Below are 107,709 nucleotides of genomic sequence, written 5' to 3' on the forward strand. Positions count from 1 at the left end.
GAGCAGGCCGAGTGTCTCGAAGGTGCGGCGCTCGTCGGCCGCGACCTGGACGAGGCGGGCCGGCTTGCCGTCGCGCAGCAGCACGAGGCAGCGATTCATCAAATCGGCCAGCTCCTTGGCCTCCTTGTCGCCGGTCTTGGCCTTCTTCTCCAGCGGCAGGACGCGCTTCTCGAGGCTTTCGAGATCGGCCAGCATCAATTCGGTCTCGATGATCTCGATGTCGTTGATCGGAGCGACCTTGCCCTCGACATGGGTGATGTCGCCGTCCTCGAAGCAGCGCACGACATGGGCGATGGCGTCGCATTCGCGGATATTGGCGAGGAACTGGTTGCCGAGCCCTTCGCCGCGCGAGGCGCCGCGCACCAGGCCGGCGATGTCGACGAAGGTCAGCCGCGTCGGGATGATCTCCTTGGAGCCGGCGATGGCGGCGAGCTTCTCCAGCCGCTCGTCGGGTACGGCGACGTCACCGACATTCGGCTCGATCGTGCAGAACGGATAGTTCGCGGCCTGGGCCGCGGCCGTCTGCGTCAGCGCGTTGAAGAGGGTCGACTTGCCGACATTAGGCAGGCCGACGATGCCACATTTGAAACCCATGATCGCCTGTTCCGTTGCCCGTGGCGGATCGCCTATGCCGGGCGTGAAGCTTTGAAAGTTGCGGCCTTATTGGGGGGCTTGCGCGATAAAGACAAGTGCCGCACACCTGATGGCCGATGTGCCCCTCACGCGAACGTGCATGGCAGGCGGGCTGATGCGGGTGCTGGATCGGGCGGGCCGCCTGTTGCGGCGTTCGGAGCCTCGTCATGAAGCGTTTTCGTCTTGCGTTCGCCCTGTCGGTCTTCGCCCTTGCCGGCGGCGCAGCCATCGCCCAGGCGCCAGGAACGCGGTTGCGCGGCACGGTCGAGCGCGTGGAAGGGTCGACGTTGGAACTCAAGGCCGCGGACGGCCGGGAGCTCAAGGTCGCGCTCGCGCCGGGCTACTCGGTCGGCGGCATGGTGGCGGCGAAGGCAAGCGATATCGCCAAAGGCAGCTTCATCGGCGTCGGCGCCAAGCCGCAGGCTGACGGCACCTTGCTCGCGGTGCAGGTCGTGATCTTCCCGGAGGCGATGCGCGGCACTGGCGAGGGGCATCGGCCCTGGGGCGTGCTGCCCGATGCGACCATGACCAATGCGACGGTGGCCGAGACGGTCTCGCGGGTCGACGGCGCCAACCTCGTGCTGAGCTATCCGGGTGGCGAGCAGAAGGTGACGATCACGCCGGAGGCGACGATCCTGATGGCAGCGCCTGCCGAGGCGAACGAGCTCAAGCCCGGCGCGCAGGTCGCGATGACGGCGAGCCGGCAGGCGGATGGCAGCTACAGCACGAGCCGGATCACCGTGGCGAAGGCGGGTGCCAAGCTCCCGCTCTGAAGATCAGCCGTCGCTCTTTTCACCGAGCCGCTTCACGGCGCCGTGGCCACGCGCATCCATGAAGAGATGGACCTTGTTCTGGAAGCCGGCGTCGTCATGGGCGGCGAGGAGGGCCGCATGGTCGGCACAGGCCGTGCAGAGATCCTCGACCCAGGGCTGCTCGGCCTTGCCGAAATCGTTCAGCACGTAGCTGTGCACCAGTTCCTTCAGGCCGGGATGGCCGATGCCCATGCGCACGCGGCGATAGTCGTTGCCGATCGCAGCCGTCGTCGAGCGCAGGCCGTTATGCCCGGCATTGCCGCCGCCGAGCTTGACGCGCAGCTTGGCGGGGGCGAGATCGAGCTCGTCATGGAATACGACGACATCGGCCGGAGCGACCTTGAAGAAGCGCGCGGCCTCGCCGATCGCGCGGCCCGACTCGTTCATGTAGGTCTGCGGCTTGAGCAGGATGACCTTTTCGGTGCCGATCGTGGCCTCGCAGGCCTCCGCCTGGAAGCGGGCGCGCCAAGGCGAGGCGCGGTGCAGGCGCGCGATCTCGCCAAGGGCCATGAAGCCGATATTGTGGCGGTTGCGGGCATAGCGCGCGCCGGGATTGCCGAGGCCGGCGAAAATCAGCATGGCGGGGCTCCGCAGACTTGTTCGTTCAGCATCGGATCCGCCCGAAGGCTGGACACCGTTTTCCGGTTCGATGCCATAGCAAAACGGCCGGGAAACCCGGCCGTCTCGTGAGCGTTCGAGGTGAAAGCGGCGCCGGCTGGCGCCGTTTCATCAGGCCTTGGCTTCAGCCGCGGCTTCCTCAGTCTCGGTGGCCTCAGGCTCGGCCTCGACGGTCGGCGCGGAGATCGTGACGATCGTGGCGTCAGCGCCGACAGAGAGCTTGGCGCCGGCCGGGAGCTTGATCGCGTCGGCATGGACGGAGTCGCCGACGTTCAGGCCGGCAACCGAAATGTCGATGGAATCCGGGATGCTGTCCGGCTCGACGGTGACTTCGAGGGCGTGCTCGATGATCTGGACCAGGCCGCCGCTCTTGACGCCGGGGCTGGCTTCCTGACCGGTGACGTGAACCGGAACCTGGACCGTGACGGTCTGGCCCTTGGCGACGCGCAGGAAGTCGACATGGATCGGGAAATCCTTGACCGGGTCGAGCTGGTAATCGCGCGGAATGACGCGCTGCTTCTTACCGGCGACGGCGATCTCGAAGATCGTGGTCAGGAAGTGGCCGCCGAAAATCAGCTGGCGGGTCTTGTTGGCGTCGAGCGCGATGGCTTCGGGAGCAGCGCCCCCACCATAGATCACGGCAGGCGTCTGGCCCTGGCGGCGAACAGCACGGGCGGCCCCCTTGCCGACCTGTGCGCGCGCCGAAGCCTCGATTTGCTTCACGGCGGTCATGTTGGATGTCCTTGACTTGTAAATGACAAGGCCGCCACGTGGCGGCCATCGGATTTATGCGTTCAGAGCCTCCAAGGGTGTCAGCCGAACGCTGGGGTGCTCATAGGCGAAAACCGCCGCGATCTCAAGCCCGGCTCAGGCGGCGTTGGCGACGAGGCCGCGCGTGGGGGCGGTCGCCTGGGTCGGCTGGGTGAAGCGCTGCAGCCATTCGCGGATGATCGAGGCCGGAACCGGCGGCGAATAGAGGTAGCCCTGGCCGAGGCCGCAGCCCATTTCGCTGAGGCGCTCGGCCTGCGCCTGCTTCTCGATGCCCTCCGCGACGATCTTCATGCCGAGGCGGCGGGTCATCGTCAGCAGGGCCTCGATGATGATCTCGCTGCGGGCGCCGCTGTCGATCGAGCCTACGAAGGAACGGTCGATCTTGATGATGTCGATCGGGAAATCGAGCAGGTGGGTCAGGGAGGCGAAGCCGGTGCCGAAATCGTCGAGCGCGACCGGCGAGCCATTGGCGCGCAGCGCTTCCATGGTGCGTGCGACGCCATCCTTGCGCCCGCCCATGAAGACCTGCTCGGTGACCTCGATCACGAGCTGCTGCAGCGGTACGCCGGCCTTCTCCAGCGTGCGGGTGGCGCGCTGGACGAGGTCGCCCTTCTGGAAGTCGGCCGAGGTGACGTTGACCGCGACATGCTGGAAATTCAGGCCGCTCGCGCGCCACTCGGCCATGTCGGCGGCCACCGCCGTCAGCATCTGGGTCGTGGTGCGATGGGCGATCTTCGGATCGCGCAGGGCGTCCTGGAATTCGCCGGCCGCGATGATGCGGCCGTCGTCGAGGCGCATCCGGGCCAGGGCCTCGAGGCCGACGACCTCGTTGGTGTCGAGGCGGATGACCGGCTGGTAATAGGGGATGATCCGGTCGTCGCCGAGGGCGCCCGCGACATCCCGGCGGGTGCGGATGCGATGCATCATCGCGCTGCGCAATTGCCTGCGAAAGCGGACATAGCGGCCGCGCCGGGTTTCCTTGGCGTGGTAGAGCGCGAGGTCGGCGTTCTGCCGCAGCGTGACGGTGTCCTGGCCGTCTTCGCCGGCGATGACCCCGCCGATGGTAATGCCCGGCACGAGGCTGTGGCCGTCATGGTCGAACGGAACCGCGACCGCCGCCATCGCGGCCGAGGCGAAGGCACGCATACGCGCCGGCTCCCTGCAATCGGGGACGAGAACGGCGAACTCGTCGCCGCCGATCCTGCAGGTGAGGCAGCCGGCCAGCGCGACGTCGAGCCGCCGACCGACCACGGCGATCAGCGCATCCCCGGCGGCGTGGCCGAGCGTGTCATTGACCGTCTTGAGATGATCGATGTCGATCAGCATCAACCCGTAGCGGCGGCCGGCCGCGCTCATCTCCGCGATGGCGCTGTTGAACTGGCTGCGGTTGGGCAGTCCGGTCAGCGTATCGAAATAGGCGAGGCGGTGATTGCGGGTGCGGACTTCGTCATGCTCGATGGCGATGGCGCAGAGATGGACGCAGGTCGCGACGATCCGGCGTTCGAGCGTGCGCGGACGGCGAGCCGCCCTGAAATAGAAGGCGAAGGCGCCGACCACCCGCCCGTCGCGCGCCTTGATCGGCGTCGACCAGCAAGCGCGCAGGCCGAGCGGCAGAGCGAGATCGGTATAGGCCCGCCAGAGTGGATCGGTGGCGATGTCGGTGACTTCAACGGGCTCGCCGCGGAAGATCGCGGTTCCGCAGGAGCCGACCTCCGGGCCTGCCGGCACGCCCTTGATGGCGCCGACATAGTGCGGGGGCAGGCTGGGCGAGGCGAGAGGCTGGAGGCAGCACTGGTTGTCGATGGCGACGACCGAGCAGATGACGCCGGGCGAGATCGCCTCGGCACGATGACACAGGCGCTCCATGCATGCGATCAGAGGCTCGCCACGCGCGATATCTTCAAGAATATCGTTCTGCAGAGCCTGCAGGCGGCCCGAAGGTCTGGTCACGGAGTTCCCGACAGAGTGCTCGTCGAAGAACCCCGATCCTGGCGCAAATGCCTTAAAGTCAGATTGAGGCGACGCCTCAAACTTTACGCGGCAGCGCGATGCCTGGAATCAGGCGGCGACCAGGCCCAGCCGCTCGTCGCGGCGGCGCAGGAGGTGCATCAGCGGCAAGGCGAGCAGCACCATCCAGGCCTTGCCGATGATCTGGCCGGCGAGAAAGTCGAGGCTGCCGAAGGCAAGATGCAGGAAGACGAGGCTGTCGACGACGAGGCCGATCACGCTGGAGGCGAAGACGGCCGTGACGAAGCGCCGGCGCTGCAGCGGGGTATAGACCGCGAAATCGGCGAGCTCCGAGAGCAGGAAGGCCGCGACCGAGGCCAGCACGATGGCAGGCGGCGCGAGCATCGCGGAGATCAGGGTGCCGACCGCGATGGCGCCGAGACCGGCGAGCGGGCCAAGGCGGCGCTGGACGATGTCGCGCAATACCAGGGCAAGGCCGACCATCAGGACACCGCTCGGCGCCATCACGCCCGGCCAGACCGGGACGAGGCAGGGACCGTTCGGCACGCAGACCGCGCCGGCATTGCCGATCATCCAGTTGGCGGCGGGAATGGTCAGGCCGAACAGGACGAGGGCGATAACGCCTTCCGTCAAGCGCTGGCGGTCACGGGTCATAGGTCAAGTCCGCTGTCGTCGGGGGCTGCGAGGTAAGCCGCGAAGCCTTTTGATCGCAAATCGCAGGCCGGGCAATGGCCGCAGCCATAACCCCAGCCATGCCGGGTCGTCCTGTCGCCGAGATAGCAGCTATGGCTGTCCTCGATCACGAGATCGAGCAGGGCCTGGCCGCCGATTTCGCGGGCGAGTGCGAAGGTCTGCGCCTTGTCGCGCCACATCAGCGGCGTGTGCAGCACGAGCCGGCGGTCGAGCCCGAGATTGAGCGCGACCTGCATCGCCTTGATCGTGTCGTCGCGGCAATCGGGATAGCCGGAATAGTCGGTCTCGCAGACACCGAGCACGATGTGCTTGAGGTCGCGGCGATAGGCGAGCGCCGCGGCGAAGGTCAGGAAGATCAGGTTGCGGCCGGGCACGAAGGTCGAGGGCAGGCCGGCATCCGTGAAAGCGATCTCGGTCTCGCGGGTCAGGGCCGTCTCGGAGATCGCGCCGAGCGCCTTGAGATCCACGACATGATCGGGGCCGAGCCGCTCGGCATAGCGGGCCGAGAGCGTGGGAAGCTTGGCGCGGATCGTCTCGCGGCATTCCATCTCGATGCGATGGCGCTGGCCATAGTCGAAGCCGATCGTCTCGACCGCGTCGAAGCGGTCGAGCGCCCAAGCCAGGGCCGTGGTGGAATCCTGGCCGCCGGAGAACAGGACGAGGGCGCGGGAGTTACCCAAGCCTAACCTCTCAGTCGAACAGGCTCGACACGCTGGTCTCGCTCGCGGTGCGCTCGATCGCCTCGCCCATCAGGCCGGCAATCGAGATGACGCGGATATTGCGCGCGACCTTCACGGCCTCGGTCGGCATGATCGAGTCGGTGATCACCAGCTCCTTGAGCTTGGACGAGGCGATGCGGGCGACCGCGCCGCCGGAGAGCACGCCATGGGTGATATAGGCGAAGACCTCCTTGGCACCCTGCTCGAGCAGGGCGTCGGCCGCATTCACCAGCGTGCCGCCGGAATCGACGATATCGTCGATCAGGATGCAGGAGCGGCCCTCGACCGAGCCGATGATGTTCATGACCTCGGACTCGCCCGGCCGGTCACGACGCTTGTCGACAATGGCGAGCGGGGCGTCGATGCGCTTGGCGAGCGCGCGCGCCCGGACCACGCCGCCGACATCCGGCGAGACGACCATCGCGTTCTTCCATTCCAGCCGGTCCTTGATGTCGCGCGCCATCAGCGGGGCGCCGAACAGGTTGTCGGTAGGGATGTCGAAGAAGCCCTGGATCTGGCCGGCATGGAGGTCGAGCGTTAGCACGCGGTCGACGCCGGCATGGGTGATCAGGTTGGAGACGAGCTTGGCCGAGATCGGCGTACGGCCGGAGGCGCGCCGGTCCTGGCGGGCATAGCCGAAATAGGGGATCACCGCCGTGATGCGGCGCGCCGAGGAGCGGCGCAGCGCATCCGTGATGATCAGCAATTCCATCAGGTGGTCGTTGGTCGGGAACGAGGTCGACTGGATGATGAAGACATCCTGTCCGCGCACGTTCTCCTGGATCTCGACGAAGACCTCCATATCGGCGAAGCGCCGGACGGAGGCCTTGGCGAGAGGGATGCTGAGATGGTTGCAGATCGCCTCGGCCAGCGGACGATTGGAGTTGCCGGCGACGACTTTGAAGTGAGAGGCCATGCCGTAGCGCACCGTTGCATCAAGGCTGAGCAGGGAGGGCCGGCATTGCCGGCTCAATTCGAACGGCTCTTAACAGCGCGGTTGGATGGAGTCGACCGCTGCAGTGCAATATCGACGGCCAAAAAGCGCAGGGCGTTGCGCCGTGACCCGGAAACCACTGCCGCAGCGTCGCTGCACAGCGGGTCCTGGCGTGGCCTCAGCTCTTCTTCGGGTCCGTCGCAGCGACGCGGGTGCCCGGCTTCGCGGGTTTGCCGGTCTTGGTCTCGGTCTTGAGCGTCTCGACGGCCGGCGTGGTCACGAGAAAGCCCGCGATCGCATCCATCGAGTCGGAAGCGGCCTTGGCGACGACCGTCTGATCGATGCCGGCCCAGGGATCGGAACCGCCACTGCGCTTGCCGATGCTCTCGCCCTGTACGCGCTGGGCGCGCTGCTTGGTCGAATCATAGACATCCCAGACGAAGGCGAGCGAGGTCTGGCCATCCTCGGTCGGCTGTGCCGTGAGGTAGCCCTTGACGCGGAAGCGCGCCGGCTTGTTGCCGGGGACGATCTCCATCTTGCGCTCGGCGGCGGCTTCGCCGAGCAGGCCCGCGAAGCTGGTGGTGACGTTTTCGGGCGCTCCGGAGATGCTCTGGACCGAGACCGGAACGCCCGGCGCATCGACGCGCGGACGGGCCGCGGTCTGGGTGGTTTCCTGGCAGCCGGCGAGCGCCAGCGCAAAAACCGGCCCCAGAACGAGGCCGCTAAAACGGTTGATCATGACGCCTCCCGCCCTTTGGGCTGTGGACCGCTTCGAGATTCCCTGTGCCGCTGTTCTAGGCTCAACGGATGGCGAGGTCCAGATCGGGCAGGCCGAGCGCCTCGGCGGCGGCTTTGCCGGCGAGATGAAGTCCGGCCCATCGGGGCAGCGGGCAAGCCCGACATCCGGTCGCAATTGCGGCTCCCGCCTGTGCTGCCTATAGGCTGTCGGCAGAGAGTTTCGCGCCTTTAAGGGAGAGAGCCATGGTGAACCCCGGCAACCGTATCCTCGACGATATCGCCCGTCTCGCCACCGATGCCGCCGGCGCGGCACAGGGCGTGCGGCGCGAGGTCGAGACGGTGGTAAAGACGCAGATCGAGCGCCTGCTGCGCGATCTCGACGTCGTCACCCGTGAGGAATTCGAGGCGGTGCGCGAGATGGCGCTGATCGCCCGCGAGGAGAACGACAAGCTCGCCGCGCGGCTGAAGGCGCTGGAGGAGAAGCTCGGCAAGGCCTGAGAACGGGCCGGGGTTGCTTCAAGAGCGGCCCCCGGTTGCCCTCAGGTTATGTCCACAGCCATGTGCTGTGGACAGCCCTTCGGGGGGATTGAGCCCGCTGGCCGAATCCGCGGAGCTTGGCGCCGTGTTGGGAGCGTCACAGCGCCTGCGCTATCGTCGGTGGAAAGAATTGATTCGTCGGGCGGATTCGTCCTGCCGCGCCGAATGGGAGCGCCTCTTTCAGAGGGGTTCCGGAGGTGTGTTGCGTTCCTTCGGCTTTCCAGTCGCCGTGTTCCTGTTCTCGAACGCGCCGGAGCCTTTCGCTCCGGAAGGTGGACCCTAGGGCATGATGGACCTCGATATGGATGCCGAGCTGGATCGGCCTTCCAACCCGCTTGACCTGTTTGAACGCCTCGCCGCCCTCAATGACTGGTCATTCGATCGCGACAGCGAGGATGAGCTCTCGGTCTCCGTGACCGGCGGCTGGTCGGAATACCATGTCGCGATCACCTGGCTCGCCGAGGTGGAAGCGCTGCATATCGCCTGCGCCTTCGACCTCAAGGTGCCAGAGCGGCGGCGTGGCGAGGTGCTGCAGCTCGTCAGCCTCGTCAACGAGCAGCTCTGGCTCGGCCATTTCGACCTCTGGAGCAGCGAAAGCGTGGTGATGTACCGCCACGCCCTGCTGCTTTCCGGCGGGGCCGAACCGACCGAAGAGCAGGCGATCGCGCTGGTCAAGGCTGCGGTCGAGGCCTGCGAGCGCTACTATCAGGCCTTCCAGTTCGTCGTCTGGGCCGGCAAGACCGCGAAGGAAGGCATGGAGGGCGCGATCCTGGAGACGGTCGGCGAGGCCTGAGGTCGCGCCGACGTCATGGCCGGGCTTGACCGGGCCACCTCTTGCAGGCTCTGGTTCCGACATGCTCAGGCGCCAGCCCGGCATGACGCCCTGTTCCCAAGCGACGAGAACCGCCATGACCGCTTCCCTGCCGCAATCGCTCGTCCTCATCGGCGCCGGCAAGATGGGCGGCGCGATGCTGGAGGGCTGGCTGCGCATCGGCATCGATCCGAAGGGAATCAGCCTGATCGATCCCAAGCCGTCGGACGAAATGGTCGCGCTCGCCAACGACAAGGGCATGCGACTCAATCCGTCCGCCAAGGATATTCCCGCCGCCGATGTCGTCGTGCTGGCGACCAAGCCGCAGATGCTCGATACGGCCGCGCCTGCGGTGCAGGCCTTCATCCATCCCAGGACGCTGCTGATCTCGATCCTCGCCGGCAAGACGCTGGGCGATCTTTCGGCGCGCCTGCCCAATGCCGGCGCGATCATCCGGGCCATGCCGAACCTGCCGGCCGCGGTGCAGCGCGGCGCTACCGCTGCGGCTCCCGGCAAGGGCGTGAGCGCGGCGCAGCGCGCCACCGCCGACGCGTTGCTCGGCAGCATCGGCAAGGTCGAGTGGCTCGACGACGAGGGGTTGATCGATGCTGTGACGGCCGTGTCCGGTTCGGGCCCGGCTTATGTCTTCCACCTCGTCGAGTGCCTCGCCGCTGCTGGCAAGGATGCCGGCCTGCCCGCCGATGTCGCGGAGCGTCTGGCGCGGGCAACGGTCGAAGGTGCCGGTGAGTTGCTGTTCCAGTCGCCGCTTCCGCCCGGCACGCTGCGCCAGAACGTGACCTCGCCCGGTGGCACGACGGCAGCGGCACTCGAGGTGCTGATGGCCGAAGACGGCATGAAGCCGCTGATGCGCAAGGCGGTGGCTGCTGCGAAACGTCGCGCTGGCGAGCTTTCCGGCTGAACCGCCTTCCACCTGCCACGATAGCGGCCTAACCTCCTGACATCGCGAAGCGAGAGGAGCTGCCCCATGGCCCGCAAACCCGTTTCCACCCCGCCCGAGGCGGCGCCGCCTGCGGCCGATCCGCGCCGTCGCGCCGTCGATGCGCTGATGAAGCTCGCCGTCGAGCGACGCTGGGACGAGATCGAACTACCGGATATCGCGACCGAGGCCGGACTGACGCTGGCCCAACTGCGCGGGCTGTTCCCCTCCAAGCTCGCCATGCTGGGCGGTGTGACCCGCATCGTCGACGATGCCGTCCTGGCGAGCTCCTCGGACGATCTCGCCGGCGAGCCGGTCAAGGAGCGCTTGTTCGACCTCGTGATGCGCCGGCTCGATGCGATGGCGCCTTACAAGGCGGGTCTGCGCAAGATTGCGCCGGTCATCCGGCGCGATCCGCTGGCGCTGGCGGCACTCAATCGCGGCGCCGTCAATTCCTGGCGCTACATGCTGGCTTCGGCTGGCATCCCGACCGAGGATGCATTGGGTCATCTGCGGGTGCAGGGCGCGGTTTTGCTGATGGCGCGCGTCTCGGAGGCCTGGCTCGACGATGACGAGCCGGAGCTGTCGAAGACGATGGCCCGGCTCGACCGCGAACTGAAGACGGCGGGGCGGATCATGGCGCGCGTCGAGGATGTCCAGCGGCTGACGGCGCCGTTCCGCGGGTTGGCGCGGGCGATCTGCTCCGGGCGGCCGCTGAAGGCGCGCCGGCGCGAACGGGCCTCCGAGCGCGGCGAGGATAACGAGGACTACGCACCGGCGATCTGAGGGCCCAACGGATTCCTCACGCCGCCTGCGACAAAATGTGGCGAAACTGCGCCAATGTTAAGCGTGCCTTAGCCAATCCTGCGCGAATGAGGGGAATTCCCCCATCGCGCAGGATACGCGAATGTCGTTCACCAGGAAGCTTGCGACCCTTTCGATCAGCCGTTCCTTCGGCCTGATCGCGGCCTTGGCCGTGCTGATCGCCGTCGGCGCCGTCGGCTATACGCTGAATGCCGCCCGCAACGAGATGATCACGCTCAAGCGGGCCGAGATGAAGAATGCGGTCGAAGCCGCCGCGACGACGGTCAAGGGCTACCTGGCGCGCGTCCAGGCCGGCGAGCTGAAGGACGAGGATGCCAGGAAGCTGGCGATGGATGCGCTCGGCAGCGCGCGGTTCGACAGCGGGAACTATTACTTCCTCATCGATTACGACGGTATCAGCGTCCTGCACGCCAACAAGAAGATCCAGTCGACGGACATGAAGCCGCTCAAGGATGCGGACGGCAAGTTCTTCGTCCAGGAGATGGTCGCGCTGGCGAAGGCGAAGACCGAGGGCTTCGTCGACTATGGCTGGCTCAAGGCCGGCGACAAGGACCCGTCGCTCAAGATTTCCTACATCATCGGCATCCCGCAATGGCAGTGGGTGGTCGGTTCCGGCCTGCATGTCCAGGATGTCGATGCGGCCTTCATGAGCATGGTCGGCGGCGTCGCCAAGGTGCTGGTGCCGCTCGGCCTCGTCATGCTTGGCCTCGTCATCATCCTCAGCCGCCGCGCCTCCGGCATGCTGCACTCGCTGCGCGGCTCGATGGAGGGTCTGGCCGCGGGCCAGCTCGACACCACGATCGCGCATCAGGAGCGGCCTGACGAGATCGGCGCCATGGCGCGCACGCTGGTCGTCTTCCGCGATGCGGCCCTCGCCAAGGAGGCGATGGAGACCGACAAGCTCAGGATGGAAGAGGAGGCTGCCGGCCATCGCAGCGCCGCCGATGGCGAGCGCCGGCGCAACGAGGCCGACCGCGCCGAGCATGCCCGCGTGCAGGCCGACGTGGTGCTGGCTCTTGGCCAGGGGCTGGAGCACCTCTCGGATGGCGACCTGACCTACCGGATCGAGGCCGCCTTCTCGGCCGAATACGTCAAGCTCAAGGACGATTTCAACGGCGCCATCGCCAAGCTGCAGGATGCGATGCGCCAGATCGCGACCAATACTGACAGCATGAAGGCGGGCTCGACCGAGATCAGCCAGGCGGCGGACGACCTCGCCAGCCGGACCGAGCAACAGGCCTCCTCGGTCGAGGAGACCGCGACGGCACTCGACGAGCTCACCGCCACGGTCCGCCAGACGGCGGAAAGCGCGCGCCTTGCCAACCAGGCGACGGAGCAGGTCAAGACCGAGGCCGAGCAGTCGACCAGCATCGTCCGCGATGCGGTGACGGCGATGGGCGGCATCGAGAAGTCGGCCCAGGAAATCTCGCAGATCGTCGGCGTGATCGACGAGATCGCCTTCCAGACCAACCTGCTCGCGCTCAACGCCTCGGTCGAAGCGGCCCGCGCCGGCGATGCCGGCAAGGGCTTCGCGGTCGTGGCCTCCGAGGTGAGGGCGCTGGCGCAGCGTTCCGCCTCCGCCGCCAAGGAGATCAAGACCCTGATCGATGCCTCGACCATCGAGGTCGAGAAGGGCGTCACGCTCGTCGGCCAGACCGGCGGCGCGCTGCAGCGCATGGCTTCCGAGATCACGCGCGTCACCTCGCTCGTCGCCGAGATCGCCGGTGCGGCGCAGGAGCAGGCCTCGGGCCTCCAGGAGGTTAATTCCGCCGTTGGCGAGATGGACCAGGCGACCCAGCAGAACGCCGCGATGGCCGAGCAGTCGACCGCTGCCGCGCATTCGCTCTCGCAGGAGGCCGACCGGCTCTCCTCGCTGGTCGCGCGCTTCCAGCTCGGCGGCGACGTCGCAAAGCTCAAGGCGATCTCGCAGAGCATGCGGGCGGCCGTCGCTGCGGCGCCGCGCCCGGCGGCTCCGCGGGCCAAGGCCTCCAGCGGCAGTGCCGCTATGGCGCCCAAGACCGATGCGCGCGACGACGGGTGGGCGGAGTTTTGAGCGCGCCTTCCGAACCTGCCGCCCAGATCGGCTTCGACGATTTCCTGAAGGTCGACATCCGTGTCGGCACCATCGTCGAGGCCGAGCCCTATCCCGAGGCGCGCAAGCCCTCGATCAAGCTCGTCATCGATTTCGGCGGCACGATCGGCCGGAAGAAATCCTCGGCGCAGATCACGAAGCACTATCGGCCGGAGGATCTTCCCGGCCGGCAGGTCCTCGCAGTGGTGAATTTCCCGCCGCGCCAGATCGGCAGGTTCATGTCGGAAGTGCTGACGCTCGGCATTCCCGATGCCGAGGGCGAGGTCGTCCTGATCGGGCCGGGGCAGGCGGTGCCGGTCGGCGGAAGGCTCTTCTAGCTAGGCAGCTGCCGCCCACAGGCCGGTCTGCAAGGTGGTCGGCGCGAATTCGGGTGCCGACCAGCGCAACGGCAGCGCATGGGCCCGGCGCCAGCCGCGCCGGACATGGAAGCGCCACAGGCGCTCGGCGCCATCGAGCCGCGCCAGTTCCGGTCCCTGCCAGAGGATCTCCGCCTCGCCCTGCAATTGCAGCAGCGTGCCCGTCTGGAAATCGACGAAGAGCAGCGCGGCGCGCGGCTCCTGCAGCAGATTTCCGAAGGTGTTGAAGTAGTTGTTGCCGGCGAAGTCCGGGATGGTGAGGGTGTCGCCATCGATCCGGACGAAGCCGGGGCGGCCGCCGCGATGCGAGATGTCGACGCCACCGGGTTCGCTCCCAGGCGCAGCGACGCTGGCGATGAAGAGCGTATCGGCCCCGGCGATCAGTGAGCGCGCCTGCGCATCGAGGCTGGTCAGCTCCGTTGCCGACGCGGCGAGCTCATTGCCATCCTGAACCCGGTTGCGGACCTGGATGTATTTCGCGCAATTGCCGAAGCTCTGCGCCACCGCCACCGTGAAGCCATCCGTACCGACGGTCTCGATCCGGCCATTGGCGCGGTTGCGGCGACGGGTCTCCAGTTCGAGCCCGAGCAGGCCGATGGGGCTGTCACGCCGGAACGCTTCGAAAGCCGGATCATCTTTGGAGGGCAAGGCCGCGATCGACAGCGTGGTCGGGGTCTGGCTCTCGACGAAGCCGGGCGCGCCCGCCAGCACGGTCGCCAAGGGCCAACCGCCCGAGTCGGGCACACTGGCAAAGACCCAGGGCAACTGGCCAAAGAAGATGCGATGCTGATCCGGCATGAAGTTGCGGATACCGGCGCCACGCGAGGCGACACCGGCCAGAGTCTGCGCCGCCAGCTCGCCGGGGTGGAAGGGGCCGTCAGGCTGCATCGTCGTCGAGCTCTGCGGGAAGGGGCGAAGGCGGGATCGGCTTGAAGAAGGGCAGGGCCTCGATGCGCGCGAGCCAGTTCCGTACGGCCGGATAGGGCTTCAGCGAGATGCCGCCTTCGGGCGCGTGCGCAACGTAGGAATAGCAGGCGAGATCGGCGATCGTCGGGTGAACGGTGGCGAGATAGTCGCGCGTCGCCAGATGCTCTTCCATGAAGGCGAGCAGCTTGGCCGCGATCCGCTGGGCGCGGGCCTTGTCGTCCTTCAGGCCGAACTGCGTGATCAGGCGCGCGATCGAGGGGCCGTGCATGACCTCGCCGGCGGCGATCGAGAGCCAGCGCTGGACATTGGCTGCGCCGATGGGATCAAGCGGCAGCCAGGTGCTGTCCGGGGCATAGCGCCGGACCAGATAGACCATGATCGCATTGCTGTCGGCGAAGGTGAGGTCGCCGTCTTGCAGCACGGGAATCTGGCCGAGCGGGTTGAGCTTGCGGAAGGCATCGCTCCGCCGGACATCGGCCGGAGCCTCCTCGTTGCGATAGGGCAGGCCAAGCGCGAGCAGCAGCAACTCGACGCGGTGGGCATGACCTGAAAGGGGCGTTCCGTGGAGGATGATCTCTGGCGACGGCATGGCGGTTCTCCTGCTTCTGCCGGGCATCATGATCGTTTCGCCGAACTGCCGTAATCTGCTATCGGTTGAACTCAGAATTTCGATTTTCGGAACGATCAGATGGACCGGATCGAGGAACTGGCGATCTTCGTCGCGATCGTCGATGCCGGCAGCCTTGCCGGTGCGGCGCGGCGCCTGCGTAAGTCCCGCCCGGCCGTAACGCGGGCGCTGGCCGGGCTGGAGGAGCGGGTCGGGACGCAACTGATCGCGCGGACGACACGGCGCCTGACCCCGAATGATGCAGGCCGGGAGCTTGCCGCCACGGCCCGGCGCCTGCTCGCCGATTACGAAGCGGCGCTCGGTGTCGCGGCAGCCGAGCCGGTCAGCTGCCTGCTGCGGATCACGGCGCCGCTTTCCTTCGGCCGGCGGCATGTCACGCCGCTGGTGAACGAGTTCCTCGATCGCTATCCGCAGGTGCAGGTCGAGCTCGTGCTGGCGGATCGCAATCTCGACCTGATCGAGGAGGACCTGCAACTGGCCGTCCGGATCGGGCCGCTGCCGAATTCCGGCCTGCTGATGCGCAAGGTCGGCGAGGTCCGGCGCATCCTCGTCGCCGCGCCGTCCTATCTCGCGAGCTGCCCGCCCTTGCGGCGCCCGGCCGACATCGCGGCGCATGAGACCATCGCGAGCGTCGCCGCCAACCAGACGCTGACCTGGCGCTTCGGCGGGCCGCGTTCAGGCAGCGCCGTGGTGCTGACGCCGCGGCTGATCGTCAACGAGGTTGAGTCGGCGCTGATCGCGGCGCGGGCCGGGCGGGGGCTGGCGCGGGTGCTGTCCTATCAGGCGGCCGAGGATCTCGCTTCAGGAGCGCTGGTCCGTCTGCTCGCGGAGTTCGAGCCGCCGCCGCTGCCGGTGCAGCTCGTGGTGCCGGGCGGACGGGCGCCGGCGCCGCGCGTGCGCGCCTTTATCGACCATGCGGTGGCGCGATTGCCCGAACTTGCGCCGATCGGGACCGGCTGAAACCACCTTTAGACCGGCAGCCGGACGGTCGCCCGCAAACCGCCGAGCGGGGAGTCGCCGAGCATGATGTCGCCGCCATGGGCGCGGGCGATATCGCGAGCGATGGCAAGGCCGAGCCCCGTACCGCCGCCATCGACATTGCGGGCCTCGTCTAGGCGGAAGAAGGGGCGGAAGACCTCCTCGCGCTGGTCCGGCGGGATGCCGGGGCCGTCATCGTCGACCATCACGATCAGGTAGCGCGCATCATGGGTCGCCCGGATCGCGATGCGGTCGCCGTAGCGCGCCGCGTTGGAGACGAGGTTGGTCAGCAGGCGGCGGAAGGCGTCCTGGCGGATCACGACGAGCGGATCGCCGATCACCGTCAATTCGGTCTGGTGGCCCTGACGCTCGGCATCGGACTTCAACTCCTCGAGCAGGGAGCGGATGTCGGCCTCGACCGCGGTCTCGCCGGCATCACCGCGGGCGAAGGCGAGATAGTCCTCGAGCATGCGGCTCATCTCGTCGACATCCTTCTCCAGCGCCTCGATTTCCGAGGAGCGCTCCATCAGGGCGAGCGAGAGCTTGAAACGGGTGAGGATGGTGCGCAGGTCGTGGCTGACGCCGTTCAGCATCGTCGTGCGCTCGCCGATCGAGCGCTCGACACGCCGCTTCATCTCGATGAAGGCATTGCCGGCGCGGCGGACCTCGCGGGCGCCGCGTGGCCGGAAATCGGCGTCGCGGCCCTTGCCGAAGGCTTCGGCCGCATCGGCGAGCTTCAGGATCGGGCGGATCTGGTTGCGCAGGAACAGCACCGCGATCGTCAAGAGGATCAGCGATGTCCCGATCATCCAGAGCAGGAAGATATGGCTGTTCGAGGCATAGGCCGAATTGCGCCTTGTCAGGATGCGCATCACGTCCTTGCCGAGCTTGACGCGGATCTCGATCAGGCTGGAGCGGCCGACCGTGTCGAGCCAGAAGGGGCGGGCGACCTGCTGCGACAGCTCGGTCGAGAGCGCGTTGTCGAGCAGCGAGAAGAAGGGGCGCGGGCCCGGTGCCGGCAGGTCGGAATCGGGGATGATGTCGAGGTCCATGCCGAGCCGTTCGGCGGCGATGCGCGACAGCGTCGTGGTGTCGGCATCCTGCGGATAGCTCTCATAGACATCGATCAGCATGGCGATGTCGGCCGAGACGGCCGAGGACAGGCGCTGCGTCACGGTCTGCCAGTGCCGCTCCATGAAGACATAGGCGATGACCGATTGCAGCAGCACGACCGGCGCGATGACGATGACCAGTGCGCGGGGATAGAGCCCTTTGGGCATGTAGCGCGCGATGATCTGCAAGGGCCGGCCGATGCGCTTGATCGTCGGTCGTACGGCCTTGCCGAGATTGTCCAGTGCCTTTTCCAGCCCGGCAAAGGCGCGCGCAAATCCACGCGCGACGGAGCGCAGCGCAGACGAGCCTTTCCTGCCGGGTTGCAGCGGCGTCACGAGCGGTCCGTCACCAGCCTGTAGCCGACACCGCGGACGGTCTGGAGATAGAGCGGGTCGGTCTGGTCGCGCTCGATCTTGCGGCGCAGACGGTTCATCTGGACATCGACGGTGCGGTCATTGGCGGCCGAGCCCTGCGCCGCCAGCTCCTCGCGCGGCACGACCTCGCCGGCGCGTTCGGCCAGCGCCGTCAGAATCTCGCGCTCGCGCTCGGTAAGGCGGATGGTCTCCTCGCCCTTGCGCAATTCGCCGCGCGCCAGCCCATAGATGAAGGGGCCGAAGCGGACGAAATCCGGCCGCGTGCCGGATTGCGCGGCTTCGACGACGAGCGTGCGCTTCAGGATATTGCCGAGCCGCAGCAGCAATTCGCGCGGCTCGAACGGCTTGGAGAGATAATCGTCGACGCCGATCTCAAGGCCGTTGATGCGGTCCTTGCCGTCGGCGCGGGCGGTCAGCATCAGGATCGGCACGGCGGAGCCACCGCGGAAGCGGCGCGCGAAATCGAAACCGTTCTCGCCGGGCATCATCACGTCGAGCACGATCGCGTCGAAGACGAGGTTGCCCAGCCGCGTGTCGGCCTCGGCCGCATTGGCCGCCGTCGTCACCCGGAAGCCGTTATCGCCGAGGAAGCGCCCCAGCAATTCGCGCAGGCGCCGGTCGTCGTCGACGACGAGGATATGCGGGGCCTCGTCGGGCAGCGGCTTGCGGGCCGGCTTCGCCAGGGTCTCGGTAGCGATCATTCTCGCGCCTTCTCTCCTGCGCCGACCGGATCGGCTGCTCACGGTGCAGGGCTGCCATAGCATAACGCAGCGAGCGGGTCGCCGCTAAGGCTTGTCGAGAAGTCGTTCCACCTTCGGCCGCTCGGCCGCGTCGATCAGGGCGGCGAGATAGCGCGCGGCGATGGCCGCCGTCTCGGGCGCCGCGCCTTCGAGCGCGCGGTTGATGCGCTTCGCCTGGAGGCGGACGAGGCGCAGCGCCAGGTCCTGGCCCGAGGGCGTGGTGTGGAGATGGCGCTGGCGCTTGTCCTGCCGGCCGGTACGCTGCTCGATATAGCCTTTCTCGACTAGCTCCTTGAGGACGCGGTTCAGGCTCTGCTTGGTGATCTGCAGGATGTCGAGCAGTTCGGCGATGGTCAGGCCCGGCCGGCGCTGGACGAAGTGCAGGACGCGGTGATGGGCGCGGCCGAAACCGTAATCGGCGAGGATGCGGTCGGGGTCGCCGACGAAGTCGCGATAGGCGAAGAACAAGAGCTCGATCAGGTCATGCGGCACCGCCTCGGAGGAGGGCCTGAGCGGCAGGTCTTCTGCGTCGGACGAAGGTGAGGCCAAAACGCGCCTTCCAAAAATTTGGGTCAGCCTTATTGACATATCTCAGACGCAAGATTACCGGTCAAGGGCGCTGAGCGAACGATTATTTCAAAGCGTCTCGCTGCAACGCAGCTTTAGACCCGCGCTTGCGTTCCGAAAACGGCTGTGCCGGAGTTCCGGAAACGAGCACCCAGGAGAAGGTCCATGTCAGTCATTCCTTTCGACCAGCGCGATGGCGTCATCTGGTTCGACGGCAAGCTCGTGCCGTGGAAGGATGCCCGAATTCACGTACTGACCCATGGACTGCATTACGGCTCCTGCATCTTCGAGGGCGAGCGCTCCTATGACGGCGTGATCTACAAGTGCACCGAGCACTCGCAGCGCTTCCACAAGTCAGCCGAGATCATGGATTTCACGATCCCCTATTCGGTCGCCGAGCTCGACGCGGCCAAATATCTCTGCCTGAAGGAGAACGGCCTGAAGGACGCCTATATCCGTCCGGTCGCCTGGCGCGGTTCGGAAATGATGGCGGTGTCCGGCATGAACAATTCGATCCACACCGCGATCGCAGTGTGGGAATGGCCGAGCATGTTCGACATGGCGGCCAAGCTGAAGGGCATCCGCCTCGACGTCGCCGACTACCGCCGGCCGGACCCGGCCTGCGCGCCGGTTCATGCCAAGGCTGCGGGCCTCTACATGATCTGCTCGCTCTCCAAGCACAAGGCGGAGCGCGGCGGCTATGCCGATGCGATGATGCTCGACTGGGAAGGCAATGTCGCCGAATGCACCGGCGCCAACATCTTCTTCATCAAGGACGGCGTGATCCACACCCCGCTGGCCGACCGCTTCCTGAACGGCATCACCCGCCAGTCGGTGATCGACCTCTGCCGCCAGCGCGGCTTCGAGGTGGTCGAGCGCCGCATCCGGCCGGAGGAGCTGGAGAGCTTCAACGAGTGTTTCATCACCGGCTCGGCGGCCGAGGTGACGCTGGTCTCCGAGATCGGCCCGTACAACTTCATCACCGGCAACATGGGCAAGGTGATCATGGAAGATTATTCGGCTGCGGTGCGCCCGCAGACGAAGGCGGCATGACCCCGCTCCGTCATGCCCGGGCTTGACCCAGGCATCTCGGAAACCAGTGATCTTTCGTCATGAGATTCTCGGGTCGGAGCTTTGCTCCGCCCGAGAATGACGCTGTGGCTTATTCCCACCGCCGGGCGGCGTCGTCATCCTCGCCCTTGGCTTCGACCCAGCCGCCGAGCGTGCCGTCGGCTCGGTGCTCGCGCTTCCAGAATGGGGCGCGGGTCTTGAGGTAGTCCATCATGAAATCCGCGGCTTCGAAGGCCGCGCGGCGATGGGCGGAAGCTGCCAGCACCAGCACGATCTGCTCGCCCGGCTTGACCAGCCCGTAGCGGTGGATCGCGACGAGGCCGAGCAGCGGCCAGCGGCTCGCAGCTTCGTTAGCGACACGGGCGATCTCGGCCTCGGCCATGCCCGGATAATGCTCGAGTTCGAGCGCGGCGAGCGTGCCGGCCTCGTCACGGCAGAGCCCGGTGAAGGAGACGACGGCGCCGATATCGGCGCGACCGGCCGACAGGGCGTCGATCTCGTCCTGAAGCGAGAAGTCCTCGCGCTGGATGCGGACGAGGGGAGAGAACACGGCCTAGCCGCCCGTCATTGGCGGGAAGAACGCGATCTCGCGGGCAGCGCCGAGCCGGGCCTGCGGCTTGGCATGGACATGGTCGAGCGCGGCCCGCACGACCGTCTCGTCGGCGAAGGCCGTCTCATAACCTTCGCCGCGCGCCTTCAGCCAGCGCACGAGATCGGCGATGGTGGTGAGATCGGTGGGGATGTCGAGCGTCTCCTCGGGCAGGCCGACGCGCTCGCGCACCCAGGCGAAATAGACGATGCGGACGGGGCGCGTGCCCGCCGCTGCGGTCGCTGTCACAGTATTCATGGCGTGCGCTCGTCCTCTGCGACGAGATGGCGGATGCCGGCGTTGAAATAGTCCCAGCCGGTATAGATCGTCAGGCCGGCAGCAGCCCAGAGCAGGACGATGCCGATCGTGGTGTTGCCGGGCAGGACCTTGTCGCCGGCGGGGCCGACGACGAGGAAGCCGAGCGCGAAGAGCTGCGCCGTCGTCTTCCACTTGGCGACCTTGCTGACGGGGACGCTGACCTTGAGATCGGCCAGGAATTCGCGAAGCCCGGAGACCAGGATCTCGCGGCAGAGGATCACGATCGCGGCCCAGAGCGTCCAGCCCTCGATCTGGCCGGTATAGACCAGCATCAGCAGCAGGGCGGCGACGAGCAGCTTGTCGGCGATCGGGTCGAGCATGCGGCCGATCGCCGATTGCTGGCTCCAGGCCCGCGCGATGTAGCCGTCGAGATAGTCGGTGATGGCGGCGAGCGTGTAGATTCCAAGCGCGAGCCAGCGCATCCAGTCGTCGCGCGGCCAGAACAGGATCGCCACCAGGGCCGGGATCGCCAGGATCCGCCCGTAGGTGAGGAGGTTGGGCAGCGACCAGGGGCCGCGCCGCCTGATGGCGTCTGGAAGAATCGTCACGGGATGCACCAAAGCAAGGCGGCAGCAGCAGCGTCAACACGCAACAGCGTGAATGTGGCAGAACTATCAGGCATCATGAAAGAAATCATGCACCGCCTTGGCCGTCGCGGCATTGACGCCGGGCGTGCGCATCAGGTCGTCGAGCTTGGCGCGCTGGATCGCCTTCACCGTGCCGAAATGCAGCAGCAGCGCCCGCTTGCGTGACGGCCCGATGCCGGGGATCTCGTCGAGCGGGTTCTTCATCGTCTCGCGCTTGCGCTTGGCGCGGTGCGTGCCGATGGCGAAGCGGTGGGCCTCGTCGCGCAGGCGCTGGATGAAATAAAGCGCGGGGTCACGCGGCTGCAGCTTGAAGGGCTCGCGGCCGGCCATGTGGAAGGTCTCGCGCATGGCGTTGCGGTCTTCCCCCTTGGCGATGGCGACGAGCGGGATGTCGGCCGCGCCGAGCTCCTTCATGATCTTGAGCGCAGCGGTGAACTGGCCCTTGCCGCCGTCGACGATGACGAGATCGGGGCGGGAGGGGAAACCGTCCTCGTCCTTGCGGGGTTTCGGCGCCTTGCGCGCCTTCTTTGGCGAGATCTCACCCTGGGAAGCGTCGTCAGGCGTCGCCCCGAGGGCGATCGTCACGGCTTCCGCGCCCCCCTCAGGATGAGGGCTCAGGGCAATGCCTTCTTCCCTTGCCAGCTTGGCGAATCGGCGCGTCAGCACCTCGCGCATCATGCCGAAATCGTCGCCAGCGATGGTGTCGGTCGAGATGTTGAAGGTGCGGTACTGGTTCTTCACGAAGCCGTCCGGCCCGGCGACGATCATGCCGCCGACGGCGTTGGTGCCCATGATGTGCGAGTTGTCGTAGACCTCGACCCGGCGCGGCGGCGTCTCCATGCCGAAGGCGGCGCCGAGCGTGGCGAGCAGGGCGGTCTGGCCGGCATTGTCGGCGAGCTTGCGCGCGAGCGCCTCGCGGGCGTTCTTCACGGCATGGGCCATCAGGTCGGCGCGTTCGCCGCGCTTGGGATGTGCGACCTCGACCTTGCGGCCGGCGCGTGCCGTGAGCGCCTGGCCGATCAACTCGATTTCCTCGACCGGATGCGAGAGCAGCACGAGGCGCGGCGGCGGCTTGTCGTCGTAGAACTGGGCGACGACCGAGGCGAGCACCTCGGCCGGCGTCAGCGAGCGGTCGGCACGTGGGAAGAGGGCGCGGTTGCCCCAGTTCTGGTGGTTGCGGAAGAAGAAGATCTCGACGCAGAACTGCCCGGCCTGCTCGTCGATGGCGAAGACGTCGGCCTCCTCGACCCCTTGCGTATTGATGTCCTGCCCGGCCTGAACGGCCGAGAGCGCGGCGAGGCGGTCGCGATAGCGCGCCGCCTTCTCGAATTCGAGCTCTTCGGCCGCGACCTGCATCCGGGCGGAGAGGAGCTGTTTCACCGCGGAGGAGCGGCCGGAGAGGAAGTCGCGGGCCTGGCCGGCGAGCGCCTGATAGTCGGGAATCGAGATCTCGCCGGTGCAGGGGCCGGCGCAACGCTTGATCTGGAAGAGCAGGCAGGGGCGCGTGCGGTTCTCGTAGAAGGAATCCGAGCAGGTGCGGATCAGGAAGGCCTTCTGCAGCGCGTCGATGGTCCGCGTCACCGCCCAGACCGAGGCGAAGGGGCCGAAATAGTCGCCCTTGCGATGGCGCGAGCCGCGATGCTTCAGGATCGCGGGAGCGTCGTGCTCGCCGCCGGTCAGGAGGATATAGGGGAACGACTTGTCGTCGCGCAGCAGCACGTTGTAGCGCGGCCGGAGCTGCTTGATCAGGTTCGATTCGAGCAGCAGGGCCTCGGTCTCGGTGCCGGTGGTGACGAACTCCATGTTCGCCGTCTCGGCGATCATCCGGGCGACAGCATTGGTATGCGCCATGCCGCGGGCATAGGAGGTCACGCGGTTCTTCAGGCTCTTGGCCTTGCCGACATAGAGCACCTCGCCGGCGCGATCGAACATCCGGTAGACGCCGGGCCTGTTCGGCAGGTGCTTCGCGAATTGCTGGATGACCTCGATGCCGGCCTTGAGCGCGCCGGGAGCAGCTTCCGCGAGGGCGAGCGCGGCTTCGGGCGCGGGGAGGGTGTCCTCCTCGTCCTCGAACTCGTCCTGGGGCAGATCGTCCTGGCGTTCGCGACTCATGCGCTTCTGTACTCTTGATCTCTGTATTTTCGGCCTCCATGTAGGATGCCGCAGCGGCTTCGTCATGTCAGGAGAGCGGATGCGGCGGCGCCGCCGAGGCACATCCTTGATGAAACCGGCAGCGCGTCACGATCGGCGATGGTTTCTCATCGTTGTTCGCGGCCTTTCATGCTGCGCCTTTTTCGTTTCCCGGAGCAGCCATCCTGCCGCTGATTGACATCAGGACGGCCATGGCCTAATTGTTAATTTCGATTTAGGCCCGATGACTTGGCCATTCGCTGCTTTCGAGCGCGACATGCTGACGATTTTCTTCCTTTTATCGAACTCACTGCCGCATGTTTTCCATGGGGCTTGGATAAACATGTTTGCGGGAGGCTCATATGGCTTCTGGTTCGGTTAAGTGGTTCAACGCCACCAAGGGTTTCGGTTTCATTCAGCCTGACGATGGCGGCCAGGATGTGTTCGTTCACATCAGCGCTGTCGAGCGTGCCGGCATGCGCGATCTGCGCGAAGGCCAGAAGATCTCGTACGAGATCGTCCAGGACAAGCGTTCGGGCAAGAGCTCGGCCGACAACCTGCGGGCCGAGTAACCGCCTGGGAGGCGGAACGACGACGCTTTGAGGCGACCACGGATGTACCGGCGCCGCGACACGAAGTTTCGCACCAGCGGTTAAGTCGAAGGGTCGGGACCAACAAGCCCGGCCCTTTTGTGTTTTTGGAAAGGACAACCATGCAAGTTCTCGTTCGGGACAATAATGTCGAGCAGGCGCTCCGCGTTCTGAAGAAGAAGCTGCAGCGCGAAGGCGTGTTTCGCGAGATGAAGCAGCGCCGCGCCTATGAGAAGCCGTCCGAACGACGCGTGCGTGAGCAGGGCGAGGCGGTTCGCCGCGCCAAGAAGGCTGCCCGCAAGCAGGCGCAGCGCGAAGGCCTGCTGCCGGCGCCGAAGCGCAAGCTTCCCCTCGGCAAGGGCCGTCCCGGAGCTGGCCCCGGAGCCGGAGCACCGCGTCCTCCCTCCATCTGATCGGCGGAGACCAATTGGGGCCTGTTGAGTAAGGAGTTTCGAATGTCGAGCCGCAACATGAAGCTGGACGAGATCAAGGCTCGGGCGCAGGCGGCTTTCGAGACCACCGAGCAGCGCAAGAAGGATGCCCTTGTTGCGTGGCAGGCGCTTGAGGATCAGGCCAGCCAGACCCGCCTGAAGACCGAAAAGTTGCGGGCCTTGCGCCTTGCCCGGGATGCCGAGGAGGCTGCGGCCAAGGCGGCTGCCTCACGCAGCGAGGCGGCGACAAAGCGGCCGCGCAAGGCCGCTGCGAAATCTCTCTGAAGCTTCGCTGATGATGACCAAGGGCAGGCGCCACGATGCGCCGCCCTTGCATTTCGGCCGCCGCTGCGATCGCGTATTGCGCCCTTAGGGCGGCGCGGCGCCGTCAAGGCCGGCGCAATTCGTTTCGCACAACGGCAGTTCTGTGCGCGCTCAGGCGGCAGCTCCTTCCCCGACCCAATCCTGAACGATAGCGTGGTTGGCGTGGATGCAGATGAGCTCCAGCCTCCCCGAGCCGATATTGACGAATTTGTGAGGGATTCCGGCCGGGCCGACCACGATTGCCCCCGCGCCGGCCCGCAGCTTTTCCCGGCCGACCGTGAATTCCGCCTCGCCGGATCGGATCACCCAGGTTTCCGAATACGGATGGACATGCAGGCCCGGTCCCTGGCCCGGCTCGTTGTCGACCAGGAAGAACGAGACCTGCGAGCCATAGCCGCCGCCCTCGAATTTCGCCGTCCGGCTCGTGCCGCTGCGCAGGATGTCGCTGTCGATCGCCGTCGTCATCACCATCTCCTCCAAATTATCTTTATGCTAAGATAATTATCAGAATCTGTCTTCGCGTCAAGATATCTCTTGGCGCGAAGCCCGCTGTGAGGCAGAGGAGGGATGGGGGAAGGGCAGGCGATGACGAAGATGGATCATGTCGAGCGGGTCAGGGCGCAATGGGCCCGCGAGTTGCCGGACCTCGATACGACGCCCACCGCGATCTTGGGGCGGGCTTATCGGCTGGCCAATCTCGTGCGGCCGAGCATCGAGGAGACCTTCGCCGGGTTCGGCCTCGATCGTGGCGAATTCGATGTCATCAGCACCTTGCGCCGCAGCGGGCCGCCTTATCGGCTGACGCCGACAGCGCTCTATCGCTTCCTGATGATCACCTCCGGCGGGCTGACGCACCGGCTGGGGCGGCTGGAGAAAGCCGGGTTGATCCGCCGCGAGAAATCGGCGGAGGACGGGCGCAGCCTGCTCGTCGTCCTGACCGATCTGGGCTTCCGGCGGGCCGAGGAAGCGCTGCGCGCCGACATGGCGAGCGAGGCGCAGTTCCTCGCAAGTCTCGACCCGGCCAAGCGAGCGGCCTTGGCGGAACTTCTGAAGGAGCTTCTGGCGACGCTCGAAACCGAAGCACCGCCGGAGCGGGAAGAATGACCGCTGCCGGATCCGGCCGCATCATCCTGCTCAACGGCGCGTCGAGCAGCGGCAAGTCCTCGCTGGCGCGCGCCATACAGGCGCGGATCGACCGGCCGTTCTGGCATATCTCGATCGACCATCTCCGCGATTCCGGCGTGCTGCCGAGCGCCCGGATCAAGAGCGGGGAATTCGACTGGCGGACCATGCGGGAAGCCTTCTTCCTCGGCTTCGAACGCTCGCTTGCCGCCTATGTCGCGGCTGGCAACGACCTCGTCGTGGAGCACATCATGGAAAGCGAGGCCTGGCTCCTGCGGCTCGTCGACACGCTCGTCGGGCATGACGTCTTCTTCGTCGGTGTGCATTGCCCGCTCGACGAGCTCGAACGGCGCGAGCAGGAACGGGGCGACAGGCCGCTCGGCGATGCCCGGCGCGACTTCCATCGCATCCATTCCTACTGCCTCTACGATGCCGAGGTGGATGCGATGCAGGACAAGGAGGCCAATGCCGACGCGGTCATCGCCGCATGGCAGGCGCGGATGCGGCCCTCTGCCTTCAACCGGTTGCGCGAGCGCCACAGCCGCTGAGCGAAGCCCGGCTCACCGATTGCCATGTCATCGACGCGCCCGCGCCGGCTGCGAATGCAGGGCGAGGGGACTGCCCTCCGTCTCAGGCTGCGCCAATATGATTGAGACAGGCTCGCGCCGATATCACCGAGGATCGAAACCCATGCCCCAGTCCGACAGCGCTCGAATCGTTCTCGCTTCCCGTCCGGAAGGCCGTCCCGCCCCGCAGAACTTCCGGCTTGAGCACGTCGCCATCCCGGCGATCGGCGACGGGCAGGTGCTGCTCAAAATCCTCTACCTCTCGCTCGACCCCTATATGCGCGGACGGATGAGCGCGGCGAAATCCTATGCTGCCGCCACCGAGATCGGGCAGCCGATGGAGGGCGGGACCGTCGGCGAGGTGATCGAGAGCCGCGATCCCGCCTTCAAGCCCGGCGATATCGTTCTCTCCCATTCCGGCTGGCAGTCGCATGCGGTCGCGAACGCCGCGCAACTGCGCAAGCTCGACCCGAAAGCAGCGCCGCTGACGACGGCGCTCGGCGTGCTCGGCATGCCAGGCTTCACTGCCTATGCCGGCCTGCTCACCATCGGCCAGCCCAAGCCGGGCGAGACGGTCGTCGTCGCGGCGGCGAGCGGGCCGGTCGGCTCGGCGGTCGGGCAGATCGCGCGGATCAAGGGCGCGCGGGCGGTCGGCATTGCCGGCGGCCCCGAGAAATGCGCCTTCGTGCGCGACACCTTCGGTTTCGACGCGGTGATCGACCATCGCGATCCCGATATGGCGGCCAAGCTCGCGGCGGCCTGCCCCGATGGCATCGACGTCTATTTCGAGAATGTCGGCGGCCATGTCTGGGATGCGGTCTTCCCGCTGCTCAATACGTTCGCACGCATCCCGGTCTGCGGCCTCGTCGCGCAATACAATGCCAGCGGCACGTTTCCCGGGCCGGACCGGCTGCCGGGGATGATGCGCGACGTCCTGTCGAAGAGCCTGACGATCCGCGGCTTCATCCAGCGCGAATTCGCCGCCGCGCAGGCGCCGACCTTCCGGGAGGAGATGGCGCGCTGGATCGCGGAGGGCGCGGTCAAGTACAAGGAAGACATCGTTGCGGGCCTGGAGAACGCGCCCGAGGCCTTCATCGGCCTGCTGGAGGGCCGGAATTTCGGCAAGCTGATCGTCAAGATCTGAGCGAGGGCGCCACGCGCCAGCCTTTTTCCTTGACCATTGAGCGGGCGCGCGGCCATCTCGCCGCGCCCGCCACCGGACCTTGCCATGCCCGTTTTTGCCATTCCCTTCCCGATGATCGACCCCGTCGCGGTGCAGCTCGGGCCGCTGGCGATCAAATGGTACGGACTTGCCTATGTCGTCGGGCTGCTCGGCGGCTGGTGGTATGCGCGCAAGCTCGTGGCCTCGGACTGGCTCTGGGCCGGGCGGGCTCGGCCTCAAGCCGTCGAACTCGACGATATGCTGCTCTTCGTCGCCTTCGGCGTGGTGCTCGGCGGACGCACCGGATTCGTGCTGTTCTACGATCTGCCACGCTATCTCGAGCGGCCGCAGGACATCCTGGCGATCTGGCAGGGCGGCATGTCCTTTCATGGCGGCCTGATCGGCGCGACGCTGGGCCTGTGGCTCTTCGCCAGGCGGCGTGGCTATCCGGCCCTGTCGGTCTTTGACCTCGCTGCCGCGGTGGTGCCGATCGGGCTCCTGCTCGGGCGCATCGCCAATTTCATCAATGGCGAGCTCTGGGGCCGTCCGGCGCCCGATTTCCCCTATGCCATGGTGTTCCCGAATGGCGGGCCGCTGCCGCGCCATCCGAGCCAGCTCTACGAGGCCTTCGCCGAGGGGCTCCTGCTCTTCGTGCTGGTCAACCTGCTGGTCCGGGCCGGCGGTTTCAGAAAGCCAGGCCTCGTCGCCGGCGTCTTCGGCATGGGTTATGCGGTCGCCCGCATCGTCTGCGAGTTCTTCCGCGAGCCCGATCCGCAGCTCGGCTTCCTGTTCGGGACCTCGGTCGATGCGCTCTCGGGCGGCATCACCATGGGCATGCTGCTGTCGCTGCCGGTGTTTTTCGCCGGCCTGTGGCTGGTGCTGCGCAGCCGGCGCGAGACGCCCGGCGAGGCGCGGGCGTGACCACGCTCAAGGCCGAGATCATCGACCTGATCCGGCAGGAGGGGCCGATCGGCATCGGCCGTTACATGGCGCTGGCGCTCGGCCATCCTCGCCACGGCTACTACATGACGCGCGACCCTCTGGGGACTGAGGGCGATTTCACCACGGCGCCCGAGATCAGCCAGATGTTCGGGGAGCTGATCGGGCTCTGGGCTGCCCATGCCTGGCAGGCGATGGGCGCACCGGCGCGGTTCCGGCTCGTCGAGCTGGGCCCCGGACGCGGCACGCTGATGGCCGACATGCTCCGGGCGACACGGATCGTGCCTGGGTTCCATGCAGCGCTCTCGGTGCATCTCGTCGAGACCAGCCCGGTCCTGCGCGCGCGGCAGGCGGAGGCGCTCAAGGGGTTCGAGACGGTCTGGCACGATGCGATTGCCGGCGCCCTCGACGGCCCGGTGGCCGTGATCGCCAACGAGTTCCTCGACGCCTTGCCGCTCGACCAGTTCGTGATGACCCCGGAGGGCTGGCGCGAGCGGCTGGTCGGGCTTGGCGATGACGGCGAACTCACCTTCGGCCTGTCTGCTGTCGGCGAAGGCACCCTGAAGGTTGCTGCAGCTGCCGGCTCCGTATTCGAGCAGCCTGCCATTGCGCTCGACATCGTCACGCAGCTTGCCGGTCATCTGGCATCGCAAGGCGGGGTGGCTCTGTTCATCGACTACGGTTCGGCGCGCTCGGGGTTCGGCGATACGCTGCAGGCCATGAAGCGGCATGAATTCGTCGATCCGCTTGCAGAGCCCGGCGAGGCGGACCTGACGGTCCATGTCGATTTCGAGCGCATGGGGCAGGCGGCGTTCAAGGCCGGTGCCGCCTTGCACGGGCCGGCGACGCAGCGCGATTTCCTGCTGGCGCTGGGGCTGCCGCAGCGGGCGCAGGCGCTGTCGCTCAAGGCGGACGCCGAGCAGCGGGTGGCCATTTCCGCCGCCTTCGACCGCCTGATCGCTCCGGGCGAGACCGGCATGGGCGATTTGTTCAAGGTTCTCGCGCTATCGCAGCGGAACCTGCCGCCCCTGCCCGGATTTGACCTTCATCGGCTGCCAGATCAGGGCTGACCTCAGCGGAGCCTCGCGGCCTCGCACCAACCGGACAAGATCATGTTCATCACCGCCCGCGAACTCGCCGGAGAAGCCGGCATCCGTCACGCCTTCTTCACCCGCGAAGGCGGCGCCTCGACCGGCATCTATGCGTCGCTCAATGGCGGGCTCGGCTCCGCCGACGACCCGGCGGCGATTGTCGAGAACCGGGCGCGGATGGCGCGTCATCTCGAAGTTTCGCCGGAGAACCTGATCAGCCTCTATCAGGTGCATTCCGCCGACGTGGAGGTGGTGACCGGCCCCTGGCCGGGCGAGCGCCCCAAGGCCGACGCGATGGTGACCACGGCCTCCCATGTCGCGCTCGGTATCTCCACCGCCGATTGCGGGCCGATTCTCTTCGCCGATGGCGAGGCGCGGGTGATCGGCGCGGCTCATTCCGGCTGGAAGGGCGCCTTCACCGGCATCGTCGGTGCGACCGTGACAGCGATGGAAAAGCTCGGCGCACGGCGCGAGCGCATCACCGCCGTGCTCGGTCCGACGATCAGCGCCAAGGCTTATGAAGTCGGGCCGGAATTCATCGAACGCTTCAAAGCCGAGAACCCGACCTATTCCCGCTTCTTCAACCCGTCCGAGCGTGCCGCGCATGCGATGTTCGACCTGCCGGCCTTCATCGGGCTCAAGGCGCAGGAAGCGGGGATCGGCCGATTCGTCGATATGGGCCTGTGCACCTATGGCGACGAGCAGCGCTTCTTCAGCTACCGGCGCACGACCCATCGCGGCGAGCCCGATTATGGCCGCCTGATCGCGGCCATCACCCTCGACTGAGCAGATTGCGGTTGATGGCGTGGCGCGACGGCTTGTCGCACCGCGCCGACCGGGGCATCGTTCCCTCGGGCCGTGGGGAACGCATCGCTTCCTCCTGCGGCATATGTCGTTCGGGCGGTGCATTGAGATGCGGGGCCGACATGGAACAGATCCTGATGAACCTGATCGCTGGTGCGATCGGCGGTAATGCGGCCGGCAAGGCCAGCCCGAGCTTCGATCTCGGGACGATCGGCAACACGATTTCCGGCATCGTCGGCGGCGGCGTGCTCGGACAACTGATCCCGATCGTGCTGCCGGCGATCAGCGCTGCGGCGCAAGGCGGCAATCTCAGCATTGGCGGCATCCTGACCAACCTGATCGCGGGCGGCGCCGGCGGGGCGGTCCTGACCGCGATCATCGGCGCGCTGAAGAACAAGGCCGCCTGAGCTTCTGCATAAAGACCCGGCTCCTTGCGGAGCCGGGCTGCGCATGACGCGCGGCCGGGACCTTGCGCGATGGCTCGGATGGCGGCGATGCTTGCGCCTCCAGCAGCAGCCTGCGAGGCAGTCTTGTCCCGGTCCATCACCTATTACTTCTCGCTGCATTCGCCGTGGACCTATCTCGGCAACGCGACCTTTCACGAGATCGCCCGCCGGCATGGCTGCGCGATCGACTACCGCCCGATGCCGTTGCGCTCGGTGTTCGACGAGACGGGTGGGTTGCCCTTGCCGAAGCGGCACCCCGTGCGGCAGCGCTACCGGCTGCTCGATCTCCAGCGCTGGCGCGAGGCGCGGGGTTTGCCGCTCGTGCTGCAACCGAAGCATTTTCCCTTCGACCCGTCGCAGGCCGACCGCATGGCGATCGCGATCGTCGCGTCCGGTGGCGACCCGCTGGCCTTCATCGGCGACGTGATGGCCGGCCTCTGGGCGCGCGACGAGGATATGAGCCAGCCCGAGGCGCTGCTCGCCTGTGCGTCGCGCGCCGGTCTCGATGGGCTGGCGTTGCTCGCGGCTGCGGATTCTCCCGCGATCAGGCAACGCTATGAGGAGGCGCTGGGCCAGGCTGTCGAAGCCGGCGTATTCGGCGCGCCGAGCTATGTGCTCGATGGCGAGGTGTTCTGGGGCCAGGACCGGCTCGAGTTGCTCGATGCGGCGCTCGCGAGCGGCCGGACACCCTATCGCTCGGATGGCGCCGTCTGAGAATCAGCCGACGATGTCGGGCGTGCGCCAGCCGAGGTGCTGGCCGGCATCGACGGCGATCATCTGGCCGGTCACGGAATCGGCGCGGGCGAGGTAGAGCACGGCTTCGGCGATCTCGTCGGGCATGACGCGATGCCCGAGCAGGGTTCCTGCGGCTTCCTGATCGAGCAGGTCCGCACCGTCATAATGATTGGGGAAGGTCGGGCCGGGGCCGACGGCGTTGACGCGAATGCGCGGAGCCAGCGCCTGTGCCAGCGTCCGGGTCGCGGTGAGCAGGGCGGCCTTGGACAAGGTGTAGGAGTAATATTGTGGCGTCAGTTTCCAGACGCGCTGGTCGACGATATTGACGACCGCGCCCTTCAGATCGGCGGGCAGGCGCTCCGCCATGATGCCGACCAATTGAGAGGGCGCGCGCAGGTTGATGGAGAACTGACGGTTCCACGTCGCGATATCGAGCGAACGGACATCGTCGGCAACGAAGCTCGCGGCGTTGTTGACCAGGAGCGTGACCGGGCCGAGCGCCTTTTCCGCCGCGGGAATCAGGGTCGCGACGGCGGTAGGATCGACGAGATCGGCCGTCAGAAGGCAGGCCTTGGCGCCGCCGGCCTCGAGCTTTCCCAGCAAGGCTTCGGCGTCCTGCCGGCTGTCGCCGTGATGGATCGCGACCGCATAGCCGGCTTCGGCCAGCTTCTCGACAATGGCGCGGCCGATTCGCCGGGCGCCGCCGGTGACCAGCGCGACCTCAACCATCGCGGCCGTCGCGATTCGCGGGGGGCGGAGCCGCCTGGGCAGAGGCACGTCGTTGCAGGCGGCGTTCCCAATGCTTGGCGACGCGCAGATAGCGATAGAAGGCGTAGTTCATCGCCGTCATGAAACCGTAGATGCCGCGCAATGCATGACGGCGCCCGATATAGGCCTTGAGGAAATTGGCGGGGAATTCGGCGACCAGCCGGAAGACGGACAGGGTGCCGCCGCGCGCGTCGAGATCGTCGGCCTGCGCATCGCTATAGGCATTGAGCTTGTCCATCTGCTCGCCCAGCGAGCGAACGGAGAAATGATGCACGGTTCCGCGCAGGCGCCCGACCTGCGCATCCGGCGCAAGATCGACCCGATCATGCACGGGCGAGGCCGAATAGCGGCCCTTGCTCCTGCGGTAGAGACGCACGGGCGCAAGCGCATAGGCGAATCGGTGCGGCGCGCCTTCTCCCGGAAAGATCTCGGCGATTCTCAGCTTGTAGGCGTCCTTCGGCGGCGATCCGTTCGCGAAGAGCGCGGCGATCTCGGCTGCCAGATCGGGTGGCACGACCTCATCGGCATCGAGGTTGAGCAACCAGTCATGACGGCATTGCTCTTCGGCGAAACGCTTTTGCTGGCCATAGCCCGGCCAGGCATTGAAGATGACGCGGGCTCCGCGCGCTTCAGCGAGCGCCTGCGTGCCGTCGGTCGAGCCGGAATCGACGACCACGATGTCGTCGCTCAACGTCTGCGCCGCTTCGATCGTCCGGCCGATCCGGTCCGCTTCGTTCTGGGCGATGATGAAAATCGAGAGAGGCGGCACGGTCTTCTTCGGTTCCTGTCGTCTCAAGGCTTAAGCATGCTCGGGCCTGAGCGGCAAGACAGGCTGAAAAATGCGCAATAGGCAGTGGAACCTTGGGAAAACCACGGCGTTTGTAGGCCGGGCCATGTGCCTGAGCCAGCGAGCGATCGGATTGTTATTAGTATTCGATTTACCATAGTGGCTAGTCACTGGCTGGTTAACTCGGATTTACCTATTTGCGTTCAGTTATCGTATTCGTGCCGCATTTCTGCCGCGGTCTGCAAGGCAGATGTGCTTCCGATGCAACAGACAAAGCGCGCTCCCGGTCTTATAACGGGTTCATCGAAATCAACCGCCGGGTTTTCCGGCGTCAGCGACGACTAAGGAGTTTGTCATGAAGAAGTATCTGCTTGCGAGCGTTGCCGCGCTCGGCCTCGTCGCCGCTGGCGCCGCTTCGGCCGCCGACCTGCCGTCCCGCAAGGGCCCGATCGCCGCTCCGGTCTACATGCCGCCGGCTTTCACCTGGACCGGTTTCTACGTCGGTGCCAACGCCGGCTACGGCTGGGGTAACGTGAACGCTGGCGGCTTCGCCAACGTTGGCGATCTCGACGGCTTCGTCGGCGGTGGCCAGATCGGCTACAACTACCAGATGGGCCAGTTCGTCGTCGGTCTCGAAGCCGACCTGCAGGCTGCTGACCTCAGCAGCGGCAACAACCTCGGCCTCGTCGGCGTCAAGACCGATTACTTCGGCACCGTCCGTGCTCGCGTCGGCGTCGCCTTCGACCGGTTCATGCCCTACATCACCGGTGGTTGGGCCTACGGCAACGTGAAGACCTCGATCCCGGCGATCGGCTTCTCGACGGATCGCAGCCACACCGGCGGCTTCGCCGTCGGCGGCGGTCTCGAGTATGCCGTCACCAACAACATCATCGCCGGCGTCGAGTACCTCTACGTCGACCTGGGCGAGAAGAACCTCCTCGGTGGCGGCACCAAGGTCGGCACCGACTTCTCGGTCGTCCGCGCCCGCCTCAGCTACAAGTTCTGATCCTCTCCTTCCGGAGACAGAACGGACCCGGTGGCCTCGGCCACCGGGTTTTTTGTTGCCTGGATGTCAGGGCCTCCATGTGGCAGGACACGAAAAAGCCGGCGACCAGAGTCGCCGGCTTTACAGTTTGGGGGTTGACGCTGCGCGCCGCCGTTTCGATCAACCCTTGAAGCGGGTTGTCTCGAAAGCGGGGACGCGGGCGGCGAAATCGTCGAGCCAGGCGACGAGCTTCGGATGATCGGCCCGCCATTTGCCCTCGAAGCGCAGGTCGAGATAGCCCAGCGCGCAGGCGAGCGCGATCTCGCCGATGTGCGGGCGATCGGCGAAGACGGGCGGCGCGGCTTCGAGCGCTTCCAGCCCGCGCGCGACCTTGCCGTCCTGATGCGCGACCCAGTTGGCGTTGCGGGCTTCCTCCGGCCGGAAGCGGCCTTCATAGACCTTGAGCAGCGCGGCATCGCAGATGCCGTCGGCCAGAGCCTGCAGCCGCAACTGGGCGAAGCGCGCCTCGCCGCCCGGGATGAGCCTGCCGCCGCTGAGATGGTCGAGATAATCGACGATGACGCGGGAATCGAACAGCGTCGTGCCATCCTCCAGCACCAGCGTCGGGATCTTGCCGAGAGGGTTCTGTCGGCGCAGCGCCTCGGCCGGGTCGGTGGTGTCGGCCGGGACGATCTCGATGCGGTCCATCAGCCCGAGTTCGAGAGCCGCCATCTTGACCTTGCGGCCGAACGGGGAGGCGGGGGAGGAGCGCAGGACGAGCATCGGCGAAATCCTTGATGCGGAGCGGGAAGAGCGATCAGCCGTCGGGGCGGATCGTCTCGCAGTGATAGCGCGGCCGCGCGCCCTGGGCGAGCCGTTCGGTCAGTGCCGGCAGCAGCGTTTCCGCCTCCTCGGCTAGCCGCCAGGGCGGGTTGACGACCAGCAGGCCGGTGGCACTGAGGCCGCCTGCCGCTTCCGGGCGGTCGACATCGATCTCCAGGCGCAGGAGCCGTCCGATGCCGGCATCATGGATGGCATCCATGAGGGATTCGACGCCGTTGCCGCCCTTGATCGGATACCAGAGCGCATAGATCCCGGTCGGCCATTTGCGGTGCGCCGCGATGAATTGTGCGGCGAGCGTGGCGAATTCGTCCTTCTCCTCGAAAGGCGGATCGATCAGGACGAGGCCGCGGCGTTCCTTCGGCGGAATATTGGCTCGCAGTGCCGTCCAGCCGTCGATGGCAAGCGGCCTGCAGCGCTGGTCGTACCCGATGGCTTCGGTCAGCTTGCGATAGGTCGAGGGATGAAGCTCGGCCGCGACCAGCCGGTCATCCGGCCGCATCGCATGGCGGCAGAGCCAGGGCGAGCCGGGATAGGCGCCGGAGCCATAGAGGGCGCGGGCGCCTTCCAGCGCGGCGCGATAGGGGACGAGCAGGGCTTCGACCGCGGGAGACAGAGGCGAGCGATTAATCCGCGCGACGCCGTCCTTCCATTCATGCGTCCTGAGCGCCTCTTCCGAATCGAGATCGTAGCGGCCGCTCCCGGCATGGGTGTCGATGATGCGGTAGGGCGTCGGCTTGGCGTTGAGATGCAGCAGGATGCGGGTCAGCACGACATGCTTCAGCACATCGGCGAAGTTTCCAGCGTGGAAGCCATGGCGATAGTTCATGCCGCCGTTGGTAGAGGAAGCCGCGCTGGACCGAAAGCGGCAAAGTCTTGCCGTATCCCGCTTTCAGCGCGGGCCGACGACCGTGAATTCCCGGGCGCGGCAGCCGGAGCGGTCAACCTGCTGGCAGGTGCGGAAGTCGCGGAGATCCCTGGTGAAGCAGATCTTGACCTCCTGGAGAACGCCGCGCTTGCAGGCCACCGACATCATATCCGGGCGGAGACCTGGATTGGCGGCGGCGAAGGCGCGTTCGAGATCGATCGCGGTCCAGCTCTGGTCGTGGTCCGCCTTGGCCAGGGCCGGCGGGATCACGACCTTCTCGCGGGCGCGGCGGACATCGCGAAAATAGTCGCTCGGGCTCGAGCCCGTGCAGGTGCCGTGCTTGCGCCACTGGTAGCGGGCGAGCCCCTCGGTCGGGAACAGGCCTTCCGCCTGTTCCATCGCGATCCGGGAAGGCGATCGTCCGGCCGGGCCGCAATCGCTGGGATAGCCGCGCTCGTTCTGTGGCCAGAGGCCGTGCACGACGAAGCGCAGGCCGGAGCCCTCGCCGCATTGCTCGCGATTGCGCGTGCGGTCGCCGTCGAGTTCGCAGAAGCCCGGCGACCAGGACAACGCCAGGACGTAGAAATCGAAATCGCCGGGCGCGGCGCTGCGTTGGCCGAAGCCTTGCGCATGGCCCGCGGCGGTGAAGCCGAACAGTGCCAGGCCCGCCGCGACCAACAGCCGCTTCATCATCGGACCGCCTGGGTTACGGGCGCGCCATCTTGCAATTGGGTGCATAGGAACGCTGCCGGTCGAGGCCGTTGACGCACCAGTTGACGTTCCAGGTCATGCCGAAGAGGCCGAGAGACTCGCGCACGGAATAATCGACGCGACGGAACTTGCCGTCGTTCAACAGGACGCGGCCACTGCAGAAGCGCCGCGGGATGAAGTCGGCGCCCCAGCTGCGATAGCCGATCTGCGAAACGCGATCGTAGGACAGCGCCTGGAGCGGGCCCCAATAGGTGTCCTCGCGGGAATTGAAGCGGCTGGTGACTTCACCGAGCACGGCGGGGTCGTCACAGCCGGGGAGGTTGCCGTACATCGCGAAGGTGCGGTTCTCCGCGCGGTCCGCAGGATGGACGAAGCGGCCGTTCGCTGCGCTGGCCGCGAAGCCCGCGATGCAGGCGATGGAAACAAGGGCGGTTCGCAGCAGGGCGCGGCGCATCGAATCAGGCCTCGTATGGGAGGGCGAAGTTGGCATGCACGATGGCGGTGCACCGGGCGCCGGTCAAGGCGGCAGAGAGCGCCATGCGGAGAAGTCGGGCCGGTACGAATCCCCCCGCGCTGGCGCGATCCGCGGCAATCGGACAGATTGATCGGATAAACACGGGGAAACGACATGACGGACTGCTTCGACGATCCGGCGGCGCGCATCGAGGACGCGGATGCCTTGCGCGGCCATATCGGCCCGGTTTCGCCGCTGGCGACCGGCAAGGTGCTGCGCCGGCTCGACCAGTTCTGCCGGGATTTCATCGCGCTCTCGCCCTTCCTGGTTCTTGCGAGCTGCGATGCCGAGGGCAATGCCGATGCAAGTCCGCGCGGCGACGGGCCGGGCTTCGTGCGCGTGCTCGACGACAATACCCTGCTGATCCCCGACCGGCGCGGCAACAACCGGGTCGATTCCTTCGGCAACATCCTCTCCGCCCCGGGGGTCGGGCTCGTCTTCATGGTGCCGGGGATTCCGGAGACCCTGCGCGTCAACGGCAAGGCGCATGCGACGCGCGATCCCGCTCTGCTGGCGCCTTCCGTCATGCAGGAACGCGTGCCGGTGACAGGGCTCGTCGTCACGGTCGAGGAAGCCTATTTCCATTGCGGCAAGGCGCTGATCCGCTCGAAGCTGTGGGACCCGGCCTCGCAGGTGCCGCGCAACTCCTTCCCGACGCTCGGCCGCATCATTGCCGACCAGACCAAGGCGGTCGACGGCGACGAGGCCGATCGCAATCTCGAGGAAGCCTACCGCCTGCGCCTGTATTGAGGGTGCCTGCTCAGCGCTCGGGCATGCCGCTGGCTGAGCGATCCTGCCGGCGGCGGTACAGGAGCGTGCCGAGTTGCCAGGCGGCGAAGGCAAGGAAGCCAAGGCCGATCAGGCTGCGGTTGCGGGCCGATTCCGAGAGATTTGCGAAGCTCCTGTCATAGGAGAGCAGGATTTTTCCTGCGCTCGTCGCCTCGTAGACCAGCCCGGCATCGGGGTCGACGAGGAAGCGCAGTGGCTGGCCCCAGCGGATATCGTCTAGGCCGTCGACCCAGAGATTGCGCGGCGGCGCATAGGTCTGGAGCATCCGGCCGGATGCGACGAGGGGAAGGAGCTGGGTGCGATAGCCGCCGCGATGGCGGCCGATCCCGCCGCTGACGATGGGCGTCTCGATCGAGATCGGGCCGACATGCTCGGCAACCGTCAATCTGTCTCGGGGCAGGGGCCAGGCAAGCCAGCCGGCAAGGGCCATGAAGAGGCCGAAGCCGGCCGCACCGAGGCCGACGGTGACGATCCAGGCGTCTGATGGCTTCCGATCCGTCGGCGTGCCCTTTCGCGTCTCAGCCTTGCTGGCGGATCGTAGCTGCTTTGACGACGGGTTTGTAGGTCGCAACGGTGGCGCGCCGCTCCAGGACGAGCAGGACGAGGCCGGCAGCCACGATCAAGGCCGCGCCGCAAAGCATGGCGGGCGTCGGCCAGTCGCCGAAGATGAACCAGCCGAAGACCAGCGCCCAGACGATCAGCGTGTACTGATAGGGCACGACGACGGAGGCCTCGGCCAGCTTGAGCGAGCGGGTGACGCAGATATGCGCACCCATCGCGACGATGCCGAGCAAGGCGAGGAGGGCGGCGTCCTTCAGGGTAGGTGTCACCCAGCCGAAGGGCAGGAGCGCGAGCCCCATCAGGAGGGCTCCGAGCGTCTGCCAGGCGACCAGCGTGACATCCGGGGTGCCGCGCAATTGACGCCCGGCGATCATCATCGCGGCGAAGAAGAAGCTGCCGAGTACGGCAATCAGCGCCGGCATGGACAGGCTGGCGCCGCTCGGATTGAGCGAGACCGCGACGCCGGTAAAGCCGAGCGCGATAGCGAGCCACCGCCAGCCGTCGATGCGCTCGCCGAGCAGCAATGCCGCGAGGATCACTACCCAGACCGGCGCCGCGAGCCAGATCGTCATCGCGTCCGCGAGCGGCAGATAGCTCACGGCAAGATAGAACAGTGCAACCTCGCCCGAGCTGAACAGCACGCGCAGGGCCTGCAGGCCGGGACGCTCCGGCCGCAATGTCCGCTGCACGCCCTGCTTGAACACGAAGGGCAGGATGACGACGAGCGCTGCCAGGCTGCGCACCACCAGGAGCTGCCCGACCGTGTAGGTCGCGACCAGCCATTTGCCCATCACGTCGTTCAGCGAAAACAGCAGGATGCCGATGAGCATCATGGCGATGCCGGTGAGCGAGGCGTTGCGGGCGGTCATGTCAGGCGAGGGTTTCCAAGGGCGAGCCACCACTGGCCGAGTTGGGAGCGCGTGGCAATCCGCGTCGCCGCATGCCTGCATGAGTTCTTGATATTAAATATTGACTTAATTAAGTGGATGTAGAATTATTGGCCATGGATCGCTTTGCCGCCCTTGCCGACCCGACGCGCCGCAGCATCATCGAGATGCTGGGCGAACGGGCGCGCTCGGCGGGAGAGATCGGCGCAGGCTTCAGCGCCAGCGCACCGGCGATCTCGCAGCATCTCAAGGTGCTGCGCGAGGCCGGGCTGGTGAGCGTCGAGGTCCGAGGACAGCAGCGGATCTACCGGCTCGACCCGGCGGGGCTCGCGGCGTTCGATGCCTGGCTCGGCAAGGTCCGGCGCTTCTGGGGGCGCCATCTCGATATCCTGGAACAGGAACTCGCAAAGCCCGAACAGGGCGAGGGAGAAAACCCATGAACGAATACGGTGTTGTGCTGGAAAGCGGCGCGGTGCGGTTCGAGCGCCTGCTGCCGGGGTCGGTCGAGCGGGTCTGGTCCTATCTCACCCAGTCGGAGAAGCGCGGGCAATGGCTGGCCTCCGGCGCCTTCGACTTGCGGGTCGGCGGCCAGGCGGAGATGCTGTTCAAGCATTCTGAGATCACCGACGAGACGCCGCCGGACGCCTATCGCGAGGTGCATGAGAACGGCGTGCGCTCGACCGGGACGGTCACGCGCTGCGAGCCGCCGCGGGTCATCGCCTTCACCTGGGGTGGTGGCGGGGAGCCGGAATCCGAGGTCGAGTTCGAGCTCGTGCCGAAGGGCGAGAAGGTCCTGCTGGTGCTGACGCACCGCAAGCTCGCGAACAAGGCCGAGATGACCAGCGTCTCCGGCGGCTGGCACCTCCATCTGGGCTTGCTGGAGGACCTGCTCACCGGCAGTCCGCGGCGCGGGTTCTGGTCGCGCCTCAAGGTGCTCGATGCAGAATATGCTGCGCGCTATGCCGACCTGAGCGAACCCGGCAAGGGCTGATCAGAGGCTGGCCGCCGCCCGCGCCGCCTGATCGTACTGGCCGGAAAGCGAGCGCATCGCGGCGGCGATCTCGGACAGGCGGGCCGGGTCGGCACTGGTGGCGCGGATCGACTTGACCAGGAGCTGCTCGCGGATCTGGGCATAGCGCCGGCAGGCCTCCTCGCCGGCCGGCGTGACCTCGACGGTCTTCTCCTTGCCCTTGCGGCCGCCCTTCAGCAGCTTCAGGCGCTCGAGCTTCTTCAGCGAGTAGTTCACCAGATGCGTGTCCTCGATATTGAGGACGAGGCAGATATCGGCAAGCCGCTTGGCCTTGCCGCGGTGATTGACGTTGTGGAGCACGAGCACGTCGAGCGGCGAGAGATCGGCGATACCGGCTGCCGCCATGCAGCGGATCATCCAGCGCTGGAAGGCGTGCACGCTCATGCTCAGCGCGAATTCGAACTCCGACAGAGCCGGCAGCGCTCCCGAGGCGAGATGCCCGGAAGAGACGATCGGGCCGAGGTCGTCGGGGGCCGGGGAGGTCATCGCGCTCGATCATCCTGAAGAAAAGAGCTTCGCCATCCCGGACACGCCGCGCGAGCGGCGCCGATCCGGGATCCATGCCTGAACCGTTCCGGCATGGGTCCCGGGTCTCCCTCCGGTCGCCCGGGATGACTGCTGTCGTGTTTCGACGTGCGGCGAGGTTGCCCGCCTCACATCTTCTTGTAGGCGTCGACGATGGCCTGGCCCTCGGCGCCGGCCTTCTTCAGCCAGTCGGCGGTGAGCTGCTCACCGGCCTTCTTGAAGCCGGCGGCGAGCGCGGGCGAAGGCGCCTGCACCTTCATGCCCTTGGCCTTGAGCTGCTCGATGTACCAGCCGGCCTTGTCCTGCCACATCTTCCAGCCGCGCTCCTCGGCCGTTGCGGAGGCCTTGAGGATTGCGTCCTGCGTCGCCTTGTCGAGGGCGTTGAAGGCCGCCTTGTTGACGAAGGTGGCATCCTTGGGAATCCAGGCCTGCGTGTCGTAGAAATGGGTCAGCGATTCCCAGACCTTGGAATCGTAGCCGGTGCCGCCCGACGACATGAAGGAATTGACCACGCCGGTCGCCAGCGCCTGCGGCAGCTCCGCCGCCTGGATCGTGACCGCCTGCATGCCCAACAACTCGCCGAGGCGGGCAGTGCCGACATTATAGGCGCGCCATTTCAGCCCCTTCATGTCCTCGATCGTGTTGATGTCCTTCTTGGTGTAGACGCCCTGCGGCGCCCAGGGGACCATGAAGAGGAGCTTGATGCCCTGGGCGTCGAGCTTCTTCTCGATCGCGGCCTTGGACGCCTTGTAGAGCTTCATCGAGTCCGCGAAGGAGGTCGCCAGGAAGGGCACGACGTCGATGCCGAAGATCGGATCCTCGTTCTCGTGGTTCGAGATCAGGACCTCGCCCATCTGGGCCTGGCCGGTCTGGACCGCGCGCTTGATCTCGGGCGCCTTGAACAGCGAGGCGTTGCCGTGGATCGTGATCGAGAGCTTGCCGCCGGTGGCCGCCTCGACGTCCTTGGCGAAGAGGACGAGATTCTCCGTATGCGGATTATCGTTGGGATAGGCGGCGGGCAGGTTCCATTTGGTCTGGGCCGAGGCCGATGCGGCGCCAAGCGTCAGGGCGGTAGCGGCGACGCCGGCGACGAGGAGGCCCTTGATGAAGTCCTTGCGATACATGGTGTTGGCTCCGTTCCCTTGGTTTTGATGCGTTATCATTGAGGCGGAAAGGCCATCTGAGGCAAGACCATCACGATCCACGGGAAGATCGTGATGATCGCGACAGCGGCGACCAGCAGGAAGAAGAACGGCAGCGCCGCCAGCGCGACCGTGTTCGAGTCCTTGCCGGACATCGTCTGCAGCACGAAGAGGTTGAAGCCGACCGGCGGCGAGACCTCCGCCATCTCGACGATCAGCACGAGGAAGATGCCGAACCAGACGAGGTCAAACCCCGCCGTCTTGATCATCGGGATGACGATGGCGGTGGTCAGCACGATCATCGAGATGCCGTCGAGCGCGGTGCCGAGGATGATGTACATCACGGTGAGCGCGGCGATCAGCGCGTAGGGCGAGAGGTGCAGCGAGTCGACCCACTCGGCCAGCGCCGCCGGGATGCCGGTATAGGCCATCGAGGTCGACATGAAGGAGGCGCCGGCCAGGATCAGCATGATCATGCAGGTGATCCGGGTGGTGCCCATCACGCTCTGCCAGAACGCTTCCTTCGTGAGGGAGCCCGACCACCAGGCGATGCCGAAGGAGCCGAGCACGCCCCAGGCGGCGCACTCGGTCGCCGTCGCCCAGCCCAGCAGCAGCGACAGGAAGACCAGCGCGATCAACAGCATGCAGGGGATGAGCTGAGCCGATTCCCTGAGCTTCTCCCGCAGCGGCATCTTCGGCTCGCGCGGCGGCGACTGGTCGGGATGCAGCAGGTGCCAGACGGCGATGTAGCCGGAATAGAGCGCCATCACGAGCAGGCCGGGCAGGAAGCCCGCGAGGAAGATCTGGATGATCGAGACATTGGCCGCCACCGCATAGACCACCATGGTGATCGAGGGCGGGATCAGGATACCAAGCGTGCCGGCGCCGGCCAATGAGCCGAGCGCGAGCTTCTCGTTATAGCCGCGCCTCTTGAGCTCGGGCAGGGCGATCTTGGCGACGGTGGCGCAGGTCGCGGCGGAGGAGCCGGAGACCGAGCCGAAGATGCCGCAGGCGAGCACGTTGACGTGCATCAATCGGCCGGGCAGCCAGTTGAGCCAGGGGGCGAGGCCACGGAACATCTCTTCGGAGAGCTTCGTTCGGTAGAGAATCTCGCCCATCCAGATGAAGAGCGGCAGCGCGGCCAGCGTCCAGGAGGCGCTGTTGCCCCAGATGGTGGTCGCCAGCACGGAGCCGGCGGGAATGCCGCCGCCGACGAATTGCATCGCCACCCAACCGCAGGCCATCAGCGAGATGGCGATCCAGACGCCGCCGGCGAGGAAGATGGCCAGCAGCAGCAGAAGCAGCCCGGAGATTTCGATCATCGACATGGCGTCAGACTCCGCTCGCCATGGCGCGCTCGACGATCTCTTCGTCCGACTGCGCAGGGGGCTTCTCGTAGCGCGGCTCGCGGCCGCGGATGACGACATGGACGAACTCGTCCAGCATCGCGATGAACAGGATGATCAGACCGCCGGAATAGCCGAGCTGCGGTATCCAGAGCGGCATCGGCACGACGCCGCCGGCGACGTCGTTGAAGGCATAGGACTGCCAGGTCATGATCGCGGCGTGCCAGGCGAAGAAGCCGGAGAAACCGAGGCCGAGGACCAGCGAGAACACCTCGAAGACCCAGCGCTTGCGGCCCTGGAAATGGTCGATCAGCAGGCCGACGCGGATCATGTCACCCGACTTGAAGGTGTGGGCGAGGCCGAGGAAGGCCATAGCCGCCATGCACCATGAGGCGAAATCATCGCCGGCCGGGATGTTGAGGCCGATCTCGCGGCCGATCGACATGCCCATCATCAGCAGGAAGATCAGGATCAGGAAGATGCCGGCCGCGTAGCCGGCCCAGAGATAAAGCGTATCGAGCGTGCGACGGATCATGGCGCGCGCCGCTCCCGCCGGACAGGAGCGCATCCGCGCCCGGTTGCCAGGGTTGCTCGCATCGTCGCATCCTCCGCTTTCGCGCCGGCCTGGCCCCTCAGCCATGTTCCAGCCACAATCGGGATCGTAGCCGGCAGAATCGCCTTGTCAATAACTCATCGACGATTTATCGATAAAACGTCAGCGTAAATCATGGCTGGCTTGGCGGAGGGGAGAACGTCTTATGTCGGCGGCGCATTGGGACTTCTGGATCGATCGCGGCGGCACCTTCACCGACGTGATCGGACGCGATCCGGCTGGCAATCTCCATGCCAGGAAGCTGCTCTCCGAAAATCCCGGCGCCTATCGCGACGCCGCCGTGCAGGGCATCCGTGACCTTCTCGGCCTCAAGGCGGGCGAGCCGATCCCGGCGCGTGCCATCGGCGAGGTGCGCATGGGCACGACCGTCGCCACCAATGCGCTGCTGGAACGCAAGGGCGACCGGACGCTGCTCGTCACCACCAAGGGCTTCCGCGACGCGCTGCGCATCGGCTACCAGGCCCGCCCCGACATCTTCGCCAAGGAGATCGTCAAGCCCGAGCAGCTCTACGAGGATGTCGTCGAGGTCGAGGAGCGCGTGCTGGCCGACGGGACGGTCGAGCGCGCGCCCGACGAAGAGGCAATCCGCAACGCCTTGCAGGCACAATACGACGCCGGCTTCCGCGCGCTCGCGATCGTCTTCATGCACGGCTATCGCTACACGGCGCATGAGCAGGTCGCGGCCCGGATCGCCCGTGCCATCGGCTTCCCGCAGGTCTCCGTCAGCCATGAAGTCTCGCCGCTGGTGAAGCTGGTCGGGCGCGGCGACACCGCCGTGGTCGATGCCTATCTGTCGCCCATCCTCGGCCGCTATGTGCAGCAGGTTTCCGAGGAGCTCGACGTCGCCCGCACCGGCGCGCGCCTGATGTTCATGATGTCCTCGGGCGGGCTCACTGCCGCCGAGCTGTTCCAGGGCAAGGACGCAATCCTGTCCGGCCCTGCGGGCGGCGTGGTCGGCTTGGCCGAGACCGGTCGCTCGGCCGGGTTCGACAAGGTGATCGGCTTCGACATGGGCGGCACCTCGACCGACGTCGCGCATTTCGACGGCGAGTACGAGCGCGCTTTCGAGACCGAGGTCGCCGGGGTGCGTATGCGCGCGCCGATGATGCTGATCCATACCGTCGCGGCTGGCGGCGGCTCGATCCTGCATTATGACGGCGCGCGTTTCCGCGTCGGGCCGGATTCGGCCGGCGCCAATCCGGGACCGGCTGCCTATCGTCGCGGCGGGCCGCTCGCGGTGACCGACGCGAATGTCATGGTCGGCAAGCTGATCCCGTCCTATTTCCCGACGATCTTCGGGCCGAAGCAGGACGAGCCGCTCGATGTTGCGATCGTCCGCAACAAGTTCGCGGTGCTGGCCGCCGAGGTCGGCGACGGACGCTCGCCGGAGGAGGTCGCCGACGGCTTCATCCAGATCGCCGTCGCCAACATGGCCGAGGCGATCAAGAAGATCTCGGTCCAGCGCGGCTATGACATCACCCGCTACGCGCTGAATTCCTTCGGTGGCGCCGGCGGCCAGCACGCCTGCCTCGTGGCGGATGCGCTCGGCATCAAGACGGTGCTGCTGCATCCGTTCTCCGGCCTGCTTTCGGCCTATGGCATGGGGCTCGCCGAAATCCGCTCGACCCGCACTGCGGCGCTGGATGTTGCGCTCGACGGCGAGGCCAAGACAGCGATCGAGACGGTCGCCGCGAAGCTTGCCGCCGATACCAAGGCGGAGGTTGCGGGCCAGGGCGTGACCGAGGGCGATATCGCGATCCATACCCGCGCCCATATCCGCTATTCCGGCACCGATACCGCGATCGCGGTTCCGGCCGGCACACGCGCCGCGATGCAGGAGGCCTTCCAGACCGCGCATAAGGCGCGCTTCGGCTTCATGGACGAGACCAAGGCGCTGGTCGTCGAGGCGGTCGAGGTCGAGGCTGTCGGCGGCGGCGCGAAATTCGAGGAGGCGGCCGCTTCCGAGCAGGCGGGCGAGCCGGTTGCCGCCGAGCGCACGCGCTTCTTCGCCAAGGGACAATGGCACGATGCGGCGATCGTCCGGCGCGAGGCGATGAAGCCCGGCCAGAGCGTTGCCGGCCCCGCCATCATCATCGAGCCGAACCAGACCGTCGTCGTCGAGGAGGGCTGGAGCGCCAAGCTCACCGCACGCGACCATCTCGTCCTCGTCCGCGTCAAGGCGCTGGTGCAGCAGGCCGCGATCGGCACCAAGGCCGACCCGGTCATGCTCGAGATCTTCAACAACCTGTTCATGTCGATCGCCGAGCAGATGGGCGTGACGCTGCAGAACACCGCCTATTCCGTAAACATCAAGGAACGGCTCGACTTCTCCTGCGCGGTGTTCGACCAGACCGGCGCCCTCGTCGCCAACGCGCCGCATATGCCGGTGCATCTTGGCTCGATGGATCGCTCGGTCGAGACGGTGATCGCCAACAACCCGGTGATCAAGCCGGGCGACGTCTACTGCCTGAACGCGCCCTATAATGGCGGCACGCATCTGCCCGATATCACCGTCTGCACGCCGGTCTTCGATGCCGAGGAGAAGGAGATCCTGTTCTGGGCGGCAAGCCGCGGCCACCATGCGGATGTCGGCGGCACGGCGCCGGGCTCGATGTCGCCCTTGGCGACCAATATCGAGGAAGAGGGTGTCTATATCGACAATTTCAAGATCGTCGATCAGGGCCGCTTCTGCGAGGAGGAGTTGGTCAAGCTCCTGACCGGCGCGCGCTATCCCGTCCGCAACGTCGTGCAGAATGTCAACGACCTCAAGGCGCAAATCGCCGCCAACGAGAAGGGCGTGGCGGAGCTGCGCAAGATGATCGGCTCCTTCGGGCTCGACGTGGTGCAGGCCTATATGGGCCATGTCCAGGACAATGCGGCCGAGAGCGTGGCGCGGCTTCTGACCAAGCTGCACGATTCCGAATTCACCTATCCGATGGACCAGGGCTGCGCGATCAAGGTGAAGATCACCATCGACCGCGAGAAGCGCGAGGCGACGGTCGACTTCACCGGCACCTCGGAGCAGCGCCCGGATAATTTCAACGCCCCGGCGCCGGTGACGCGGGCCGCCGTGCTCTATGTCTTCCGCGTGATGGTCGACGACGCGATCCCGATGAATGCCGGCTGCCTCAGGCCGATCCGGATCGTGGTGCCGGAGGGTTCGATGCTGGCGCCGCGTTACCCCGCGGCCGTGGTCGCGGGCAATGTCGAGGTCAGCCAAGCGGTGACGAACACGCTGTTCGGCGCGCTCAAAGCGATGTCCTGCTCGCAGGGCACGATGAACAACCTGACCTTCGGCAACGACCAGTACCAGTATTACGAGACGATCTGCTCGGGCTCGCCGGCGGGGCCGGGCTTCAACGGTACCTCGGGCGTGCATGTCCACATGACCAATTCGCGCCTGACCGATCCGGAGATCCTGGAAACGCGCTTCCCGGTGGTGCTGGAGGATTTCCACATCCGCAAGGGCTCGGGCGGCAAGGGCGAGTGGACGGCCGGCGACGGCACCTCGCGCACCATCCGCTTCCTCAAGACGATGGATTGCGCGATCCTGGCGTCGCATCGCCGGGTGCGCCCCTTCGGCGTCGATGGCGGCGAGGCGGGCGAACTCGGCAGGACGCTGGTACGGAGGCTCTCCGGCGCGGTCGAGGAATTGAAGCCCTCCGACCAGACGCTGCTTCAGGCCGGCGAGGCGGTGACGGTGATCACGCCGACGGCCGGCGGCTATGGCAAAGCGAAGGGCTGAGGCGCGTTCGTCGTTATGGTCGGGCTTGTCCCGACCATCCACGTCTCGGCCGCCATCGTGTGCAAGACGTGGATGCTCGCCGCGGAGGCGAGCATGACGAAACTGCGCTCGTTGCTCTGGCAAGCCCTCGCGAAGAGGCCTAGCTGATAGTCTCCTGCAAGGAGACGGACATGCCCCAGACCTGGATGATCACCGGCGCCAATCGCGGCATCGGACTTGCCATCACCATCGAGTTGCTGCGCCGGGGCGATCGCGTGATCGCGGCGGCGCGCAATCCCTGGGGCGGGGCGCTGGCCGAGCTCGCGGCCGAGCATCCGGCGGCGCTGATTCCGGTCGAGCTCGACGTGACCTCCGACGCCAGCATCGCCGCGGCTAAGGAAGCCCTGGCAGGGCAGGCGATCGACGTGCTCCTGAACAATGCCGGGCTTTATGGTCCGCGCGACCGGCAGAGCGGGCTCGACGTCGATTTCGACGCCTGGCGCGAGGTCTTCGAGGTCAATGTCTATGCGCCGATCCGGGTGGCGCAGGCCTTCCTGCCGAATGTCGAGGCGGGGCAGGGCCGCAAGATCGCGACGATCTCCAGCCGGATGGGCTCGCTCGCGGCCAATCCCGGCAATGCGCTGATCTATCGCTCGTCGAAATCGGCGGTGAACATGGCGATGGTCGTGTTCGGCAACAGCGTGCGGGCGCGCGATGTCAGCGTGATGCTGTTCCATCCCGGCTGGGTCCAGACCGATATGGGCGGCAGCGGTGCCGACATCACGCCGGCCGAGAGTGCCAATGGGCTGATCCGTACCATCGACGCCTCGGGCATGGCTGAGACCAATAGCTTCCGCGACTATACCGGTGAGGCCATCACCTGGTGAGGGCAGAGGGTCTCAGTTCGCTCGCGTCGAGGCGAGCCAGAGTCCGCCGCCGACCAGGAAGCCGCCGCTGAGCTTCGACAGCAGCCGCACGCGGCTGCGCGACAGCAGATGGCCCGCCTTGCCCGAGAGCAGGGCATAAGCGCCATCGCTGAGAGCGGCGAAGGCGAGCGCCGTCGCACCCATGATTGCGATCTGGGTGGCGTGGTCGCGGGCAGGGTCGAGGAACTGCGGGAAGAAGGCGCCGAAGAACAGCAGCGTCTTCGGATTGCTGAGGGCGACCAAGGCACCTTGCAGGAAGAAGCCGCCGCGCGGAGGCTTCGCCGGCGCTGAGCCGTCGAGATCGGCGCCGGCCGAGCGGAACATCTTCCAGCCCAGCCAGATCAGGTAGGCCGCGCCAGCCAGCCTTACCCATTCGAACCAGTGGCCGAGCGCGGCGATGACCGAGCGCAATCCGATGCCGGCGACGAGGACCATGATGCCGAGCCCGGCCTGTGTTCCTGCCACGTTGAGGAGACCGGCGCGGGTACCGTGCTTCAGGCTGTTGGCGACGATCAGCGTGACCGTCGGGCCGGGAACGATGATGATGACGATGCAGGCGATGAGATAGGCGGCATAGACTTCAAGCGACATGGCGCTGGCCTCCGGCAATGCCGCACAGTGATCTGCCGAACTTGGCCGCCTGTCCAGATGCTTCGCCTTGCTGCAGATGGGAGGTCGCGATGGTGCTGACGGGTTTTGACGTGAAGCCGCTGACGCCCGAGCGCTGGGGCGATCTGGAGGACCTCTTCGGCCCGCAGGGACCCTGTTACGGCTGCTGGTGCAATCATTTCCGCATGCCGCAGCGCTTGCGCAAACCCTTGCTCGGCGAAGGCGCGCGGCAATTGTTCGAGGATCGGGTCAAGAACGGGCCGCCGCCCGGCGTGCTGGCTTATGCCGAGGATAAGCCAGTCGGCTGGCTGCAGGTCGGCCCGCGCGCCGACATCCCCGAATGGAACAATCCGCGCCGCGCCTCGACGCCGCTGCCAGATGCGCCGGCCGAGGATATCGGCAACTGGGCGGCCTCCTGTTTCTTCGTGCGCAGGGGCTTTCGCGGCAAGGGCGTCACCGGCGCGCTGCTCGATGGGGCCGTCGCCTTCGCGCGGGAGAGCGGGGCGCGATTGATCGAGGCAGCGGCGATGGACAATCGGGACAAGCGCAGCGCGGAGGGGCTCTATGTCGGGCCGGAAAGCGTGTTCCTGCGCGCCGGTTTCATCGAGGTTGCCCGGCAGAAGCCGGGGCCGCCGTTGCTCAGGCTGGTACTGTAGGCGCCACGCGCTCCGGTCAGCGCGAAAGCTCGTTCAGGAAGGCCGTCAGCCGGTCGAGTGCCTGCTTCCCTTCCGGGCGGTCGAGATCGAACTGGTATTCATGCGGCAGCTTCGGCTCGGTTTCGGGCGGGAAGAACAGGGTGTCGACCCTGACGCCGCGGTCGCGCAGGGCCTGCGCCATCGCCGCCGATTGCGGCGCCAGCGGATCGCCGTTTCCAACCGAGATGAAGCTCGGCGGGAAGGCTTCCGTGACATAGCGCGGGACGGAGGCCTGGGTCAGGCGCTCGCTGTCCAGTGGGTTGGCCACGCCGAAATAGGCGGAGAGGACCGTGCGGACGAAGCTGCCGAACGGCCCGGTCAGGTCGATGGCGGTAAGGTCGAAGGCGCCGCAGAACAGCACCGTGCCCCGCAGGCTCGTGGGCGCGATGGCCGGCTTCAACCCGAGCAGTTCGCCATAGTCCTTGCCGGTCAGGCCGGCAGCGAGCTGGGAGGCGATATGAGCGCCGGCCGAATCGCCTGCGAGAACGATGCGCGTCGGGTCGAGGCCGAGGCGCTGCCCTTCGCGCTGCAGGAAGCCGAGCGCGGCGTTCGCCTGCAGGACCGGCGTGGGGTAGCGGCCGGTCGGCGCGCGGGTATAGCCGACCGCGACGACCGCGAAGCCGCGCCCGGCGAGGATCTTGAGATAGGGCGCGACATCTCCGCGATCCCCCGCGACGAAGGCGCCGCCATGAATCCAGACGACGGTCGGGCGCCCCGGTTCGATCCGCCCGCCGGATGGGAGATAGACGTCCAGCCGTTCGTCTTCCGCGCTGCCATAGCGGATGTCGCGCTGCTCGCGGATGCCGAAGGGGACGTGGCCAGCGAGCGCGGCCGTGGTCTTCGAGGCGCCATAGCCGAAGGCGAGGCGCGTCAGCAGCGTCGTGGGCCAGGGCGACAGAGCGAAAGCGGCATAGCCGATGAAGGCAAGGCCGAGGCAGAGCAGCAGAATCCGTTTGGCACGTCGTCTCATGGTGCGAAGCTAGGCCGGCCCGCGATCCCGGGCAATCGGGTCGAATTCCGATCGGCGGGGCAAGGGGGTGGATTATTGTATAACCGGCTAAAGTATTGATATTATTGCGTCATCACGCTTCGCGTTAACCTCGTGTTCGTTTGCCTCTGCCAGATGGACGGCAGCTACGAGACTGAGGCGGCGATGCGGCGACTGGGACTGACGGCGAAGATCATGATTTTCTTCGCCCTGCTGGCTCTCGCCGGGGCGCTGGGCCTCGCCAGCGCCTTGCGTGGTTTCGATGAGGCAAGGCGCATCGATGCCGCCGCCTTCTCGGATATCCGCCTCGCCGGCAGCGCCTCGCTTTTGTCCAGCCGGATCGCAGCCGCCGCGCTGCTCAGCCGGGTCGACACGGACAGCTCCCCGCAGGAGATCGAGGCGATGATCGGCAAGCTCGATGCCGCCATCGAGCTGGTCGACGCGGCACGTGCGCATCTGATCTCGGCCCTGCCGGCAAGCCTGCGCGAGGCCAATCCGACGCTCGATGCGCGGATCAAGACCTTCATCGCCTTCCAGCACGGCATCGTCGATATCGGCCAGCGGATCTCGGGCAAGGCCGCCTTGCTGGAGGCGGGTGCGGCCGAGGCCCGCATCAATGTCGACGAGATCGTCGCGACCACCGCTGCCTTGCGCGACGAGCTCGCCAAGCGGGCAGGCGAGACCTCCATCCGCGCCAGCGCGCGAGCAGAGGCCGTTCGTCTGCGGACGATCCTTTTGGCGGTCCTCCTGCCACTGGGTGGCGGGCTTCTGGCCCTGCTGATGCTGCGCAGCCAGTTGACGCGGCCCCTGCGCAACCTGATGGAGGCGATCCAGCAGGCGGTGGCGTCCGACGGGATCATCGACGTGCCGCATCGCGACCGGGCCGACGAGATCGGCCAGCTTGCCCGCGTCGTGCGCCAGCTCAGCGAGGTCCGGGCGACCTTGGTGACCCGTGAAAGCGAGGCCGACGATGCGCGGCGCCTCGAACAGCTCCGCAATGCGGAGCTTGCCGGGATCGCCGACGAGTTCGAGGCACGGCTCGGCGTTCTGCTCGGCGAGATCGGCAGGGCGAGCGAGACGCTCCGCATGGCGCTTCAGGACGCCGCTGTCCGCGTCCACCAGATATCGCGGAGCACCGAGACGGCAGCCGCGTCCGTCGATGGCGCGGGGATCGATGCACGACGCTCCAGCGAGGCGGCGCTGCGGCTGGATTTCGTCGTCGGCCAGATCAATCGCGAGGTGAGACGGGTTTCGGAAATGGCGACCGAGGCGACCCGCGAGGCGGCCGGGACCCATGCGCTGGTGACGCGCCTGAGCGAAAACGCCGCCCAGATCCGCGATGTCGTGGGCATCATCGACGCAGTGGCGCGCCAGACCAATCTGCTCGCCCTCAACGCGACGATCGAGGCTGCGCGTGCGGGCGCCCATGGCCGCGGCTTCGCAGTGGTCGCCGCCGAGGTGAAGACGCTCGCCAACCAGGCCTCGGACGCCGCCGGGCGGATCGTCAGCCGGATCGTGCAGGCCGACGAGGCTTTGTCCCATGCCGCCGAAGCGGTTTCCGCCATCGGCACCAGCGTCGCAGCGGTCGAGCAGACCGGAACCGAGATCGCGACGATGGTCGGCTCGCATGTCGAATTGCTGGGCTCGCTCGGCGAGACCGTGGCGCGCATCTCGGACGTCACGGGCACGGCGGCGCTGGCGATGGGCGAGATCGCGGCGGCCAATCTCCAGACCGTCGGCCAGGCCGATACCGGTGCGACGAGCGCAAGGGAACTCGACCGTCGGATCAATGCCTTGCAGGCGGAGGCCGCGGCTTTTGTCCAGCGTTTGCGCGCCGCCTGAGCGGTTTCAGGTGCGCCGGGCTTGCCTCCCAGCCCGACTCGGCCCCATCTGCGTCATGCCTTTTTCGACGATGATTCCGCGATGAGCTGGTCGCCCCAGCAGGATATGGCTTTGACCGCCGTGGCGCGCTGGCTGCAAACCGGCGAGCCGCAGCTCTTCCGCATGTTCGGCTATGCCGGAACCGGCAAGACCACGCTCGCGCGCCATATCGCCGAGGCGGTCGATGGCGACGTCGTCTTCGCCGCCTATACGGGCAAGGCCGCGCTCGTGCTGCGCAACAAGGGCTGCCATGGCGCGCAGACCATCCATTCGCTGATCTATCGCTCGCGCGGCGTCGACGAGGAGAGCCCGATCTTCGCGCTCAACCGTGACAGCGCCGCGGCCAAGGCGAAGCTCATCATCATCGACGAATGCTCGATGGTCGACGAGGAGCTGGGCCGGGACCTGCTCTCCTTCGGCACGCCGGTTCTGGTGCTGGGCGACCCGGCGCAGTTGCCCCCGGTCAAGGGCGGTGGCTTCTTCACCGAGCAGGAACCGGACGTGATGCTGACCGAGGTCCACCGGCAGGCGGCGGACAATCCGATCGTGCGGATGTCGATGATCGTGCGCGAGGGCGGGCAGCTCGAACTCGGCGATTACGGCCCGAGCCGGGTGATCCGGCGCGGCGAGATCAATCCCGAGATCGTCATGGGGGCCGATCAGGTGCTGGTCGGCATGAACAAGACGCGGCGTAACTACAATGCCCGTATCCGCCAGCTGATGGGTCGTACCGACAACAGCCCGGTTGCGGGCGAGAAGCTGGTCTGCCTGCGCAACGACAAGAGCAAGGGCCTGCTCAATGGCGGCTCCTGGATCGTGCAGGAGATCAAGACCTCGAAGAAGGGGCTCGTCACCATGCGGGTGACGCCCGAGGACGATGCCGGCGCCAAGGCGGTCAAGGTCTCGGTGATGCCGAATTTCTTCGACGGCACCGAAGAGGAGATACCGTGGGAGCTGCGCAAGCACACCGACGAGTTCACCTTCGGCTATGCGCTGACCGTGCATAAGTCGCAGGGCTCGCAATGGGATGATGTCGTGCTCTTCGACGAGAGCTTCGCCTTTCGCGAGCATCGGGCGCGCTGGCTCTATACCGGCCTGACGCGCGCGGCCGAGGCGATCACGGTCGTGGTCTAGGCTCTGGCGCGAAGGGAGCGGTCATGGCGAAGGACGAAATTCAGGATCCGGCCGCTGCCCGGCTGATCGACGAGAAGATCGAATCGCTCGTCGACTGGCGTGGCGCGACGCTGGCGCGGATGCGCGCGCTGATCCGGGAGGCCGATCCCGACGTGGTCGAGGAGGTGAAGTGGCGCCGCGTGCCGGTCTGGTCCCATGGCGGGATCATCTGCACCGGCGAAACCTACAAGAGCGTGGTCAAGCTGACCTTCCTGAAGGGCGCCTCGCTGGCCGATCCCGCCGGCCTGTTCAATGCGAGCCTGGAGGGCAATGCCCGCCGCGCGATCGATATCCGCGAGGGCGAAGTAGTAGATCGCGACGCCTTCAAGGCTCTGATCGGCGAGGCTGTCGCGCTCAACCTATCCGGCAAGAAAACGCGCTAAGCCAGAGTTCAGGCAAAATCCGCTCATTTGGCGAGGATTTCGGCGGCCTCCCCCGACCAACATTGCCGAATTGTCATGGAAGTCGTCGGCTTTTCGCCATAGTCGACACCGATCCTCGCATCACGATCAGCGGAGGCTGTGCGGATGGCGGAGGCGGGCGGACTGAAGGCAGGGGCGATTGCACTGCAGCGGTTCGGCCTGGGTCCGAAGCCCGGGCAGGGCGAAGCCGCGCGGGCGCAGGTTCACGACAGGCTTCTGGCCGAGATCGCGGCCGGCAGAGTCGCGCAGCCCGAGGGCGTGACCTTTTCTGGCGCGGCCGAGATCGGCAAGGCACTCTATGATTTCGAGGATCAGGAGAAGCGGGAGCGCGAGGCGCGTCGCGTTGCTGTGGCTGCGCCGGCATCAGACACGCAAATGGCCAGCGCCGTGCCGCAGGGTCTGCCGGCCGGGTCACAGAACCAGATGGCTCCCGCGCCGAAGCCCGCAAACGAGCCAGCGCTGCCGTACCGGACCTATCGTGATGAGGTGAAGGCCCGTGTCGATCTCGCGCTTACGGCCGAGACCGGGTTCGGCGAGCGGCTGGTGATGTTCTGGTCGAACCATTTCTGCATCGGTGCGACCAAGAGCAACATGAGCCGGATCATGGCCGGCGCCTATGAGCGCGAGGCGATCCGGCCGCATGTCTTCGGCCGCTTCGAGGACATGCTGATCGCGGCGGAGAGCCATCCGGCGATGCTGGATTTCCTCGACAATCGCCAGTCTGTCGGTCCGAACTCCCTAGCGGGAAAGCGTCGCGGACGCGGCCTCAACGAGAACCTCGCCCGCGAGATCATGGAGTTGCACACGCTCGGCGTCTCCGGCGGCTATGCTCAGGCCGACGTGACCAATCTCGCCCGGATCATCACGGGCTGGACTGTGGTCGGGCGCGAGGGCGGGCTCGGCCTGCCCGGTTCCTTCGCCTTCAATGCCGGCCTGCACGAGCCCGGCGTGACGCCCCTGCTGGGGCGCCGCTACGACCAGCCGGGCAAGGCACAGGGCATCGCCGCTTTGACCGATCTGGCGCATCACCCGGCGACGGCCAGGTTCATCGCGACGAAGCTTGCCCGCCATTTCGTCGCCGATACGCCGCCGCGCGCTCTGGTCGAGAAGTTGGCGCTGGCGTTCCGGCAGGGCGGCGGTGATCTGTCGAGCGTCTATCGCGCCCTGGTCGAGGATGACGCTGCCTGGCGGGCGCCGGCCAGCAAGATCAGGTCGCCGCAGGAATTTCTGGTGGCCTCCTATCGTGCGCTCGGTCGCAAGCCGGATTTCGGCCAGATCATCGGGCCGGTCGGCGTCATGGGCCAGCCCTTCTGGCAACCGTCCGGCCCCAATGGCTACGCCGACGACAATGCAGCCTGGGCCTCGGCCGAGGGCCTGAAGACGCGCGTCGATGTCGCCGCGGGCTGGGGGCGGCAGGCCGCCGGCTCCGTCGCCGACCCGCGCGTGCTCACCGAGGACGTGCTGGGGCCGCTGCTCTCGCCCGAAACGAAGCAGGCGGTGGCGCGGGCCGAGAGCAAGCCGCAGGCGATTGCGCTCCTGCTGATGTCGCCCGAATTCCAGCGGAGGTGACGCCGATGGTCGATCACGACGACGATGATTGCGAACGGATGACACCATCGCGACGTGCCGTGCTCGGCGCGGCCGGTGCGCTCTTCGCCTGGTCCTTCGTGCCGAAATTCGCCTATGCGGCCGCAGGAGCTCGCGATCCACGCTTCCTGTTGGTGATCCTGCGCGGTGCGCTCGACGGGCTCTCGGCCGTGCCGCCGATCGGAGATCCCGATTATGCCGGACTGCGGGAGGGCATTGCGCTCGCCAAGGACGGGTCGGAGGCGGCGCTGCCGCTCGACGGCTTCTTCTACCTGCATCCGGCGATGCCGAATCTGGCGCGGCTCTACAGGCAGGGCCAGGCGACGATCGTCCACGCGGCCGCCACAGGTTATCGCGAGCGCTCGCATTTCGACGGGCAGGACGTTCTGGAAAGCGGCCAGCCGGGTGCGGGGCGCACGGAGAGCGGCTGGCTCAACCGCCTGATCGCGAACCTGCCGGCCGGCGAGGGCATTTCGCGCAAGGGCGTGCTCGGCGTCGGCGTCGTGCCGCCGCTGGTGGTGCGTGGCGATGCGCCGGTGCTGGGCTGGGCGCCGCCACGGATGGCGCGCGCCGGCGGCGACCTGACGATGCGGCTCGCCGATCTCTACGGCCAGCGCGACCCAGGACTGGCGCGCGCGCTGGCGCAGGCGATCGAGACCGAAGGATTGGCGCAGCGGCGCGGCATGGCCGGCGAGCAGAAGGGCGGCGGCGGGCCGGACACGGCCGAGGGCATGCGGCGCATCGCGGAGGGCGCGGCCGCGCTGGTCGGCGCCGATGACGGGCCGCGCATTGCGGCGCTCGCTTTCGAGGGCTGGGACACCCATGCGAACGAGGGCGGAGCCAAGGGACGTCTCGCCAATCTGCTCGGCGGGCTCGACGGCGCCTTCGCCGCCTTCGAGCAAGGGCTCGGGCCGGTCTGGAAGGATACGGTGGTGATGGTCGCGACCGAATTCGGCCGCACCGCTGCGGTGAACGGCACGACCGGCACCGACCATGGCACCGGCACCGTCGCCTTCCTTGTCGGCGGCGGCGTCAAGGGTGGCCGAGTCGTCGCCGACTGGCCGGGCCTGAAGCCCGAGCAGCTCTATCAGAACCGCGATCTCAAGCCGACGACGGATATCCGAGCGATCGCCAAGGGCGTGGTCTCGGAGCTCTTCGGATTGTCCGGCCCGGTTCTGGCCGAGAAGGTCTTTCCGGAGACCGGCGATCTCAAGCCCGTGCAGGGACTGGTGGTCTAAAGAGCACTGTCATTCGCGGGCGACGCCAGGCGCGGCCCGAGAATGACGTTTGAGCTCAAGCCCAGGCGCGCTGCTTCAGCTTTTCCTCATAGGCGTCGATCTTCGTGCCCTTCTCCATGGTCAGGCCGATATCGTCGAGGCCGTTGAGCAGGCAGTGCTTGCGGAACGGGTCGATCTCGAACTTGATCTCGCCGCCGTCCGGGCCCTTGATCGTCTGGTTCGCCAGATCGATCGTCAGCGTCGCGTTGGAGCCACGCTCGGCATCGTCGAACAGCATGTCGAGCTGCTCGGGCGTGACCTTGATCGGCAGGATGCCGTTCTTGAAGCAGTTATTGTAGAAGATGTCGGCGAAGCTGGTGGAGATCACGCAGCGGATGCCGAAATCGAGCAGGGCCCAGGGGGCGTGCTCGCGCGACGAGCCGCAGCCGAAATTGTCGCCAGCGACGAGAATCTCCGCCTTGCGGTAAGCCGGCTGATTCAGCACGAAATCGGGGTTCTCCGAGCCGTCCTCCTTGTAGCGCATCTCCGAGAACAAAGCGGTGCCGAGACCCGTGCGCTTGATCGTCTTCAGGTACTGCTTGGGGATGATCATGTCGGTGTCGACATTGACCACCTTCATGGGCGCGGGGGTCGAGGTCAGGGTGGTGAAGGGCTGCATGGCGGAAACTCCGATGGGCCTTTTTGGCGATGTTCTTGCGGTGACGGAAATCAGAGCTGCGTGGTCAGCAGCTTGAAGCTGGCGAAGGTGAAGAAGGCGGCGAGGCAGGCCTCGGCCCGGCGGCGGATGCGGCGGTAGCCCGCGATCATCGATGCCGTGGAGAACAGCACGGCATAGAACTGGTTGATCGCGAGCGAGATCAGCATGCAGCCGCCGATGATGGCGTAGAGCACGACCGGCGGCGTATCGGGCCGCAGGGCCAGCGCGATGATCGCCGTCCAGCTCAGGATCGCCTTCGGGTTGGTGATGTGCATGAGGTAGCCGCGCAGGAAGGTGCGGCGACCCGAAGCGGCAGCCTTCACCGGGGGCATCTCGGCGCGCATCGCCGAGCGGGCCGAGCGCCAGGCGAGGAAGAGCAGGTAGAGCCCGCCGACGATCTTGATGGCATAGAGCGCGCCGGGATGAGCCACGACGATGCCGGTGACGCCGACGGCGGCGAGGATGCCCCATGTCAGGGAGCCTGCTGTGACGCCGAGCGCCAGGGTGGAGCCGGCGGCGCGGCCGCGCTCCATCGAGGTCGCCATGACCTGGAGATTGCTCGGGCCGGGGCTCGCGACCGCGAGGATGAAGGCCGAGTAGACCAGCATCAGGCCGGGCAGGTTGCGGATCAGTTCGTCGAGCATCGCCTAGCGCTCCGCCGCGGCTTCGATGGCTTCCATGTCCTCGTCGGAGAAGCCGAAATGGTGGCCGATCTCGTGGATCATGACATGGCTGACGATGGCCCCCAGGCTCTCGTCATGCTCGGCCCAGTAGTCGAGGATCGGCCGGCGATAGAGATGGATGGTGTTGGGCATCTGGCCGGTCTGGGGGGAATAGCCCTGCTGCGGCAGGCCGACGCCGCTGAACAGGCCGAGCAGGTCGAACGGGCTCTCCGCCTCCAGCTCCTTCAGCACGTCGTCCTCGGGGAACTCGGTGACGTTGAAGATCACATCCGAGCAGAGCGCGCGGAATTCCTCGGGCAGGCGGTCGAAGGCGGCCTGGGCCAAAACCTCGAACGCCTCCTGCGACGGCGCCTTGGCCCCGTCCCAATCGATCTCCGCGGTTTTTACGACCCTGGCGTCCACGGCCCTGCCCATCACCAGATCTTCAATTGGTAGCCGAGCCACCAGGCCAGCACGATGACGCCGACGAGCGAGAGGGCGCGGCCGATGCGCCGGCCCCAGAGCTCGACCTTGTCGCCTTCGGGCGCATCGGCGCCCGAGAAATGGTCGGCCGCCCGGCCCATCGAGGAGCCGAGCAGGCTTTCGCTGTCGCGCTTGACCCGGTCCAGCGCCGCCTTGGATTCGGCGGCGCGGCCGGTTTCGCGGGGATCGTTCGGCATGATGAGCTCCCCGCCTGTCCGCCTCAGCCCAGCGTACGGACGTCGACGAAGCGGCCGGTGAGGGCCGCCGCCGCCGCCATCGCCGGCGAGACGAGATGTGTCCTGCCGCGATAGCCCTGACGGCCCTCGAAATTGCGGTTCGAGGTCGAGGCGGCGCGCTGGCCGGGCTTGAGCTGGTCGGGGTTCATGCCGAGGCACATCGAGCAGCCGGGCTCGCGCCATTCGAAGCCGGCGGCGATGAAGATCTTGTCGAGCCCCTCGGCCTCGGCCTGCTCCTTCACCAGGCCGGAGCCGGGAACGATCATGCCGTAGTCGAGGCTCTCATGGAGCTTCTTGCCCTCGACGATCTTCGCGACGGTGCGCAGGTCCTCGATGCGGCCATTGGTGCAGGAGCCGATCCAGATCACGTCGAGCGGGATCTCGGTGATCTTCGTGCCGGCGGTCAGGCCCATATATTCGAGCGCGCGCTTCTTCGAGGCGCGCTTGACCTCATCAGTGATCAGCTCCGGGTCCGGAACCGCACCCAGCACCGAGATCACGTCCTCGGGGCTCGTGCCCCAGGAGACGATCGGCGGCAGGTTGGCGGCATCGAGACGGACGACGCGGTCGAAATGCGCGCCCTCGTCGGTGCGCAGCGTTTCCCAGTAGCGGACGGCAGCGTCCCAGGCGGCACCCTGCGGCGCCTTCGGGCGGCCCTTCAGATAGGCGAAGGACTTCTCGTCCGGCGCGACCATGCCGGCGCGGGCACCGCCCTCGATCGACATGTTGCAGAGGGTCATGCGGCCTTCCATGGTCAGGCCGCGGATGGCCTCGCCGGCATATTCGATCACCGAGCCGGTGCCGCCGGCGGTGCCTATCTCGCCGATGATGGCGAGCGTGATGTCCTTGGCGCCGACGCCGGGCGCAGGCGTGCCGTCCACCTGGACGAGCATGTTCATCGCCTTCTTCTGGATCAGCGTCTGGGTGGCGAGCACGTGCTCGACCTCCGAGGTGCCGATGCCGTGGGCGAGGGCGCCGAAGGCGCCGTGCGTCGAGGTGTGGCTGTCGCCACAGACGATCGTCGTGCCGGGCAGGGTGAAGCCCTGCTCGGGGCCGACGATGTGGACGATGCCCTGGCGCTTGTCGAGCTCGTTGAAGTACTCGACGCCGAAGTCCTTGGCGTTCTTGGCGAGCGCCTCGACCTGGATACGGCTTTCCTCTTCCGCGATGCCCTTGCTGCGGTCGGTCGTCGGGATGTTGTGGTCGACGACGGCGAGCGTCTTCTCAGGCGCCCGGACCTTGCGGCCGGTCATGCGCAGGCCCTCGAAAGCCTGCGGGCTCGTCACTTCATGGACGAGGTGGCGGTCGATATAGAGCAGGCAGGTGCCGTCATCCTGCCGGTCGACGACGTGGTCGTCGAAGATCTTGTCGTAGAGGGTGCGGGGTCCGGTGGTCGCAGTCATGGCTTGAGGCCTCGGTCTTCGGAAATCTGCGTGAAGATTGATGCGCCGGCTCGCTTTGGCCGGCACGCAAAAACGGTTCGCCTGTCGCCGGCCGCGCGGAAGCGGCCGGTCTCAGGCGCCGGTAAGGCCTGCGGCAATCGAGGCGGTAAAGCGGCCGAAAAAGCGCCATGGCAGCCGGGCATGGTCGTGCAGCGCGGCAAAATCCTGCGTCGTCGGCAGGGGCGGCAGATGGCCCTCTCCCTGCACGACGCTGAAGCGCTGCAAATGATGCTCACACGGCGACATGGCTACTGTTTAGCAGTTCCAATCAAGCCGGACAATCGGCGCCGTTGCAGCCGCGCCATCAGCGTGACGCAGAGGTGTCGACGCTGACCACCACGGACATGCCGGGCGCCAGTCGTTCGGCGAGAGGCTGGTCGGGGTCAACGGCGATGCGCACCGGCACGCGCTGCGCGATCTTGATGAAGTTGCCGGTGGCGTTGTCGGGGCGGATGACGCTGAACTCGGAGCCGGCTGCCGGCGAGAAGCGCTCGATCTTGCCGGTCAGGCGGGCGTGACGCAGGGCATCGACGGTGAAGCTCACCGGCTGGCCGGCGCGCATGCCGGCGAGCTGCGTCTCCTTGAAGTTGGCGACGACCCAGACCTGGTTCGGCACCAGCGCCATCAACTGCGTGCCGGCCGAGACATATTGTCCGAGTCGGGCCGAGACTTCCCCGAGCCGCCCGTCCTGCGGGGCGATGATGCGGGTATTGCCGAGGTCGATTTCGGCGAGATGGACGGCAGCCTCGGCGCCCTCGACCGCTGCGACCAGCGACTGGCGGTTGACGATCGCGGTCTGGATATCCTGCCGGGCGACGTCGACGGCGGCATTGGTCGCGGTGATCGCGGCGCGGGCCTGGTCGAGCGCCTGCTGGCTCTGGTCGGTCGAGGTCTGGCTGACGACGCCGCGTTCGCGCAGCGGCTCGATGCGGCCCCAGTTCGCCTCCGCAGTGCGTAAGGCCGCCTCGGCGCTGGCGACATTGGCGACGGCGGCGCGCAGGCGGGCTTCGGCGGCGGCGCGCGACTGGTCGGAATTGGCGAGCCCAGCGCGCTCGGCGGCGAGGCCGGCGCGGGCCTGCTCCAGCTTCTGGGCGTAGATGCGATCGTCGATGCGCAGCAGCAGGTCGCCCCGCTTCACCGCGGCGAAATCCTGCACGGGCACTTCGGCGACATAGCCGGCGAGCTGCGGCGCGATGACGGTGACCTGGCCACGGACATAGGCGTTCTCGGTGGTTTCTATCGCGCTGGAGAAGGGCGGCAGCCGCCAAGCGTAGAGGATCACGGCGAGGCCGGCGAGGCCGATGGCGAGCGCGATATAGGTCGAGACGGAGCGGAGGGTGCGGGGCATGACGGGCTGGACGGTCAGGAGACGGGTTGAGGAGCGGGCGCGGCGGCGCGCTTGCGCAATTGCAGATAGGTGAGGTGAGAGAGGAGTCCGAGAAGGGCGAGGCTGGCAATGGCAGAGATCAGCATGAAGGCATCGTTATAGGCGAGCACGATCGCCTCTTGCGTCGCCCGCTGGGCGAGCAGGGTCACGCCTTCCGCCCGCATCAGCGTCGCGTCGCTCAGGACATGGCTATAGGCGGCGCCGAGTTGATTGAGGCGTTGGGTCAGGAGCGGGTCGGACAGGACAAAATGCTCCGCCAGCATGTTGAAATGGAAACTGGTGCGCAGCGTGATGAAGGATCCGAAGAGGGCGGAGCCGAGAAGCCCGCCGATGCTCTGCGTGAACAGGAAGACGGTGATGAAGCTCAGGATGTAGATCGGGCCGCGCGCGATCGCGCCGCCCATGCCCTGCGCCATCGCCGCGGGCAGGAAGAGGCCGGAGCCATAGGCGACCAGCGCCTGGCTCAGCCGGATATCGTGCGGCCTCGTCTGGCTGGTGGCGCCGCTGTCGAGCCAGGCGCCGAGAGCGACGCAGGCAAGCGCGGTGGCGTAGAACCAGTTCTCGCGACCGGGCCTCAGCAGGAGCGCGCAGGTGACGCCGCCGGCCAGGATCGCACAGAGGATGATCGTGTAGAGCGGCATGGTCTGTTCGTTCTGGATGCCGAGCGCCTGAAAGAAATTCGAGGCGCCGACCGTCTGTTCGGCCAGCACGATGCGCATCAAGAGGATGGCACCGGCGAAATGCAGCGTCGCCGGACTGGTCAGCCAGCGGATGTCGATGAGCGGGCTGTCGCGATGCAGCTCGACGATCACCGCCAGTGTCAGGCAGATCACGGCGCAGGCAAAGAGCCAGCCGAGCCAGGGGGCCTCGAACCACCAGTAGATCCGGCCGAGGCTCAGCGCGACCGCGATCGCGCCGAAGCCGATCGCGATCAGCAGGTAGCTGACGATATCGAGCGGGCCGATCCATTTGACGCGCGGCGGCGTGGTCAGCGGCAACGCGTAGACGAAGCCGAAGGCGACCATGGCGAGGCCCATCTCGAAAAGCGTCAACCCGTGGAAGCCGCCGAGCTCCAGCAGCCAGGGCGAGATCAGGCGCGTCACCGGGATGCCGAGCGTGGTGTTGGTCAGCGCCAGCGACAGGCCGACGGTGAGCTTCTTCTGCGGCGGCAGCGGTTCGATCATGTAGAAGAAGGCGAGCGAGGACATCGGCGCCGCCGCCATGCCGCTCATGAACCGCACGACCACGGCCGATGGCAGGTCATGGACGAAGACGAGGTTCAGGAAGGCGGCGAGGACGAAGCCGGCGAGGCTGATCTCGGCAAAGTTGCGCAGGCCGTACTGCATCCGGATCTTGATCAGCGCGATCGAGAGCGAGACGTTCGGAGCCATATAGGCGGCGATCAGCCAGTTGGTCTCGGCGAGGGTGGCGCCGAGCTCGCCCTGGATCTGGTAGACATTGGTGTTGACCAGGTTCGCGCCGATCTGCTGGGTCATGGCCAGTGTCACCGAAGCCAGCATATAGGCGAGCGCGCGGGCCGGCGGCATGGTGAGCCCCGCCGGTGGGGGCGCGGCAGCAGGCGCAGCGGTGGTTTCGGGCGTGCTCATGGGGCGGCGCTCCGCCCGGCGGCGATGTTGCGCGAGGTGCGGCGCAGGACGTCGAGCGCGGCTTCCAGCTCTTCCGGCGCGATGCCCTGCAGGATGCCGGCGCGCAGTTCGGTGAGGAAATTCAGGATGTCCTGTGCCTGTGCCCGGGCGCTTTCGGTCAGGAAGACGCGGCGTGCGCGCCTGTCGCCCTCGACGGCGCGGCGCTCGATCATGCCGTTGCGTTCCAGCCCGTCGAGGAGCCGGACCAGCGTCGGCTGCTCGATGTCGAGCAGGCCGGCGAGGTCGGACTGGATCGGGCCGTCTTCCCGCGCGAGCTCCATTAGCAGGCGTGCCCGCGACAGGGTCAGGCCCATGCCGCGGGCACGCTCGTCGACAAGCGCTCTCAGCTTGCGGTTGACGGCGGCAAGCTCGCCGGTGAACGCGGCCTGAAGCTGGATGAGGTCCATAGGGGCAACATAAATAGCATGCTAATGATTGTCATACTTATATGCGCGCATAGCGCATATCAAGTGACAATAAAGCCATTTGATATGCGATTTAAGAATGACTGTTTCGATCCACGGCAATAAAAAACGCGGCCCCGAAGGACCGCGTTCCAATCTTTTTGCGCTGAGGCTTCGGCTTACTTGCCGGCGGCCTTCTGGCCCTTGGCGGGCTTGGCATCGACGCGCTCGGCGATGCGGGCCGACTTGCCGCGACGATCGCGCAGGTAATACAGCTTGGCGCGGCGCACCTTGCCCTTGCGGATGACCTTGATCGAATCGAGGTTCGGCGAGAACAGCGGGAAGACGCGCTCGACGCCCTCGCCATAGGAAATCTTGCGAACGGTGAAGCTCTGGTTGAGGCCGCCACCGTTGCGGGCGATCACGACGCCTTCATAGGCCTGGACGCGGCTGCGCTCGCCTTCCTTGACCTTGACGTTGACCTGCACGGTGTCGCCGGGCTGGAAGGCGGGAATGGCCTTGCCTTCGCTCAGCTTGGCAATCTGCTCGGCATCGAGCTGTTCGATGATGTTCATGGGTCTCTCCATGGCCGTTGTCGCGTGTGTTCACGCGGGCGTTACGGCGCGCTGTTTTCAGTTGAGTGCGGGGCCTTACAGGAGCTGGTGGCGTTTGTCGAGCGGCAATGCCGGCTTGTTGGCGGCGCTGCCGGCGTGCATAGCCTTTGCGGACCCGACACGCCACCGGACGACACGCCATGACCGATGCCACCCCGAAGACCGCGCTCGTGACCGGCGCCGCGCGCGGCATCGGCCTCGCCACGGCCAAGCGCTTCCTCTCCGAAGGCTGGCAGGTCGGCCTGCTCGACATCGATGGCGCCGGGCTTGAACGGGCTGCGGCCGAGATCGCCACGCCGGAGCGGACGCTGGTGCTGACCTGCGACGTGGCCATGCCCGCCCAGCTCGAATCGGCCTTCGCCGGCATGGCCAAGCGCTTCGGACGGCTCGATGCCCTCGTCAACAATGCCGGCACGGCGGTGTTCAAGCCGATGCTCGAAACCAGCCATGACGAATGGCAGCGGGTGCTGGCGGTCAATCTCACCGGGCCGTTCCTGGCGACGCAGCTCGCGGCGCGGACGATGGCGGACAATGGCGGCGGTGCCGTCGTCAATATCACCTCGATCTCGGGCCTGCGCGCCTCGACCCTGCGCGTCGCCTACGGCACCTCGAAGGCGGCGCTGGCCCATCTCACCAAGCAGCAGGCGGTCGAACTCGCGGGCCTGGGCATCCGCGTCAACGCAGTCGCGCCGGGGCCGGTCGAGACGGCGATGGCCAAGGCGGTGCACAGCCCCGAGATCCGGGCGGATTATCGCGATGCCGTCCCGCTCGGCCGCTACGGGCTGGAGGAGGAATTGGCCGAGGCGATCTTCTTCCTCTGCTCCGACCGGTCGAGCTATATCACCGGGCAGGTCCTGGCCGTCGATGGCGGCTTCGACGCCGCCGGCATCGGCCTCGCGACGCTTCGCGGCGAGCGGCGCAATCTCTGACGGCGGGTGCCTCGACGCCTTTACCCCATCGCCTCACGCTTCTTCAGCAGTTCGTTGAGCATGTCCTGCTGCTCGCCGAGCCGGTTGGCGAGTGCTTCCTCCACGGCGGCGCCGGAGGCTCCCGTCGCCTGTTCCATCAGTTCGGAGATATTGCGCCGGAGGAGGGCGATGCGCTCGTCCAGGTCCATTTGCGAAGCATTCTCGGGCATCGGCTGTCTCCATGCATCCCTACGGCCGCTGCGGCGGTCCGCCCATAGAATGTCCGGCGATCCTTCAGGTTCCCCGCTTCGGAGACGCAGGGAGCGTGCAGGTGCCGGCTCGCTTCTCGTGCGTGCAACCCGGCGGATCTCCCGATGAAATCATGGGTCTCGGCGGAGCGATAGTCGTTCCGATATCGGTGACGGTCCGAGCCTCGCCCGTTCGCCGCGACCGCGCCGACAAAGCGCTTGCGTCCGTTCCCGATCGGCGCGAACCTCTCCTCAACTGCCTCTCCGACGGCCGCCCGACCCTGTCGGGCCCGAGCGACCGCCGCCCATCCGGCGTGAGCGCATTCGCGGTTCCCGCCGGTTTCCACCGCGCCGGAGCCGGGGCCGCTCGAACCTCTCCTCCATCGCGGCCAGCCCCGAAGGAGGAAGTCATGCCTGCATCGGCTCAGAATGGCGGTTCCGCAGACGGCACCCGACGCGCGGGGCCGCGATGCATCGCGATCGTCGGCCCCTTCCAGAGCGGCAAGACCACGCTGCTCGAAAGCATCCTGATGCGATGCGGCGCACTGACCCGCACCGGCACGGTCAAGGGCGGCAACACGGTCGGCGATGCGGCGCCGGAAGCCCGCGCGCACCAGATGAGCACGGAGCCCACGGTCGCGGCCGTCGATTTCCTCGGCGATACCTTCCATTTCATCGACTGCCCGGGCTCGGTCGAATTCCTGCACGAGATGCGCCATGTGCTGCCGGCGGTGGATGCGGCCGTCGTCGTCTGCGAGGCGGATGACAGGAAGGCGCCGGCGCTCGAGCTCGTGCTGCGCGAACTGGAGGAGGCCGACATCCCGCGCTTCCTGTTTCTGAACAAGATCGACACGGCTTCGCGCCGGGTGCGCGAGACGCTCGGCATCCTGCAACGGGCCTCGCGGACGCCGCTGCTGCTGCGCCAGATCCCGATCTGGCAGAAGGGCATCGCGGTCGGCTTCATCGACCTCGCCCTGGAGCGGGCTTTCATCTACCGCGAGCATGCGCCGAGCGAGATCGTGCCGCTGGCCGTCGACGAGGCCGGCCGCGAGAAGGAAGCGCGGTTCTCGATGCTGGAGCGGCTTGCCGATTACGACGACGACCTGATGGAGGAGTTGCTGGGCGACATGGAGCCGCCGCGCGACCGTGTCTTCGACGATCTCGCCCGCGAGTTGCAGCATCGCCATGTCGTGCCGGTGCTGATCGGCGCGGCCGAGCGCGGCAATGGCGTGACGCGCCTGCTCAAGGCGCTCAGGCACGAGGCGCCCGGTCTCGCCGAGACACGCGGGCGCGCCGGCATCCTCGCCGAGGGGCCGCCGCTCGCCCAGGTGATGAAGACCTGGCATTCGAGCCAGGGTGGCAAGGTCTCGCTGGCGCGGGTGATGCGCGGACGGCTGACGGAGGGCGATGTCGTGACCTCGTCCGGCGGGGCGGAAGCCCGCATCGCCGGTGTCCTCGCCCTGAAGGGGGCGGAGCAGAGCCGCAAGCCGGCGGCGATGGAGGGCGAGGTCGCTGGCTTCGCCAAGCTCGACGGCATCGCGACGGGCGAGGCCTTCATGCTCGGCAAGACGCGGGCGGGCGTGGTCAGCGCGGTCCCGCCGCCCGAGGCCGTCCACGCCTTCGCCATCGCCGTGAAGGACCGCAAGGACGATGTCAGGCTGGCGGCGGCGCTTCAGCGCCTGACCGAGGAGGACACGGCGCTTGCGGTGACGCAGGTGCCGGAACTCGGCGAAACCCGGTTGTCGGGCCAGGGCGAGATGCATCTGCGCGTGGCGCTCGAAAAGCTCGCCGGTCGCTATGGCGTGACGGTGACGAGCAAGACGCCGCAGGTCGGCTATCGCGAGACGATTCGCGGCCAGGCCGGGGCGCGGGGCCGGCATCGCAAGCAGAGCGGCGGCCATGGCCAGTATGGCGACGTGGTGATCGAGGTGGCGCCGCTGCCGCGCGGGGAGGGCATCCAGTTCGTCGACAAGATCACCGGCGGTGTCGTGCCGCGCCAGTATATCGGCTCGGTCGAGGCCGGCATGCGCGATTTCTGCGAGAAGGGGCCGCTGGGCTTCCCGATCGTCGATGTCGCGGTCGCCTTGACGGACGGCTCGTATCACACTGTCGATTCCTCGGACATGGCGTTCCGGCAGGCGGCGCGGCTGGCGATGAGCGAGGCGATGCCGCAGGCCAAGCCGGTGCTGCTCGAGCCGATCTTGTCGGTCGATGTGGTCATCCCTTCCGAGGCGATGTCGCGGGCTTCGGCCCTGATCTCGGGCCGACGCGGGCAGATCCTCGGCTACGACACGCGCGCCGGCTGGCGTGGCTGGGACCAGATCAAGGCGCTGGTGCCGGAAGCCGAAATGACCGGCCTGATCGTCGAGCTGCGCTCGGCCACCTCGGGCGTCGGCTCGTTCAGCGCGCGCTTCGATCACCTGGCGGAGCTTGCCGGCAAGCCGGCCGAGGCCGTGGTTTCCGCGCAGGCGCTGACCCTCGCGCAAGCGCGCTGATCCTGCCTCAGGCCCATCCTGCCCTCCGGGAGCCGTCATTCGGCTCCCGGTTTGGGCTTGATTTCGTGCGGTGCGAACTGTTTAGATGTAAACATTCGACGGTCGGTGACGGTCGGCGCTTGCGCTGTCGGCTGCTGTTCCGCACTGTATGATCATGAAAATGCATCGGAACCCGCCGTGAGGCGGTCAACCGGGCAACTGGAGGGAACGATGACTGCGACTGGCGCCACGCAGGCCAGGAATGCCTCGCGCCCGTGGCTTGCGCATTATCCGCCGGCCGTGCCGCCGGAGCTCGACGATGCCAGGATCGGGACGCTGGCTGACCTGATCGGCTCCGCTTGTTCGACCCATGCCGATCGGCCGGCGTTCGAGAGCTTCGGCAAGACGATCACCTTCGCCGAGACGCGTCGCGCCGCTGAGTCCTTCGCCGGCTGGCTGCAGGCGCAGGGCCTGAAGAAAGGCGATCGCGTCGCCCTGATGATGCCGAACATCCTGGCCTATCCGGCGGCGATCTTCGGCGTGCTGCTCGGCGGCTTTACCGTCGTCAACGTCAATCCGCTCTACACGGCGCGCGAGCTGACGCATCAGATCAACGATGCCGGGGCGCGGGTGCTCGTGGTGATCGAGAACTTCGCCCATGTCGTCGAGGAGGCGAAGCCGAACCTGAAGCTCGACGCCATCGTCATCGCCACGGCCGGCGACCTGATGGGCTTCAAGGGCAAGATCGTCAATTTCGTCGCGCGCCGGGTCAAGAAGGTGGTGAAGCCTTACGGTCTTCCCGGCTCCATCGGTTTCCAGCAGATCCTGCACGGCGGTGCCCGGATGACGCCGGTGACGGTCGCGCCTGAGGATGTCGCCTTCCTGCAATATACCGGCGGCACAACCGGCGTCGCCAAGGGCGCGACGCTGACGCATCGCAATGTCGCCGCCAACGTCCAGCAGGCCGGCCTCTGGCTCGAATGGATGCTGGAGCCGCCGCTCGGCCGCAGCGACTACCAGCACGTCATGGTGACGGCACTGCCGCTCTACCACATCTTCGCGCTGACCTGCTGCTGCATGTTCCTGCTGCGCATCGGCGCCAAGAGCCTGCTGATCGCCAATCCGCGCGACATACCCGGCTTCATCAAGACGCTGAAGGCGAGCCGCTTCACGCTCTTCTCGGGGGTCAACACGCTCTACAACGCGCTGGCCAACCATCCCGAGATCAAGGAAGTCGACTTCTCCGAGATGCGCTTCGCGGTCGCCGGCGGCATGGCGACGCAGGCCGCGGTCGCCAAGCAGTGGAAGGCGGTGACCGGGCGCCCGATCATCGAGGGCTACGGCCTGTCGGAGACCTCGCCGGTCGCCACCATCAACCGGCCGGATATCACCGAGTTCAGCGGTACGATCGGCTTTCCGATTCCCTCGACCGAGATCGCGATCCGCGACGCCGAGGGCAACGACATGCCGCTCGGCGAGGCCGGCGAGATCTGCATCCGCGGGCCGCAGGTGATGGCGGGCTACTGGAACCGCCCGGACGAGACCGCCAAGGCGATGACCGCCGACGGCTATTTCCGCAGCGGCGACGTCGGTATCATGCTGCCGGACGGACAGACCAAGGTGGTCGACCGGATGAAGGACATGGTCCTGGTCTCCGGCTTCAACGTCTATCCGAACGAGGTCGAGGACGTGCTGGCCTCGCATCCCGGCGTGCTGGAATCGGCTGTCATCGGCCTGCCCGACGAGCATTCGGGCGAGGCGGTGACCGCCTTCGTCGTACGCAAGGACCCGACCCTGACGACGGATGCGCTGCGGGCCTACTGCAAGGAGAACCTCACCGGCTACAAGGTGCCCAGGCAGATCTTCTTCCGCGAGAGCCTGCCCAAGACCAATGTCGGCAAGGTTCTGCGCCGGGCGCTGCGCGAGGAGGTCGTCGCCAGGCGCTGACGCTGGGCGACGGTCGACAGCCGGTCGGGCAACGTGCCATCTCTTGTCGGCTTTCGCCGGGACGGGTGACCGTCTCGCGCCCCCGGAGATCCTCGCCGCTTGCCCCACCGCCTTACCGAATTGCCGCTGCTACGCCGTCTGAAGCCCGGCCTCCATGTCTATGAGGAAGAGGCGTTGAACGCCGAGCCGGCGCTCGCCCTGCTCGGCGAGCCGATCACGCCGGTCGATGCCTTCTTCATCCGCAACAACGGCCATCTGCCGGAGATCGACGAGAGCGGCTGGACGCTGACCATCGATGGCGAGGTCGAGCGCCCGGCCGTGTGGACCGTCGAAGGCCTGCGCCAGCGTTTCGAAACCGTGACGCTCACCGCTGTCCTAGAATGCGCCGGCAATGGTCGCTCTCGCTTTTCGCCGGCGACGGACGGGCTGCAATGGCGGCTCGGCGCCGTCGGCTGCGCGCGTTGGACCGGGGTCAGGCTGGCGGACATTCTGGAACATGCCGGCCCCAGGCCGGGCGCGGTCTATACCGCCCATCACGCACCGGACCGCCAGATCGGCAAGCCGGAGAAGGCGGCTTTGTCCCGCGGCCTGCCGATGGCCAAGGCGGTGGCGCCGGAAACCCTGATCGCCTTCGCCATGAACGGCGAGCCGCTGCCGCGGTTGCATGGCGGGCCTTTGCGGATCGTCGCGCCGGGCTATCCCGGCTCGGCCTGGCAGAAATGGCTGGACCGGATCACGCTCCGCGATGTCGAGCATGACGGCGAGAAGATGCGCGGGACGGATTACCGCCTGCCAATCCTGCCGGTGCGCCCCGGCGAGCCCCTCGATCCGGCGAATTTCGCTGTCATCACCGACATGCCGGTGAAATCGCTCATCACAGCGCCGCTCGACGGTTTCGTTGCGAAGCAAGGCGAGCGATTGAAGGTCGCGGGCTTCGCCTGGAGCGGAGCGGTTCCGCTGGAATCGGTCGCGATCTCCAGCGATGGCGGCGAGAGTTGGCAGGATGTCGCATTGCAGGCCGGCGAGGGGCGCTTCGCCTGGCAACGCTTCGATACGGAGATTGTTGCCGGACAGCCCGGGTCGTTCGTCGTCATGGCGCGGGCGCGCGATGCCGAGGGCGGTGTCCAGCCGCTGGAACCGGTCTGGAATCCGCGGGGATACTGCAACAATCAGGTCCAGCGCGTGCGCGGTTCCGTTGTCGTGTGAGGCTTTGAACCTTTTGGCGGGTTGCCGCGTCTAAAGATTGGGTCTGCCATTCCGGGCATGGCTCTGCCGCCTCGGTCACTCCTCCTCCCATCGGCGACCGAGGCGGCTATTCCCTCGCAAATGCGCTCAGGCCGCGAGAAGGGCCTTGTTGTCGGCGGCATGGCCGATCACCGGCACGATCTCGCCCGGCGCGACGTCACGGGCAAAGCGAACCAACGTGAAATCCTCGGCGCGGCCGGTATTGCCGCGTTCGGTGAGGACGCTGAGCGGACGGCCGATGCGCTCGGCGAGATGGCGTGCCTGTGCCGCCCCAGCCGCAGCACGCAGCCTTGCGGCGCGCTCCGAGACGATCTCTCCCGAAAGCTGCGGCATCCGCGCGGCCGGCGTGTTGGGGCGGGCCGAATAGGGGAAGACATGGACGAAGCTCAGGCCGCAGGCTTCGACGAGGTCGAGCGAGCGGGCGAACATCGCCTCGTCCTCGGTCGGGAAGCCGGCGATGAGATCGGCGCCGAAGACGATATCGGGGCGTAAGCGCCGGATCTCGGCGCAGAAGCGGATGGCGTCGTCGCGGCCGTGGCGGCGCTTCATCCGCTTCAGGATGAGGTCGTCGCCGGCCTGCAGCGAGAGGTGCAGATGCGGCATCAGGCGTGCCTCGGTCGCGAGCAGGTCGCGCAGGGCATCGTCGACCTCGACCGCGTCGATCGAGGAGAGGCGCAGGCGCGGCAGGTCGGGCAGGGCGCGCAGGATCGCTCCCGCCAGCGCGCCGAGTGTTGGCTGGTCCGGCAGGTCGCGGCCGTAGCTGGTGAGGTCGACGCCGGTCAGCACGATCTCACGGGCGCCGGCCTCCAGCAGGGTGCGGCATTGCGCGACGACATCGGCGATGGCGAGCGAGCGCGAATTGCCGCGGCCGAAGGGAATGACGCAGAAGGTGCAGCGATGGTCGCAGCCGTTCTGGACCTGGACGAAGCCGCGCGTATGGCTCGTGAAGCGGCCGGTGACCGGAGCGCGCAAGGCCGTGCGAGCCATGATGTCGCCGACATCGAGCTTGTCCGCCGCAGAGATATCGGGCTGGCCGAGGCTGTTGGAACGGGCGAGGGCAGACCAGCTCTCGGGTCGCAGCTTCTCGTCGTTGCCGAGGACGCGATCGACCTCCGGCATATCCGCGAAGCGGGCCGGTTCGATCTGCGCAGCACAGCCGGTGACGATGACGGGCCTGTCCGGCTGCTCGCGCTTGAGGCGGCGTACGGCTTGCCGTGCCTGCCGGGTCGCCTCGGCGGTGACGGCGCAGGAATTGACGATCGCAGCGTCCTTCAACCCGGCCGCTTCGGCCTGAAGCCGCAGTGCCTCGCTCTCGACGATGTTGAGGCGGCAGCCGAAGGTGACGACCTCCAGGGTCATTACGCGGCGCTCGAAAACAACGCCGGATCGAGCGTGCCTTCCCATTCGAATTCGACCGGGCCGGTCATCAGGACATGGCCGTCGCGCTCGCGCCATTCGATGGCGAGATCGCCGCCGGGCAGGCTGACGGTGGCCTTGCGGGCGGTCAGCTCGCGGCGGACGCCCGCAACCAGTGCCGCACAGGCGCCCGAGCCGCAGGCCTGCGTGATGCCGGCGCCGCGCTCCCAGACGCGCAGCACGATATGATCCGGCGCCTTCACGGCGGCGAGTTCGATATTGGCGCGGTTGGGGAAGATCGGGTGGTTCTCGAGCAGCGGGCCGATCTGTTCGAGATTGTAGGCGTCGGGGTCTGTGACGAAGAAGACCGCGTGGGGATTGCCCATGTTGACGGCGCAGGGCGTGTGCAGGATCGGATCGTCGATCGGGCCGATCTGCAATTCGAAGCGGGCGGTATCCTCAAAGGGCTCGGCCAGCGGGATCTCATCCCAGTCAAGACGCGGCGCGCCCATGTCGACGGTGAAAAGAACCTCGCCCTCGCGGACCGCCGGCAGCAGCCCGGCCCTGGTCTGGAGGGTGAGCCGGATCTTGTCGGCATCGCCCATCTGAGGATCGGCGATCATCGCCCAGGCGACGCAGCGCGTGCCGTTGCCACAGGCGCCGGCCTCCGAGCCGTCGGTGTTGTAGATGCGCACGAAAGCGTCGGTGCCGGGCGTCGCGGCATCGTGAAGGACCATGAGCTGGTCGAAGCGGGCGCGCGGCTCGGAGGCGATGGCGCGGGCTTCCGCTTCGCTGATGACATGCTTGGTGCCGCGCAGGTCCAGCACCGTGATCTGGTTACCGAGCCCGTTCATCTTCAGGAACCGGCGATTGGCCAGAGCGTTCATTTGGTCACACGTCCCGTGAATAGTGGGTCTATGGCGGAGACGACGTGAAAAAGCCACCCTCGTCCCCGTTCCCTAGGAGAAGGTGGACATTCTATGTTGCGCCGCAAGGGCGCGAATCGCGTGAAACTCAGGGCCGTCATGATGCGGTATTCCCGGATTTGTGTTCTGACGCTTGCCGGCCTGGCGAGTTTGTCGAGCGGAATGGTCTTTGCCCAGGCGCGCGTGGCGCCACCGACCGCCGTCGAAACCGCGCCTCTGGCACCACCGCCCGGCGCCAGCCCCGCCCAGATGCCGTCAGCTCCGGCGCAGACGCCGCCTTCTCCCGTGCCTGAGGCCCAGCCGGGGCCGCAGCCGGTCCAGCCGGCCCCGCCGCCGCCGAATCCGGTAACGCCGCAGCCGGTGCAGCCCGCGCCGACGCTACCGGGGCCGGCCGAACCGCAGCCGGTGCAGCCGCCGCCGACCCTGCCGCCTCCGGGCCAGTCTCTGCCGGCGCCGCCCGTGCAGCAGCAGACGGGCGTGCCTGATCCCAACGCGACGCTTGCCGGCAAACGCGGCGATGCCAGCGATATCGACGAGATCACGCTGGCTGCGAAGCCCGTCCTGCTCCTTTCGGGGCAGGCAAGCTGGGACCAGGGGTTCCAGAAACTGTCGGAGAGTTTCAACGCCTTGCGCGCCGAAGCGCAGAAGGCGGGCCTGCCCGTCGCGGGCCGTCCGCTGGCGCTGTTCGTCGAGACGACGGATGACGGCTTTCGCTTCGATGCGATGCTGCCGGTTGCCGCGCCCGCCGGAGGGCAGGCTCCCGCATTCGGCGGCGGCGTGAAATTGAGCGCCTCACCGATGGGCAAGGCCCTGCGCTTCCTCCATGTCGCGCCTTATGACGACATCGATTCCACCTACGAGACGATCACGGCCTATCTCGAAGCCAAGAGCATCACGGTGAAGGATGCTTTCCTTGAGGAATATGTCAGCGACCTCAAGGACCCTGGCGATCCGAACCTCGAGATCAACGTCTACGTCCAGCCCAAGTGATCAGCGTCATGCTCGGGCTTGACCCGGGCATCTCGGAAACCAGCGGCCTCCCGTCCTGAGATTCTCGGGTCGAAGCTGTGCTTCGCCCGAGAATGACGCGGAGGTCCAGCCGGTCACACGTTCCAGCTCAAACCCGGCCGCATCGGTCTGAAGCGCTCTTCCGGCAGGCCGGCTTCGGCGAGCGCGGCCTTCAGCGCCTCCGGCGGGCGCTCGACGCCCTCGTCGGTGAGCTGGAAGGTGCCCCAGTGATGGCCGATCGCCTGCTGCGCCCGCAGCGCCAGCATGACCTTGACCGCCTCGTCAGGGTTCATGTGGTTGTCCGACATGAACCAGCGCGGCTCGTAGGCGCCGATCGGTAGCACGGCGAGATCGAACGGCCCGTGCCTGCTGCCAAGGTCCTCGTAGAGCGAGCCGTCATGGTAGCCGGTATCGCCGATATGGAAGATCTTCGCGGCCGGCGTTTCGAGCATGTAGGAGCACCACAGCGCCATGCGCCGGTCGAAGGCGCCGCGCGCCGACCAGTGATAGCTCGGCACCAGCGTGACCGCGACGGCGTCCGAGAGGGTGAGCCGGTCATTCCAGTCATGCGCCTCGGCGCGGGCGTCGGGGATGCGGGCGCGGACGATCGAGTCATTGCCGAGCGGCATGATCATCCGCGGCCGGTCGCGGGCATGCAGCAGGGCCAGCGTCTCGATGTCGAGATGGTCGTAATGGTTATGCGTGATCAGCACGGCGTCGATCTTCGGCAGATCGGCGAAGGCGACTCCCGGTGCGTTCACGCGCCTGGGGCCGATGAAGGAGAAGGGGCTGGCGCGCAGCGAATAGACCGGGTCGATCAGCAGGTTGAGGCCGGCTGCCTGGTACAGGAAGGAGGCGTGGCCGAGATGGACGATCCTGACGCCCTCGACGCGGGCCGGAGGCTTGTCCTGAGGCGGCGCCTGATAGGCGAGGGGGAAGGCCTCGCGCTCGCGCTTGCCGGTCTGCCAGCGCAGCACGTCGGCGAGGCCCTTGCTCACGGTGCGGCCGTCGCTGAAGACGAGCCCGTTGAAATGGTCGCTGACGGGGCCCTGGTAATAGGGATTGCGCGAGCGGGAGATCGCGGCCCAGGCAGCGCCGGTCGAAGCCAGCAATGCACCGAGGCCAACGAAGGAGAGAAGCTTGCGGCGGGTCATGGTGTAGAACAGGTAGGCGGCCGCGACGCAGCGTCAAGGCCGCCCTCCCGATTGGCCGATCAGTTGCTGCCAGAGCGGATCGCGACGGTGGCGACGCCGGCGCCGATCAGCAGCGTGCCACCGGCCTTGTTGAACAGCCCGATCGCGCGGGGATTGCCGATCACGGCCCGCGCTCGCGAGGCGATCAGCGCGTAGCCCATGGCATTGGCGAAGGCGAGCGTGATGAAGGTCGCCTCGAAGATCAGCATCTGCGTCCAGAAATCGCCTTTGGTGTCGAGGAACTGGGGCAGGAAGGCGACGAAGAAGGTGATGCTCTTCGGGTTGAGGGCCGTCACCAGCCAGGCATGGCCGAGCATCTTCCTGCCGGGTGCGGCATCCTCGCGCGGCTTGGCGTCGAGCGTGCCGCCGGCGCGGAAGAGCTTGATGCCGAGCCAGACCAGATAGGCCGCGCCGATCCATTTCAGCGTGGTGAAGACCAGCGCGGAGGTGGCGAGCAGGGCCCCGACGCCGAGCATGGAGAGCGTCATCGCGGTGAAATCGCCGAGCGCGACGCTGACGGCGATCGGAAACGCGGTGCGCCAGCCCTGGCCGAGCGCATAGGAGATGACGAGGAGGATGGTCGGTCCGGGGATGACCAGGAGGACGGCGGTGGCGGCGGTGAAGGCGATCCAGGCTTCGAAGGTCATGGTGATGGCTCCGCTAAAGACCAGAGCCATCACCAGAAGCGGGTGTTTGTAAAGGGCGAAATCGAACCGCGTGAGGGCGGCTCAGAGCGCGCTGCGGAGGAAGTCGCAGAGGGCCGTGCGAACGGCCGCTTCGGGAGCCATCTGGCCGGGCTGCACGGTGAAGGCGATGTCGATGCGCGTGCCCGTGGGCTGCTTGCGGGTGGTCACCTTCAGGAGCTGCGGACGCCCCGAGCCGGTGACTTCCTGCACGGCGGAGATCGTGCCGCGCGCCTTGTCGGTTCGGATATCCATGAAGTCGCGGTCGGCCTGGATCGCCCGGGTGATGATAGGCAGCACGGCGGCTTGGGATTTCTTGGTCAGCTCCCAGGTTTTGTAGGTAATCTGCGAGACCATCGGCACACCGGCGGAGCTGAAATTGGTCATGCAAGGTTGAGCCTGCCCCTGCGTCACGCCCGCGATCAGCAATGGAGCGGCGAAAGCGAGTGCTATTCCTGAAAATTTGGCCATCGTAGTCTGTATCCTCAATGAAAGGACACGATTGCTAGCTGCAAGAACCAGTTCCTGTCATCTCGGAATTTCCGTTCATCAACGCCTTTGGACGGGGGCAATCGGGCCGGCGTCGAGCGTCACGCGGGTTTCGGGTTCGGCAGCAACGACCAGCGCCCACCAGACGCGATAGCTGGTGCGCGGATCCTTGGAGAGCGCGATGCCGTAGCGGGTTGCTTCCTTCATCCGCAGATTGGTGTCGTGGCCGGGCGACTTGCGCCAGCCGTCGAAGGCCTCCTCGACCGAGAAATAGCCGCCGCCGAGATTCTCCGCGGCGCGGGCGCTGTCGACGCCGGCGGCATGGATGCGGGCGGTGAAGTTGCCGCCGGCCTCATGCGAGAGGGCGTTGGCCTTGACCATGGCATCGGCCTGGCGCTGGGCCATCGCCATCAGGCGCGGGTCCGGCCGGACGGGGCCGAGGCCGTTGCTCGCGCGGTAGGCGTTGAGGATGCGCCCGGCCTGGGCCGGATCGAGCGAGACGGCGGCGACCTTCTCGACCATGCGCGGATCGAGCGGGCCTTCGCGACGCGGATCGCCGGCGCAGGCGGCGAGCAGAAGAGCGAGAGCCAGCAAGGTCGAGGCGGGTTTCAGTTTCATGGGCCGGCTTGTTTTGCGAATCGGGCGCGCAGCGATGCTGTCAGATCAGGGCCATTCTGCGGCCAAGCCTCACAATTTCGTGTAGAAGTCGAAGCGCGTGTGAGGGAAGGGGCTGCTCCGTAACAAGACGGAGCGTCATTCTCGGGCTTGACCCGAGAATCTCTGGAGAGTGAGGCGTAGGAGCCCGCTTCGGCAGGAGATGCTCGGGCCAAGCCCGAGAATGACGGCCATGAGAAGGCTCCGTTCGCAAGGGAAACCATCGCCAAACTTGACTTTCGCAACAGTCTTCCGCTTTAAGGCCGCATCCGTTTCGCCGACATCGCCGAAACCACATCCGCCGACCGGGCCGCGCAAGCCGCTTTCATGAGCCCGGAGGTCAACGCCCGACAGCGCGATTGCGCCCTCGGGCGCGAAACCGCTTGGCGATGAGGTGAGGTGCTGAAGGCTCCCTGAGGCAAGCAGGCAGGTCCGCATGTTCGGTACGCTGAGCGACAGGCTCTCCGGCATCCTCTCGGGGCTGACCCGCAGGGGTTCGCTGACCGAGGAGGACGTCAACGCGGCTCTTCGCGAGGTTCGCCGCGCGCTGCTCGAAGCGGACGTCGCGCTCGAGGTCGTCCGCAGCTTTACCGACAAGGTCAGAGAGCGTGCCGTCGGCGCCGAGGTGCTGAAGTCGATCACGCCCGGCCAGCAGGTCATCAAGATCGTCAACGACGTCCTGATCGAGACGCTGGGCGGCGAGGGCGAGAGCATCAATTTCGATGCCGTGCCGCCGGTGCCGGTGCTGATGGTCGGCCTTCAGGGCTCCGGCAAGACGACTTCGACCGCGAAGATCGCCAAGCGCCTGACCGAGCGCCACAAGAAGAAGGTGCTGATGGCGTCGCTCGATACGCGACGCCCGGCCGCCATGGAACAGCTCGCCATTCTCGGCCAGCAGGTCGGCGTGCAGACGCTGCCGATCGTCGCCGGCCAGTCGGCGGTGCAGATCGCCAGGCGCGCGGTCGAGGCCGCCCGTCTCGGCGGCTACGACGTCGTGATGCTCGACACCGCCGGCCGCGTGACGCTCGACGACACGCTGATGGCCGAGGTCGCCGAGGTGAAGGCCGCGACCAACCCCCATGAGGTGCTGCTCGTCGCCGACGCGCTGACCGGCCAGGACGCGGTCAACACGGCCCGTGCCTTCGATGCCCGCGTCGGCCTGACCGGCATCGTGCTGACCCGCATGGACGGCGATTCGCGCGGTGGTGCGGCGCTCTCGATGCGGGCCGTCACCGGCAAGCCGATCAAGCTCGTCGGTATCGGCGAGAAGGTCGACGAGCTCGACGAATTCCATCCCTCGCGCGTCGCCAACCGCATCCTCGGCATGGGCGATATCGTCTCGCTCGTCGAGAAGGCGGCGCAGACCATCGATGCGACGCAGGCGCAGGCGACCGCGCAGCGCATGGCCAAGGGCCAGTTCGACCTCTCCGACATGCGCGCGCAGCTCCAGCAGATGGAGAAGATGGGTGGCATCGGCGGCGTGATGGGCATGCTGCCGGGCATGAAGCAGGCCCAGTCCCAGCTCGCCAATGCGGGTGTCGGCGACACGATGTTCAAGCGCATGATCGCCGCGATCGACTCGATGACGCCGGCCGAGCGCAAGAATCCCGATTTGCTCAAGAACAGCCGCAAGAAGCGCATCGCGGCCGGCTCCGGCACCTCTGCCGAGCAGATCAACAAGCTGCTCAAGATGCATCGCGGCATGGCCGACGCCATGAAGATGATGAGCAAGCAGAAGGGCGGCATGCTCGGCAAGCTCGGCTCGATGTTCGGGCTCGGCGGCGGCCTGCCTGCCGGCATGCCGGACCCCTCGAAGATGGATCCGGCGCAGCTTGCGGAACTGCAGAAGCAGCTCGGCGCGGGCGGCGGTCTGCCCTCGATGCCGCCGGGCGGCTTCCCCGGCCTGCCCAAGGGTGTCACCCCGCCGGCGGGGATGATGCCGAAGCTGCCGGGCCTCGGCGGCAATGGCCTGCCCGGCCTGGGCAGCAACCCGTTCGGCAAGAAGAAATAGCCTTCACCATTCAACCCGACTTCAGACGTCAAACCAAAAGGAAGAAGACCCATGTCCCTCAAGATCCGCCTGACCCGCGGCGGCGCCAAGAAGCGCCCCTACTACCGCATCGTCGTCGCCGACGCCCGCTCGCCGCGCGATGGCCGCTTCATCGAGAAGATCGGCTCCTATGATCCGATGAAGCCGAAGGATTCGGCCGAGCGCGTCGTGCTCGACACCGAGAAGGTCCAGGCCTGGCTCGCCAAGGGCGCCCAGCCGACCGACCGCGTGCTGCGCTTCCTCGATGCCGCCGGCCTCGCCAAGCGCCCGGCCCGCAACAACCCGAACAAGGCCGTTCCCGGCGAGAAGGCCAAGGAGCGCGCCGAGAAGAAGGCCGAGAAGGCCGCTGCTCCGGCTGCCGAAGAAGCCGCCGAGGCGTGAGCTTGACTGTCCGCACGTCTTTCTCGGGCGAAGCGCAGCTTCGACCCGGGAACCTTCTTTGGGAGATGCCCGGCTCAAGGCCGGGCATGGCGTGCTGACATGAGCGACCTCATCCTGCTCGGGATCGTCGGCGCGCCGCATGGCGTGCGCGGCGAGGTCAGGATCAAGACCTTTACCGGCGACCCGTTGGGTATCGCCGGTTACGGCCCGTTGTCGGACGACAAGGGCCGCAGCTTCGAGATCACCGATATCCGCCCTGCCAAGGAGGTGGTCGTCGCCCGGCTCAAGGGCGTGACCACGCGCGAGGCAGCCGAGGCGCTGAACGGCACCGAACTGTTCGTTGCCCGCGACAAGCTCTCGGCCGGCGAGGACGAGGACGAATTCCTGCATGCCGATCTGATCGGTTGCAGCGTGGTCGGGCCGGACGGCACTGTGCTCGGCAGCGTCACCGTGGTCGAGAACTACGGGGCAGGCGACCTGCTCGACATCGAGACGCCGGACGGACGCTCCGTCCTGATGCCCTTCACCAAGGCCTTCGCGCCGCGCATCGACATCGCCGCGCGCCGGATCGAGGCCGAGCCGCCGCTTGGACTGTTCGAGCCCGACGATGACAAACGATAGGCCGGCCCGCGCCCTGATCTTCGACATGGACGGCACCATCGTCGACAATATGCGCTTCCATGACGATGCCTGGGAGAGCTGGCACGTCAGCAACAAGTTGCCCTTCGACCGCAAAACCTTCGCGGCGCGCACCGCCGGAATGGCCGGCAACGAGATCATCTCCTCCTATTTCCCGCAGGCGGTTGTGGCCGAGCTCGATGCGATGAGCGACGCCAAGGAGGCGCTCTATCGGGAGGCCTATCTGCCGCATGTGACGCCAACTGCCGGCTTCCTCGAACTGATCGCGCGGGCCGAGGCGGCAGGCGTGCCGATGGCCGTCGGGACAGCGGCGCCGCCGGCCAATATCGAGGTCGTGCTGGATACGCTCGGCCTGCGCCAGCGCTTCGCGACGATCGTCTCGCCGAGCCAGGGCTTCCGTGGCAAGCCGCATCCCGACATGTTCCTGGCCGCGGCGGAGCGGATGAAGGTCGACCCCGCCGATTGCATCGTCTTCGAGGATGCGCCGCTCGGCGTCGAGGCGGCGCGCCGTGCCGGCATGCGGGCCGTGGCGCTGCTGACCATGCTCGGTCCCGAGGGCTTTGCGGGTTATGACAACCTGATCGCCTCGGCTGGCGATTTCACCGCGCTGGACGGGTTGCCTGCGCTGCGCTTTGCTTGAAGGCATGTCCTTCCACGCCTCGATCCTGACGCTCTATCCGGAGATGTTTCCCGGGCCGCTCGGCATCTCGCTGGCGGGCGAGGGGCTGCGCAAGGAATTGTGGTCGCTCGATACCCATCAGATTCGCGAGCACGGCATCGGCCGCCATCGCAATGTCGACGACAACCCGGCCGGCGGCGGCGCCGGCATGGTGCTGCGCTGCGACGTGCTGGCGGCGGCGATCGACGCGGCCGTGCCGGCGGATGATGCGCGCCCGCGCCTGCTGATGTCGCCGCGCGGACGCCCGCTTCAGCAACGACAGGTCCGCGATTGGGCTGAAGGTCCTGGCCTCGTCATCGTCTGCGGGCGGTTCGAGGGCGTCGACGAGCGCGTGATCGAGGGGCGCAACCTGATCGAGGTTTCGATCGGCGACTACATCCTCTCCGGCGGCGAGATGGCGGCGCTGACATTGCTCGACGCCTGCGTGCGACTGATCCCCGGCGTGATGGGCAAGGTTGCCTCCGGCGAGGACGAGAGCTTCGAGAACGGTCTGCTGGAATACCCGCATTACACCCGTCCGCGCGAATGGGAGGGCCGGGGCCTGCCCGAGGTGCTGCTCTCCGGCGACCATGCCCGCATCGCGAAATGGCGGCGCGAGCAGGCTGAGACGATCACGCGCAAACGGCGGCCGGACCTGCTCGCCAAGCGGGATCAGGGATAGGCTGTCACCGGCAGTTTCTCGGCCAGCCAACCGCCCGGCCCGAGCATACCGCCCCGCACGCCTGCGAGATCGCGCCAGCCCCGTCCGGCGAGCTTCTGCGCCACGGCAACCGCCTGCGCACCCGTGCGGTCGATCAGGACGATGCGCTTGCTGGGGTTGTCGAGGCGAAGCCCGGCGATCCTGACCTCGAAGGCCGGAGCGTCGACATCCAGTGCAAGAGCGCCCTGCGGCAGGCCGGTATCGGCCCATTCCTGCGCATTGCGGATATCGATCAGGAGGATGCGCTTCGCCTGTGCCGCGTCATGAGCCTCGCGGGGCGAAAGCGTCGTCGCCGATTGCCCGAAAACGAAAGAGGCCGGGAGCATGAAGCCCCCGGCCAGAACGATCCGGCGCGTTGCGGCGCCCTTGGCCATCGTGCTCAGCGCAGCTCGGCGCAGAAGCGCTGGATGCGGCGGCAGGCCTCTTCCAGCTTCTCGTCCGAAGTGGCGTAGGAGATGCGGAAGTTCGGGCCGAGACCGAAGGACGAGCCGTGGACGGCCGCGACCGCTTCCGTCTCGAGCAGGCCCATCACCAGATCCTCGTCCGTCTCGATCTTCTTGCCGTTCGGCAGGGTCTTGCCGATCAGGGCCGAGCAATCGGGATAGACGTAGAAGGCGCCTTCCGGCACCGGGCACTTCAGGCCGCGGGTCTGGTTCAGCATGGAGACGACGAGGTCGCGGCGGCGCTCGAAGGCCTTCCTGAAGACCGGGATATGATCCTGCGTGCCGTCGAGCGCCTCGACCGCGGCCCATTGCGAGATCGCCGAGGTGCCGGAGGTCTGCTGACCCTGGACGAGGTCCATGGCGTTGATGAGCGTTTGAGGGCCAGCGGCGTAGCCGATGCGCCAGCCGGTCATGGCATAGGACTTCGAGACGCCGTTCATGGTCAGCGTGCGCTCGTAGAGGGCGGGCTCGACCTGGGCCGGGGTGACGAAGGTGAAATCGCCATAGACGAGGTGCTCGTACATGTCGTCGGTGAGGATCCAGACATGGGGATGGCGCATCAGCACATCCGTGAGCTTCTTCATCTCGGCATGGCTGTAGGCCGCGCCCGACGGGTTCGAGGGCGAGTTCAGGATCACCCATTTGGTCTTCGGGGTGATGGCCTTCTCGAGATCTTCCGGCTGCAGCTTGAAGTCGTTCTTGAGATAGGTCTCGGCATAGGTCGCCGTTCCCCCGCAGAGCGCGACCATCTCGGGGTAGGAAACCCAGTAGGGCGAGACGCAGATGACTTCGTCGCCGGGGTTCAGCGTGGCGAGCAGGGCGTTGTAGATGACGTGCTTGCCGCCGGTCGAGACGATGGTCTGGCTCGCCTTGTAGTCGAGGCCGTTCTCGCGCTTGAACTTGCGGGCGACGGCCTCGCGCAGCTGCGGGATGCCGGAGACCGGGGTGTACTTGGTCTCGCCGCGCTTGATCGCGGAGATCGCGGCTTCCTTGATATTGTCCGGCGTGTCGAAATCGGGCTCGCCGACGGAGAGCGAGATCACGTCCTTGCCCTGGGCTTTCAGGTCGCGGGCCTTCTGCGTGATCGTGATGGTCGCGGACGGCTTCACGCGCTTCAGGGCATCGGCAAGAAAGGCCATGGGACTGATCTCCGGGGAGGCGGACGGGTGAGCGCGGAAAAGGCGCGCGCGTGGTTTATGACTCAGCGGAGATGATCGCAAGCGCAACTGCTTGATGTTTTGCAGAAGCGTCATGAATTTGGAACGGTTTGCTCTTGCGCCGCGAGCATGCGAAGGCCCGTCCATGACGAGCTCTGCGGGACCCATTGCTGTTTATGTCGATGCCGACGCCTGCCCGGTGAAGGACGAGGTCTATCGCGTCGCCGGCCGCCACGGCCTGCATGTCTTCGTCGTCGCCAACAGCTTCCTCAACGTGCCGCGCGAGCCCTGGATCGAGCGGGTGACGGTGCCGGGCAATTTCGACGCGGCCGATGACTGGATCGCGGAACGGGTTTCGCGCGGCTCGATCGTGATCACCGCCGACATCCCGTTGGCCGATCGCTGCATCAAGGCCGGAGCCGACGTGATCGGGCCGACCGGCAAGCCCTTCAGCGAGGCCTCGATCGGCATGGCGCTGGCGACCCGCGACATGATGGAAGACCTGCGCGCGATGGGCGCGGCCAGCGGTGGCCCGAAGCCGTTCTCGCCAAAGGACCGCTCGGCCTTCCTGCAGGCGCTCGACCTCGCGATCCAGCGGCTGAAGCGGGCCGGCTTCAGCGCCTGACCCTCAGATCTCCGAGAAGTCGCCGCCGCGCCCCTTGCCGGCAGCGAAGCGGCCGGCGCCTGCTGCGCCTTCCGTCGCGATGGTGTGGACGCCCCGCTGCCACTCCCGCCGAAGTGCTTCCTGTATGCTCAGCCCATGGCCGGCGATGGCGCTGGCGCGGTCGGCACGGACCGCGCCCTGCGGGAAGCGCGCGATCTCCCGGGCCATCGCCTCGGCTGCTGCGCGAGCCCCACCCTTCGGCGAGACCGTCTCGCACAGGCCGATGCGGAGTGCTTCGTCCGCCGCGACCTTGCGGCCGGTCATGATGATTTCCAGCGCGCGGCCCTGGCCGACGAGGCGCGGCAGGCGCACCGTGCCGCCGTCGATCAGCGGGATGCCCCAGCGCCGGCAATAGACGCCGAAATAGGCATCCTCCGCCATCACGCGGATGTCGCACCAGAGCGCGAGTTCCATGCCGCCCGCGACGGCCGGGCCCTCGATCGCGGCGATCAGCGGCTTGCTCATCTCCAGCCGCGAGGGGCCCATCGGCCCGCGGGGCGTCGTGCCATCGGCGGCGGGAAAGGCAAGCCTCTCGACGATCTCGCTTTCGAAGCGCCCGGCATCGGTGAAGGCCTGGGCATATTTCAGGTCCCAGCCGGCGCAGAAGGCGCCGCCTTCACCCCAGAAGACGATCGCCGCCGTGTCCTCGTCGCTGTCGAGTTCGAGGAAGGCGCGAGTCAGCGCATCGGCGCTGTCGGGGTCCATCGCATTGCGCGCTTCCGGCCTGCTGTGGACGACCGTCGCGACCTTGCCCTGCCTCTCGATTCGTACCGCCATTCTCCGTCCCTCTCCTTGTTTCCCATGCAGATTAAGCTGTGTTTTCGAGCCCATATCTGGCGCTGGACGCATGGCGCCTTTGCCCGTAAATCTCGCCGGAAAGCAGCCCCGCCATCCAGGTGGGTGTCCGGGAGGAAGTCCATGTCGTTGACCCGCCGTTCCACGCTCGGCCTGATGGCCGGCGCCGTATTCGCTCCGTCGATCGTCCGGGCCGAGAGCTTTCCCAGCAAGGTCATCACCCTGGTCGTGCCCTATCCGGCGGGTGGGCCGACCGATGCCATCGCACGCTTCGTGGCGCAGGATCTGACGATTGCCTTCGGGCACAATGTCGTGGTCGACAACCGCGCCGGCGCCTCGGGCGCCGTCGGCACGCGCGCCGTCGCCCATGGCCCGGCGGATGGCTACACCATCGTCTTCGGCAACAACCAGACGCATGGCAACAACATGTTCCTGCTGAAGGAGCCGGGCTACGACGCGGTGAAGGATTTCGCGCCGCTTGCCGGCGTCGGCGCCTTCGAGCATGCCTTCGTCGTGCGCAACGGCCTGCCGGCCAAGAACATCCAGGAGCTGATCGCGCTGGCCAAGGCCGATCCGGGCAAGCTCAACTATGGCTCGACCGGCGTCGGCTCCGGCTCGCATCTGGCGATGGAGCTGTTCATGCAGCGCACCGGCATCAAGATGACGCATGTGCCGTTCCGCGGCGCCGCGCCGCTGGTGCAGGAAATCATCGCCGACCGCATCGACGTCGCCAACTCCACCTTGCCGAGCGTGCTGGAGCAGATCAACGGCGGCGCGCTCAGGGCGCTGGCCCTGGCGAGCCCGGAGCGCAATCCGCGTGCCAAGGACATTCCCACGCTGCGCGAGCAGGGTGTGAGCAATGCCGATGCCGATTCCTGGGCTGCCTTCTTTGCTCCGGCGAAGACGCCGGACGCCGTGCTCGACACGCTGTCCAAGGCGGTGATCGCCTCGCTGAACAAGCCCCAGACGCGGGAGGCGATCCTGAAGCTCGGCTTCACGCTCAAAGTGCGCGATCCCGAGGCGTTCAAGCCCTATCACGTCCAGGAAATCGCGACCTGGAAGCAGATCATCGCGGATGCCGGCGTGAAGCCGGAGTAAGCGGGCACCGTCTCGAACATCCCGGCTGGCGCATCGCTCCGGCCGGGATGGCCGCGCCGATCGCCTCACTTCGTCGTGAGTTGGCCGCAACGGCTTGGCGATCGGCAGCGTTCCCCTCTATCTCCGATCTGTCGATCGGATGAAGCGAGGAGCGGACCATGCGGCGGTTGCGACTGGTTGGGGTGCTCGGGACGGCCCTGTTGGTCGCGGGCCTGACGTTGCCTGCGGCTGCCCAGAAGCGCTACCCCTCGAGTGCCGGGGAGCTTTCGGTCGAGACCGTCGCAAGCGGGCTCGAAAACCCCTGGGGCCTCGCCTTCCTGCCGGATGGACGCATGCTGGTCACCGAGCGGCCGGGCCGGTTGCGGCTCGTCGAGACCAATGGCCAGCTCTCGCGGCCGATCACCGGCCTGCCGAGCGTGATGGCGCGCGGGCAGGGCGGTCTGCTCGGCATCGCGCTTGATCCCGGTTTCGCGCATAACCGCCTCGTCTATCTCTCCTTTTCCGAGCCGCGCTCGGGCGGCAACGGCACCAGTGTCGCGCGCGGACGCCTCAACGAACAGGGCACGGCGCTGACGGCCGTCGAGGTGATCTTCCGGCAGATGCCGACGATCAGCTCCAACATGCATTTCGGCTCGCGCCTCGTCTTCGACCGCACGGGCGCGCTCTTCGTCACGGTGGGCGATCGCTACAGCCAGCGCGACCAGGCACAGAACCCGGCCAATCATCTCGGCAAGATCATCCGTATCCGGCCGGAGGGCGGGACGCCTGCCGACAACCCGAAGAAGGAGGGGTGGGCGCCGGAGAACTGGTCGATCGGCCATCGCAACGTCCAGGGCGCGGCGCTGCATCCCGAGACCGGGCAGCTCTGGACCGCGGAGCATGCGGCGCGCGGCGGCGACGAGGTCAACACGCCCAAGGCCGGGCTGAACTATGGCTGGCCGGTCATCACCTATGGCGTCGACTATTCCGGCGCGAAGATCGGCGAGGGCACGGCGAAGCCCGGCATGGAGCAGCCGCTGTTCTACTGGGATCCGTCGATCGCGCCGTCCGGCGCCGCCTTCTATACCGGGCCGGTCTGGCCGGCCTGGAGGAACTCGCTCTTCGTCGGAGCACTCGCCGGGCAGATGCTGGTCCGGCTCTCCACCGAGGGCGAGAAGGTGACGGGCGAGGAGCGCCTGCTCACCGATATCGGCGCGCGCATCCGCGACGTCGTCCAGGGACCGGACGGCTTTATCTACCTGCTCAGCGACGATGCCGACGGAAAGGTGCTGCGGGTGCGGCCGGCTAGCTAGGCGCCGGTCACGGCCCGCAATCCCATTCGCGCTCGATGACGAAGACCTTGCGGGTCGCGAGGCTGCCGTTCGGATCGTAGAGATCGCCGACATAGTATTCGGTGCCGGCGGCGTCATGGGCGCTGCGCTCGACCTGGAGCGACCAGCCGTAGCCGACCTGCTTGCCGCCCTGCCAGTTGCGATGGACGGCGCTCGGCGAAGCCGCGGAGAGGATGCGGGCGTTCTCGTCGCTCGGGCTGCAGGTCGGGCCGGCGAGGGCTGTAGCGGGGGCGAGCACGAGGCCGCAGAAAATCAGTGCCGTCTTTTGCAAGGCAGTCGGTCCTATCGAAGAGAAGTGAGGCGTGGCGCTCAGGCCTTGGCGTGGAAGATGAAGAAGGCGCCGGCGGCGATCAGGGCAAAGCCGACCGCATGGCTCCAGGTCAGCGATTCCTTCAGCCAGAACACCGAGAAGCCGGCGAAGACGGTCAGCGTGATGACCTCCTGCATGGTCTTGAGCTCGGCGGCGGAGTAGACGGCGGAACCGATGCGGTTTGCCGGCACGGCCAGCATGTATTCCGGCAGGGCGATCATCCAGCTCGCGAGGATGGCGAGCCAGATCGCCGTGCTCTTGTAGCTGAGATGCCCGTACCAGGCGAAGGTCATGAAGATGTTGGAGCCGAACAGCATGGCGATCGGCAGGAGATGGGCCATTGAGAGCGAGGGCATGCCGGAGGCCTTCTGCGCGGCGGTGGGAACAGGTTGGATGCGTTCCGGCGTTCAGCCGAAGCGCAGCTTCATGGTGATGATGGCGAGAACGAGCAGCAGGGTCAGCGCATTGGCCGCGATGACCGGCCAGGACAGGATCTGGATGCCATAGCTCAGCCAAAGCGCGGTGCCGGTGGCGAAGAGCCCTTGCGTCCACAGCGAGATCGCGCGGGTGTCGCGGGTGCGGATGGTCCGCCAGGCCTGCGGCAGCCAGCACAGGCTGGTCAGCGTGGCGGCGGCGAAGCCGAGGAGTTCGACAGCGGCTGGCGACATGGCGGGCGAATCGCGGAAGGGATGCTGGCTCCCCCATAGCCGGATTCGCTTCTTCGTGCCGCCATTCTCGATGGTTAACCTCCCTTAACCACAGCGGCCTAGTTTCGCGTCTTTCAAGCGATTCGGTGGAGACCCATGCGCGCAATCACATTGGCCTTGCCCCTCATCCTCCTTGCCTCCGCCGCCTCGGCGCAGAGTGGCTTCCAGTCCTGCCTCAATGGCTTGCGGTCGGCCGCCGCCGCCAAGGGCGTCTCGGGCGCGACCTTCGACCGGGCCATGGCCGGCGTCGAGCCGGACATGAAGATCATCGAAGCCATGAACAACCAGCCGGAGTTCAAGACGCCGATCTGGGATTATCTCGGCACGCTGGTCGATGAGGAGAAGGTCGCGGAGGGCCGCTCGATGCTGCGCCAATACGCCTCCGTCTTTGCCGCCGCAGAGCGGCGCTTCGGCGTCGACCGCCACACCATCGCCGCCGTCTGGGGCGTCGAGAGCGATTTCGGCAAGGCGCGTGGCAAATGGCCGCTGGTGCAGTCGCTCGCGACGGGCGCCTGCCTGGCGCCGCGCCGCAACGCCTTCTTCAAGGGCGAGCTGATCGCGACGCTGCAGATCATCCAGCGTGGCGACGTCAGGCCCGAGCGGCTGTTCGGCTCCTGGGCCGGCGCTTTCGGGCATACCCAGTTCATCCCCTCGACCTATCTCAGGCTCGGTGTCGACGGCGATGGCGACGGCCGGCGCGACCTCGTCGATTCGATCCCCGACGCGCTGCATTCGACCGCGAATTTCATGGACAAGGCCGGCTGGGTCACCGGCGCGGCCTGGGGCTACGAGGTGCGCGTGCCGGACGGCTATCGCGGCGCGGCCGGCCGCAATCCGAAGCGTCCGCTGTCGCATTGGGCGGCGCAGGGCATCGTGAAATACGACGGCTCGCGGCTCGACGGCCATGGCAATGCCGGGCTCCTGATGCCGGCGGGGCGCAACGGGCCGGCCTTCCTCGTCTTCAAGAACTATGACGCCGCCTACAGCTATAACGGCGCGGATTCCTACGCGCTCGCCATCTCGCTCCTGTCCGACCGCCTGCGCGGCCGGCCGGGCGTGCAGGGCAACTGGCCGACCGACGACCTGCCGCTGTCGCGCGAGCAGCGCCGCGAGCTCCAGCGCCTGCTGATCGCGCGCGGCTACAATGTCGGTGAGCCGGATGGCGCGGTCGGTTCGCTGACGCGCGCTGCGATCAAGGAGATCGAGGCGAAGATCGGCATGCCCCAGACCGGACGGCCGGGCGAGAAGGTGCTGCGCGCGCTCAAGGGCGGGCGGGTCTGACCTTGCAGAAAACGGGTGGCGTCGCGGGAGGGCTTGAGAAAAGCCTTCCCGCCGCATCTGAAGCCTCCGGAGACGCCATGACCCGCCGCCTGATTTCCACCGGCTCGCCCTTCGAGCGCAGTTTCGGCTATTCGCGTGCCGTGATCGACGGCGATCTTGTCTTCGTCTCCGGCACGACGGGCTATGACTATGCCACGATGACCCTGCCGGACGATGCGGCAGAGCAGGCGCGCAACATCTTCCGCACGATCGGAACCGTGCTGGAGGAGGCGGGTTCCTCGCTCGCCCATGCCGTCAGGGCGCAGTATTTCGTCACCGATCGCAGCTATTGCGAGCCGGTGCTCGCCGTCTGCGGCGAGTTCTTCCGCGAGATCAGGCCCGCTGCCGGCATCTACGTCGTGGCCGGGCTGCTCAAGCCGGAAATGAAAATCGAGATCGAGGTCACGGCGCGCCTGCCGAAGGCCTGAGGGCGCCACGCTCCGAACAGGGCAGGGCTGCATCGCGGCGCTTGCGCGCGCGCTGCAGCCCCCGTAATCACCCGCCAACGCAAACACGCGACGAGGCGAGGCGATCCATGGCGACCCACAAGCTCCTGCTGCTCCCCGGCGACGGCATCGGCCCCGAGGTGATGGGCCAGGTCGAGCAGATCGTCTCCTGGTTCGGGAAGCAGGGCCTCGGCTCCTTCGAAATCGAGAAGGGCCTTGTCGGCGGCGCGGCCTATGACGCGCACAAGCAGGCGATCTCCGAAGGCGACATGAAGCTCGCGCAGGATGCCGACGCCGTGCTGTTCGGCGCGGTCGGCGGACCGAAATGGGCCGACGTCCCCTATCAGCACCGTCCGGAAGCCGGCCTTTTGCGCCTGCGCAAGGACCTCGGCCTGTTCGCGAACCTCAGGCCCGCGATCTGCTATCCGGCGCTGGCCTCGGCCTCCTCGCTCAAGCCCGAGGTCGTCGAGGGCCTCGATATCCTGATCGTGCGCGAGCTCACCGGCGGCGTCTATTTCGGCGAGCCCAAGGAGATCGTCACGCTGGAGGACGGCTCGAAGCGCGGCATCGACACTCAGGTTTACACCACGCCCGAGATCGACCGGATCTGCCGCGTCGCCTTCGAGCTCGCCCGCACCCGCCGCAACAAGGTCTCCTCGGCCGAGAAGCATAACGTCATGAAGACCGGCGTGCTCTGGAAGCAGACGGTCACCGCGCTGCATGCGGCCGAATACAAGGATGTCGAGCTCGAGCATGTGCTGGCCGACAACTGCGCCATGCAGCTCGTGCGCTGGCCGAAGCAGTACGACGTCATCGTCTGCGACAACCTGTTCGGCGACATCCTGTCGGACGTGGCCGCGATGCTGACCGGCTCGCTCGGCATGCTGCCTTCCGCTTCGCTCGGCGCCGAGGACCCGGCCACGGGCAAGCGCAAGGCGCTCTACGAGCCCGTCCATGGCTCGGCGCCGGATATCGCCGGCAAGGGCCTCGCCAACCCGATCGCGATGATCGGCTCCTTTGCCATGGCGCTGCGCTACTCGTTCGGCGCGGGCGAGGCGGCCGACCGGCTCGAAGGCGCGATTGCCGATGTGCTGGGCTCCGGCACCCGCACCAAGGACATCGCGGCGCCGGGCGCCAACGCCGTCTCGACCAGCGAGATGGGGCAGGCGATCATCAAGGCGCTGGAAGCGCGCGGCTGATCTACCGGATGTGACGAGGGAGAGAAATTCTCTCTCCCTCGTGAATTGCCGTTACCCCGCTTTCGTGGCCTAACAACCGCCAACGAAAACGGAGTATGTCCGTCATGCTGATCAAACGCCGTGCCGGCTGGGACATGCCGGAAAACCAGGCCACGCCCGAGAGCGTGTTCCTCAATCGCCGCCAGCTGATGGCCGCAGGCGCTGGATTGATCGCAGGAGCGGCATTGCCGGGTGCCGCCGCGGCGCAGTCAGCCGATCCGACTGTTGATCTCTACCCGGCCAAGCGCAACGCCGCCTATGTGCTCGGCGTGCCGCAGACGGCGGAAGAGGACGCCGCGAACTACAACAATTTCTACGAATTCGGCATGTCGAAGGACATCGTCGACGCCTCAAAGCGCCTCGCCACACGTCCCTGGAATATTCAGGTCGACGGCCTCGTCGAGAAGCCTTTCGAGATCGGTTTCGACGATCTCATCCGCAAGCTGCCGATCGAGGAGCGGCTCTATCGCTTCCGCTGTGTCGAAGCCTGGGCGATGGCGGTGCCGTGGACCGGTATCCCTCTCAAGTCCTTCGTCGCGCTGGCGAAGCCGCTTGCGGGGGCGAAATACATCCGCTTCGAAACCTTCATGAACCCGCGCGTCGCGCCGGGGCAGAACCAGCGCTGGTATCCCTGGCCCTATACGGAGGGGCTGACGATCGCGGAGGCGACGAACGAATTGCCGCTGCTCGTCACCGGCATCTACGGCAAGCCGCTGCCGACGCAGCACGGTGCGCCGATCCGCCTGATCACCCCTTGGAAATACGGCTTCAAATCGGTGAAATCGATCCGCAAGATCAGCTTCGTCGCCGAGCGTCCGAAGACCTTCTGGGAAGGCTTGCAGGCCTCGGAATACGGCTTCTGGGCCAATGTGAACCCGGCCGTGCCGCATCCGCGCTGGAGCCAGGCGAGCGAGCAGATCCTGGGTTCGCGCGAGCGGCGCCCGACGCAGATCTATAACGGCTATGGCGAGCAGGTCGCGGGCCTCTACAAGGGGCTGGAGGGCGAGAAGCTCTTCATGTGAGGGGAAGGGCATTCGGCAGGTTTCGGGTGCCGTCTCCTGCCGCTGCCGTGCTAGACCTCATGCCATTCCAAGCCGGAACGACACGAGTCGAGCATGGCCAACCAGCATTTCCATCTGTTCGAGACCACGATCGGCCCCTGCGCCGTTGTCTGGGAAGGGGAGCGCTTCATCGGCGCGCAACTGCCCGAGCGCGACGAGGCGGCGGCCCGCAAGCGCCTGGAACGGCGCTTCCCCGAGGCTGACGAGGTCCCCGCCGAAGGCTTCGTCGCGGAGGCCGTAGCCGGCATCCGCGCGCTGTTCGACGGCGAGAAGCGCGACCTGTCCCATCTGCCGGTGGCGCTGGACAGCGTCTCCGAGTTCAATCGCAAGGTCTACGAGGTCGCGCTCGCCATCCCGCATGGCGAGACGTTGACCTATGGCGAGGTGGCACAGCGTATCGGCGACCCCGGCGCGGCGCGGGCCGTCGGCGTCGCACTCGGCCAGAATCCCTGGCCGATCATCGTGCCCTGCCATCGCATTCTGGCGGCAGGGGGCAAGACCGGTGGCTTTTCGGCCGAGGGCGGCGTCGAGATCAAGCTCAGGATCCTGACCATCGAGAAGGCGCGCACCAGCGCCGAGCCCAGCCTGTTCGATGCCCTGCCGCTGGCGGCCCGGCCCGGGCGACACTGATGAGTGGGAGGCCTCCGGCCTCGCAGCTTGAAATCGCGCAATGTCCTCCTTGCAGCCCCGCTGCTTGCGCGCTCGGGCGCGCGGCCTCTACTGTTCCGGCCTTTCCACCCTCCACTGGGGACTATCATGGCCAAACTGAAGCTCGCCGTCATCGTGGGCAGCAACCGCCGCGAATCGATCAACCGCAAGCTGGCCGAGGCGCTGGTGAAGCTGAGCGCCGGCGCCTTCGACGCGACCATCATCCAGATCGACGACCTGCCGATGTTCAACCAGGACCTGGAGCCGAACCGGCCGGAATCGACCCTGCGCCTGAAGCGCGAGATCGAGGCCGCCGACGCGATCCTGATCGTCACGCCCGAGCATAACCGCTCGATTCCCGCGGTGCTCAAGAACGCCATCGACTGGGCCTCGCGCCCCTATGGCAAGAATTCCTGGGCGGGCAAGACCGTCGCGGTCACCGGCACCAGCGGGGGCGCCGTCGGCACGGCCGTCTCCCAGAACGAATTGCGGATGATCCTGACCAACCTCGCCGGAGTCGTCGTGGGTGGCCAGGTCTTCGTCACCTTCAAGGACGATCTGGTCGACGCCCAGCACAATGTCACCAACGAGGCCACACGCGGCTTCCTGCAGGGCTTCATCGACAATTTCGCCCAGATCGCCGGCAAGCTCGCCGCCTGATTGACGCCAACGTCGCGCTGCCGCCAAGGCGTCGCCCTTCTGGGCGGCGCCTTTCTCATTTCCGGGGATGTGGGGAGGCAGGCAGGCTGACGGAGATCCCAGCCTTCACGCAAAAAAAGAGCCGGCGTCCCCGAGGGGAGCCGGCTTTAAAAGTTTGAAACATCTGGCGAAACCGCCAAACATCTCAGAGGGGAACGGCTGAAACGAACTCAACGCCGGGAGGAGATTGCGGAGCCCGTTTCGAACAACCGTGAGTTCAATATCGGGCATGACCTGCCGTTTTGCAATGCAACATATCTTGGGTCCGCCATGCAGTGACTGCATGAACCAAGGGCAGATGGCGTGAATTTGAGCCTAAATGATTGAGAAATATGCGTTCATTGCAGGATGAGGCCTGCGCGGGAAAGTTGCAGGTCCCGCGAAAACCGGCATTTCGTCCGCTCCTGAACAGTTTTCAGGCGAACTGTCCGAATATGGCGCATGCGAAACGCGGAAATGGTCACAAAACCGCCAGAATCAAATCGGGCGCCTTGCGGCGCCCGATTCTTCGCGGAGACAGGCGAAATCAGTAGGTCCAGCGCTGGGCCTTCTGGATGAGGAAGTCGCGGAAGACCTGGACGCGGGCGACCGACTTCATCTCCTCGGGATAGACCAGATAGCTTTCGAGCTGCGGCATCTCGGTCTCGCGCATCAACTGCACGAGGGGCGAGCCGGTCTCGATCAGGTAATCCGGCAGCACGGCGATGCCGGCGCCCGAATCCACCGCGCGCTTCATCGCGGTGATATTGTTGACCGTCAGATGGATCGGCCGCGGATTGCGCTGGTCGCGCCCCATGGTGCCGAGCCAGTGGACCGCCGTCAGATAGGACGGCGAGGTGCCGCCGAAGGAGAGGATGCGGTGGTTGTCGAGATCGTCGTAGCTCTTGGGCTCGCCGAAGCGCTTCACATAGGCCGGCGAGGCGTAGACGTGGAAATGCACCGTGAAGAGCTTGCGCTGGATCAGGTCCGGCTGCTGCGGCTGGCGCAGGCGGATCGCGATATCGGCCTCGCGCATCGACAGGTCGAGTTCCTCGTCGGTGAGGATGAGCTCGACCCTGATGTCGGGATAGAGGTCCAGGAACTCGGCAAGGCGAGGCGTCAGCCAGTGGCCGCCAAGGCCGCGCGTCGCCGTGACCTTGAGCTCGCCCGAAGGATGCTCGCGCGTCTCGGAGAGCTGCGAGCGTGTCCGCTCCAGCCGCTGCGTCATCTCGCGCGCCGCTCGCCAGAGCAACTCGCCCTGCTCGGTCAGGATCAGGCCGCGCGTATGCCGGTGGAACAAGGGCGCGCGCAGCTCTCGCTCGAGCGCCCCGATCTGCCGGCTGACGGCCGATTGACTCAAGCCGAGAACATCGCCAGCTTTTGTGAAGCTGCCTGACTCCGCGACCGTATAAAAGATTCTAATGCGGTCCCAATCCACCGCGCTTCCCCCGCTATGCGTTTTTTGCATGATGGGGGATAAAGGCGTGGTGCGTCAATGTCTGTGTGGCAGAAGTCTGCGTTATTCGCCGTGAATCTGGTGACGCAACCCATCAGAGTCAGTGATGGGTTGCGCCAAAGGCTTCATTCCGCTGCTTCGCGGCGATCCAGCGCGTTGGCGGCGAGCCAGCGTTCGGCATCGAGCGCGGCCATGCAGCCCAGGCCGGCTGCGGTCACCGCCTGACGATAATGCTCGTCGGTGACGTCGCCGGCGGCGAAGACGCCCTCGACATTGGTCCGGGTCGTGCCGGCCTCGACATCGAGATAGCCGGATTCGTTCATGGCGAGCTGGCCGACGAAGAGCTCCGTCGCCGGCTTGTGGCCGATGGCGATGAAGACGCCGTCGGTCTTAAGCTCGCTCTCGGAGCCGGTCTTGAGGTTCTTCAGGCGCAGATGCGTGACGTTGGGCGGGGTGGTGCCGCCGCAGATCTCGGCGATCTCGCTGTCCCAGACCACCTCGATCTTCGGGTGCTTGAACAGGCGCTCCTGCATCACGCGCTCGGCCCGGAGGCTGTCGCGGCGGTGAATGAGCGTCACCTTGCTGGCGAGATTGGCGAGATAGAGCGCTTCTTCCACGGCGGTGTTGCCGCCACCGACGACGGCGACCTCCTTGTTGCGGAAGAAGAAGCCGTCGCAGGTGGCGCAGGCCGAGACGCCGAAACCCTGGAAGGCCTGTTCGGAGGGCAAGCCCAGCCACTTGGCCTGAGCGCCGGTCGCGATGATGAGCGCGTCACAGGAATAGGTTTCGCCGCCGTCGCCCCAGAGCCGGAACGGGCGCTGCGAGAGGTCGACGCGGGCGATATGGTCGGAGACCATGCGGGTGCCCATGTGCTCGGCCTGCGCGCGCATCTGTTCCATCAGCCATGGGCCCTGGATGACGTCGGCGAAGCCCGGATAGTTCTCGACATCGGTGGTGATCATCAACTGGCCGCCAGCCTGCAGGCCGGAGATCAGCACCGGTTCCATCATGGCGCGGGCAGCGTAGATCGCGGCGGTGTAGCCGGCCGGGCCGGAGCCGACGATCATGACGCGGGCGTGGGTGTGGGCCATCGTCTCAGTTCCTCTCCTGCGGGCTTGGAGCCGCAGTCTCGATCCGTCAGATACGCAGGCGTAGCACCGAAACAAGAGCGGCCCGGTTCAGGAGCCCGTGAACCCCAATGCCGCCCGGTGGCGCAGCCAGCCTTGCCGTATCGCATCGGCTATGATCGGCGTTGAGTCTATCGGTTCGTAAGCCTCGCCTTCAAGGCGTCCACAGAAGCGATGCACAACGCCCTCGCGTTCGAGCGCCGAGACCAGCGCCGCGATCTTGGGATGGCCGCCCGTAGGTTCGAAGACCAGCACGGGCACGCCCGCTGCCGCCGCCTCGCCGATCATGTTGGTGGAGTCGGCCGTCACGACCACGGCATCGGCATTGGCGAGCAGGGCGAGATAGGGATTCTCGCCCGTACCGTCCCACCACCAGCCGCCATGCTTGGCGAAGACCGCGGCGACGGCAGCTCCCAGCGCCGGCGAAGTGCGCCGCGAGGGCGAGCCCATCAGGCTCGCGCCTGAGCTGGCGAGCGCGTCGAGCTGCCCTGTCAGGCGCTCGCTATCGGCCCGGGTGAAGCGGTGATGCCGGCTGTCGCCGCCGACGAGCACCGCGACACGCGGCTTGCGCAAGCTCGCGATGGCCGCAGGCGGCGCGGCGCGGGCGGCGACGAGCCTCCCGGGCGTCAGGCGATGCGGCGAGGTCGCGGTAACCAGGACGTTGTCGCCGCGCAGCCGGTCATGGCCGGAGACCCAGATCAGATCGGCCGTGCCGGGGCCGGTGCGCGGATCCTTGAGGAAGACGGTGTAGGTCGCGCCGTTCGAGGCCTGCTTCAGGGCGCGCAGATAGGCGACGGCGCGCCGGCCCGACGCGATGGCGATGTCGGGGAAGGGGGGCTTGAGCGGGCTTGCCGGGCGGTCCGGCGCCTCGCGCGGGTCGATCGGCCCGCGCGGCATCAGCCAGGCCCAGGGCCGGCGGGGTTTCACCCGGCGGATTTCGGGTACGACGCCCAATCGTTCGGCGACGCCCAGGCACTGGAGTTCGTCGCCGGCCTTGCCGTCGGTGAGGACCCAAACGGTCGGCTCCGGATTGTCGTGCATGGCGGTCTGGGCTCGTGGCATGCGCCTTGTATCGCTTGGCCGCGCCGTCTACACCAGCGCGACCTTCACGCGGGAATGTTCGTTGCGCCCCAAACTCGACGATATCGACCTGCGCATCCTGCGCGAGCTCCAGGCCGATGGGCGCATGACCAATGTCGAGCTGGCAAGCCGCGTTGGCATCTCGCCGCCGCCCTGCCTGCGGCGCGTCCGCGCGCTGGAGGAGGCCGGGCTGATCCGCGGCTATCATGCCGATCTCGACGAGCGGAAACTCGGCTTCGAGGTGGTCTGCTTCGCGTTCGTGCATCTGGCGAGCCAGGCCGAGGCGGACCTCATCGCCTTCCAGGATCGGATTCGGAATTGGCCGACGGTGCGAGAGTGCTGGACGCTCTCGGGCGATATCGACTTCGCCCTGAAATGCGTCGCGGCGGACCTGAAGGCTTTCCAGGATTTCGTCGCCGAACTCACGGCGATGCCGAATGTCCGCAATGTCCGGACCGCGCTCGCCCTCGACCGGGTCAAGGACGAGCCGATCGTTCCCTTCGGCTGACAGCCGCGTCCTCAGCCCGCGAGATAGTGCCGGATCCACCAGGCATTGTTGCGGGCAAGCGCCCTGAGGCGAAGCGGGTCGACATCCGCCACTTGCGGATTGCCGGCGCCGCTCGACGATTCGGTGGAGCGGATCGGGTAGCTGGCGAGCGGCCGGCCGCTGCGGTCGTAGAGCGTGGCCGTGCTTTCGAGATAATCGTCGCTGGCGCCTGAGAAGCGACCGCCCCGGATATCGCTGGCGAGCCAGAGGCGGCCGATGGTGACGACGAGCCGGGTGCCGGCGCCGCGCTGCAGTGTCGGCCCCAGAATCTCGGTCAGGGTTTTCGCCAGTTCGGCCTTCACCATCGGCACGTTCGGCCCCCACGCCTCGACGACCGAGGGCAGGGCCTCGACCCGGATGGTGCCGACCGCAGCCCCCTGAGCCGCAGCGGGTGAAATGGCCGGCGCCAGGGCCAGCGCGGTGGCGCCGAGCGCGGACGCCAGAACATGTCGACGCGTGATCATGGTCGGATCTCCGAAAAAGCCTGTCGCTTCAATGTAGGTGCGGAGCGGCGATAGTCCATGGCCGCGGCCTTCGCGCCGATCATGCCCCGGGGGTGGTTGCCAAGTCGTGTCGAAATGCGGCCTATCGAGGCGGGGGAGACGCGCGGTCCGTCGCGCGCGGCAGACAAGAGGGCGCTATCGTGGATCGCTGGTTGACGGAGTTCGTGAAGCTCTGGGTCGTGATCGATCCGATCGGCACCTTGCCGGTCTTCCTGGCGGTCACGGCGGGCTTGAGCGCCTCTGCTGCGCGGCGCATCGCACTGCACGGCTCACTCGTCGCCTTCCTCGTGCTGCTGTTCTTCATCCTGCTCGGCCAGGTGCTGCTGTCGGCGATGGATATCGAATTGAGCTCCTTCCAGATCGCCGGGAACATCGTGCTGTTCCTGTTCGCGCTGACGATGATCTTCGGCGAATCGAAGCTGGAGGAGGACCAGAAGCTGCTGCGTTCCTCGGATCTCGAAAAGGCGGTCTACCCGCTGGCCATCCCCAGCATCGCCAGTCCGGGCGCGATGCTGACCGTCATGACCGTGACCGACAATTCGAAGTTCAGCCTCGCAGAGCAGGCCGAGACCATCGGCCAGATCGCGATCATCTTCGCGCTCATGCTCGTGCTGCTGTTTTGCGCCTCGCGGATCATCGCGGTGATCGGCAATGCCGGCGCCAGCGTCATCAGCCGCGTGATGGGGCTGATCCTGGCGAGCGTCGCCGTGGACGGCATCATCAAGGCGATGCGGGTCGTGCTGGCGGGGTAGAAGCGCCGTCATGCTCGGGCGAAGACCCGAGCATCTCTGGCCGGAGGAGGCTCCTATGCCTCCCTTTCATGAGATTCTCGGGTCTGCGCTGCGCTTCGCCCGAGAATGAGGTTCATTTCAGCGGAAGACGACGCTGACGACTTCGTAGGACTTGCCGCCGCCGGGCGTGTTGACCTGGACGGAATCGCCGACCTTCTTGCCGATCAGCGCGCGCGCGATCGGCGAGCCGATCGAGACCTTGCCGGACTTCACGTCCGATTCCGGTTCGCCGACGATCTGGTAGCTCTTCTCTTCCTCGGTATCGTCATCGATCAGCTTGACCGTGGCGCCGAACTTGATGGTCTCGCCGCCGAGCTTCGAGACGTCGATGATGTCGGCGCGGCCGATCAGCGATTCGAGTTCCATGATCCGGCCCTCGTTGAGCGACTGGGCTTCCTTGGCCGCGTGATATTCCGCGTTCTCGGAGAGATCGCCCAGCGCGCGCGCTTCGGCAATCGCGGTGATGATGCGCTGGCGCTGGACCTGCTGACGGTCTTTCAGCTCGGCCTCCAGGGCAGCGAAGCCGCCCGCGGTCATCGGAACCTTTTCCATTCTTTCCGTCCCATAAGCTCCGAAAGCGCGGCCCACCGGCGGCATATCGACCGCCGGTTCCCGCGCTTCCGCTCAATATCCGAATTCGCGACGAACGGCCTGTCAGGCCGCGCGTTCGAAATACGACTGCAAGGATCGTACTTCGAGATCGCCGCTGCAATAGGCCTTGATGCCCTCCGCCGCCGCGATCGCGCCTGCCAAGGTGGTATAATAGGGCACCTTGTGCAAGAGGGCGGTGCGCCTCAGCGGGCGGGAGTCCGCAAGAGCCTGTGGCCCCTCGGTGGTGTTGAAGACGAGCTGGATCTCGCCGTTCTTGAGCGCGTCGACGACGTGCGGACGCCCCTCCAGGACCTTGTTGATCTTGGAGGCCGCGATGCCCTGCTCCTGCAGGTGGCGCAGCGTCCCGCCGGTGGCGAGGATGCGGAAGCCGAGATCGGCGAGGATGCGGACCGCCGGCAGGATGCGCGGCTTGTCTTCGTCGCGCACGGAGACGAAGACCGTGCCCTTGACCGGCACCTTCGAACCGGCGCCGAGCTGGCTCTTGGCGAAGGCCGTGTCGAAGGAGCGGTCGAGGCCGATGACCTCGCCCGTCGAGCGCATCTCCGGCCCGAGCAGGACGTCGACGCCGGGGAAGCGCGCGAAGGGGAAGACAGCCTCCTTGACGCCGACATGGGCGAGCTTCGGCGGTTTCAGGTTGAAGCTCGCGAGGCTTTCACCGGCCATGACGCGCGCCGCGATCTTGGCCACGGGCACGCCGATCACCTTGGCGACGAAGGGCACCGTGCGCGAGGCGCGCGGGTTCACTTCGAGCACGTAGATATCGCCGTCCTTGATGGCGTACTGGACGTTCATCAGGCCGCCGACGTCGAGCGCGAGCGCCATCGCCTTGGTCTGGCGTTCCAGCTCGGCGATGGCCTCGGCCGAGAGCGAGCGCGGCGGCAGCGAGCAGGCCGAATCGCCGGAATGGATGCCGGCTTCCTCGATATGCTCCATGATGCCGGCGACGAAGACGTCCTTGCCGTCGCAGAGGCAGTCGACATCGACCTCGATCGCATCCGACAGATAGCGGTCGAACAGCAGCGGGTTCTTGCCGAGCACCGTGTTGATCTGGCCGGTCTTGTCGTTCGGGTACTTGGCCTTGACCTCGGAGGGGATCAGCGAGGGCAGGGTGCCGAGCAGGTAGTCCTCGAACTGGACCTCGTCGCGGATGATCGCCATGGCGCGGCCGCCGAGCACATAGGACGGGCGCACGACGAAAGGCAGGCCGAGCTCGGAGACGATGATGCGAGCCTGCTCCACCGAGTAGGCGATGCCGTTCTTCGGCTGCTTGAGGTGCAGCTTGTCGAGCAGGCGCTTGAAGCGATCGCGGTCCTCGGCGAGGTCGATCATATCAGGCGAGGTGCCGAGGATCGGGATGCCGGCCTCTTCCAGAGCGTTGGCGAGCTTCAGCGGGGTCTGGCCGCCGAACTGGACGATGACGCCCATCAGCGTGCCGTTCTGCTTCTCGGTCTCGAGGATCTCGAGCACGTCTTCCGCCGTCAGCGGCTCGAAATAGAGCCGGTCGGAGGTGTCGTAGTCGGTCGAGACCGTCTCGGGGTTGCAGTTGACCATGATGGTCTCGTAGCCGGCATCGCGCAGCGCATAGCAGGCGTGGCAGCAGCAATAGTCGAACTCGATGCCCTGGCCGATGCGGTTCGGTCCGCCGCCGAGAATGACGATCTTCTTGCGGTCGGAGGGATTGGCCTCGTCGGCGGCCTTGCCGGCGAAGGGCATGGCGTAGCTCGAATACATATAGGCGGTGGGCGAGGCGAACTCGGCCGCGCAGGTGTCGATGCGCTTGTAGACCGGGCGGACCTCAAGCGAGCGGCGCAGGGTCCGGACTTCGGCTTCGGTCTGGCCGGAGACGGCGGCGAGGCGCTTGTCGGAGAAGCCCATCGCCTTGATCTGGCGGAACGCGCCGGGCGTGGTCGGCAGGCCGATCTTGCGGATCTTCTCCTCGGTCTCGACGATCTCGCGCATCTGGGCGAGGAACCACGGGTCGATCTTGCAGCTCTCGTGAATCTCTTCGTCGCTGAAGCCGGCGCGCATGGCCTGGGCGACCTGGAGGATGCGGTCCGGCGTCGGCGTCGAGATCGCCGCCTTGATGGCGTTGCGGTCGTCGCCCTTGCCGTAACCCTCGATCTCGATCTCGTCGAGGCCGTCGAGCCCGGTCTCCAGCGAGCGCAGCGCCTTCTGCAGCGATTCCTGGAAGGTACGGCCGATCGCCATGGCCTCGCCGACCGACTTCATCGCGGTGGTCAGCGTCGGCTCGGAGCCTGGGAACTTCTCGAAGGCGAAGCGCGGGATCTTGGTGACGACATAGTCGATCGTCGGCTCGAAGGAGGCCGGGGTCGCGCCGCCGGTGATGTCGTTCTCGATCTCGTCCAGCGTGTAGCCGACGGCAAGGCGCGCCGCGACCTTGGCGATCGGAAAGCCCGTCGCTTTGGAAGCCAGCGCCGAGGAGCGCGAGACGCGCGGGTTCATCTCGATGACGATCATGCGCCCCGTGGCGGGATCGATCGCGAACTGGACGTTTGAGCCGCCGGTCTCGACGCCGATCTCGCGCAGCACCGCCAGCGAGGCGTCGCGCATGATCTGGTATTCCTTGTCGGTCAACGTCAGCGCCGGGGCGACGGTGATCGAATCGCCGGTATGGACGCCCATCGGATCGAAATTCTCGATCGAGCAGACGATGATGCAGTTGTCCTTCTTATCGCGGACGACCTCCATCTCGTATTCCTTCCAGCCGAGCACGCTCTCCTCGATGAGGACCTCGCTGGTGGGGGAGGCGTCGATGCCGCGCTCGACGATGTCGATGAACTCGCCCTTGTTGTAGGCGATGCCGCCGCCGGTGCCGCCCATGGTGAAGGAGGGGCGGATGATCGCGGGCAGGCCGATATCCTCCAGCGCATCGAGCGCCTGGCCAAGCGTCTTGATGTGGTGCGAGCGCGGCGTGTCGAGGCCGATCTTGGTCATCGCCTCGCGGAAGAGTTCGCGGTCCTCGGCCTTGTCGATCGCCTCGGCGGTGGCGCCGATCATCTCGACGTTGAACTTCTCGAGCACGCCCATCTTCTTGAGCGAGAGTGCGCAGTTCAGCGCGGTCTGGCCGCCCATGGTCGGCAGCAGCGCGTCGGGGCGCTCCTTCTCGATGATCTTGGCGACGATCTCGGGCGTGATCGGCTCGACATAGGTTGCGTCGGCCAGGTCCGGATCGGTCATGATCGTCGCCGGGTTCGAGTTGACCAGGATGATCCGGTAGCCCTCGGCCTTCAGCGTCTTGCAGGCCTGGGTGCCGGAATAGTCGAACTCGCAGGCCTGTCCGATGATGATGGGGCCGGCGCCGATGATCAGGATGGACTTGATGTCTGTGCGCTTGGGCATGATCTCGACCGGTCTTGGGCAGGCGCGCGCAAGGCCGCTCCGGTCGGGCGAGCGGAGCCGTGCGAGCGTCTGAATGAATGCTAGGCGCTCGCTATAGACGGCGAAGGCGGAAGGGGAAAGCTAAAAGCGCTTCCCCCCTTGCTCAACGCACAGGCCTTGGTGCGGGGATGACGAGATCGATCTCCAGCGGACGGGGCTGCCGGCGCTTGCGCCGCATCGCGATGAAGAGCACCGCGAGCGCTGCGACCTCGCAGGCCGCGCCGACGAAGCCGAGCGGCCAGGTGCCGGCATGGCGCATCACCTGCTGGCCGAGCGCTGCGCCGGCCGCGATGCCGAAATAGAGCGCGGAGGCATTGAGCGAGAGCGCGACCACGGTGGCATCCGGCGCCATCGCGGCCAGCCGCGACATCTGCGAGGGGTGGCCGGCCCAGCCCGCCGCGCTCCAGACGAAGAGCGCGAAGGGAATCGGCCAGATCGCCAAAGCCGGCGGCAGGCTGACCGCGATCAGCGAGGCGGTGAAGAGCGCGGCGGCCAGGATCGACAGTACGACACTCAGCGACCGCTCGGAGCCGAAGCGGTCGCTGGCGATGCCGCCGAGCTGGTTGCCGATGGCCGAGCCGAGGCCGGAGACGACCAGCGTCGCGGCGAGCCAGGGGCCGGTGATGCCGGCATGATTGGTCAGGAAGGGCGCGATATAGGTGTAGAGAACGAAGGCGCCGGTGGTCCACAGCATGGTCGTTGCGAGCGCCAGCAGCACGTCGCCGCGGCCCGCGACCTGAAGCCGCTCGCGCAAGGTGTTGGTGCTGTGCGGCAGGCCCTTGGGCAGCTTGACCAGAAGGCCCGCCAGCGAGAGCGCGCTCAAGCCCGCCACGATCAGGAAGGCGAGGTGCCAGCCGCCGAAGCCGACGACGGCCGTGCCGATGGGTATGCCGAGAATCAGCGATACCGTCATGCCGCCGGTGACGAGCGCGATGGCGCGTCCGCGCCGCTCGGGGGCGGAGACCGCGACGGCGACCGCATTGGCGGCGGGCATGAAGACGCCGGCGGCGAGTGCCATCACGATCCGGGCGGCCATCACCACCCAGAAGTCCCCGGCGAAGGCGGCGCCGAGATTGGCGAGGCCGAAGACGGTCATCGCGCCGACCAGTACGGTCTTGCGGTCGGCATCGCCGAGGACGGTGGAGAGGATCGGCGAGCCGATGGCGTAGGCCAGCGCGAAGATCGAGATGAGCAGGCCGGCTGTGTCGACGGAGACGGCGAGGCCGGAGGCGAGATGGGGCAGGATGCCGGTGACGATCAGGCTGCCCGTGCCGATGGCGAAGGCGCCGCCGGCGAGCGAGAGAAGGCGCGTATCCATGGGAATGATCCTTGCGGATGATCGCTGTTTCGAAAGCGCGGTTCGAAATTCAATGATCGTTGAAATAAACCGGCCTCGCAATTACCACAAGGGTAATTTCAATGAATGTTGAATATTGTCAGGAGCGGTCGCATCGCCTATCTCGGAGGCCATGAAGCCGGTTTTCCACCCCGATATCGAGGATGTCGCGCCCGCCGACGTGTTCGCGGCGCTGGCCGACCCGATCCGGCTCGGCATCCTCATCGCGCTGGCCGAGGTCAGCGAGGTCGACAAGGCGCGCTGCAGCCATTTCACTGCGCTCGCCTCGCCCTCGCTGCTCTCGTACCATTTCGCCAAGCTGCGCGAGGCCGGGATCACCCGCATGCGGGTGGAGGGGACCTCGCGCTATCTCAGCATCCGGCGCGACGAGTTGAACCAGCGCTTCCCGGGGCTCATCGCCAGCGTGATCGAGACCGCCCGGCGGGACCCGAATCTGCCGCGTCTCGGGCCGGAATGGCTTTCCGGCAGCGACGAGGCGTAGGGACAGGCGTCGCCTCGTTGACAGGTATCCGGACAGGTTTAACGTCATCGTTTCCGCGATGGCGTCGAGCCGGTTCGCGATACGGTACCGGCCACGCTCGAACCCGAGGAGGATGGCCATGCGTGCTGCCGACCCTCAGAAACTCGATACTTTGGTGGAGCGTCTCGTTGGTGATGTCGGAGCTTCCGTCACCGGCGCCCTGATCGTGCTGGGCGACCAGCTCGGTCTCTACAAGGCCATGGGCGATGGCGAGCCCGTCACCTCCCAACAACTGGCGCAGAAGACGGGCCTCAAGGAGCGCTATCTGCGCGAATGGCTCGCCGGCCAGGCCTCGGCCGGCTATGTCGATTATGACGAAGGCAGCGACAGCTTCAGTCTCTCGCCGGAGCAAGCCATGGCCTTCGCGGAGGAGGACAGCCCGGCCTTCTTCGCCGGGGCCTTCGAAATCATCCAGTCGATGTGGCTCGACGAGCCGAAGGTCGAGGAGGCTTTCCGTAACGGCTCGGGGCTTGGCTGGCACGAACACAGCAAGTGCCTGTTCCGCGGAACCGAGCGCTTCTTCCGTCCGGGCTACAATGCGCATCTGACGGCGGAGTGGATTCCGGCGCTGGATGGCGTCAAGGCCAAGCTCGAACGCGGGGCGACCGTCGCCGATGTCGGCTGCGGGCACGGTTCCTCCACCATCCTGATGGCACAGGCTTATCCGCAATCGCGCTTCCACGGCTTCGACTATCACGGGCCGTCGATCGAGCGGGCGCGCGAGGCGGCGGAAAAGGCCGGTGTTGGCGACCGCATCACTTTCGAGCGCGCCTCGGCCAAGGACTTTCCGGAGCGGAAATACGACCTCGTGACGATGTTCGACTGCCTGCACGACATGGGCGACCCGGTCGGGGCAGGAAAGCATGTGCGGGAGTCGCTGGCCAAGGACGGGAGCTGGATGATCGTCGAGCCCTTCGCGCATGATCATCTCAAGGACAACCTCAACCCGGTCGGGCGGATCTTCTACGGGGCATCGACGATGATCTGCACGCCGGCCTCGCTCTCGCAGGAGGTCGGGCTGGGGCTAGGCGCGCAAGCCGGCGAGATGCGGCTGCGCAAGGTCGCGATGGATGCGGGCTTCCAGCATTTCCGCCGCGCAACCGAGACGCCGTTCAACATGGTGTTCGAGGTCAGGGCCTGAGGCTGCCTGATTGACAGCGGGCGCGCCGGCGCCGGAGCGCGCCGGCCATATCGGCATTGTCCACTGTGGGAGCGCGGCAGTGGGTTGAGTTCTCGAGATGTTGATGTAATGTTATATCATTGCATTATTGCCTTGGAGCTTCCCGTGCCTTCCTTCCGTTTCGCTGCCGCTGGCCTCGCCGGCTGCCTGCTCGCCTCCGCGGCTTTCGCCCATGACCATGCGCCACTGCGCGGGCGCTTGATCTTCGCCGATCACGAGAAGCCGGTGGTCCGCATCCTCGATCTCGACAGCGGCGAGGTCACGCACAGCTTCGACGTGCCGAAGGCCAATCCCGGTTTCGCCGGCGTCTCCGGCGGGCGCTATGTCGTGGTGAAGACCGGGGACGAGACCGGCACGCTTGGTATCCTCGATACCGGGCTGATCGCGGAATCGCATGGCGACCATGTCGATCTCGACAAGGCGCCGCCGAAGCTGCTCGATTTCGCCGTGAAGGGCGACCGGCCGGCGCATGTGCTCTCCGGCCATGGCCAGCTCGCGCTGTTCTTCGACGGGCTGCGGCCCTGGGAGGGCAAGAGCGAGCCGAAGGCGGTGCTGGTCGCGATCGACAGCCTCGCCAAGGACAAGCCTGCCGTCACGGTCTGGCCGAGCCCGGCGCCGCAGCATGGCATTGCGGTGCCGCTCGGCAACCGGCAATGGCTGATGTCGATCCCCAACCCTGCCTATGCCAGGGGCGATGACCGCAGTGCCTCCTCGCGACCCAACGGCTTCGAGATTCTCGAGCAGGGCAAGGACTGGAAGCGGATCGCGCTGTTCGACGATGCCGGAAAGCCCGATGCCTCCTGCA

At 66.8% G+C, this 107,709-nt stretch carries 118 protein-coding genes (2 of these 118 cut by a window edge); 56 read left to right on the forward strand and 62 right to left on the reverse strand.

Annotated elements, in window-relative coordinates; genetic code table 11:
- Positions 1 to 594 carry the 5' portion of a redox-regulated ATPase YchF gene (gene ychF / locus BLQ70_RS06120; protein WP_091856275.1) on the reverse strand. 504 nt of this gene lie to the left of the window's left edge, so the window shows 594 of its 1,098 coding nt (coding positions 1-594); the start codon lies at positions 592 to 594; its stop codon lies beyond the left edge, outside the window.
- 206 nt (positions 595 to 800) lie between these two features.
- On the opposite strand from ychF, the gene BLQ70_RS06125 reads away from it, so the two are divergent.
- Positions 801 to 1,406 carry a single stranded DNA-binding domain-containing protein gene (locus BLQ70_RS06125; RefSeq protein ID WP_091856276.1) on the forward strand — a complete coding sequence of 202 codons (606 nt, stop codon included), beginning with the start codon at positions 801 to 803 and terminating at the stop codon, positions 1,404 to 1,406.
- A 3-nt stretch (positions 1,407 to 1,409) separates the two neighbouring features.
- Here the strand turns inward: BLQ70_RS06125 and pth are convergent, their stop codons facing one another.
- The 7 genes from pth to BLQ70_RS06160 all read right to left on the reverse strand — a co-directional run bounded on the left by pth (position 1,410) and on the right by BLQ70_RS06160 (position 7,887).
- Positions 1,410 to 2,024, reverse strand: a complete 615-nt coding sequence (gene pth, locus BLQ70_RS06130; RefSeq protein ID WP_061969501.1) for an aminoacyl-tRNA hydrolase — start codon at positions 2,022 to 2,024, stop codon at positions 1,410 to 1,412.
- Positions 2,025 to 2,174: 150 nt separating this feature from the next.
- Positions 2,175 to 2,795, reverse strand: a complete 621-nt coding sequence (locus BLQ70_RS06135) for a 50S ribosomal protein L25/general stress protein Ctc (protein WP_091856277.1) — start codon at positions 2,793 to 2,795, stop codon at positions 2,175 to 2,177.
- A 135-nt stretch (positions 2,796 to 2,930) separates the two neighbouring features.
- Complete coding sequence (locus BLQ70_RS06140; protein ID WP_244511928.1) at positions 2,931 to 4,784, reverse strand: putative bifunctional diguanylate cyclase/phosphodiesterase; 1,854 nt, start codon at positions 4,782 to 4,784, stop codon at positions 2,931 to 2,933.
- A gap of 108 nt (positions 4,785 to 4,892) precedes the next feature.
- Complete coding sequence (locus BLQ70_RS06145) at positions 4,893 to 5,456, reverse strand: VUT family protein (protein ID WP_061969498.1); 564 nt, start codon at positions 5,454 to 5,456, stop codon at positions 4,893 to 4,895.
- On the reverse strand, positions 5,453 to 6,175 hold the full coding sequence (queC, locus tag BLQ70_RS06150) for a 7-cyano-7-deazaguanine synthase QueC (RefSeq protein WP_091856279.1): 723 nt from the start codon (positions 6,173 to 6,175) through the stop codon (positions 5,453 to 5,455). The genes BLQ70_RS06145 and queC overlap by 4 nt, the downstream gene beginning before the upstream one ends.
- A gap of 10 nt (positions 6,176 to 6,185) precedes the next feature.
- Positions 6,186 to 7,130 carry a ribose-phosphate pyrophosphokinase gene (locus tag BLQ70_RS06155; protein ID WP_061969495.1) on the reverse strand — a complete coding sequence of 315 codons (945 nt, stop codon included), beginning with the start codon at positions 7,128 to 7,130 and terminating at the stop codon, positions 6,186 to 6,188.
- Positions 7,131 to 7,326: 196 nt separating this feature from the next.
- A complete protein-coding gene (locus BLQ70_RS06160; protein WP_091856280.1) occupies positions 7,327 to 7,887 on the reverse strand; it encodes a hypothetical protein in 561 nt (186 codons plus the stop codon).
- Between the two features lie 242 nt (positions 7,888 to 8,129).
- On the opposite strand from BLQ70_RS06160, the gene BLQ70_RS06165 reads away from it, so the two are divergent.
- The 6 genes from BLQ70_RS06165 (at position 8,130) to BLQ70_RS06190 (ending at position 13,405) form a co-directional block, all read left to right on the forward strand.
- Positions 8,130 to 8,384 (forward strand): accessory factor UbiK family protein, encoded by a 255-nt coding sequence (locus BLQ70_RS06165; protein WP_047577935.1) that lies wholly within the window; start codon positions 8,130 to 8,132, stop codon positions 8,382 to 8,384.
- A 325-nt stretch (positions 8,385 to 8,709) separates the two neighbouring features.
- The gene (locus BLQ70_RS06170; RefSeq protein ID WP_061969490.1) at positions 8,710 to 9,216 is read left to right on the forward strand and encodes a type III secretion system chaperone family protein; all 507 of its coding nucleotides are present in this window, start codon (positions 8,710 to 8,712) and stop codon (positions 9,214 to 9,216) included.
- A gap of 115 nt (positions 9,217 to 9,331) precedes the next feature.
- On the forward strand, positions 9,332 to 10,153 hold the full coding sequence (gene proC, locus BLQ70_RS06175) for a pyrroline-5-carboxylate reductase (protein ID WP_091856281.1): 822 nt from the start codon (positions 9,332 to 9,334) through the stop codon (positions 10,151 to 10,153).
- A 66-nt stretch (positions 10,154 to 10,219) separates the two neighbouring features.
- Positions 10,220 to 10,957: a TetR family transcriptional regulator gene (locus BLQ70_RS06180; RefSeq protein WP_091856282.1), complete on the forward strand. Its 738-nt coding sequence runs from the start codon at positions 10,220 to 10,222 to the stop codon at positions 10,955 to 10,957.
- Positions 10,958 to 11,078: 121 nt separating this feature from the next.
- Positions 11,079 to 13,049 (forward strand): methyl-accepting chemotaxis protein, encoded by a 1,971-nt coding sequence (locus tag BLQ70_RS06185; protein WP_091856283.1) that lies wholly within the window; start codon positions 11,079 to 11,081, stop codon positions 13,047 to 13,049.
- Positions 13,046 to 13,405: a tRNA-binding protein gene (locus BLQ70_RS06190; RefSeq protein WP_091856284.1), complete on the forward strand. Its 360-nt coding sequence runs from the start codon at positions 13,046 to 13,048 to the stop codon at positions 13,403 to 13,405. The genes BLQ70_RS06185 and BLQ70_RS06190 overlap by 4 nt, the downstream gene beginning before the upstream one ends.
- Here the strand turns inward: BLQ70_RS06190 and BLQ70_RS06195 are convergent, their stop codons facing one another.
- Both BLQ70_RS06195 and BLQ70_RS06200 read right to left on the reverse strand, forming a co-directional pair.
- Positions 13,406 to 14,332, reverse strand: coding sequence for a pyridoxamine 5'-phosphate oxidase family protein (locus tag BLQ70_RS06195; RefSeq protein ID WP_091856285.1), 927 nt, complete (start codon positions 14,330 to 14,332; stop codon positions 13,406 to 13,408).
- Positions 14,322 to 14,960 carry a glutathione S-transferase gene (locus BLQ70_RS06200; RefSeq protein WP_091856286.1) on the reverse strand — a complete coding sequence of 213 codons (639 nt, stop codon included), beginning with the start codon at positions 14,958 to 14,960 and terminating at the stop codon, positions 14,322 to 14,324. Before BLQ70_RS06200 ends, BLQ70_RS06195 begins: the two co-directional genes overlap by 11 nt.
- A gap of 99 nt (positions 14,961 to 15,059) precedes the next feature.
- Between BLQ70_RS06200 and BLQ70_RS06205 the strand changes: the two genes are divergently transcribed.
- Positions 15,060 to 15,959, forward strand: a complete 900-nt coding sequence (locus BLQ70_RS06205) for a LysR family transcriptional regulator (RefSeq protein WP_091856287.1) — start codon at positions 15,060 to 15,062, stop codon at positions 15,957 to 15,959.
- An 8-nt stretch (positions 15,960 to 15,967) separates the two neighbouring features.
- Here BLQ70_RS06205 and BLQ70_RS06210 read toward each other — a convergent pair whose 3' ends face one another.
- From BLQ70_RS06210 to BLQ70_RS06220, 3 genes are all read right to left on the reverse strand, one after another.
- Entirely contained in the window at positions 15,968 to 17,257 is a 1,290-nt protein-coding gene (locus BLQ70_RS06210) for an ATP-binding protein (protein ID WP_091856650.1), read from the reverse strand.
- A 164-nt stretch (positions 17,258 to 17,421) separates the two neighbouring features.
- On the reverse strand, positions 17,422 to 18,165 hold the full coding sequence (locus tag BLQ70_RS06215; protein WP_061969476.1) for a response regulator: 744 nt from the start codon (positions 18,163 to 18,165) through the stop codon (positions 17,422 to 17,424).
- Positions 18,166 to 18,249: 84 nt separating this feature from the next.
- Positions 18,250 to 18,753, reverse strand: coding sequence for a MarR family winged helix-turn-helix transcriptional regulator (locus tag BLQ70_RS06220; RefSeq protein WP_413813546.1), 504 nt, complete (start codon positions 18,751 to 18,753; stop codon positions 18,250 to 18,252).
- Between the two features lie 183 nt (positions 18,754 to 18,936).
- Here BLQ70_RS06220 and BLQ70_RS06225 point away from each other — a divergent pair, with 183 nt between their 5' ends.
- On the forward strand, positions 18,937 to 19,824 hold the full coding sequence (locus tag BLQ70_RS06225) for a branched-chain amino acid aminotransferase (RefSeq protein ID WP_061969474.1): 888 nt from the start codon (positions 18,937 to 18,939) through the stop codon (positions 19,822 to 19,824).
- 109 nt (positions 19,825 to 19,933) lie between these two features.
- Here the strand turns inward: BLQ70_RS06225 and BLQ70_RS06230 are convergent, their stop codons facing one another.
- The 4 genes from BLQ70_RS06230 to uvrC form a co-directional block, all read right to left on the reverse strand.
- Complete coding sequence (locus tag BLQ70_RS06230) at positions 19,934 to 20,392, reverse strand: molybdenum cofactor biosynthesis protein MoaE (protein WP_091856288.1); 459 nt, start codon at positions 20,390 to 20,392, stop codon at positions 19,934 to 19,936.
- 3 nt (positions 20,393 to 20,395) lie between these two features.
- Complete coding sequence (moaD, locus tag BLQ70_RS06235; protein WP_061969470.1) at positions 20,396 to 20,689, reverse strand: molybdopterin converting factor subunit 1; 294 nt, start codon at positions 20,687 to 20,689, stop codon at positions 20,396 to 20,398.
- On the reverse strand, positions 20,686 to 21,297 hold the full coding sequence (gene pgsA / locus BLQ70_RS06240) for a CDP-diacylglycerol--glycerol-3-phosphate 3-phosphatidyltransferase (protein ID WP_061970249.1): 612 nt from the start codon (positions 21,295 to 21,297) through the stop codon (positions 20,686 to 20,688). Before pgsA ends, moaD begins: the two co-directional genes overlap by 4 nt.
- A 66-nt stretch (positions 21,298 to 21,363) precedes the next feature.
- Positions 21,364 to 23,448: an excinuclease ABC subunit UvrC gene (uvrC, locus tag BLQ70_RS06245; protein ID WP_091856289.1), complete on the reverse strand. Its 2,085-nt coding sequence runs from the start codon at positions 23,446 to 23,448 to the stop codon at positions 21,364 to 21,366.
- A gap of 380 nt (positions 23,449 to 23,828) precedes the next feature.
- On the opposite strand from uvrC, the gene BLQ70_RS06250 reads away from it, so the two are divergent.
- From BLQ70_RS06250 to BLQ70_RS06260, 3 genes are all read left to right on the forward strand, one after another.
- A complete protein-coding gene (locus BLQ70_RS06250; protein ID WP_061969466.1) occupies positions 23,829 to 24,038 on the forward strand; it encodes a cold-shock protein in 210 nt (69 codons plus the stop codon).
- A 140-nt stretch (positions 24,039 to 24,178) separates the two neighbouring features.
- Positions 24,179 to 24,469, forward strand: a complete 291-nt coding sequence (gene rpsU / locus BLQ70_RS06255) for a 30S ribosomal protein S21 (RefSeq protein WP_091856290.1) — start codon at positions 24,179 to 24,181, stop codon at positions 24,467 to 24,469.
- A gap of 42 nt (positions 24,470 to 24,511) precedes the next feature.
- Positions 24,512 to 24,772, forward strand: a complete 261-nt coding sequence (locus tag BLQ70_RS06260; RefSeq protein ID WP_061969462.1) for a hypothetical protein — start codon at positions 24,512 to 24,514, stop codon at positions 24,770 to 24,772.
- 150 nt (positions 24,773 to 24,922) lie between these two features.
- On the opposite strand, the gene BLQ70_RS06265 is transcribed toward BLQ70_RS06260, so the two are convergent.
- Positions 24,923 to 25,276: a cupin domain-containing protein gene (locus BLQ70_RS06265; protein WP_091856652.1), complete on the reverse strand. Its 354-nt coding sequence runs from the start codon at positions 25,274 to 25,276 to the stop codon at positions 24,923 to 24,925.
- A 120-nt stretch (positions 25,277 to 25,396) separates the two neighbouring features.
- Here BLQ70_RS06265 and BLQ70_RS06270 point away from each other — a divergent pair, with 120 nt between their 5' ends.
- The 8 genes from BLQ70_RS06270 to BLQ70_RS06305 all read left to right on the forward strand — a co-directional run bounded on the left by BLQ70_RS06270 (position 25,397) and on the right by BLQ70_RS06305 (position 31,655).
- Positions 25,397 to 25,915 (forward strand): MarR family winged helix-turn-helix transcriptional regulator, encoded by a 519-nt coding sequence (locus tag BLQ70_RS06270; RefSeq protein WP_425284561.1) that lies wholly within the window; start codon positions 25,397 to 25,399, stop codon positions 25,913 to 25,915.
- Positions 25,912 to 26,481, forward strand: a complete 570-nt coding sequence (locus BLQ70_RS06275) for a chloramphenicol phosphotransferase CPT family protein (RefSeq protein WP_091856292.1) — start codon at positions 25,912 to 25,914, stop codon at positions 26,479 to 26,481. The genes BLQ70_RS06270 and BLQ70_RS06275 overlap by 4 nt, the downstream gene beginning before the upstream one ends.
- 142 nt (positions 26,482 to 26,623) lie before the next feature.
- Entirely contained in the window at positions 26,624 to 27,643 is a 1,020-nt protein-coding gene (locus BLQ70_RS06280; RefSeq protein WP_091856293.1) for an NADP-dependent oxidoreductase, read from the forward strand.
- A gap of 84 nt (positions 27,644 to 27,727) precedes the next feature.
- A complete protein-coding gene (gene lgt, locus BLQ70_RS06285; protein WP_091856653.1) occupies positions 27,728 to 28,582 on the forward strand; it encodes a prolipoprotein diacylglyceryl transferase in 855 nt (284 codons plus the stop codon).
- The gene (locus tag BLQ70_RS06290; protein ID WP_091856294.1) at positions 28,579 to 29,670 is read left to right on the forward strand and encodes a class I SAM-dependent methyltransferase; all 1,092 of its coding nucleotides are present in this window, start codon (positions 28,579 to 28,581) and stop codon (positions 29,668 to 29,670) included. Before lgt ends, BLQ70_RS06290 begins: the two co-directional genes overlap by 4 nt.
- 42 nt (positions 29,671 to 29,712) lie before the next feature.
- Positions 29,713 to 30,477: a peptidoglycan editing factor PgeF gene (gene pgeF, locus BLQ70_RS06295; protein ID WP_091856295.1), complete on the forward strand. Its 765-nt coding sequence runs from the start codon at positions 29,713 to 29,715 to the stop codon at positions 30,475 to 30,477.
- 140 nt (positions 30,478 to 30,617) lie between these two features.
- Complete coding sequence (locus BLQ70_RS06300) at positions 30,618 to 30,902, forward strand: hypothetical protein (RefSeq protein ID WP_091856296.1); 285 nt, start codon at positions 30,618 to 30,620, stop codon at positions 30,900 to 30,902.
- A gap of 123 nt (positions 30,903 to 31,025) precedes the next feature.
- A complete protein-coding gene (locus BLQ70_RS06305) occupies positions 31,026 to 31,655 on the forward strand; it encodes a 2-hydroxychromene-2-carboxylate isomerase (RefSeq protein WP_091856654.1) in 630 nt (209 codons plus the stop codon).
- Between the two features lie 3 nt (positions 31,656 to 31,658).
- Here BLQ70_RS06305 and BLQ70_RS06310 read toward each other — a convergent pair whose 3' ends face one another.
- Both BLQ70_RS06310 and BLQ70_RS06315 read right to left on the reverse strand, forming a co-directional pair.
- On the reverse strand, positions 31,659 to 32,405 hold the full coding sequence (locus BLQ70_RS06310) for an SDR family oxidoreductase (RefSeq protein ID WP_091856297.1): 747 nt from the start codon (positions 32,403 to 32,405) through the stop codon (positions 31,659 to 31,661).
- Positions 32,398 to 33,213: a glycosyltransferase family 2 protein gene (locus BLQ70_RS06315; RefSeq protein WP_061969445.1), complete on the reverse strand. Its 816-nt coding sequence runs from the start codon at positions 33,211 to 33,213 to the stop codon at positions 32,398 to 32,400. The genes BLQ70_RS06310 and BLQ70_RS06315 overlap by 8 nt, the downstream gene beginning before the upstream one ends.
- 373 nt (positions 33,214 to 33,586) lie before the next feature.
- On the opposite strand from BLQ70_RS06315, the gene BLQ70_RS06320 reads away from it, so the two are divergent.
- Positions 33,587 to 34,237 (forward strand): outer membrane protein, encoded by a 651-nt coding sequence (locus tag BLQ70_RS06320; protein WP_061969443.1) that lies wholly within the window; start codon positions 33,587 to 33,589, stop codon positions 34,235 to 34,237.
- A gap of 159 nt (positions 34,238 to 34,396) precedes the next feature.
- Here the strand turns inward: BLQ70_RS06320 and BLQ70_RS06325 are convergent, their stop codons facing one another.
- The 4 genes from BLQ70_RS06325 to BLQ70_RS06340 form a co-directional block, all read right to left on the reverse strand.
- Positions 34,397 to 34,999 carry a glutathione S-transferase gene (locus BLQ70_RS06325; protein WP_091856298.1) on the reverse strand — a complete coding sequence of 201 codons (603 nt, stop codon included), beginning with the start codon at positions 34,997 to 34,999 and terminating at the stop codon, positions 34,397 to 34,399.
- A 34-nt stretch (positions 35,000 to 35,033) separates the two neighbouring features.
- Positions 35,034 to 35,885 carry a 23S rRNA (adenine(2030)-N(6))-methyltransferase RlmJ gene (locus BLQ70_RS06330; protein ID WP_091856299.1) on the reverse strand — a complete coding sequence of 284 codons (852 nt, stop codon included), beginning with the start codon at positions 35,883 to 35,885 and terminating at the stop codon, positions 35,034 to 35,036.
- A gap of 63 nt (positions 35,886 to 35,948) precedes the next feature.
- Positions 35,949 to 36,614 carry a ribonuclease T2 family protein gene (locus BLQ70_RS06335; protein WP_091856655.1) on the reverse strand — a complete coding sequence of 222 codons (666 nt, stop codon included), beginning with the start codon at positions 36,612 to 36,614 and terminating at the stop codon, positions 35,949 to 35,951.
- A gap of 16 nt (positions 36,615 to 36,630) precedes the next feature.
- Positions 36,631 to 37,089 (reverse strand): hypothetical protein, encoded by a 459-nt coding sequence (locus tag BLQ70_RS06340; protein ID WP_061969436.1) that lies wholly within the window; start codon positions 37,087 to 37,089, stop codon positions 36,631 to 36,633.
- Between the two features lie 174 nt (positions 37,090 to 37,263).
- Here BLQ70_RS06340 and BLQ70_RS06345 point away from each other — a divergent pair, with 174 nt between their 5' ends.
- A complete protein-coding gene (locus BLQ70_RS06345; RefSeq protein ID WP_061969434.1) occupies positions 37,264 to 37,899 on the forward strand; it encodes a pyridoxamine 5'-phosphate oxidase family protein in 636 nt (211 codons plus the stop codon).
- Between the two features lie 10 nt (positions 37,900 to 37,909).
- Here BLQ70_RS06345 and BLQ70_RS06350 read toward each other — a convergent pair whose 3' ends face one another.
- Together BLQ70_RS06350 and BLQ70_RS06355 are read right to left on the reverse strand one after the other, a co-directional pair.
- The gene (locus BLQ70_RS06350; protein ID WP_091856300.1) at positions 37,910 to 38,323 is read right to left on the reverse strand and encodes a hypothetical protein; all 414 of its coding nucleotides are present in this window, start codon (positions 38,321 to 38,323) and stop codon (positions 37,910 to 37,912) included.
- Between the two features lie 133 nt (positions 38,324 to 38,456).
- Positions 38,457 to 39,368 carry a DMT family transporter gene (locus BLQ70_RS06355; RefSeq protein ID WP_210184250.1) on the reverse strand — a complete coding sequence of 304 codons (912 nt, stop codon included), beginning with the start codon at positions 39,366 to 39,368 and terminating at the stop codon, positions 38,457 to 38,459.
- A 134-nt stretch (positions 39,369 to 39,502) separates the two neighbouring features.
- On the opposite strand from BLQ70_RS06355, the gene BLQ70_RS06360 reads away from it, so the two are divergent.
- Together BLQ70_RS06360 and BLQ70_RS06365 are read left to right on the forward strand one after the other, a co-directional pair.
- Positions 39,503 to 39,826 (forward strand): ArsR/SmtB family transcription factor, encoded by a 324-nt coding sequence (locus tag BLQ70_RS06360; RefSeq protein ID WP_091856301.1) that lies wholly within the window; start codon positions 39,503 to 39,505, stop codon positions 39,824 to 39,826.
- On the forward strand, positions 39,823 to 40,377 hold the full coding sequence (locus tag BLQ70_RS06365) for an SRPBCC family protein (protein ID WP_091856302.1): 555 nt from the start codon (positions 39,823 to 39,825) through the stop codon (positions 40,375 to 40,377). Before BLQ70_RS06360 ends, BLQ70_RS06365 begins: the two co-directional genes overlap by 4 nt.
- Here BLQ70_RS06365 and BLQ70_RS06370 read toward each other — a convergent pair whose 3' ends face one another.
- From BLQ70_RS06370 to BLQ70_RS06385, 4 genes are all read right to left on the reverse strand, one after another.
- The gene (locus BLQ70_RS06370; RefSeq protein WP_061969424.1) at positions 40,378 to 40,902 is read right to left on the reverse strand and encodes a winged helix DNA-binding protein; all 525 of its coding nucleotides are present in this window, start codon (positions 40,900 to 40,902) and stop codon (positions 40,378 to 40,380) included.
- A 167-nt stretch (positions 40,903 to 41,069) separates the two neighbouring features.
- Positions 41,070 to 42,065, reverse strand: a complete 996-nt coding sequence (locus BLQ70_RS06375) for a TRAP transporter substrate-binding protein (RefSeq protein WP_061969422.1) — start codon at positions 42,063 to 42,065, stop codon at positions 41,070 to 41,072.
- Positions 42,066 to 42,100: 35 nt separating this feature from the next.
- Positions 42,101 to 43,411 (reverse strand): TRAP transporter large permease, encoded by a 1,311-nt coding sequence (locus BLQ70_RS06380; protein WP_091856303.1) that lies wholly within the window; start codon positions 43,409 to 43,411, stop codon positions 42,101 to 42,103.
- Positions 43,412 to 43,415: 4 nt separating this feature from the next.
- Positions 43,416 to 43,964: a TRAP transporter small permease gene (locus BLQ70_RS06385; protein ID WP_091856304.1), complete on the reverse strand. Its 549-nt coding sequence runs from the start codon at positions 43,962 to 43,964 to the stop codon at positions 43,416 to 43,418.
- A 223-nt stretch (positions 43,965 to 44,187) separates the two neighbouring features.
- Here BLQ70_RS06385 and BLQ70_RS06390 point away from each other — a divergent pair, with 223 nt between their 5' ends.
- Positions 44,188 to 47,787, forward strand: a complete 3,600-nt coding sequence (locus BLQ70_RS06390) for a hydantoinase B/oxoprolinase family protein (RefSeq protein WP_091856305.1) — start codon at positions 44,188 to 44,190, stop codon at positions 47,785 to 47,787.
- Positions 47,788 to 47,957: 170 nt separating this feature from the next.
- On the forward strand, positions 47,958 to 48,653 hold the full coding sequence (locus tag BLQ70_RS06395; RefSeq protein WP_061969413.1) for an SDR family oxidoreductase: 696 nt from the start codon (positions 47,958 to 47,960) through the stop codon (positions 48,651 to 48,653).
- Positions 48,654 to 48,665: 12 nt separating this feature from the next.
- Here BLQ70_RS06395 and BLQ70_RS06400 read toward each other — a convergent pair whose 3' ends face one another.
- A complete protein-coding gene (locus BLQ70_RS06400) occupies positions 48,666 to 49,283 on the reverse strand; it encodes a LysE family translocator (protein WP_091856306.1) in 618 nt (205 codons plus the stop codon).
- A gap of 89 nt (positions 49,284 to 49,372) precedes the next feature.
- Between BLQ70_RS06400 and BLQ70_RS06405 the strand changes: the two genes are divergently transcribed.
- The gene (locus tag BLQ70_RS06405; RefSeq protein WP_091856307.1) at positions 49,373 to 49,957 is read left to right on the forward strand and encodes a GNAT family N-acetyltransferase; all 585 of its coding nucleotides are present in this window, start codon (positions 49,373 to 49,375) and stop codon (positions 49,955 to 49,957) included.
- Positions 49,958 to 49,973: 16 nt separating this feature from the next.
- Here BLQ70_RS06405 and BLQ70_RS06410 read toward each other — a convergent pair whose 3' ends face one another.
- A complete protein-coding gene (locus BLQ70_RS06410; protein WP_061969407.1) occupies positions 49,974 to 50,966 on the reverse strand; it encodes an alpha/beta hydrolase in 993 nt (330 codons plus the stop codon).
- A 183-nt stretch (positions 50,967 to 51,149) separates the two neighbouring features.
- Between BLQ70_RS06410 and BLQ70_RS06415 the strand changes: the two genes are divergently transcribed.
- From BLQ70_RS06415 to BLQ70_RS06435, 5 genes are all read left to right on the forward strand, one after another.
- Positions 51,150 to 52,826 carry a methyl-accepting chemotaxis protein gene (locus tag BLQ70_RS06415; RefSeq protein WP_170843334.1) on the forward strand — a complete coding sequence of 559 codons (1,677 nt, stop codon included), beginning with the start codon at positions 51,150 to 51,152 and terminating at the stop codon, positions 52,824 to 52,826.
- Positions 52,827 to 52,907: 81 nt separating this feature from the next.
- On the forward strand, positions 52,908 to 53,999 hold the full coding sequence (locus BLQ70_RS06420) for an ATP-dependent DNA helicase (RefSeq protein WP_091856309.1): 1,092 nt from the start codon (positions 52,908 to 52,910) through the stop codon (positions 53,997 to 53,999).
- Between the two features lie 23 nt (positions 54,000 to 54,022).
- Positions 54,023 to 54,421, forward strand: a complete 399-nt coding sequence (locus BLQ70_RS06425) for a DUF1801 domain-containing protein (RefSeq protein WP_091856310.1) — start codon at positions 54,023 to 54,025, stop codon at positions 54,419 to 54,421.
- 144 nt (positions 54,422 to 54,565) lie between these two features.
- Positions 54,566 to 56,029: a DUF1800 domain-containing protein gene (locus BLQ70_RS06430; RefSeq protein ID WP_091856311.1), complete on the forward strand. Its 1,464-nt coding sequence runs from the start codon at positions 54,566 to 54,568 to the stop codon at positions 56,027 to 56,029.
- A gap of 5 nt (positions 56,030 to 56,034) precedes the next feature.
- A complete protein-coding gene (locus tag BLQ70_RS06435) occupies positions 56,035 to 57,285 on the forward strand; it encodes a DUF1501 domain-containing protein (protein WP_244511929.1) in 1,251 nt (416 codons plus the stop codon).
- A 55-nt stretch (positions 57,286 to 57,340) separates the two neighbouring features.
- Here BLQ70_RS06435 and leuD read toward each other — a convergent pair whose 3' ends face one another.
- The 10 genes from leuD to rplS all read right to left on the reverse strand — a co-directional run bounded on the left by leuD (position 57,341) and on the right by rplS (position 64,817).
- Positions 57,341 to 57,943, reverse strand: a complete 603-nt coding sequence (gene leuD / locus BLQ70_RS06440) for a 3-isopropylmalate dehydratase small subunit (RefSeq protein ID WP_091856312.1) — start codon at positions 57,941 to 57,943, stop codon at positions 57,341 to 57,343.
- A 50-nt stretch (positions 57,944 to 57,993) separates the two neighbouring features.
- Positions 57,994 to 58,626, reverse strand: a complete 633-nt coding sequence (locus tag BLQ70_RS06445) for a LysE family translocator (protein WP_091856313.1) — start codon at positions 58,624 to 58,626, stop codon at positions 57,994 to 57,996.
- Positions 58,627 to 58,629: 3 nt separating this feature from the next.
- On the reverse strand, positions 58,630 to 59,079 hold the full coding sequence (locus BLQ70_RS06450) for a metallopeptidase family protein (RefSeq protein ID WP_082617550.1): 450 nt from the start codon (positions 59,077 to 59,079) through the stop codon (positions 58,630 to 58,632).
- Complete coding sequence (locus BLQ70_RS06455; RefSeq protein WP_061969392.1) at positions 59,079 to 59,324, reverse strand: hypothetical protein; 246 nt, start codon at positions 59,322 to 59,324, stop codon at positions 59,079 to 59,081. The genes BLQ70_RS06450 and BLQ70_RS06455 overlap by 1 nt, the downstream gene beginning before the upstream one ends.
- A 23-nt stretch (positions 59,325 to 59,347) precedes the next feature.
- Positions 59,348 to 60,766 (reverse strand): 3-isopropylmalate dehydratase large subunit, encoded by a 1,419-nt coding sequence (leuC, locus tag BLQ70_RS06460; RefSeq protein ID WP_091856314.1) that lies wholly within the window; start codon positions 60,764 to 60,766, stop codon positions 59,348 to 59,350.
- A 111-nt stretch (positions 60,767 to 60,877) separates the two neighbouring features.
- The gene (locus tag BLQ70_RS25570) at positions 60,878 to 61,030 is read right to left on the reverse strand and encodes a hypothetical protein (RefSeq protein ID WP_156407152.1); all 153 of its coding nucleotides are present in this window, start codon (positions 61,028 to 61,030) and stop codon (positions 60,878 to 60,880) included.
- A gap of 79 nt (positions 61,031 to 61,109) precedes the next feature.
- On the reverse strand, positions 61,110 to 62,153 hold the full coding sequence (locus BLQ70_RS06465) for an HlyD family secretion protein (protein ID WP_091856315.1): 1,044 nt from the start codon (positions 62,151 to 62,153) through the stop codon (positions 61,110 to 61,112).
- A gap of 14 nt (positions 62,154 to 62,167) precedes the next feature.
- Entirely contained in the window at positions 62,168 to 63,799 is a 1,632-nt protein-coding gene (locus BLQ70_RS06470) for an efflux MFS transporter permease (RefSeq protein WP_091856316.1), read from the reverse strand.
- On the reverse strand, positions 63,796 to 64,245 hold the full coding sequence (locus BLQ70_RS06475; RefSeq protein WP_061969384.1) for a MarR family winged helix-turn-helix transcriptional regulator: 450 nt from the start codon (positions 64,243 to 64,245) through the stop codon (positions 63,796 to 63,798). Before BLQ70_RS06475 ends, BLQ70_RS06470 begins: the two co-directional genes overlap by 4 nt.
- 176 nt (positions 64,246 to 64,421) lie before the next feature.
- Positions 64,422 to 64,817, reverse strand: a complete 396-nt coding sequence (gene rplS, locus BLQ70_RS06480; RefSeq protein ID WP_091856317.1) for a 50S ribosomal protein L19 — start codon at positions 64,815 to 64,817, stop codon at positions 64,422 to 64,424.
- A gap of 179 nt (positions 64,818 to 64,996) precedes the next feature.
- Here rplS and BLQ70_RS06485 point away from each other — a divergent pair, with 179 nt between their 5' ends.
- Positions 64,997 to 65,785, forward strand: coding sequence for an SDR family NAD(P)-dependent oxidoreductase (locus BLQ70_RS06485; protein WP_091856318.1), 789 nt, complete (start codon positions 64,997 to 64,999; stop codon positions 65,783 to 65,785).
- Between the two features lie 20 nt (positions 65,786 to 65,805).
- On the opposite strand, the gene BLQ70_RS06490 is transcribed toward BLQ70_RS06485, so the two are convergent.
- Entirely contained in the window at positions 65,806 to 65,994 is a 189-nt protein-coding gene (locus tag BLQ70_RS06490) for a hypothetical protein (RefSeq protein WP_061969378.1), read from the reverse strand.
- 428 nt (positions 65,995 to 66,422) lie between these two features.
- Here BLQ70_RS06490 and BLQ70_RS06495 point away from each other — a divergent pair, with 428 nt between their 5' ends.
- The 3 genes from BLQ70_RS06495 (at position 66,423) to BLQ70_RS06505 (ending at position 71,639) form a co-directional block, all read left to right on the forward strand.
- Complete coding sequence (locus tag BLQ70_RS06495) at positions 66,423 to 68,507, forward strand: elongation factor G (protein ID WP_091856319.1); 2,085 nt, start codon at positions 66,423 to 66,425, stop codon at positions 68,505 to 68,507.
- Positions 68,508 to 68,717: 210 nt separating this feature from the next.
- Entirely contained in the window at positions 68,718 to 70,433 is a 1,716-nt protein-coding gene (locus tag BLQ70_RS06500) for an AMP-binding protein (protein WP_091856320.1), read from the forward strand.
- A gap of 99 nt (positions 70,434 to 70,532) precedes the next feature.
- Positions 70,533 to 71,639 carry a sulfite oxidase gene (locus tag BLQ70_RS06505; protein ID WP_091856321.1) on the forward strand — a complete coding sequence of 369 codons (1,107 nt, stop codon included), beginning with the start codon at positions 70,533 to 70,535 and terminating at the stop codon, positions 71,637 to 71,639.
- A 126-nt stretch (positions 71,640 to 71,765) separates the two neighbouring features.
- On the opposite strand, the gene mtaB is transcribed toward BLQ70_RS06505, so the two are convergent.
- Together mtaB and dapF are read right to left on the reverse strand one after the other, a co-directional pair.
- Complete coding sequence (gene mtaB, locus BLQ70_RS06510) at positions 71,766 to 73,037, reverse strand: tRNA (N(6)-L-threonylcarbamoyladenosine(37)-C(2))-methylthiotransferase MtaB (protein WP_091856322.1); 1,272 nt, start codon at positions 73,035 to 73,037, stop codon at positions 71,766 to 71,768.
- Positions 73,037 to 73,921 carry a diaminopimelate epimerase gene (gene dapF, locus BLQ70_RS06515; protein ID WP_091856323.1) on the reverse strand — a complete coding sequence of 295 codons (885 nt, stop codon included), beginning with the start codon at positions 73,919 to 73,921 and terminating at the stop codon, positions 73,037 to 73,039. The genes mtaB and dapF overlap by 1 nt, the downstream gene beginning before the upstream one ends.
- Before the next feature lie 201 nt (positions 73,922 to 74,122).
- On the opposite strand from dapF, the gene BLQ70_RS26115 reads away from it, so the two are divergent.
- On the forward strand, positions 74,123 to 74,950 hold the full coding sequence (locus BLQ70_RS26115) for a GyrI-like domain-containing protein (protein WP_139163496.1): 828 nt from the start codon (positions 74,123 to 74,125) through the stop codon (positions 74,948 to 74,950).
- Between the two features lie 113 nt (positions 74,951 to 75,063).
- On the opposite strand, the gene BLQ70_RS06525 is transcribed toward BLQ70_RS26115, so the two are convergent.
- From BLQ70_RS06525 to BLQ70_RS06540, 4 genes are all read right to left on the reverse strand, one after another.
- On the reverse strand, positions 75,064 to 76,122 hold the full coding sequence (locus BLQ70_RS06525; protein WP_091856324.1) for an MBL fold metallo-hydrolase: 1,059 nt from the start codon (positions 76,120 to 76,122) through the stop codon (positions 75,064 to 75,066).
- A 59-nt stretch (positions 76,123 to 76,181) separates the two neighbouring features.
- Positions 76,182 to 76,808, reverse strand: coding sequence for a LysE family translocator (locus BLQ70_RS06530; RefSeq protein WP_091856325.1), 627 nt, complete (start codon positions 76,806 to 76,808; stop codon positions 76,182 to 76,184).
- 81 nt (positions 76,809 to 76,889) lie between these two features.
- The gene (locus tag BLQ70_RS06535; protein ID WP_139163497.1) at positions 76,890 to 77,315 is read right to left on the reverse strand and encodes a hypothetical protein; all 426 of its coding nucleotides are present in this window, start codon (positions 77,313 to 77,315) and stop codon (positions 76,890 to 76,892) included.
- Between the two features lie 78 nt (positions 77,316 to 77,393).
- A complete protein-coding gene (locus BLQ70_RS06540) occupies positions 77,394 to 77,951 on the reverse strand; it encodes a CAP domain-containing protein (RefSeq protein ID WP_091856326.1) in 558 nt (185 codons plus the stop codon).
- Positions 77,952 to 78,423: 472 nt separating this feature from the next.
- Here BLQ70_RS06540 and ffh point away from each other — a divergent pair, with 472 nt between their 5' ends.
- From ffh to trmD, 5 genes are all read left to right on the forward strand, one after another.
- Complete coding sequence (gene ffh, locus BLQ70_RS06545; RefSeq protein WP_061969355.1) at positions 78,424 to 79,998, forward strand: signal recognition particle protein; 1,575 nt, start codon at positions 78,424 to 78,426, stop codon at positions 79,996 to 79,998.
- A 51-nt stretch (positions 79,999 to 80,049) separates the two neighbouring features.
- Complete coding sequence (gene rpsP / locus BLQ70_RS06550; RefSeq protein ID WP_061969352.1) at positions 80,050 to 80,418, forward strand: 30S ribosomal protein S16; 369 nt, start codon at positions 80,050 to 80,052, stop codon at positions 80,416 to 80,418.
- Between the two features lie 99 nt (positions 80,419 to 80,517).
- Positions 80,518 to 81,039, forward strand: coding sequence for a ribosome maturation factor RimM (rimM, locus tag BLQ70_RS06555; protein ID WP_091856327.1), 522 nt, complete (start codon positions 80,518 to 80,520; stop codon positions 81,037 to 81,039).
- Positions 81,026 to 81,697, forward strand: a complete 672-nt coding sequence (locus BLQ70_RS06560; RefSeq protein ID WP_091856328.1) for an HAD family hydrolase — start codon at positions 81,026 to 81,028, stop codon at positions 81,695 to 81,697. Before rimM ends, BLQ70_RS06560 begins: the two co-directional genes overlap by 14 nt.
- 4 nt (positions 81,698 to 81,701) lie before the next feature.
- On the forward strand, positions 81,702 to 82,397 hold the full coding sequence (trmD, locus tag BLQ70_RS06565) for a tRNA (guanosine(37)-N1)-methyltransferase TrmD (protein WP_170843335.1): 696 nt from the start codon (positions 81,702 to 81,704) through the stop codon (positions 82,395 to 82,397).
- Here trmD and BLQ70_RS06570 read toward each other — a convergent pair.
- Positions 82,388 to 82,810: a rhodanese-like domain-containing protein gene (locus BLQ70_RS06570; protein WP_091856330.1), complete on the reverse strand. Its 423-nt coding sequence runs from the start codon at positions 82,808 to 82,810 to the stop codon at positions 82,388 to 82,390. The two genes, trmD and BLQ70_RS06570, sit on opposite strands and share 10 nt — an antisense overlap.
- A 5-nt stretch (positions 82,811 to 82,815) precedes the next feature.
- The gene (locus tag BLQ70_RS06575) at positions 82,816 to 84,018 is read right to left on the reverse strand and encodes a pyridoxal phosphate-dependent aminotransferase (RefSeq protein WP_091856331.1); all 1,203 of its coding nucleotides are present in this window, start codon (positions 84,016 to 84,018) and stop codon (positions 82,816 to 82,818) included.
- A 163-nt stretch (positions 84,019 to 84,181) separates the two neighbouring features.
- On the opposite strand from BLQ70_RS06575, the gene BLQ70_RS06580 reads away from it, so the two are divergent.
- Complete coding sequence (locus tag BLQ70_RS06580) at positions 84,182 to 84,661, forward strand: YaiI/YqxD family protein (RefSeq protein WP_091856332.1); 480 nt, start codon at positions 84,182 to 84,184, stop codon at positions 84,659 to 84,661.
- Positions 84,662 to 84,664: 3 nt separating this feature from the next.
- Here the strand turns inward: BLQ70_RS06580 and BLQ70_RS06585 are convergent, their stop codons facing one another.
- Complete coding sequence (locus BLQ70_RS06585) at positions 84,665 to 85,477, reverse strand: crotonase/enoyl-CoA hydratase family protein (RefSeq protein WP_091856333.1); 813 nt, start codon at positions 85,475 to 85,477, stop codon at positions 84,665 to 84,667.
- A gap of 141 nt (positions 85,478 to 85,618) precedes the next feature.
- Between BLQ70_RS06585 and BLQ70_RS06590 the strand changes: the two genes are divergently transcribed.
- Together BLQ70_RS06590 and BLQ70_RS06595 are read left to right on the forward strand one after the other, a co-directional pair.
- On the forward strand, positions 85,619 to 86,593 hold the full coding sequence (locus tag BLQ70_RS06590; protein ID WP_162766171.1) for a Bug family tripartite tricarboxylate transporter substrate binding protein: 975 nt from the start codon (positions 85,619 to 85,621) through the stop codon (positions 86,591 to 86,593).
- Between the two features lie 158 nt (positions 86,594 to 86,751).
- Positions 86,752 to 87,885 (forward strand): PQQ-dependent sugar dehydrogenase, encoded by a 1,134-nt coding sequence (locus BLQ70_RS06595; RefSeq protein ID WP_091856335.1) that lies wholly within the window; start codon positions 86,752 to 86,754, stop codon positions 87,883 to 87,885.
- Positions 87,886 to 87,892: 7 nt separating this feature from the next.
- Here BLQ70_RS06595 and BLQ70_RS06600 read toward each other — a convergent pair whose 3' ends face one another.
- From BLQ70_RS06600 to BLQ70_RS06610, 3 genes are read right to left on the reverse strand one after another with little or no spacing between them, the layout of a single operon-like run.
- Complete coding sequence (locus tag BLQ70_RS06600) at positions 87,893 to 88,195, reverse strand: hypothetical protein (RefSeq protein WP_091856336.1); 303 nt, start codon at positions 88,193 to 88,195, stop codon at positions 87,893 to 87,895.
- A gap of 38 nt (positions 88,196 to 88,233) precedes the next feature.
- Positions 88,234 to 88,590, reverse strand: coding sequence for a DMT family protein (locus BLQ70_RS06605; RefSeq protein WP_061969331.1), 357 nt, complete (start codon positions 88,588 to 88,590; stop codon positions 88,234 to 88,236).
- A 51-nt stretch (positions 88,591 to 88,641) separates the two neighbouring features.
- Positions 88,642 to 88,902 (reverse strand): SemiSWEET family sugar transporter, encoded by a 261-nt coding sequence (locus BLQ70_RS06610; protein WP_061969329.1) that lies wholly within the window; start codon positions 88,900 to 88,902, stop codon positions 88,642 to 88,644.
- Between the two features lie 135 nt (positions 88,903 to 89,037).
- On the opposite strand from BLQ70_RS06610, the gene BLQ70_RS06615 reads away from it, so the two are divergent.
- The 6 genes from BLQ70_RS06615 (at position 89,038) to BLQ70_RS06640 (ending at position 94,314) form a co-directional block, all read left to right on the forward strand.
- A complete protein-coding gene (locus tag BLQ70_RS06615) occupies positions 89,038 to 90,222 on the forward strand; it encodes a lytic murein transglycosylase (protein WP_061969327.1) in 1,185 nt (394 codons plus the stop codon).
- A gap of 77 nt (positions 90,223 to 90,299) precedes the next feature.
- Positions 90,300 to 90,689: a RidA family protein gene (locus tag BLQ70_RS06620; RefSeq protein ID WP_091856337.1), complete on the forward strand. Its 390-nt coding sequence runs from the start codon at positions 90,300 to 90,302 to the stop codon at positions 90,687 to 90,689.
- A gap of 107 nt (positions 90,690 to 90,796) precedes the next feature.
- Positions 90,797 to 91,906 (forward strand): 3-isopropylmalate dehydrogenase, encoded by a 1,110-nt coding sequence (leuB, locus tag BLQ70_RS06625; protein ID WP_061969323.1) that lies wholly within the window; start codon positions 90,797 to 90,799, stop codon positions 91,904 to 91,906.
- 104 nt (positions 91,907 to 92,010) lie between these two features.
- Positions 92,011 to 92,967 (forward strand): protein-methionine-sulfoxide reductase catalytic subunit MsrP, encoded by a 957-nt coding sequence (msrP, locus tag BLQ70_RS06630; RefSeq protein ID WP_091856658.1) that lies wholly within the window; start codon positions 92,011 to 92,013, stop codon positions 92,965 to 92,967.
- A 93-nt stretch (positions 92,968 to 93,060) separates the two neighbouring features.
- A complete protein-coding gene (locus BLQ70_RS06635; RefSeq protein WP_091856338.1) occupies positions 93,061 to 93,636 on the forward strand; it encodes a methylated-DNA--[protein]-cysteine S-methyltransferase in 576 nt (191 codons plus the stop codon).
- A gap of 126 nt (positions 93,637 to 93,762) precedes the next feature.
- Complete coding sequence (locus BLQ70_RS06640) at positions 93,763 to 94,314, forward strand: NADPH-dependent FMN reductase (protein WP_061969319.1); 552 nt, start codon at positions 93,763 to 93,765, stop codon at positions 94,312 to 94,314.
- 565 nt (positions 94,315 to 94,879) lie between these two features.
- Here the strand turns inward: BLQ70_RS06640 and BLQ70_RS06645 are convergent.
- The 3 genes from BLQ70_RS06645 to BLQ70_RS06655 form a co-directional block, all read right to left on the reverse strand.
- Positions 94,880 to 95,770 carry a LysR family transcriptional regulator gene (locus BLQ70_RS06645; protein WP_061969317.1) on the reverse strand — a complete coding sequence of 297 codons (891 nt, stop codon included), beginning with the start codon at positions 95,768 to 95,770 and terminating at the stop codon, positions 94,880 to 94,882.
- Between the two features lie 143 nt (positions 95,771 to 95,913).
- Positions 95,914 to 96,879: a thioredoxin-disulfide reductase gene (trxB, locus tag BLQ70_RS06650; protein WP_091856339.1), complete on the reverse strand. Its 966-nt coding sequence runs from the start codon at positions 96,877 to 96,879 to the stop codon at positions 95,914 to 95,916.
- A gap of 87 nt (positions 96,880 to 96,966) precedes the next feature.
- Positions 96,967 to 97,977: a mitochondrial fission ELM1 family protein gene (locus BLQ70_RS06655; protein ID WP_244511930.1), complete on the reverse strand. Its 1,011-nt coding sequence runs from the start codon at positions 97,975 to 97,977 to the stop codon at positions 96,967 to 96,969.
- Between the two features lie 61 nt (positions 97,978 to 98,038).
- Here BLQ70_RS06655 and BLQ70_RS06660 point away from each other — a divergent pair, with 61 nt between their 5' ends.
- Positions 98,039 to 98,503, forward strand: coding sequence for an Lrp/AsnC family transcriptional regulator (locus BLQ70_RS06660; protein WP_061970237.1), 465 nt, complete (start codon positions 98,039 to 98,041; stop codon positions 98,501 to 98,503).
- An 11-nt stretch (positions 98,504 to 98,514) separates the two neighbouring features.
- On the opposite strand, the gene BLQ70_RS06665 is transcribed toward BLQ70_RS06660, so the two are convergent.
- On the reverse strand, positions 98,515 to 99,006 hold the full coding sequence (locus BLQ70_RS06665) for a hypothetical protein (protein ID WP_091856341.1): 492 nt from the start codon (positions 99,004 to 99,006) through the stop codon (positions 98,515 to 98,517).
- A 179-nt stretch (positions 99,007 to 99,185) separates the two neighbouring features.
- On the opposite strand from BLQ70_RS06665, the gene BLQ70_RS06670 reads away from it, so the two are divergent.
- Positions 99,186 to 99,797, forward strand: coding sequence for a MarC family protein (locus BLQ70_RS06670; RefSeq protein WP_200959664.1), 612 nt, complete (start codon positions 99,186 to 99,188; stop codon positions 99,795 to 99,797).
- Positions 99,798 to 99,914: 117 nt separating this feature from the next.
- Here the strand turns inward: BLQ70_RS06670 and greA are convergent, their stop codons facing one another.
- From greA to BLQ70_RS06685, 3 genes are all read right to left on the reverse strand, one after another.
- A complete protein-coding gene (greA, locus tag BLQ70_RS06675; RefSeq protein WP_061969309.1) occupies positions 99,915 to 100,388 on the reverse strand; it encodes a transcription elongation factor GreA in 474 nt (157 codons plus the stop codon).
- Positions 100,389 to 100,490: 102 nt separating this feature from the next.
- Positions 100,491 to 103,808, reverse strand: a complete 3,318-nt coding sequence (gene carB / locus BLQ70_RS06680; RefSeq protein ID WP_091856342.1) for a carbamoyl-phosphate synthase large subunit — start codon at positions 103,806 to 103,808, stop codon at positions 100,491 to 100,493.
- A gap of 142 nt (positions 103,809 to 103,950) precedes the next feature.
- On the reverse strand, positions 103,951 to 105,165 hold the full coding sequence (locus BLQ70_RS06685; RefSeq protein WP_091856343.1) for an MFS transporter: 1,215 nt from the start codon (positions 105,163 to 105,165) through the stop codon (positions 103,951 to 103,953).
- A 151-nt stretch (positions 105,166 to 105,316) separates the two neighbouring features.
- Between BLQ70_RS06685 and BLQ70_RS06690 the strand changes: the two genes are divergently transcribed.
- From BLQ70_RS06690 to BLQ70_RS06700, 3 genes are all read left to right on the forward strand, one after another.
- The gene (locus BLQ70_RS06690; protein WP_091856344.1) at positions 105,317 to 105,685 is read left to right on the forward strand and encodes an ArsR/SmtB family transcription factor; all 369 of its coding nucleotides are present in this window, start codon (positions 105,317 to 105,319) and stop codon (positions 105,683 to 105,685) included.
- Between the two features lie 118 nt (positions 105,686 to 105,803).
- Positions 105,804 to 106,865, forward strand: a complete 1,062-nt coding sequence (locus BLQ70_RS06695; protein WP_061970234.1) for a class I SAM-dependent methyltransferase — start codon at positions 105,804 to 105,806, stop codon at positions 106,863 to 106,865.
- A gap of 144 nt (positions 106,866 to 107,009) precedes the next feature.
- On the forward strand, positions 107,010 to 107,709 hold the 5' portion of the coding sequence (locus BLQ70_RS06700) for a hypothetical protein (RefSeq protein WP_091856659.1). Its footprint extends 608 nt past the window's final position; only the first 700 of its 1,308 coding nucleotides appear in the window; it begins with the start codon at positions 107,010 to 107,012; its stop codon lies off the right edge, out of view.

It is taken from the genome of Allobosea robiniae (genome assembly GCF_900102525.1).
GTDB lineage: Bacteria > Pseudomonadota > Alphaproteobacteria > Rhizobiales > Beijerinckiaceae > Allobosea > Allobosea robiniae.

Bases quoted from the DNA above. Each gene is read 5' to 3' on its own strand.
- BLQ70_RS06145 (WP_061969498.1), bottom strand. From the start codon at position 5,456: ATGACCCGTGACCGCCAGCGCTTGACGGAAGGCGTTATCGCCCTCGTC.
- BLQ70_RS06270 (WP_425284561.1), top strand. From the start codon at position 25,397: ATGACGAAGATGGATCATGTCGAGCGGGTCAGGGCGCAATGGGCCCGC.
- BLQ70_RS06530 (WP_091856325.1), bottom strand. From the start codon at position 76,808: ATGACCTTCGAAGCCTGGATCGCCTTCACCGCCGCCACCGCCGTCCTC.
- uvrC (WP_091856289.1), bottom strand. From the start codon at position 23,448: ATGAGTCGCGAACGCCAGGACGATCTGCCCCAGGACGAGTTCGAGGAC.
- BLQ70_RS06380 (WP_091856303.1), bottom strand. From the start codon at position 43,411: ATGTCGATGATCGAAATCTCCGGGCTGCTTCTGCTGCTGCTGGCCATC.
- BLQ70_RS06340 (WP_061969436.1), bottom strand. From the start codon at position 37,089: ATGCGCCGCGCCCTGCTGCGAACCGCCCTTGTTTCCATCGCCTGCATC.
- BLQ70_RS06170 (WP_061969490.1), top strand. From the start codon at position 8,710: ATGATGGACCTCGATATGGATGCCGAGCTGGATCGGCCTTCCAACCCG.
- BLQ70_RS06375 (WP_061969422.1), bottom strand. From the start codon at position 42,065: ATGTATCGCAAGGACTTCATCAAGGGCCTCCTCGTCGCCGGCGTCGCC.
- trmD (WP_170843335.1), top strand. From the start codon at position 81,702: ATGTCCTTCCACGCCTCGATCCTGACGCTCTATCCGGAGATGTTTCCC.
- BLQ70_RS06665 (WP_091856341.1), bottom strand. From the start codon at position 99,006: ATGATCACGCGTCGACATGTTCTGGCGTCCGCGCTCGGCGCCACCGCG.
- BLQ70_RS06620 (WP_091856337.1), top strand. From the start codon at position 90,300: ATGACCCGCCGCCTGATTTCCACCGGCTCGCCCTTCGAGCGCAGTTTC.
- BLQ70_RS06215 (WP_061969476.1), bottom strand. From the start codon at position 18,165: ATGATCGCTACCGAGACCCTGGCGAAGCCGGCCCGCAAGCCGCTGCCC.
- BLQ70_RS26115 (WP_139163496.1), top strand. From the start codon at position 74,123: ATGGTCTTTGCCCAGGCGCGCGTGGCGCCACCGACCGCCGTCGAAACC.
- BLQ70_RS06260 (WP_061969462.1), top strand. From the start codon at position 24,512: ATGTCGAGCCGCAACATGAAGCTGGACGAGATCAAGGCTCGGGCGCAG.
- BLQ70_RS06640 (WP_061969319.1), top strand. From the start codon at position 93,763: ATGGCCAAACTGAAGCTCGCCGTCATCGTGGGCAGCAACCGCCGCGAA.
- BLQ70_RS06500 (WP_091856320.1), top strand. From the start codon at position 68,718: ATGACTGCGACTGGCGCCACGCAGGCCAGGAATGCCTCGCGCCCGTGG.
- BLQ70_RS06405 (WP_091856307.1), top strand. From the start codon at position 49,373: ATGGTGCTGACGGGTTTTGACGTGAAGCCGCTGACGCCCGAGCGCTGG.
- msrP (WP_091856658.1), top strand. From the start codon at position 92,011: ATGCTGATCAAACGCCGTGCCGGCTGGGACATGCCGGAAAACCAGGCC.
- rimM (WP_091856327.1), top strand. From the start codon at position 80,518: ATGAGCGACCTCATCCTGCTCGGGATCGTCGGCGCGCCGCATGGCGTG.
- BLQ70_RS06180 (WP_091856282.1), top strand. From the start codon at position 10,220: ATGGCCCGCAAACCCGTTTCCACCCCGCCCGAGGCGGCGCCGCCTGCG.
- BLQ70_RS06385 (WP_091856304.1), bottom strand. From the start codon at position 43,964: ATGATCCGTCGCACGCTCGATACGCTTTATCTCTGGGCCGGCTACGCG.
- BLQ70_RS06605 (WP_061969331.1), bottom strand. From the start codon at position 88,590: ATGCCCTCGCTCTCAATGGCCCATCTCCTGCCGATCGCCATGCTGTTC.
- pth (WP_061969501.1), bottom strand. From the start codon at position 2,024: ATGCTGATTTTCGCCGGCCTCGGCAATCCCGGCGCGCGCTATGCCCGC.
- BLQ70_RS06345 (WP_061969434.1), top strand. From the start codon at position 37,264: ATGACGGACTGCTTCGACGATCCGGCGGCGCGCATCGAGGACGCGGAT.
- BLQ70_RS06695 (WP_061970234.1), top strand. From the start codon at position 105,804: ATGCGTGCTGCCGACCCTCAGAAACTCGATACTTTGGTGGAGCGTCTC.
- BLQ70_RS06360 (WP_091856301.1), top strand. From the start codon at position 39,503: ATGGATCGCTTTGCCGCCCTTGCCGACCCGACGCGCCGCAGCATCATC.
- BLQ70_RS06615 (WP_061969327.1), top strand. From the start codon at position 89,038: ATGCGCGCAATCACATTGGCCTTGCCCCTCATCCTCCTTGCCTCCGCC.
- BLQ70_RS06580 (WP_091856332.1), top strand. From the start codon at position 84,182: ATGACGAGCTCTGCGGGACCCATTGCTGTTTATGTCGATGCCGACGCC.
- rpsP (WP_061969352.1), top strand. From the start codon at position 80,050: ATGTCCCTCAAGATCCGCCTGACCCGCGGCGGCGCCAAGAAGCGCCCC.
- dapF (WP_091856323.1), bottom strand. From the start codon at position 73,921: ATGAACGCTCTGGCCAATCGCCGGTTCCTGAAGATGAACGGGCTCGGT.
- BLQ70_RS06160 (WP_091856280.1), bottom strand. From the start codon at position 7,887: ATGATCAACCGTTTTAGCGGCCTCGTTCTGGGGCCGGTTTTTGCGCTG.
- carB (WP_091856342.1), bottom strand. From the start codon at position 103,808: ATGCCCAAGCGCACAGACATCAAGTCCATCCTGATCATCGGCGCCGGC.
- BLQ70_RS06525 (WP_091856324.1), bottom strand. From the start codon at position 76,122: ATGACCCGCCGCAAGCTTCTCTCCTTCGTTGGCCTCGGTGCATTGCTG.
- BLQ70_RS06465 (WP_091856315.1), bottom strand. From the start codon at position 62,153: ATGCCCCGCACCCTCCGCTCCGTCTCGACCTATATCGCGCTCGCCATC.
- BLQ70_RS06370 (WP_061969424.1), bottom strand. From the start codon at position 40,902: ATGACCTCCCCGGCCCCCGACGACCTCGGCCCGATCGTCTCTTCCGGG.
- BLQ70_RS06265 (WP_091856652.1), bottom strand. From the start codon at position 25,276: ATGACGACGGCGATCGACAGCGACATCCTGCGCAGCGGCACGAGCCGG.
- BLQ70_RS06335 (WP_091856655.1), bottom strand. From the start codon at position 36,614: ATGAAGCGGCTGTTGGTCGCGGCGGGCCTGGCACTGTTCGGCTTCACC.
- BLQ70_RS06330 (WP_091856299.1), bottom strand. From the start codon at position 35,885: ATGAACTATCGCCATGGCTTCCACGCTGGAAACTTCGCCGATGTGCTG.
- BLQ70_RS06435 (WP_244511929.1), top strand. From the start codon at position 56,035: ATGGTCGATCACGACGACGATGATTGCGAACGGATGACACCATCGCGA.
- lgt (WP_091856653.1), top strand. From the start codon at position 27,728: ATGCCCGTTTTTGCCATTCCCTTCCCGATGATCGACCCCGTCGCGGTG.
- BLQ70_RS06200 (WP_091856286.1), bottom strand. From the start codon at position 14,960: ATGCCGTCGCCAGAGATCATCCTCCACGGAACGCCCCTTTCAGGTCAT.
- BLQ70_RS06300 (WP_091856296.1), top strand. From the start codon at position 30,618: ATGGAACAGATCCTGATGAACCTGATCGCTGGTGCGATCGGCGGTAAT.
- BLQ70_RS06135 (WP_091856277.1), bottom strand. From the start codon at position 2,795: ATGACCGCCGTGAAGCAAATCGAGGCTTCGGCGCGCGCACAGGTCGGC.
- BLQ70_RS06155 (WP_061969495.1), bottom strand. From the start codon at position 7,130: ATGGCCTCTCACTTCAAAGTCGTCGCCGGCAACTCCAATCGTCCGCTG.
- ffh (WP_061969355.1), top strand. From the start codon at position 78,424: ATGTTCGGTACGCTGAGCGACAGGCTCTCCGGCATCCTCTCGGGGCTG.
- BLQ70_RS06185 (WP_091856283.1), top strand. From the start codon at position 11,079: ATGTCGTTCACCAGGAAGCTTGCGACCCTTTCGATCAGCCGTTCCTTC.
- BLQ70_RS06540 (WP_091856326.1), bottom strand. From the start codon at position 77,951: ATGAAACTGAAACCCGCCTCGACCTTGCTGGCTCTCGCTCTTCTGCTC.
- BLQ70_RS06125 (WP_091856276.1), top strand. From the start codon at position 801: ATGAAGCGTTTTCGTCTTGCGTTCGCCCTGTCGGTCTTCGCCCTTGCC.
- mtaB (WP_091856322.1), bottom strand. From the start codon at position 73,037: ATGACCCTGGAGGTCGTCACCTTCGGCTGCCGCCTCAACATCGTCGAG.
- BLQ70_RS06535 (WP_139163497.1), bottom strand. From the start codon at position 77,315: ATGGCCAAATTTTCAGGAATAGCACTCGCTTTCGCCGCTCCATTGCTG.
- BLQ70_RS06495 (WP_091856319.1), top strand. From the start codon at position 66,423: ATGCCTGCATCGGCTCAGAATGGCGGTTCCGCAGACGGCACCCGACGC.
- BLQ70_RS06655 (WP_244511930.1), bottom strand. From the start codon at position 97,977: ATGCCACGAGCCCAGACCGCCATGCACGACAATCCGGAGCCGACCGTT.
- greA (WP_061969309.1), bottom strand. From the start codon at position 100,388: ATGGAAAAGGTTCCGATGACCGCGGGCGGCTTCGCTGCCCTGGAGGCC.
- BLQ70_RS06165 (WP_047577935.1), top strand. From the start codon at position 8,130: ATGGTGAACCCCGGCAACCGTATCCTCGACGATATCGCCCGTCTCGCC.
- leuD (WP_091856312.1), bottom strand. From the start codon at position 57,943: ATGCAGCCCTTCACCACCCTGACCTCGACCCCCGCGCCCATGAAGGTG.
- BLQ70_RS06610 (WP_061969329.1), bottom strand. From the start codon at position 88,902: ATGTCGCCAGCCGCTGTCGAACTCCTCGGCTTCGCCGCCGCCACGCTG.
- BLQ70_RS06685 (WP_091856343.1), bottom strand. From the start codon at position 105,165: ATGGATACGCGCCTTCTCTCGCTCGCCGGCGGCGCCTTCGCCATCGGC.
- BLQ70_RS06690 (WP_091856344.1), top strand. From the start codon at position 105,317: ATGAAGCCGGTTTTCCACCCCGATATCGAGGATGTCGCGCCCGCCGAC.
- BLQ70_RS06570 (WP_091856330.1), bottom strand. From the start codon at position 82,810: ATGGCCAAGGGCGCCGCAACGCGCCGGATCGTTCTGGCCGGGGGCTTC.
- BLQ70_RS06475 (WP_061969384.1), bottom strand. From the start codon at position 64,245: ATGGACCTCATCCAGCTTCAGGCCGCGTTCACCGGCGAGCTTGCCGCC.
- rpsU (WP_091856290.1), top strand. From the start codon at position 24,179: ATGCAAGTTCTCGTTCGGGACAATAATGTCGAGCAGGCGCTCCGCGTT.
- BLQ70_RS06490 (WP_061969378.1), bottom strand. From the start codon at position 65,994: ATGCCCGAGAATGCTTCGCAAATGGACCTGGACGAGCGCATCGCCCTC.
- BLQ70_RS06425 (WP_091856310.1), top strand. From the start codon at position 54,023: ATGGCGAAGGACGAAATTCAGGATCCGGCCGCTGCCCGGCTGATCGAC.
- BLQ70_RS06400 (WP_091856306.1), bottom strand. From the start codon at position 49,283: ATGTCGCTTGAAGTCTATGCCGCCTATCTCATCGCCTGCATCGTCATC.
- BLQ70_RS06445 (WP_091856313.1), bottom strand. From the start codon at position 58,626: ATGCTCGACGAACTGATCCGCAACCTGCCCGGCCTGATGCTGGTCTAC.
- BLQ70_RS06250 (WP_061969466.1), top strand. From the start codon at position 23,829: ATGGCTTCTGGTTCGGTTAAGTGGTTCAACGCCACCAAGGGTTTCGGT.
- BLQ70_RS06365 (WP_091856302.1), top strand. From the start codon at position 39,823: ATGAACGAATACGGTGTTGTGCTGGAAAGCGGCGCGGTGCGGTTCGAG.
- BLQ70_RS06485 (WP_091856318.1), top strand. From the start codon at position 64,997: ATGACCGATGCCACCCCGAAGACCGCGCTCGTGACCGGCGCCGCGCGC.
- BLQ70_RS06355 (WP_210184250.1), bottom strand. From the start codon at position 39,368: ATGACCGCCCGCAACGCCTCGCTCACCGGCATCGCCATGATGCTCATC.
- BLQ70_RS06275 (WP_091856292.1), top strand. From the start codon at position 25,912: ATGACCGCTGCCGGATCCGGCCGCATCATCCTGCTCAACGGCGCGTCG.
- BLQ70_RS06450 (WP_082617550.1), bottom strand. From the start codon at position 59,079: ATGGGCAGGGCCGTGGACGCCAGGGTCGTAAAAACCGCGGAGATCGAT.
- BLQ70_RS06310 (WP_091856297.1), bottom strand. From the start codon at position 32,405: ATGGTTGAGGTCGCGCTGGTCACCGGCGGCGCCCGGCGAATCGGCCGC.
- proC (WP_091856281.1), top strand. From the start codon at position 9,332: ATGACCGCTTCCCTGCCGCAATCGCTCGTCCTCATCGGCGCCGGCAAG.
- rplS (WP_091856317.1), bottom strand. From the start codon at position 64,817: ATGAACATCATCGAACAGCTCGATGCCGAGCAGATTGCCAAGCTGAGC.
- BLQ70_RS06320 (WP_061969443.1), top strand. From the start codon at position 33,587: ATGAAGAAGTATCTGCTTGCGAGCGTTGCCGCGCTCGGCCTCGTCGCC.
- BLQ70_RS06390 (WP_091856305.1), top strand. From the start codon at position 44,188: ATGTCGGCGGCGCATTGGGACTTCTGGATCGATCGCGGCGGCACCTTC.
- BLQ70_RS06280 (WP_091856293.1), top strand. From the start codon at position 26,624: ATGCCCCAGTCCGACAGCGCTCGAATCGTTCTCGCTTCCCGTCCGGAA.
- BLQ70_RS06635 (WP_091856338.1), top strand. From the start codon at position 93,061: ATGGCCAACCAGCATTTCCATCTGTTCGAGACCACGATCGGCCCCTGC.
- BLQ70_RS06560 (WP_091856328.1), top strand. From the start codon at position 81,026: ATGACAAACGATAGGCCGGCCCGCGCCCTGATCTTCGACATGGACGGC.
- BLQ70_RS06325 (WP_091856298.1), bottom strand. From the start codon at position 34,999: ATGCTCGTCCTGCGCTCCTCCCCCGCCTCCCCGTTCGGCCGCAAGGTC.
- BLQ70_RS06585 (WP_091856333.1), bottom strand. From the start codon at position 85,477: ATGGCGGTACGAATCGAGAGGCAGGGCAAGGTCGCGACGGTCGTCCAC.
- BLQ70_RS06430 (WP_091856311.1), top strand. From the start codon at position 54,566: ATGGCGGAGGCGGGCGGACTGAAGGCAGGGGCGATTGCACTGCAGCGG.
- BLQ70_RS06410 (WP_061969407.1), bottom strand. From the start codon at position 50,966: ATGAGACGACGTGCCAAACGGATTCTGCTGCTCTGCCTCGGCCTTGCC.
- leuC (WP_091856314.1), bottom strand. From the start codon at position 60,766: ATGACTGCGACCACCGGACCCCGCACCCTCTACGACAAGATCTTCGAC.
- leuB (WP_061969323.1), top strand. From the start codon at position 90,797: ATGGCGACCCACAAGCTCCTGCTGCTCCCCGGCGACGGCATCGGCCCC.
- BLQ70_RS06210 (WP_091856650.1), bottom strand. From the start codon at position 17,257: ATGCCCAAAGGGCTCTATCCCCGCGCACTGGTCATCGTCATCGCGCCG.
- BLQ70_RS06590 (WP_162766171.1), top strand. From the start codon at position 85,619: ATGTCGTTGACCCGCCGTTCCACGCTCGGCCTGATGGCCGGCGCCGTA.
- BLQ70_RS06225 (WP_061969474.1), top strand. From the start codon at position 18,937: ATGTCAGTCATTCCTTTCGACCAGCGCGATGGCGTCATCTGGTTCGAC.
- BLQ70_RS06395 (WP_061969413.1), top strand. From the start codon at position 47,958: ATGCCCCAGACCTGGATGATCACCGGCGCCAATCGCGGCATCGGACTT.
- BLQ70_RS06205 (WP_091856287.1), top strand. From the start codon at position 15,060: ATGGACCGGATCGAGGAACTGGCGATCTTCGTCGCGATCGTCGATGCC.
- BLQ70_RS06595 (WP_091856335.1), top strand. From the start codon at position 86,752: ATGCGGCGGTTGCGACTGGTTGGGGTGCTCGGGACGGCCCTGTTGGTC.
- moaD (WP_061969470.1), bottom strand. From the start codon at position 20,689: ATGAATACTGTGACAGCGACCGCAGCGGCGGGCACGCGCCCCGTCCGC.
- BLQ70_RS06415 (WP_170843334.1), top strand. From the start codon at position 51,150: ATGCGGCGACTGGGACTGACGGCGAAGATCATGATTTTCTTCGCCCTG.
- BLQ70_RS06195 (WP_091856285.1), bottom strand. From the start codon at position 14,332: ATGCAGCCTGACGGCCCCTTCCACCCCGGCGAGCTGGCGGCGCAGACT.
- trxB (WP_091856339.1), bottom strand. From the start codon at position 96,879: ATGGCCCACACCCACGCCCGCGTCATGATCGTCGGCTCCGGCCCGGCC.
- BLQ70_RS06420 (WP_091856309.1), top strand. From the start codon at position 52,908: ATGAGCTGGTCGCCCCAGCAGGATATGGCTTTGACCGCCGTGGCGCGC.
- pgeF (WP_091856295.1), top strand. From the start codon at position 29,713: ATGTTCATCACCGCCCGCGAACTCGCCGGAGAAGCCGGCATCCGTCAC.
- BLQ70_RS06470 (WP_091856316.1), bottom strand. From the start codon at position 63,799: ATGAGCACGCCCGAAACCACCGCTGCGCCTGCTGCCGCGCCCCCACCG.
- BLQ70_RS06455 (WP_061969392.1), bottom strand. From the start codon at position 59,324: ATGCCGAACGATCCCCGCGAAACCGGCCGCGCCGCCGAATCCAAGGCG.
- BLQ70_RS06575 (WP_091856331.1), bottom strand. From the start codon at position 84,018: ATGGCCTTTCTTGCCGATGCCCTGAAGCGCGTGAAGCCGTCCGCGACC.